The 84,586-nt window shown below is 69.2% G+C and carries 81 protein-coding genes; 43 read left to right on the top strand and 38 right to left on the bottom strand.

From position 1 onward, the window contains the following. The 9 genes from E3T33_RS13405 to E3T33_RS13365 form a co-directional block, all read right to left on the bottom strand. The coding region (locus E3T33_RS13405; RefSeq protein WP_198417271.1) for an aldehyde dehydrogenase family protein at nucleotides 1-831 on the bottom strand (831 nt) is incomplete at its 3' end. 100 nt (nucleotides 832-931) lie between these two features. Then, nucleotides 932-2,230, bottom strand: coding sequence for an aspartate aminotransferase family protein (locus E3T33_RS13400; protein ID WP_092324103.1), 1,299 nt, complete (start codon nucleotides 2,228-2,230; stop codon nucleotides 932-934). Between the two features lie 152 nt (nucleotides 2,231-2,382). Next, a complete protein-coding gene (locus E3T33_RS13395; protein ID WP_092323983.1) occupies nucleotides 2,383-3,537 on the bottom strand; it encodes an ABC transporter substrate-binding protein in 1,155 nt (384 codons plus the stop codon). Nucleotides 3,538-3,608: 71 nt separating this feature from the next. Beyond that, a complete protein-coding gene (locus E3T33_RS13390) occupies nucleotides 3,609-4,388 on the bottom strand; it encodes an ABC transporter permease subunit (RefSeq protein WP_092323984.1) in 780 nt (259 codons plus the stop codon). Continuing rightward, nucleotides 4,385-5,218 carry an ABC transporter ATP-binding protein gene (locus E3T33_RS13385; RefSeq protein WP_092323986.1) on the bottom strand — a complete coding sequence of 278 codons (834 nt, stop codon included), beginning with the start codon at nucleotides 5,216-5,218 and terminating at the stop codon, nucleotides 4,385-4,387. The genes E3T33_RS13390 and E3T33_RS13385 overlap by 4 nt, the downstream gene beginning before the upstream one ends. After that, nucleotides 5,215-6,162, bottom strand: a complete 948-nt coding sequence (locus E3T33_RS13380; RefSeq protein WP_092323987.1) for an ABC transporter permease subunit — start codon at nucleotides 6,160-6,162, stop codon at nucleotides 5,215-5,217. The genes E3T33_RS13385 and E3T33_RS13380 overlap by 4 nt, the downstream gene beginning before the upstream one ends. Then, nucleotides 6,159-7,175 carry a TIGR03842 family LLM class F420-dependent oxidoreductase gene (locus E3T33_RS13375; protein WP_134575499.1) on the bottom strand — a complete coding sequence of 339 codons (1,017 nt, stop codon included), beginning with the start codon at nucleotides 7,173-7,175 and terminating at the stop codon, nucleotides 6,159-6,161. The genes E3T33_RS13380 and E3T33_RS13375 overlap by 4 nt, the downstream gene beginning before the upstream one ends. Before the next feature lie 11 nt (nucleotides 7,176-7,186). Next, nucleotides 7,187-8,608, bottom strand: a complete 1,422-nt coding sequence (gene hydA, locus E3T33_RS13370; RefSeq protein WP_092323990.1) for a dihydropyrimidinase — start codon at nucleotides 8,606-8,608, stop codon at nucleotides 7,187-7,189. A gap of 28 nt (nucleotides 8,609-8,636) precedes the next feature. Further along, nucleotides 8,637-9,485: a nitrilase-related carbon-nitrogen hydrolase gene (locus E3T33_RS13365; protein WP_092323992.1), complete on the bottom strand. Its 849-nt coding sequence runs from the start codon at nucleotides 9,483-9,485 to the stop codon at nucleotides 8,637-8,639. 162 nt (nucleotides 9,486-9,647) lie between these two features. Between E3T33_RS13365 and E3T33_RS13360 the strand changes: the two genes are divergently transcribed. The 5 genes from E3T33_RS13360 to cofD all read left to right on the top strand — a co-directional run bounded on the left by E3T33_RS13360 (nucleotide 9,648) and on the right by cofD (nucleotide 15,109). Beyond that, nucleotides 9,648-11,027, top strand: a complete 1,380-nt coding sequence (locus E3T33_RS13360) for an aminotransferase class I/II-fold pyridoxal phosphate-dependent enzyme (RefSeq protein ID WP_092323993.1) — start codon at nucleotides 9,648-9,650, stop codon at nucleotides 11,025-11,027. 251 nt (nucleotides 11,028-11,278) lie between these two features. Beyond that, a complete protein-coding gene (locus tag E3T33_RS13355) occupies nucleotides 11,279-12,268 on the top strand; it encodes a putative F420-0 ABC transporter substrate-binding protein (protein ID WP_092323995.1) in 990 nt (329 codons plus the stop codon). Between the two features lie 8 nt (nucleotides 12,269-12,276). Beyond that, nucleotides 12,277-13,335 (top strand): putative F420-0 ABC transporter permease subunit, encoded by a 1,059-nt coding sequence (locus E3T33_RS13350; protein ID WP_092323996.1) that lies wholly within the window; start codon nucleotides 12,277-12,279, stop codon nucleotides 13,333-13,335. After that, nucleotides 13,326-14,117 carry an ABC transporter ATP-binding protein gene (locus tag E3T33_RS13345; protein ID WP_092323998.1) on the top strand — a complete coding sequence of 264 codons (792 nt, stop codon included), beginning with the start codon at nucleotides 13,326-13,328 and terminating at the stop codon, nucleotides 14,115-14,117. Before E3T33_RS13350 ends, E3T33_RS13345 begins: the two co-directional genes overlap by 10 nt. Continuing rightward, nucleotides 14,114-15,109, top strand: a complete 996-nt coding sequence (gene cofD, locus E3T33_RS13340) for a 2-phospho-L-lactate transferase (protein ID WP_134575497.1) — start codon at nucleotides 14,114-14,116, stop codon at nucleotides 15,107-15,109. The genes E3T33_RS13345 and cofD overlap by 4 nt, the downstream gene beginning before the upstream one ends. Before the next feature lie 111 nt (nucleotides 15,110-15,220). Here the strand turns inward: cofD and cofC are convergent, their stop codons facing one another. The 3 genes from cofC to E3T33_RS13325 are packed head-to-tail and all read right to left on the bottom strand — an operon-like array spanning nucleotide 15,221 to nucleotide 17,795. After that, the gene (gene cofC / locus E3T33_RS13335) at nucleotides 15,221-15,919 is read right to left on the bottom strand and encodes a 2-phospho-L-lactate guanylyltransferase (RefSeq protein ID WP_241982948.1); all 699 of its coding nucleotides are present in this window, start codon (nucleotides 15,917-15,919) and stop codon (nucleotides 15,221-15,223) included. Continuing rightward, nucleotides 15,916-16,791 (bottom strand): coenzyme F420-0:L-glutamate ligase, encoded by an 876-nt coding sequence (cofE, locus tag E3T33_RS13330; RefSeq protein WP_092324003.1) that lies wholly within the window; start codon nucleotides 16,789-16,791, stop codon nucleotides 15,916-15,918. The genes cofC and cofE overlap by 4 nt, the downstream gene beginning before the upstream one ends. A 2-nt stretch (nucleotides 16,792-16,793) precedes the next feature. Beyond that, entirely contained in the window at nucleotides 16,794-17,795 is a 1,002-nt protein-coding gene (locus E3T33_RS13325; protein WP_092324005.1) for a TIGR03557 family F420-dependent LLM class oxidoreductase, read from the bottom strand. Nucleotides 17,796-17,826: 31 nt separating this feature from the next. Between E3T33_RS13325 and E3T33_RS13320 the strand changes: the two genes are divergently transcribed. Then, nucleotides 17,827-18,666 carry an exodeoxyribonuclease III gene (locus tag E3T33_RS13320; protein WP_092324006.1) on the top strand — a complete coding sequence of 280 codons (840 nt, stop codon included), beginning with the start codon at nucleotides 17,827-17,829 and terminating at the stop codon, nucleotides 18,664-18,666. A gap of 130 nt (nucleotides 18,667-18,796) precedes the next feature. Here the strand turns inward: E3T33_RS13320 and E3T33_RS13315 are convergent, their stop codons facing one another. Next, nucleotides 18,797-19,717 (bottom strand): AEC family transporter, encoded by a 921-nt coding sequence (locus E3T33_RS13315; RefSeq protein WP_092324008.1) that lies wholly within the window; start codon nucleotides 19,715-19,717, stop codon nucleotides 18,797-18,799. A 104-nt stretch (nucleotides 19,718-19,821) separates the two neighbouring features. Between E3T33_RS13315 and E3T33_RS13310 the strand changes: the two genes are divergently transcribed. The 4 genes from E3T33_RS13310 to E3T33_RS13295 are packed head-to-tail and all read left to right on the top strand — an operon-like array spanning nucleotide 19,822 to nucleotide 23,150. Continuing rightward, the gene (locus E3T33_RS13310; RefSeq protein ID WP_092324010.1) at nucleotides 19,822-20,637 is read left to right on the top strand and encodes an alpha/beta hydrolase; all 816 of its coding nucleotides are present in this window, start codon (nucleotides 19,822-19,824) and stop codon (nucleotides 20,635-20,637) included. A 55-nt stretch (nucleotides 20,638-20,692) separates the two neighbouring features. Then, nucleotides 20,693-20,998 (top strand): antibiotic biosynthesis monooxygenase, encoded by a 306-nt coding sequence (locus E3T33_RS13305; protein WP_092324011.1) that lies wholly within the window; start codon nucleotides 20,693-20,695, stop codon nucleotides 20,996-20,998. A gap of 58 nt (nucleotides 20,999-21,056) precedes the next feature. Next, a complete protein-coding gene (locus E3T33_RS13300; protein ID WP_166784496.1) occupies nucleotides 21,057-22,271 on the top strand; it encodes a low temperature requirement protein A in 1,215 nt (404 codons plus the stop codon). A 60-nt stretch (nucleotides 22,272-22,331) separates the two neighbouring features. After that, nucleotides 22,332-23,150 carry a DUF87 domain-containing protein gene (locus E3T33_RS13295; protein ID WP_241982947.1) on the top strand — a complete coding sequence of 273 codons (819 nt, stop codon included), beginning with the start codon at nucleotides 22,332-22,334 and terminating at the stop codon, nucleotides 23,148-23,150. A gap of 82 nt (nucleotides 23,151-23,232) precedes the next feature. On the opposite strand, the gene E3T33_RS13290 is transcribed toward E3T33_RS13295, so the two are convergent. Then, nucleotides 23,233-23,868 (bottom strand): hypothetical protein, encoded by a 636-nt coding sequence (locus tag E3T33_RS13290; RefSeq protein WP_092324014.1) that lies wholly within the window; start codon nucleotides 23,866-23,868, stop codon nucleotides 23,233-23,235. Between the two features lie 167 nt (nucleotides 23,869-24,035). Between E3T33_RS13290 and E3T33_RS13285 the strand changes: the two genes are divergently transcribed. Both E3T33_RS13285 and E3T33_RS13280 read left to right on the top strand, forming a co-directional pair. Then, on the top strand, nucleotides 24,036-24,413 hold the full coding sequence (locus tag E3T33_RS13285; protein ID WP_092324016.1) for a VOC family protein: 378 nt from the start codon (nucleotides 24,036-24,038) through the stop codon (nucleotides 24,411-24,413). A 44-nt stretch (nucleotides 24,414-24,457) separates the two neighbouring features. After that, entirely contained in the window at nucleotides 24,458-25,060 is a 603-nt protein-coding gene (locus E3T33_RS13280; RefSeq protein ID WP_092324017.1) for a GNAT family protein, read from the top strand. 28 nt (nucleotides 25,061-25,088) lie between these two features. Here E3T33_RS13280 and E3T33_RS13275 read toward each other — a convergent pair whose 3' ends face one another. Further along, complete coding sequence (locus E3T33_RS13275) at nucleotides 25,089-25,925, bottom strand: SDR family oxidoreductase (RefSeq protein ID WP_092324018.1); 837 nt, start codon at nucleotides 25,923-25,925, stop codon at nucleotides 25,089-25,091. Nucleotides 25,926-26,002: 77 nt separating this feature from the next. Between E3T33_RS13275 and ppk2 the strand changes: the two genes are divergently transcribed. The 3 genes from ppk2 to E3T33_RS13260 are packed head-to-tail and all read left to right on the top strand — an operon-like array spanning nucleotide 26,003 to nucleotide 28,979. After that, a complete protein-coding gene (ppk2, locus tag E3T33_RS13270) occupies nucleotides 26,003-26,827 on the top strand; it encodes a polyphosphate kinase 2 (protein WP_198417270.1) in 825 nt (274 codons plus the stop codon). A gap of 41 nt (nucleotides 26,828-26,868) precedes the next feature. After that, on the top strand, nucleotides 26,869-27,858 hold the full coding sequence (locus E3T33_RS13265) for an LLM class F420-dependent oxidoreductase (RefSeq protein ID WP_092324021.1): 990 nt from the start codon (nucleotides 26,869-26,871) through the stop codon (nucleotides 27,856-27,858). Next, nucleotides 27,855-28,979: a class I SAM-dependent methyltransferase gene (locus E3T33_RS13260; protein WP_092324023.1), complete on the top strand. Its 1,125-nt coding sequence runs from the start codon at nucleotides 27,855-27,857 to the stop codon at nucleotides 28,977-28,979. The genes E3T33_RS13265 and E3T33_RS13260 overlap by 4 nt, the downstream gene beginning before the upstream one ends. Here the strand turns inward: E3T33_RS13260 and E3T33_RS13255 are convergent. Further along, entirely contained in the window at nucleotides 28,941-29,327 is a 387-nt protein-coding gene (locus E3T33_RS13255; RefSeq protein ID WP_092324024.1) for a DUF1622 domain-containing protein, read from the bottom strand. The genes E3T33_RS13260 and E3T33_RS13255 overlap by 39 nt on opposite strands. 109 nt (nucleotides 29,328-29,436) lie before the next feature. Here E3T33_RS13255 and E3T33_RS13250 point away from each other — a divergent pair, with 109 nt between their 5' ends. Further along, complete coding sequence (locus E3T33_RS13250) at nucleotides 29,437-29,832, top strand: DUF3592 domain-containing protein (protein ID WP_134475631.1); 396 nt, start codon at nucleotides 29,437-29,439, stop codon at nucleotides 29,830-29,832. A gap of 71 nt (nucleotides 29,833-29,903) precedes the next feature. Here the strand turns inward: E3T33_RS13250 and E3T33_RS13245 are convergent, their stop codons facing one another. Further along, complete coding sequence (locus tag E3T33_RS13245; RefSeq protein ID WP_092324027.1) at nucleotides 29,904-30,686, bottom strand: DNA alkylation repair protein; 783 nt, start codon at nucleotides 30,684-30,686, stop codon at nucleotides 29,904-29,906. Nucleotides 30,687-30,824: 138 nt separating this feature from the next. Between E3T33_RS13245 and E3T33_RS13240 the strand changes: the two genes are divergently transcribed. The 5 genes from E3T33_RS13240 (at nucleotide 30,825) to E3T33_RS13220 (ending at nucleotide 36,481) form a co-directional block, all read left to right on the top strand. Further along, the gene (locus E3T33_RS13240) at nucleotides 30,825-32,201 is read left to right on the top strand and encodes a DUF6421 family protein (RefSeq protein WP_092324029.1); all 1,377 of its coding nucleotides are present in this window, start codon (nucleotides 30,825-30,827) and stop codon (nucleotides 32,199-32,201) included. Next, nucleotides 32,194-32,886 (top strand): SDR family NAD(P)-dependent oxidoreductase, encoded by a 693-nt coding sequence (locus E3T33_RS13235; RefSeq protein WP_241982946.1) that lies wholly within the window; start codon nucleotides 32,194-32,196, stop codon nucleotides 32,884-32,886. Before E3T33_RS13240 ends, E3T33_RS13235 begins: the two co-directional genes overlap by 8 nt. A gap of 114 nt (nucleotides 32,887-33,000) precedes the next feature. Further along, a complete protein-coding gene (locus E3T33_RS13230; protein WP_241977173.1) occupies nucleotides 33,001-34,071 on the top strand; it encodes a low specificity L-threonine aldolase in 1,071 nt (356 codons plus the stop codon). Further along, nucleotides 34,068-35,759: a long-chain-fatty-acid--CoA ligase gene (locus E3T33_RS13225; protein WP_092324033.1), complete on the top strand. Its 1,692-nt coding sequence runs from the start codon at nucleotides 34,068-34,070 to the stop codon at nucleotides 35,757-35,759. The genes E3T33_RS13230 and E3T33_RS13225 overlap by 4 nt, the downstream gene beginning before the upstream one ends. A gap of 128 nt (nucleotides 35,760-35,887) precedes the next feature. Then, entirely contained in the window at nucleotides 35,888-36,481 is a 594-nt protein-coding gene (locus E3T33_RS13220) for a nitroreductase family protein (protein ID WP_092324034.1), read from the top strand. A gap of 98 nt (nucleotides 36,482-36,579) precedes the next feature. Here E3T33_RS13220 and E3T33_RS13215 read toward each other — a convergent pair whose 3' ends face one another. Beyond that, on the bottom strand, nucleotides 36,580-36,987 hold the full coding sequence (locus E3T33_RS13215) for a hypothetical protein (protein WP_092324036.1): 408 nt from the start codon (nucleotides 36,985-36,987) through the stop codon (nucleotides 36,580-36,582). Between the two features lie 124 nt (nucleotides 36,988-37,111). Further along, nucleotides 37,112-37,897 carry an IclR family transcriptional regulator gene (locus E3T33_RS13210; protein WP_092324037.1) on the bottom strand — a complete coding sequence of 262 codons (786 nt, stop codon included), beginning with the start codon at nucleotides 37,895-37,897 and terminating at the stop codon, nucleotides 37,112-37,114. Nucleotides 37,898-38,068: 171 nt separating this feature from the next. Between E3T33_RS13210 and aceB the strand changes: the two genes are divergently transcribed. From aceB to allB, 4 genes are read left to right on the top strand one after another with little or no spacing between them, the layout of a single operon-like run. Next, nucleotides 38,069-39,667 (top strand): malate synthase A, encoded by a 1,599-nt coding sequence (aceB, locus tag E3T33_RS13205; protein ID WP_092324106.1) that lies wholly within the window; start codon nucleotides 38,069-38,071, stop codon nucleotides 39,665-39,667. A gap of 3 nt (nucleotides 39,668-39,670) precedes the next feature. Further along, nucleotides 39,671-40,993 (top strand): aldolase, encoded by a 1,323-nt coding sequence (locus tag E3T33_RS13200; RefSeq protein WP_134575493.1) that lies wholly within the window; start codon nucleotides 39,671-39,673, stop codon nucleotides 40,991-40,993. Continuing rightward, nucleotides 40,990-41,802 carry a bifunctional allantoicase/(S)-ureidoglycine aminohydrolase gene (locus tag E3T33_RS13195; protein WP_134475638.1) on the top strand — a complete coding sequence of 271 codons (813 nt, stop codon included), beginning with the start codon at nucleotides 40,990-40,992 and terminating at the stop codon, nucleotides 41,800-41,802. Before E3T33_RS13200 ends, E3T33_RS13195 begins: the two co-directional genes overlap by 4 nt. Before the next feature lie 2 nt (nucleotides 41,803-41,804). Continuing rightward, a complete protein-coding gene (gene allB, locus E3T33_RS13190) occupies nucleotides 41,805-43,181 on the top strand; it encodes an allantoinase AllB (protein WP_134575491.1) in 1,377 nt (458 codons plus the stop codon). Here allB and xdhC read toward each other — a convergent pair. The 9 genes from xdhC to E3T33_RS13145 all read right to left on the bottom strand — a co-directional run bounded on the left by xdhC (nucleotide 43,161) and on the right by E3T33_RS13145 (nucleotide 53,639). Then, nucleotides 43,161-43,985 carry a xanthine dehydrogenase accessory protein XdhC gene (gene xdhC, locus E3T33_RS13185; RefSeq protein ID WP_092324045.1) on the bottom strand — a complete coding sequence of 275 codons (825 nt, stop codon included), beginning with the start codon at nucleotides 43,983-43,985 and terminating at the stop codon, nucleotides 43,161-43,163. The two genes, allB and xdhC, sit on opposite strands and share 21 nt — an antisense overlap. Before the next feature lies 1 nt (nucleotide 43,986). Continuing rightward, the gene (gene xdhB, locus E3T33_RS13180; RefSeq protein WP_092324046.1) at nucleotides 43,987-46,386 is read right to left on the bottom strand and encodes a xanthine dehydrogenase molybdopterin binding subunit; all 2,400 of its coding nucleotides are present in this window, start codon (nucleotides 46,384-46,386) and stop codon (nucleotides 43,987-43,989) included. Further along, nucleotides 46,383-47,867 (bottom strand): FAD binding domain-containing protein, encoded by a 1,485-nt coding sequence (locus tag E3T33_RS13175; RefSeq protein WP_092324048.1) that lies wholly within the window; start codon nucleotides 47,865-47,867, stop codon nucleotides 46,383-46,385. Before E3T33_RS13175 ends, xdhB begins: the two co-directional genes overlap by 4 nt. A 79-nt stretch (nucleotides 47,868-47,946) precedes the next feature. Next, entirely contained in the window at nucleotides 47,947-48,432 is a 486-nt protein-coding gene (locus E3T33_RS13170) for a nucleoside deaminase (RefSeq protein ID WP_092324049.1), read from the bottom strand. Nucleotides 48,433-48,474: 42 nt separating this feature from the next. Beyond that, nucleotides 48,475-49,389, bottom strand: a complete 915-nt coding sequence (gene pucL, locus E3T33_RS13165; RefSeq protein ID WP_092324051.1) for a factor-independent urate hydroxylase — start codon at nucleotides 49,387-49,389, stop codon at nucleotides 48,475-48,477. A gap of 2 nt (nucleotides 49,390-49,391) precedes the next feature. Further along, on the bottom strand, nucleotides 49,392-49,730 hold the full coding sequence (gene uraH / locus E3T33_RS13160; RefSeq protein WP_092324053.1) for a hydroxyisourate hydrolase: 339 nt from the start codon (nucleotides 49,728-49,730) through the stop codon (nucleotides 49,392-49,394). Then, entirely contained in the window at nucleotides 49,727-50,224 is a 498-nt protein-coding gene (gene uraD / locus E3T33_RS13155; protein ID WP_092324055.1) for a 2-oxo-4-hydroxy-4-carboxy-5-ureidoimidazoline decarboxylase, read from the bottom strand. Before uraD ends, uraH begins: the two co-directional genes overlap by 4 nt. 131 nt (nucleotides 50,225-50,355) lie before the next feature. Then, entirely contained in the window at nucleotides 50,356-51,402 is a 1,047-nt protein-coding gene (locus tag E3T33_RS13150; protein ID WP_092324056.1) for a zinc-dependent alcohol dehydrogenase family protein, read from the bottom strand. 44 nt (nucleotides 51,403-51,446) lie between these two features. Then, nucleotides 51,447-53,639: an AAA family ATPase gene (locus E3T33_RS13145; RefSeq protein WP_092324058.1), complete on the bottom strand. Its 2,193-nt coding sequence runs from the start codon at nucleotides 53,637-53,639 to the stop codon at nucleotides 51,447-51,449. Nucleotides 53,640-53,780: 141 nt separating this feature from the next. On the opposite strand from E3T33_RS13145, the gene E3T33_RS13140 reads away from it, so the two are divergent. Further along, nucleotides 53,781-57,143 carry a DEAD/DEAH box helicase gene (locus E3T33_RS13140; protein WP_134575489.1) on the top strand — a complete coding sequence of 1,121 codons (3,363 nt, stop codon included), beginning with the start codon at nucleotides 53,781-53,783 and terminating at the stop codon, nucleotides 57,141-57,143. Nucleotides 57,144-57,226: 83 nt separating this feature from the next. Further along, on the top strand, nucleotides 57,227-57,919 hold the full coding sequence (locus E3T33_RS13135) for a histidine phosphatase family protein (RefSeq protein WP_134575487.1): 693 nt from the start codon (nucleotides 57,227-57,229) through the stop codon (nucleotides 57,917-57,919). Nucleotides 57,920-57,949: 30 nt separating this feature from the next. Here the strand turns inward: E3T33_RS13135 and E3T33_RS13130 are convergent, their stop codons facing one another. The 5 genes from E3T33_RS13130 to dnaK form a co-directional block, all read right to left on the bottom strand. After that, nucleotides 57,950-59,086, bottom strand: a complete 1,137-nt coding sequence (locus E3T33_RS13130; RefSeq protein ID WP_092324063.1) for a class I SAM-dependent methyltransferase — start codon at nucleotides 59,084-59,086, stop codon at nucleotides 57,950-57,952. Nucleotides 59,087-59,215: 129 nt separating this feature from the next. After that, entirely contained in the window at nucleotides 59,216-59,632 is a 417-nt protein-coding gene (locus tag E3T33_RS13125; RefSeq protein WP_092324064.1) for a MerR family transcriptional regulator, read from the bottom strand. A gap of 2 nt (nucleotides 59,633-59,634) precedes the next feature. Then, a complete protein-coding gene (locus E3T33_RS13120; protein ID WP_092324066.1) occupies nucleotides 59,635-60,633 on the bottom strand; it encodes a DnaJ C-terminal domain-containing protein in 999 nt (332 codons plus the stop codon). Continuing rightward, nucleotides 60,626-61,240, bottom strand: a complete 615-nt coding sequence (locus E3T33_RS13115) for a nucleotide exchange factor GrpE (protein ID WP_134575485.1) — start codon at nucleotides 61,238-61,240, stop codon at nucleotides 60,626-60,628. Before E3T33_RS13115 ends, E3T33_RS13120 begins: the two co-directional genes overlap by 8 nt. Then, complete coding sequence (gene dnaK, locus E3T33_RS13110) at nucleotides 61,240-63,105, bottom strand: molecular chaperone DnaK (RefSeq protein ID WP_092324069.1); 1,866 nt, start codon at nucleotides 63,103-63,105, stop codon at nucleotides 61,240-61,242. The genes E3T33_RS13115 and dnaK overlap by 1 nt, the downstream gene beginning before the upstream one ends. Nucleotides 63,106-63,346: 241 nt before the next feature. On the opposite strand from dnaK, the gene E3T33_RS13105 reads away from it, so the two are divergent. The 3 genes from E3T33_RS13105 (at nucleotide 63,347) to E3T33_RS13095 (ending at nucleotide 66,069) form a co-directional block, all read left to right on the top strand. Continuing rightward, nucleotides 63,347-63,877: a hypothetical protein gene (locus E3T33_RS13105; protein WP_134575483.1), complete on the top strand. Its 531-nt coding sequence runs from the start codon at nucleotides 63,347-63,349 to the stop codon at nucleotides 63,875-63,877. Between the two features lie 143 nt (nucleotides 63,878-64,020). Continuing rightward, the gene (locus E3T33_RS13100; protein ID WP_092324072.1) at nucleotides 64,021-65,340 is read left to right on the top strand and encodes an MFS transporter; all 1,320 of its coding nucleotides are present in this window, start codon (nucleotides 64,021-64,023) and stop codon (nucleotides 65,338-65,340) included. A 48-nt stretch (nucleotides 65,341-65,388) separates the two neighbouring features. Beyond that, the gene (locus E3T33_RS13095) at nucleotides 65,389-66,069 is read left to right on the top strand and encodes a FadR/GntR family transcriptional regulator (RefSeq protein ID WP_092324074.1); all 681 of its coding nucleotides are present in this window, start codon (nucleotides 65,389-65,391) and stop codon (nucleotides 66,067-66,069) included. A gap of 10 nt (nucleotides 66,070-66,079) precedes the next feature. Here the strand turns inward: E3T33_RS13095 and E3T33_RS13090 are convergent, their stop codons facing one another. Beyond that, complete coding sequence (locus E3T33_RS13090) at nucleotides 66,080-66,742, bottom strand: transaldolase family protein (RefSeq protein ID WP_166784495.1); 663 nt, start codon at nucleotides 66,740-66,742, stop codon at nucleotides 66,080-66,082. 166 nt (nucleotides 66,743-66,908) lie between these two features. Between E3T33_RS13090 and E3T33_RS13085 the strand changes: the two genes are divergently transcribed. The 12 genes from E3T33_RS13085 (at nucleotide 66,909) to E3T33_RS13030 (ending at nucleotide 79,030) form a co-directional block, all read left to right on the top strand. Beyond that, nucleotides 66,909-67,868 carry a ribokinase gene (locus tag E3T33_RS13085; protein WP_092324077.1) on the top strand — a complete coding sequence of 320 codons (960 nt, stop codon included), beginning with the start codon at nucleotides 66,909-66,911 and terminating at the stop codon, nucleotides 67,866-67,868. Beyond that, nucleotides 67,868-68,272: a D-ribose pyranase gene (gene rbsD / locus E3T33_RS13080; RefSeq protein ID WP_092324078.1), complete on the top strand. Its 405-nt coding sequence runs from the start codon at nucleotides 67,868-67,870 to the stop codon at nucleotides 68,270-68,272. The genes E3T33_RS13085 and rbsD overlap by 1 nt, the downstream gene beginning before the upstream one ends. A 38-nt stretch (nucleotides 68,273-68,310) precedes the next feature. Further along, entirely contained in the window at nucleotides 68,311-69,162 is an 852-nt protein-coding gene (locus tag E3T33_RS13075; RefSeq protein ID WP_092324082.1) for a GntR family transcriptional regulator, read from the top strand. Between the two features lie 84 nt (nucleotides 69,163-69,246). Beyond that, nucleotides 69,247-69,825 (top strand): glucose-6-phosphate isomerase family protein, encoded by a 579-nt coding sequence (locus E3T33_RS13070; RefSeq protein ID WP_092324084.1) that lies wholly within the window; start codon nucleotides 69,247-69,249, stop codon nucleotides 69,823-69,825. 5 nt (nucleotides 69,826-69,830) lie between these two features. Further along, complete coding sequence (gene xylB / locus E3T33_RS13065; RefSeq protein WP_092324085.1) at nucleotides 69,831-71,330, top strand: xylulokinase; 1,500 nt, start codon at nucleotides 69,831-69,833, stop codon at nucleotides 71,328-71,330. Continuing rightward, nucleotides 71,330-72,286 (top strand): NAD(P)-dependent oxidoreductase, encoded by a 957-nt coding sequence (locus tag E3T33_RS13060; RefSeq protein WP_092324086.1) that lies wholly within the window; start codon nucleotides 71,330-71,332, stop codon nucleotides 72,284-72,286. The genes xylB and E3T33_RS13060 overlap by 1 nt, the downstream gene beginning before the upstream one ends. A 6-nt stretch (nucleotides 72,287-72,292) precedes the next feature. Further along, a complete protein-coding gene (locus E3T33_RS13055) occupies nucleotides 72,293-72,919 on the top strand; it encodes a bifunctional 4-hydroxy-2-oxoglutarate aldolase/2-dehydro-3-deoxy-phosphogluconate aldolase (RefSeq protein ID WP_092324088.1) in 627 nt (208 codons plus the stop codon). Next, a complete protein-coding gene (locus E3T33_RS13050; RefSeq protein WP_092324089.1) occupies nucleotides 72,916-73,830 on the top strand; it encodes a shikimate dehydrogenase in 915 nt (304 codons plus the stop codon). Before E3T33_RS13055 ends, E3T33_RS13050 begins: the two co-directional genes overlap by 4 nt. Next, nucleotides 73,827-74,780, top strand: a complete 954-nt coding sequence (locus tag E3T33_RS13045) for an aryldialkylphosphatase (RefSeq protein ID WP_092324091.1) — start codon at nucleotides 73,827-73,829, stop codon at nucleotides 74,778-74,780. Before E3T33_RS13050 ends, E3T33_RS13045 begins: the two co-directional genes overlap by 4 nt. A 53-nt stretch (nucleotides 74,781-74,833) precedes the next feature. Beyond that, nucleotides 74,834-75,817 (top strand): LacI family DNA-binding transcriptional regulator, encoded by a 984-nt coding sequence (locus E3T33_RS13040; protein WP_134475666.1) that lies wholly within the window; start codon nucleotides 74,834-74,836, stop codon nucleotides 75,815-75,817. A 31-nt stretch (nucleotides 75,818-75,848) separates the two neighbouring features. Further along, nucleotides 75,849-77,363 (top strand): FGGY-family carbohydrate kinase, encoded by a 1,515-nt coding sequence (locus E3T33_RS13035; RefSeq protein ID WP_092324094.1) that lies wholly within the window; start codon nucleotides 75,849-75,851, stop codon nucleotides 77,361-77,363. A gap of 26 nt (nucleotides 77,364-77,389) precedes the next feature. Further along, nucleotides 77,390-79,030, top strand: coding sequence for a fucose isomerase (locus E3T33_RS13030; RefSeq protein WP_092324095.1), 1,641 nt, complete (start codon nucleotides 77,390-77,392; stop codon nucleotides 79,028-79,030). An 85-nt stretch (nucleotides 79,031-79,115) separates the two neighbouring features. Here the strand turns inward: E3T33_RS13030 and E3T33_RS13025 are convergent, their stop codons facing one another. From E3T33_RS13025 to E3T33_RS13015, 3 genes are all read right to left on the bottom strand, one after another. Next, complete coding sequence (locus E3T33_RS13025; RefSeq protein ID WP_092324097.1) at nucleotides 79,116-80,105, bottom strand: ABC transporter substrate-binding protein; 990 nt, start codon at nucleotides 80,103-80,105, stop codon at nucleotides 79,116-79,118. Nucleotides 80,106-80,326: 221 nt separating this feature from the next. Further along, nucleotides 80,327-81,343, bottom strand: coding sequence for an ABC transporter permease (locus E3T33_RS13020; RefSeq protein WP_092324098.1), 1,017 nt, complete (start codon nucleotides 81,341-81,343; stop codon nucleotides 80,327-80,329). 5 nt (nucleotides 81,344-81,348) lie between these two features. After that, the gene (locus tag E3T33_RS13015) at nucleotides 81,349-82,860 is read right to left on the bottom strand and encodes a sugar ABC transporter ATP-binding protein (RefSeq protein ID WP_092324100.1); all 1,512 of its coding nucleotides are present in this window, start codon (nucleotides 82,858-82,860) and stop codon (nucleotides 81,349-81,351) included. A gap of 261 nt (nucleotides 82,861-83,121) precedes the next feature. On the opposite strand from E3T33_RS13015, the gene E3T33_RS13010 reads away from it, so the two are divergent. Beyond that, a complete protein-coding gene (locus E3T33_RS13010; RefSeq protein ID WP_241982945.1) occupies nucleotides 83,122-83,943 on the top strand; it encodes a sugar phosphate isomerase/epimerase in 822 nt (273 codons plus the stop codon). 30 nt (nucleotides 83,944-83,973) lie between these two features. Here the strand turns inward: E3T33_RS13010 and E3T33_RS13005 are convergent. Beyond that, a partial coding sequence (locus E3T33_RS13005) for an NAD-dependent epimerase/dehydratase family protein (protein ID WP_134575481.1) occupies nucleotides 83,974-84,586 on the bottom strand: 613 nt, incomplete at its 5' end.

Genomic DNA, 84,586 nt, shown 5'->3' with positions numbered 1-84,586 from the left:
GGCGTTGACCGCCGCGTCCGCGGCGAGGTCCAGGTCCGCGTCCGGCAGCACCAGCATGTGGTTCTTCGCCCCGCCGAGGGCCTGCACCCGCTTGCCGTGGAGCGCCGCGGTCTCGTAGATGTACTTCGCGATCGGGGTCGACCCGACGAACGAAATCGCCTGCACGGCGGGGTTCACCAGCAGAGCGTCGACGGCCTCCTTGTCGCCGTGCACGACGTTCAAAACACCGTCGGGCAGGCCCGCCTCGGTGAACAGGGCGGCCATCCAGTTCGACGCCGACGGGTCCTTCTCGCTGGGCTTGAGCACGACCGTGTTCCCGGCCGCGATCGCGATCGGGAAGTACCACAGCGGCACCATCGCCGGGAAATTGAACGGGCTGATGATGCCCACCACACCGAGGGCCTGCTTGAGCGTGTACACGTCAACACCCGTCGACACGTTCTCCGAGTAGTCGCCCTTCATCAGGTGCGGCATCCCGAGCGCGAACTCGACAACCTCCAGGCCCCTCGTGATCTCGCCGAGCGCATCCGCGCTCACCTTGCCGTGCTCGGCGGTGAGGATGTCGGCCAGCTCGCCCTTCCGGGCGTTGAGCAGCTCACGGAAATTGAACATGATGCTCTGGCGCTTGGCCTGCGAGGTGTCACGCCAGGCCGGGAAAGCGGCCAGGGCCGACGCAATCGCGACGTCGACGTCGGCCGTGCTGGCCAGGCTCACGTTTTTGGCGACCTGGCCCGTGGCCGGGTTGAACACCGGCGCGGTGCGGGTCGAGGTGCCGGCGGCGGCGGCCCCGTCGATCCAGTGGCTGATTGTGGGAATAGCGTTCATTGTCATCTGTCGATTCTGTCGGTGTTGTGGTTTGCGGGTGTCGCGGTGATCGAGCCGCGGTGATCGAGCTTGTCGAGATCAGGGTCTCGACAAGCTCGACCACCGATCAGTTGAGCAGGTCGAGGCCGAGCACCTCGTCGTAGACGGCCAGGGCCTCGGCGACCTCGTCATCGGTCACCACGCAAGGCGGCACGACGTGGATGCGGTTGTCCGCGAGGAACGGCAGCAGGCCCCGGCCGAGCAGCTCCGCCTTGATCCGCCCCATCACCGCGCCGTTGAGCGGCTCCCGGGTCTCCCGGTCGGCGACGAGTTCGAGCGCCCAGAACACACCCTCACCGCGCACCTCGCCGATGACCGGGTGCTTCGCCTGCAACTCGGCAAGCCCCGGCGCCAGCACATCGCGGCCGATCCGGGCCGCGTTCTCCACGATGCCCTCGTCCTCCATCGCGTCGAGCGCGGCCACGATGGACGCCATCGCCAGCGGGTGACCGCTGTAGGTCAACCCGCCCGGGAAGACGTTGGTGTCCCAGTCACGGGCGATGGAATCAGGGATGATCACACCGCCGGTGGGCACGTAACCGGAGTTGACGCCCTTGGCGAAGGTGATCAGGTCGGGCACGACGTCGTAGCCGTCGAACGCGAACCAGCGCCCGGTGCGCCCGAAGCCGCACATGACCTCGTCCAGGATGAGCATGATGCCGTAGCGGTCGCAGAGTTCGCGCACCCCGGCGAGGTAGCCGGGCGGCGGCGGCATCACGCCGGCCGTGCCGGGGATCGTCTCCAGGAGCACGGCGGCGATCGAGCTGGGACCTTCGCTCTGGATGACCCGCTCGAGGTGGCGCAGCGCCCGCTCCGACTCCTGCTCGGGTGTGGCAGCCCAGAACTCGCTGCGGTAGAGATACGGGCCGAAAAAGTGCACGTGGCTCCGCGCGAATTCGTTCGGGATGCGGCGCCAGTCTCCGGTGGCCACGATCGCCGCGCCGGTGTTGCCGTGGTACGAGCGGTAGGTCGAGAGCACCTTGTCGCGACCGGTGTGCAGCCGGGCCATCCGCATGGCGTTCTCGTTGGCATCCGCGCCGCCGTTGGTGAAGAAGACCTTGCTGAAGCCCTCGGGGGCGCGGTCGACGATGCGCCGGGCAGCCTCGCCACGGGCGAGGTTCGCGGTCGACGGGGCGATCGTCGTGAGGGTGCTCGCCTGTTCGATGATTGCCCTGACGACGGCCGGATGCTGGTGGCCGATGTTGACGTTGACCAGCTGGCTCGAGAAATCCAGGTAGCTGCGCCCGTCGTGGTCCCAGACGCGGCTGCCGAGCCCCCCGGCGATGACGAGCGGCTTGAGTGCGGCCTGCGCCGACCAGGAGTGGAAGACGAAAGCGCGGTCGAGTTCGCTCGTGCGCTCATTCATTCCGGGTCCGGTGGCGCCGGGTCCGGTGGTGCGGTCAACGGTGTCAGTCACGGGTATCGCTTTCCTTCTGTGAATCCTGGTCGGGGGTGCGGGGGTTGGCGGTGCGGGGGTGGCCGGGTGGCCCGAAGTGGGCCACCCGGCGGGGGACGGTGTTAGGCGCCGCCCTCCTTCAGGGTGACGGTGAGGGGCTTGAAGCCCTCGCCCTTGACGTCGACTCCATCTTTCTCCAGTTCGTCGAGCGCCTGCTGAACGTACGTGTTCGACCAGGCGGTCTTGGGCGGGTCGGAGGTGATGATGGTCGCGCCGGTCTCATTCTTGGTGTTCATCGCGATGTCGACGGTGTTCTGCCAGGCGCCTTCATCGATGATGCCGATGCCGTTGGTGGACGGCCAGATCAGCTTGTTGACCTCGTTGGTCATCCAGAGCTGGTGGCTCTGGCCGAGCTGGGATCCCGCGGCCGTCACGATTCCCGCGGCGTCCTCGGCGTTCTCAGCGGCGAAGATCCAGCCCCGGATCGAGGCCTTGATGAACTTCACCGTGGTCTCGGCGTAGTCCTTGTCGGACTCGAGCAGGTCGGCGTTGGCCCAGATGGCATCCTGCAGCATGGCGGTGCCTTCCTCGTTCCAGTCGATGACGTTGAGGTCTTCGGGCTGGTAGAGCTCGCCGGTCTTCGGGTTCTTCGTCTCGAGCACCTGCGCGTACTCGTTGTAGGTCATCGCCTGCGCGGCGTCGATGTCGCCGGAGAGGAAGCCGTTCATGTCGAACGCCTGCTGGATGAGCTTGATGTCGCCCACCTCGACGCCGGCCTTCTGCATGCCGGCGAAGAGCTCCCACTCGTTGCCGTAGCCCCAGCTGCCCACGTTCTTGCCCTTGAGGTCGGCGGCCGACTCGATGCCGGCGTCCTTGAAGGAGATCTGGGTGGTGGCGGAGCGCTCGAAGATCTGCGCGACGTTGGTGATGTTGGCACCCTGCTCGATCGAGCCGAGCACCTTGGGCACCCAGGAGATGGCGAAGTCGGCGTCGCCGGAGGCGAGCACGTCCTGCGGAACGATGTCCGCCGCGCCCTCGGTGATGGTGACGTCGAGGCCCTCGTCCTCGTAGAAGCCCTGGTCGACCGCGGCGTAGTAGCCGGCGAACTGGGCCTGGGCGACCCACTGGAGCTGGAGGGTGACCGGCGTGAGCTCGCCTGCGCCATCCGTCGCCCCATCGGTGCCGCCGTCGCCACCGGTGGTGCATCCGGTGAGGACAAGGGCGCTGGCTGCGGCCATGGCGCCGAACGTGCCGAGCCATCGTGTGCTGTGTTTCATGATTTCCTCCGGTTTCGCTGTGACTACTCAGGGTGGGGATGGGAACGACCGGCCGCCTGGCGGCCGGACACCTAGCCGGTGCTGCGGCGGCTGACCAGCTTCTCGAGGGCGAGCGCGGCGGAATAGAACAGGAGACCGAGCAGGATCGACCCGAGCACGTAGGCCCAGGCCAGCCCGTAATTGCTGCTCGAGGCCGAGGAGGTGATCGACTTGCCGAGGCCGCCGACCGGGCCGCCGAAGTACTCGGCGATCAGGGCGGAGATCACCGCGAGCGAGGACGCGATCCGCAGGCCCGTGAAGACGTAGGGCGTGGCCGTCGGCAGGGTGACGGTCTTCGTCGCCTGCCAACTGGATGCCGCGTACGAGCGCATCAGGTCGCGGTGCACCGGTCGCACCTGGCGGAGCCCCTTGAGGGTGTTGAAGTACACCGGCACGAACACCGCGAGCCCGGCGACGATCTGGCGGGCCGTTTCGGCGCCGGCGCCGAACATCGTGTACAGCACGGGGGCGAGCGCCACGATCGGCACCACGGAGATCGATGCCACGATCGGGGCGCCCATCTCGTCGGACACGGGAACGAGCGCCGCGATGATCGCGGCCAGGATGCCGAGCACCGCGCCGACCAGCAGGCCGATCAGGGCGTTGCGGCCGGTGACGACCATGCCGTTGATGACGTTCTGCAGGTTGGCGGCGAACTCCTCGCCGATCAGGAAGGGCCCGGGCAGGATGAACGCCTTGATCTCGAACGCCACGACCGCCCACTGCCAAAGCAGGAGGGCGGCGACGCCGAACACGACCGGCGGCAGCGCCGTGCGCACGAATCCGGCCCCGCCCGGCTGCCCCTGGTTCATCGTGTCTCGACCCCGCGCGCGCCGGTGGGCGCCTCGCCGTGCAGCAGCTCGCGCACCTGGCTCACGGCGTGGAAGAACGCCTCGTCCTCGCGCAGGTTCTCGCCGCGCTCGGCCGTGTCGCCGAGGCCGACGCCGAGCACGTCGCGGATGCGTCCGGGCCGCGGCGACATGACCACGACCCGGTCGGAGAGGAACACGGCCTCCGGGATGGAGTGCGTGACGAAGACGACGGCTGCACTGGTTTCGCCGCAGATCCGCACGAGCTCGTTCTGCATCCGCTCGCGGGTCATCTCGTCGAGCGCGCCGAAGGGTTCATCCATCAGCAGCAGGCTGGGGCTTTCGGCCAGCGCGCGGGCGATCGCCACTCGCTGCTGCATGCCGCCGGAGAGCTGGTCCGGGTAGTTGTCGGCGAAGTCGGACAGCCCGACGAGTTCGATCAGTTCGGCCGCCCGCGCCCGCCGGGCCGCCTTGCCGGCCCCGTGCAGTTCGAGCGGGAGCTCGATGTTGCCGGCCACCGTGCGCCAGGGCAGCAGGCCGGCCTGCTGGAAGGCGATGCCGTAGTCCTGGTCGATCCGCGCCTGCCTGGCCGGCTTGCCGAAGACCCGGATGCTGCCGGCCGTCGGGGTGTCGAGGTCGGCGATCAGCCGCAGGAGCGTGCTCTTGCCGCAGCCGCTCGGGCCGATCAGCGAGACGAATTCGCCGGGCGCGACGGTGAGGCTCACGTCGTCGAGGGCGGTGACGGATGCGCCCTTCCGGCCGGTGAAGACACGGCTGACGCCGCCCACGTCGACGGCGGGGGCGCGGCCGCCCGGGGAGGACTCCATGATCATGCTGCGACCTCTCCCCTGCGGAAACGACGAAGGAACAGGCCGATGAGGCCCACGAAACCGGCGGCCAGGAGGCCGACGGCGATGGATCCGAAGATGGGCGCCCACGGTTTGCCCGGGTCGCCGCCGGCCGCACCGGCGTACTCGACGATCAGGCGCCCGATTCCGCCGCGCAGCCCGATCGACACCTCGGCGACCACGGTGCCGATGACGGCACTGGCCGCGGCCAGCCGCAGGGCGGGCAGCAGGTAGCCGACGCTCGCCGGCAGCCGGAGCCGCCAGAGCGTCTTCCACCAGCCCGCGGCGTAGCAGTGCATGAGGTCGACGTGGTTGGCGTCCGGGGAGGCGAGGCCGCGGAGCGCGCCGACCGACACCGGGAAGAACGCGAGGTAGGACGCGATCAGGGCGACCGACATCCAGCTTTCCCAGCTGAAGTCGCCGATCTCGATCTGCGACCCCCAGCGCCGGACCAGCGGGGCGAGGGCGATCAGCGGCACGGTCTGGCTGAGCACGATCCAGGGCAGGACCGCCGATTCGGCGAGCCGGAAGCGTTGCATGAGCAGCGCGAGCAGCAGGCCGACGGTGACCCCGACGAGCCAGCCGACCGCCGCGATCCCGAGCGTGAACATCGATCCCTGCAGCACGACGAGCCAGAGCGGCAGGGCTGCGGCCGCGCCGGTGACCGGTTCGAGAACCCGCTCGGCCATCACCCAGAGGTGCGGCATGGCGAGGTCGCTGGTGCGCGGCAGCAGGGTCGTGCCGCCCACGACGACCCCGTCCGCCGGGCCGAGCAGTTTGTAGAGCTCCCACAGGGCGGCGAGCACGACGAGGCCGAGCGCCCCGGTGACGATGCGCCGCAGCTGCACCTGCCCGCGGCGCGCCTGGCCGCGCGGGGCCCGGGTCTTCCCCGCTGCGGCAGGCTGGGCCGGCGGTGCCGTTCGGGTCATGCCTTGGCCACGATGTGGTCGGCCATGGCCGTGATCACGGTCTCCCCGTAGACGCGCATCGTTTCTTCTTTGTTGTCGTGCTGGAGGTAGCCGGCGAACTGGTCAACGCCGATCTCCCGGAGCGCCTCGAGCTTCTCGATGTGGTCCCTGGCCGTGCCGAGCAGGCAGAACCGGTCCACGATCTCGTCCGGCACGAAGTCGGCGTGCACGTTGCCGGGGCGTCCGTGCAGGTTGTAGTCGTAGTCCTGGCGGCCGGCGATGTAGTCCGTCAGTGCCTTCGGGACGTGCGAGTCGGTGCCGTACTTCGCGACGATGTCGGCGACGTGATTGCCGACCATCCCGCCGAACCAGCGGCACTGGTTGCGCATGTGGTCCCAGTCCTCGCCGATGTACATCGGCGCCGCGACGCAGAATTTGATCGACAGCGGGTCCCGGCCGACGTTCGCCGCGGCATCCCGGACGGTCTTGATCATCCAGGCGGCCACGTCGAGGTCGGCCATCTGCAGGATGAAGCCGTCGCCCACCTCGCCGGCGAGCTTGAGGGCCAGCGGGCCGTAGGCCGCCACCCACACGTCGAGGCTCGAGCCGCGGCTCCACGGGAACTGCAGGGTGGCGCCGTTGTATTCGACCGAGCGCGAGTTCGCCAGCTCGCGGATGACGTGGATCGACTCGCGGAGCGTCTTCAGCGTGGTGGGTTCGCCGTTGATCACCCGCACGGCCGAGTCGCCGCGGCCGATGCCGCAGATGGTGCGGTTGCCGTACATCTCGTTGAGCGTCGCGTAGGTCGACGCGGTCACCGTCCAGTCCCGCGTGCCTGGATTGGTGACCATGGGCCCGACGATGATCTTGTCGGTCTCGGCGAGGATCCGGCTGTAGATCACGTAGGGCTCCTGCCAGAGCAGGTGCGAGTCGAACGTCCAGACGTGGCTGAAGCCATGCGCCTCGGCGAGCTTGGCCAGCTGCACCGTCCGGGCGGACGGCGGGTTGGTCTGCAGAACTGCTCCGAAATCCATCTGTTTCCCGCCTAGATCAGGTACTGGCTCAGGCCGCGCTTGACGAACTGGCCGTCACCCTTGGCGCCGAGGTATTCGTTGTGGTCGATGACGACCTTGCCGCGGGAGAGCACGGTGTCGACGTGGCCGTCGATTTCGTAGCCCTCCCAGGCGGAGTGGTCCATGTTCATGTGGTGGGTCTTTTCGTAGCCGATCGACGTGTGGCCGTTGGGGTCGTAGATGACGATGTCGCCGTCGGCGCCGGGCTGGATGACGCCCTTCTTGCCGTAGAGGCCGAACATCCGCGCCGGGGTCGTCGAGGTGATCTCCACCCAGCGCTCCAGGGTGATGCGCCCGTTGACGACCCCCTGGTAGAGCAGGTCCATCCGGTGCTCGACCGAGCCGATGCCGTTGGGGATCTTGGAGAAGTTGCCGAGGCCGAGGTCCTTCTGGCCCTTCATGCAGAACGGGCAGTGGTCGGTGGAGACCATCTGGATGTCGTTGGTGCGCAGGCTCTGCCACATGTGGTCCTGGTGCCCCTCGGCCCGGGACCGCAGCGGCGTGGAACACACCCACTTCGCCCCCTCGAAGCCCGGCGCCCCGAGGTTCTCTTCGAGCGAGAGGTAGAGGTACTGCGGGCAGGTCTCCCCGAACACGTTCTGGCCGTTGTCGCGGGCCGCGGCGAGCTGCTCGACGGCCTGCCTGGCGCTCACGTGCACGACGTAAAGGGGAGCGCCGGTGAGGTTCGCGATCATGATCGCGCGGTGCGTGGCCTCCTCTTCCATCTGCCAGGCCCGGGCTACGCCGTGGTAGTACGGGTCGGTCTTGCCCTGGGCGAGCAGCTGCTCCACGAGCACGTCGATCGCCGGCCCGTTCTCGGCGTGCATCATGGTGATCAGGCCGGTGTCGGCGGACTTCTGCATGGCGCGCAGGATCTGCGCGTCATCGGAGTAGAAGACGCCGGGGTAGGCCATGAAGAGCTTGAAGCTCGACACGCCCTCGGCGAGCAGGCCGTCCATGGCCTGCAGGGAGTCGGCGTTGACGTCGCCGATGATCTGGTGGAACGCATAGTCGATCGCGCAGTTCCCGGCCGCCTTCTGGTGCCAGGTGGCCAGGCCGTCGAAGACCCGCTGGCCGTAGGTCTGCACCGCGAAGTCGATGATCGTGGTCGTCCCGCCCCACGCCGCCGCCCGGGTGCCGGTTTCGAACGTGTCGGACGCCGCCGTGCCGCCGAAGGGCAGTTCCATGTGCGTGTGCGCGTCGATGCCGCCGGGGATGACATACTTCCCGGTCGCGTCGATCACCCGGTCGACGCTCGCGGGAAGGTCGGTCCCGAGCAGGCGGGATCCGGGCTCCAGCACGGCGACGATGGTCTCGCCGTCGATCAGCACATCTGCCTTCGACCGGCCGGTCGCCGTCACGACGGTGCCGCCGGTGATGAGGGTTGTCGTCATCTCTTGCTCCTCTTGGTGGAACCCGCGGTCAGGGTGCGGTGATCGGTCCGTAGGAGTCCGGGCGGCGGTCGCGGTAGAACTGCCACGAGTTGCGCACCTCGCGGATCAGCCCGAGGTCGAGGTCGCGGATGACGATCTCCTCCGTGTCGGTGGAGGCCACCTCGCCGACGTAGTTTCCGCGCGGGTCGACGAAGTAGGAGCTGCCGTAGAAGGTCACGGCGTCGTCGCCGAACTCCTTCGTTTCGGTGCCGATGCGGTTGTTCGCGCCGACGTAGTACTGGTTCGCGGCGGCCGCTGCCGGCTGCTCGAGCTCCCAGAGCCGGTTGGACAGGCCCGGCTTGGTGGCGGAGGGGTTGAAGACGATTTCGGCGCCGTTCAGGCCCAGCGCGCGCCAGCCCTCGGGGAAGTGGCGGTCGTAACAGATGTACACGCCGATCCTGCCGACCATCGTGTCGAAGACGGGGTAGTCGCCGTTGCCGGGGCGGAAGTAGAACTTCTCCCAGAACTGCGGGAGGTTCGGGATGTGGTGCTTGCGGTACTTGCCGAGGTACGTGCCGTCGGCGTCGATCACGGCGGCCGTGTTGTAGAGCACGCCGGGCTGCTCCTCCTCGTAGACCGGGAGGACGATGACCATCTTGTGCTCGGCAGCGAGCTTCTGGAACCGTTCGACCAGCGGGCCGGGCACCGGGTGCGCGTAGCCGTAGTACTTCGAGTCCTGCACGATGCCGAAGTACGGACCGTGGAACAGCTCCTGGAAACAGATCACCTGCACGCCCTGTTTGGCCGCGGTTCGCACGAATTCCTCGTGCCTGACGATCATCGATTCCTCGTCACCCGTCCAGGTGGTCTGGGTGATTGCTGCCCGAACAACGGTCATGGTGCCTCCAGAATTTCGCGGTGAGCCTGTCCAGATCGAAACTTTTTCGGACTGCGTTGTCCGTATTTGTTATTATTCGATGTAAACATTTCAGTTGTGTTTCCGAGTGTGTCGCACGCGTTAATCATCCTGTCGTCGAAACCAGGCAGGGGCAAGAGAAGAATGCAAATCTTTATCGACGAGATCGAGCGGCGCACGCCGGCCGGGATCGCGGCGGCGATCGGCCGGATGATCCGCACCGGGCAGCTCGCGCCGGGCGACCGCCTGCCCACGGTGCGCCAGTTCGCCAGCGAACTCGGGGTGAGCCCGGCCACGATCAGCCACGCCTGGCAGGCGCTGTCCGGGATCGGCCTGATCGCCTCGCGGGGACGGAGCGGCACCTTCGTGCTCGAGCAGGCGCCGCAGTGGCTGCCGGCCCGGAGCCAGTCGATGGCCGGCCACCAGCAGGCCACCCGGGTCGACCTGTCCCGCGGCACCCCCGACCCGCTCCTGCTGCCGGCCCTGGGCCCGGCGCTCTCGCGGGTCTCCCAGCGCGCCGTGACGCCGAGTTACCAGGACTTCCCGGTCATCCCGGAGCTGCTCGCCGTTCTGATCGAGTCCTGGCCGTTCCCGGCCGAGTCGATCACCGTCGTCGACGGCGCCCTCGACGCGATCTCGCGCAGCCTCGACCAGGTCACCCGGTTCGGCGACCGCGTGATCGTGGAGGATCCCGGTTTCCCGCCGTTCTTCGACCTGCTCGACCAGCTCGGCGTCGAACGGATCCCGGTCCCCGTCGACGAGCACGGGATCGAACCCGCCGCCTTCGCGGCCGCGCTCGAGCTTTCCCCGGCCGCCGTCATCCTGCAGCCCCGCGCGCAGAACCCCACCGGAGCGTCGATGACGGCCGAGCGCGCGGAGGAACTGGCGGGCCTGCTCGCGGGAAGCGAGGCCGCCGCCCACACGATCGTGATCGAGGACGACCACTCGGGCGAGATCAGCATCGCACCGGATGTCAGCCTCGGCCGGTGGCTGCCCGGGCGCGTGCTGCACGTGCGCAGCTACTCGAAGTCCCACGGCCCCGACCTGCGCATCGCCGCGCTCGGCGGGCCGGCCCGACTCGTCGACCGGATCGTCGCCCGCCGCATGCTGGGGCCGGGCTGGACCAGCCGGATGCTGCAAACGATCCTGTTCGAACTCCTCACCAACGGGGAGAGCATCGCCCAGGTCAGCGAGGCCAGACGCATCTACTTCGCCCGGCAGAAGGCACTCGCCGACGCCCTGAACGAGTTCGGCCTCGGCGTGCACCAGGCCGACGGGATCAACACCTGGCTGGCGGTGCCGGACGAACGGGACGCGATCGTGCAGCTCGCGGCCGCGGGCATCCGGGTCGCCGGCGGCTCGTCGTTCCTCGCCTCGGACTCCGCCTCGGACCGCCCGGGGTCGTTCATCCGGGTGACGGCGGCGGCCATCGAGGGCGACGTCGCCCCCATCGCCAGGGCGATCGCGATCGCGGCCCGGCCGCCGGGACCGGGTGCCCACTCCCTCGAAACGAGATGGACCTAGCACCCAACGCGGGGCCAACTTGTGCCCATTCGGACAATTGTCGCCGGCGCATCGGCGACAGTCGTCCGATGCGGCAGCACGTGTTCGGTGCGCGCGTTAAGCTCGAAGCAGACCGCCGGTTGGCTCTGACCGGTCGAGCTGCCTTGGATTTGGGCCGCAGGTCGCCGAGCACCCTCGGATTCCCCTGCCATTCCTGTCCCATCCCGCGCTCGCGCAAGCGCCGGGCCGGACCCCCTCCCGTGAGGCTCCCCATGAACCGCAAAACCCTGCACCTCGGCGCGCTGGCCATCGCCGCCTCGACCCTGCTGCTGGCCGGCTGCGCCGGGCAACCGGCCGGCACCGCCCCGAGCGCGAGCGCGACGGCCGACTTCCCGGTCAGCATCGACAATTGCGGCACCACGGTGACCGTGCAGAAGGCGCCGGAGCGCATCGTCACGATCAAGTCGTCGACCACCGAGCTCCTGCTCGCCCTCGGCCTCGGCGACAACATCGTCGGCTCGGCCTTCCTCGACGGCCCGCTGCCGCCCGCCCTGGCGCCCGCCGGCAAGGCGCTCAACGTCATCAGCGACTTCCTGCCCGGCCAGGAGGCCGTTCTGGGACTCACCCCCGACTTCATCTACGGCGGCTGGGAGTCGAACTTCTCGGCCGACGGCGTCGGCGAGCGCGACCGACTGGCCGACCTCGGCATCGGCAGCTACGTCTCCCCGGCCGCGTGCAAGGCCGCTGAGCACATGCCCGACCCGCTCACCTTCGAGAGCGTCTTCGACGAGATCACCGAGGCCGGCGCCCTGTTCGGCGCCGCGGATGCCGCCGCCGCGCTGGTCTCCGATCAGAAGGCCGAGCTGGCCGCGCTCGAGCCCGCTTCCGGCACCACGACGGCGCTCTGGTACTCGAGCGGAACGGACACCCCGTACGTCGGCGCCGGAATCGGCTCTCCCGCCATGATCATGGACGCGGCCGGGCTGGCGAACATCTTCGGCGACGTGCACGACACCTGGACCTCGGTCGGCTGGGAATCCGTCGTCGAGGCCAACCCGGACGTGATCGTGCTCGTGGACGCCACCTGGAACACGGCGGCGTCCAAGATCGCCACCCTCGAGTCGAGCCCGGCCACCCAGGGCCTCGACGCGGTGAAGAACAAGCGCTACGTCATCCTTCCGTTCGCGGCCACGGAGGCCGGCATCCGCAATGTGGAGGCCGCCGCGTCGGCGATCGACCAGCTCGCCGCCTTCGACAAGTAGGCCAGCAGATGGCGACCGAGCTGAAGGCGACAAGCACGAGGAGCGGCCGGAGACCACGCGGCCGCTACCTCGGCTGGCTGACCCTGTCGCTCGTCGCCCTCGTGCTCGTCAGCGCATCCGCCGTCGCGGTCGGGCCGGCCGATGTCAGCCTGCCCGACGTGATCGGCAGCATCGCCGGGCACCTCGGCCTGCCCGGCGTCGCCGTGCCGCCGCTCACCGACTCGATCGTCTGGCAGCTGCGCCTGCCGCGGGTGCTGACGGCCGCGGCCGTCGGCGCCGGGCTGGCCCTCAGCGGCGCGGTGATGCAGAGCGTCACCCGGAACCCGCTGGCCGACCCCTATCTGCTCGGCCTCTCCTCCGGCGCGTCGTTCGGCGCGGTCTGCGTGGTCATCCTCGGCGTCTCCTTCGCGCTCCCCGCCGCGGCCTTCCTCGGCGCCCTGGTCGCGCTCGTCGCCACCCTCAGCATCGCCAGGGTCGGCGGCACGATCACCCCCGGCCGCGCGGTGCTGTCCGGCCTGGCGATCGCGCAACTCGCCGCGGCCGCCACCTCCTTCGTGATCTTCTGGTCGGCCAAGGGCGACTCCTACCGCGAAATCCTGAACTGGCTGCTCGGCTCCCTCGCCGGCAGCGACTGGACAAGCGTCGCCATCTCGGCGTCCGCCCTCGTCGTGGTGGGAACCGGCATCGTGCTCGCGGCCACCCGCCTGGACGCGTTCGCGTTCGGCGACACGTCAGCGGCATCCCTCGGCATCGACGTCAACCGAACCCGCTGGGCCCTGCTCGGCGCCGTCGCCCTGCTCACCGGCTCGATGGTGGCCGTCAGCGGCGCGATCGGGTTCGTCGGCCTGATCCTGCCGCACCTCGTGCGCGGCCTGAGCGGGCCGGGACACCGGCGCCTCCTGCCGCTCGTCGCGGTGCTCGGCGCCCTGTTCCTCGTCGTCGCCGACACTCTCGCCCGCATCGTGTTCGACCCGCGCGAGCTGCCGGTGGGCATCATCACGGCGTTCATCGGCGTGCCGGTGTTCATCCTGCTGATCAAGCGCAAGCGGAGCGCCGCATGGGCGTGATCCTGGCGGACGTGTCGTTCGCGATCGACGGCGTGAGCATCCTCGAGGACGTGTCGGCGGTCATCCCGGCGGGCACCGTGACCGGGCTGCTCGGCCCGAACGGGGCCGGCAAATCGACCCTGCTGCGCCTGATCGCGGGCCTGCAGACACCGGATGCCGGCACGGTCCGGCTGGGCGGCACCGTCGTCGCGTCCCTGCCGCGGCGCGAGGCCGCCCGGCGGATCGCCCTGCTCGAGCAGAGCGCGGCGCCGAGCGTGGACCTGTCGGTGCTGGAAGTGGTGCTGCTCGGCCGCATCCCGCACCGCAGCCGGGTGCTCGGCAGCTTCGGCGGTGACGAGGACCGAAGGGTCGCCGAGCACTCCCTGGCGATGGTCGGGGCCGAGGGGCTCACCGATCGGCAGTGGCACACGCTCAGCGGCGGACAGCAGCAGCGCGTGCAGATCGCGCGGGCGCTGGCGCAAAGCCCGAGCCTGCTGCTGCTCGACGAGCCGACCAACCACCTCGACGTGAGCGCCCAGCTCTCGCTGCTCGGCCAGGTGCGCCGCCTCGGGCTCACCTCGGTCATGGCGCTGCACGACCTCAACCTCGCCGCGGCCTACTGCGACCAGATCCTGCTGCTGCACCACGGAAGGCTGGTGGCCTCCGGGACGCCCGAGGAGGTGCTGCGGCCGAGTGTCATCGCGGATGTCTACGGCGTGGACTGCGACATCATCGCGCACCCCCGCGGCGGGCATCCGGTCATCGTCTTCTCTCCGTCCGATGCGCCGGAGGCTGGAGCATGATCGGCAACATCACGGTCCTGGCCGGGGGCATCGGCGGCGCCCGGTTCACCCGCGGGCTGCTGCACCACCTCTCGGCGGCCCGGCCGGAGGCATCCGTCACCGTCGTGGTGAACACCGGCGACGACATGTGGCTGGACGGCCTGCGCATCTGCCCCGACCTCGACACCGTGATGTACACGCTCGGCGGCGGAATCAACGAGGAGCAGGGCTGGGGCCGGCCGGAGGAATCCCGCCGCACCTCGGCCGAGATCGCGGCGTACGGGCGCGGCTGGTCCTGGTTCACGCTCGGCGACCTCGACCTGGCCACCCACATCGTGCGCACCGACCTGCTCCGGAACGGTTCCACGCTAAGCGAGGCGACCGAGGTGCTCTGCCGGCGTTGGCAGCCCGGCGCCCGGCTGCTGCCGATGAGCGACGACCCGGTCGAGACATATGCCCGACTGGCTATGGATGCCGACGAGCACCGGGCGGGCGATCTGATCCACTTCGAGGAGTGGTGGGTGCGCTATCGGGCGGCAGTGCCGGTGACCGAGTTCGTGCCGGTCGGCCTGGCCGCGGCCGGGCCGGCGCCGGGCGTTGTTGACGCCATCGAGGGCGCAGACCTGGTCATCCTGCCGCCGTCGAACCCGGTCGTGTCGATCGGCACGATCGTCGCCGTTCCGGGGATCGCCGAGGCCCTCCGCGGCACCTCCGCGCGGGTCGTCGGGGTGTCGCCGATCATCGCGGGCGCCGCGGTGCGCGGCATGGCCGACGCCTGCCTGAGCACGATCGGCGTCGAAACCTCGGCTGCGGCGGTGGGCCTGCACTACGGCTCCCGGAAGAGCGGCGGCTTGCTCGATGCCTGGCTCGTCGACGAGACGGATGCCGCGGCCGTGCCCGTGCTCGAGGCCGCCGGCATCCGCTCTGCTGCAGTGCCGCTCTGGATGCGCGACGTGCCCTCCTCGGCCGCGATCGCCGCCGAGGCGCTCGCGATCGCCGCCGCAACGGGCTGAGCGCGCAAGAACTGAACTGAACTGAACTGAACTGAACTGCGGACAAAGTACCTTCCTCGCGCCAACGAAGGTACTTTGTCCGCAACTCAACCATGCAGGCGGCGCGGGGAGTCAGGGTCCGATCTGGCGAGGGGCCTCGGCGGCCACGCCCGGGGCAACCGAGGTGCCGGCCACGAGCGCGCTCGTGTGCACGCCGACCCCGCGCTGCAGCGCCTCGGCGAGGTTGTCGACCGTGTCGACGTCCCGGCGGATCGACGCGGTCGGCGGCAGGCCGAGCGGCACATGGCCGGCCGCCTCGTGCGCGGCACGGGAGCCGAGGCCGAAACGCGGGCTGAACGGCACCCCGGCGAGCGCGAGCAGCGCCGTGGTCCCGGTTCCCTCCTCGTCGGCCACCATCGAGAGCGGATGCGCGGCGGCGAGGCCGAGCGCTGCTTCGACGTCGGCCACGGTGAGCGCGGGAAGGTCGCCCGTCACCACGGCGATCCCGCGGCCGGGGAAGGCCGCTCGGGCGGCATCCGTGCCCTGCCGGATGGCCGCGTTGAGCGGGCCACGCTGGTCGCCCTGGTCGCCCTGGTCGGTCGGGTCAAGCCGCACTTCGGGCACGATCACGGCGCCGAGCTCGGCCAGGCGAGCCGCAATCGCTTCCTCGGCGGTCACCACGAAGACCTGGCCGATCAGTGGCGTGTCCAGGAGTGCCGCCACGGTGTCGAGGGCGAAGGCATCCGCCAGCCCACCGCGGTCGGGCAGATCGCCGAGGCGACTCTTGGCCTCCGGCGTGCCCTTGACCGGAACCACGGCCACCCAGCTCACGCGGGGTCGCTTCCGCACGCACAGGCAGCAGCGCCAGCGGCGCCGGCAGCAGCAGCAGCAGCAGCAGCAGCCTGCCCGGCCGCGAAACCCTCCGCATACGCCTCCGCCGACCCGAGGCGGAACATGTCCTGGTCGCTCGGGCGCAGCAGCCGACTCGCTCCGCGCGCATCCGCCGCGTCGAGTTCGCCGACCAGCCTGCCGAGCCCGCGCACCACGGCCACCGGATTGCCGCTCGTCTTGCCCTTGACCAGGTCGGCCGCCCCGGCGATCTCGTCGGCGACGGCGGCGATCGTGGCGTCGAGGCGCTTGCCGGAGGAATCCTCCGTGCCGCGGAGGTCGTCGAGCACGGCCAGCCCGGCCGCGCCGATCGCGATGTCGGTCTGGCCCTCGCGCCAGGGTCGCCCGACCGTGTCGGTGATCAGCACACCGAGCCACAGCCCGGTGCGCTCCCGCAGCGCCGCGCAGAGCGCCCGCGCCGATGCATCCGGGTCGATCGGAAGCAGCAGCACGGTGCCGTCGGGGGTGTTGCTCGCGTCGACTCCGGCCGCAGCCAGCACGAGTCCCTGCCGGTTCTCGACGATGCGGGTCACCCCTCCCGGATGCTCCCGGGTGGCCACCACGCGCACGGTCTCGTCGGTGATCGCCTGCTCGCGGTCGGCGGCGGCCACCTGCCGGCCCTCGGCCTTGGAGACGATCTTGCTGGTCACGGCCAGGATGTCGCCGCCCCGCAGTAAAGCCCCGGCCGCGCCGAGAATGATCGCCGCGAGGTCGTCGCCGGCCTCGATCTCGCCGATGCCTTCCGGGGCGAACACGGTGAGCGCGCCGGAAGGCACGCCCTCGGGCCCGGCTGCGGGCGCAGCCCTCTCGTTCATCGTTACCGGACGAGCTTCGGCAGCACGTCGCGGCCGAAGACGTCGATCCACTGGCGCTGGTTGCGGCCCACATTGTGCAGGTAGATCCGGTCGAAGCCGAGGTCGACGAACTTCTGGATGTAGGCGCGGTGGTCGTCCGGGTCGGCCGAGATGATCATCCGTCCCTCGAAGTCCTCGGGGCGCACGAGCTTGGCGATCTGCTCGAATTCGAACGGCGAACGGATGTCGCCCTTGGGGAACTTCATCCCGCCGTTCGGCCACTCCACCATGGCGTTGCGCATGGCTTCCTCGTCGGTTTCGGCCCAGCTCATGTGCAGCTGGAGCACCTTGGGCATCGCCGACGGGTCCTTGCCGGCATCCTTCGCGCCCTCGTCGAATTTGCCGAACAGCATCGAGATCTTCTCGAGCGGGGCGCCCACCGTGATCAGGCCGTCGGCGTGGCGGCCGGCGCGTTTGGCCGTGACCGGGCCCGCGGTGGCGATGAGGATCTCGGGGGCTACCTCGGGCATCGTCCAGAGCCGGGTCGACTCGAGCTTGTAGAACTGCCCGGAGTGCTTGACGTCCTTGCCGGCGATCGAGGCCGTGAACAGCTTCGAGATGATCTCGATGGCCTCGAACATGCGGTTGATCCGCTCCGGGGCTTCCGGCCAGTACTGGCCGACGATGTGCTCGTTGAGCGCCTCGCCCGAGCCGAGGCCCAGCCAGTGCCGGCCGGGGTACATCGAGGCGAGGGTGGCGGAGGCCTGGGCGACCATGGCCGGATGCCAGCGGAACGTCGGCGCGGTGACCCCGGGCCCGAGGTCGCCCTTCGTGCGCTCGCCGATTGCCGCGAGCACGCTCCAGACAAACGACGACTCGCCCTGGGCCGGCACCCACGGCTGGAAGTGGTCCGCCGCCATCACACCGCTGAAGCCGTGCTCCTCGGCGTGGGCCGACAGGGCGACAGCCTCCGCGGGGGCGAACTGCTCGAGCATTGCCGCGTAGCCGATCTGCAAATCCGTCATGCAGTCATCCTGCCAGTCATAGGCTGGAACAATGCGCATCGCCACCTGGAACGTCAACTCCATCCGTGCCCGTTCGGCGCGCGTCGTCGACTGGATGGTGCGCGAGGACATCGACGTGCTCGCTATGCAGGAGATCAAGTGCAAGCCCGAGCAATTCCCGGCCCAGGCCTTCGAAGGCGCCGGCTACGAGCTCGCCATCCACGGGCTGAGCCAGTGGAACGGTGTCGCCTTCGCCAGCCGCGAACCGATGACGGATGTCGCCACCAGCTTCCCCGGGATGCCCGGCTTCCTGAAGGGCGAGGAGGGGCCCGGCCTGCCGCTGGAGGCGCGCGCGCTGGGGGTCACGGTCAACGACCTGCGCCTGTGGAGCCTCTACGTGCCGAACGGGCGCACCCTGGACGACCCGCACTACGTCTACAAGCTCGACTGGCTGGCCCGCCTCAAGGAGCACGCGAGCGCCGAGCTCGCCGCCAACCCGCAGCTGGCCCTCGCGCTGATGGGCGACTGGAACGTGGCGCCGCTGGACTCCGACCAGAACGTCCCCGGGCTCGTCCCCGGGTTGTCCACCCACATCTCCGCGCCGGAGCGCGCCGTCTTCCACGCCTTCGAGGCCGCCGGTTTCACCGACGTGGTGCGGCCGCTCGTCCCGGAGGGGGCGTTCACCTACTGGGACTACAAACAGCTCGCTTTTCCGCGCAACGAGGGCATGCGCATCGACTTCATCCTCGGCTCGCCGGCATTCGCCGACCTGGTCACCGGGGCGAGCATCCACCGCAACGAGCGCAAGGGCGACGCCCCGAGCGACCACGTGCCGGTCGCCGTCGAGCTCGCCCTCGAGGACGAGGACGACGACCGCCCGATGATCTTCTAAGACCCCCCCCCCCCCCCCCCCCCCCCCCCCCCCGCCAACCCTCGCGAAACCGCACTTGTGCGCGTTATGAGGCCCGTTTAGCCTGCACAACTGCAGTCTCGCGAGAGGGAAGGGGAAGGAAGGGGCGGGGTCAGGCGAGGAGGGCCGCGATCAGCAGCAGCGACGGGAGCGATGCGATCGTCGTGACGAGCACCGTGTCCCTCGCGATCACGGTTCCGCGGTTGTACCTCGCCGAGAAGTTGTAGATGTTCTGGGCCGTCGGCAGCGCTGACACCGTCACCACCGCGAACAGCTCCGTTCCGGTCAGGCCGAACGCGAACCGCCCGAGCAAGTACGCGATGACGGGCATCACGCCAACCTTGATCACGGAGGCGACCGCTACCTGCTTGCGCCCGGTTCCCGCCTTCAGCAGGCGCTGGCCGTGCAGCGACATCCCGAAGGCCAGCAGCACCATCGGGATCGCCGCGCCGCCGAGGATCTCCAGCGGCGCCAGGATCGGCTCAGGGACCGTGATCCCGAGGGTGGCGATCAGCACCGCGGCTGCGGAGGCGATGATCATCGGGTTGCGCACCGGCTGGGTCAGGATGGACCGCAGCGACACCCGGCCGCGGGTGGACATGTCGAGGATGGTCAGGGTGAGCGGCGCAAGCACGAGCAGCTGGAGCAGCAGCACCGGGGCGACGTACTGGGCGCTGCCGAGGACATAGATGGCCACCGGCAGGCCGATGTTGTTGGCATTGACGTAGGTCGCCGCGGTCGCCCCGAGCGTGGTCTCGGCCACCGGCGTGCGGAAGAAGACCAGGGACACCGTCACGAACAGCGCCGCGCCCAGCAGGACGCTGCACAGCACGGTCATCAGGAACGGGGAGACGAAGACCCGCACGTCCGCATGCACGAGGACCGTGAACAACAGGGCGGGGGTCGCCACGAAAAACGTGAGCCGATTCAGCACATACCCGGCCCCCGGACCGGCAATCCCGATCCGACCAACCACATAGCCGACCAGGATCACGAACCCGATGATCGCGAACCCGATCAGCACACCACCCATTACCGGGAGTCTACGCGGCGCGCGGCGCGCGGGCGGTCCGGCCGCACTGACCTTCTCGGGGCGTTTCCTTGCGGCGGGCGCAGCCCCGCCCTTACCCTCAGACCATGCCCCACATCGACGTACCAGGCGCATCGCTCTACTACGAAACCGCCGGACACGTGTCCGCGCCCGCCCTGTTCCTGCTCCACGCGGGGATCGCGAACCTGCGGATGTGGGACCCGCAGGTCGAGGCACTGGCCGCGGACCACTTCGTCATCCGATTCGATTCCCGCGGTTTCGGCCAGACCACCTCGGAGGATGTCCAGTTCTCCAACCGCGACGACGCCCGGGCCGTGCTCGACCACCTCGGCATTGCCGCGGCGACCCTCGTCGGATGCTCGCGCGGCGGCTCGATCGCGATCGACGTCGCCGCGGAGACCCCGGAGCGCGTGAGGGGCCTGGTCACGATCGGCTCCGGCCCGAGCGGGTTCCCCGAAGTGGAGCTCACCGACGTCGAGGACGCGGCGTTCGACCTGGTCGACGCGGCGTTCGAGGCGAAGGACTGGCACCGTCTGGCTCGGCTCGAGGTTGCCCTGTGGGCGATCGGGCCCCTGCGCCGGGAGGAGGACCTCGACCCTGAGTTCGTCTCCCTCGCATACGAACTCAACCGCGTCAATGTCGTCCACGCGGAGGAATGCCCCGTCCCCGTCCCCCTCGATCCGCCCGCCTTCGATCGCCTGGTCGACATCGAGGTTCCGGCGCTCGTCACGGTCGGCGCATTCGACATCACCCCGGTGCTCGCGCAGTACGAGTACCTGCTCTCCGCCCTCCCGAACGCGCGCGGGGTCACCTTCCGCGACGCCGCGCACCTGCCCAGCGTTGAGCTGCCGGCGGAATTCGAGCAGGTCCTCCTCGATTGGCTGACCGAAAAGGGCCTGTGACCCCTGGCCTGCCTGCTCGCCGGCGAGCGGCGCCCCGGTCGCTAGTCTGGGGCCCGTGATCGAGCTGCATCTGCGCGGACGGGTCGCGGCCGGCCGCCGCGCGGACCTCGTCCGGCTCCTGGCCGAAGCGATCCCGTTCTACGAACGGCCCGGCGGCATCCGCGTGCGTGTGCTGTGGGACCTGGCCAACCCGGACCGGTTCGTCGAGATCATTGAGTACGCGGACCAGGACTCCCATGACCGGGACCAGCTCCGCGTGGAGCCGGACCCTGAGATGATCGCGTACCTGCACCGCTGGCGCGAACTCCTGGCCGGCCCCCCGCAGGTCTCGATGCCGCGAAACCGCAGTTGTGCGCCTTAAACGGGCCGCATAACGCGCACGACTGCGGATTCGCGGGGAGGACGGGCAGAATGGGGGCGTGACCCCAACGACGAAGACCGCGCCCTTCGGGTTCCGCCGCAATCTGCTCCGGCCCGACGACTCCGAGCGCACCGACCGCGTCACCTATATCGAGCTGTTCTTCGACCTGATCTTCATCCTCGCGCTCACCCAGCTCTCCCGGTATCTCTACGAGAACCAGTCCTGGACCGGCGCGCTCGAGTCCGCCATGCTGGTGCTCGCCCTCTGGTGGGTCTGGGTGTTCACGACCTGGGTCACCAACTGGCTCGACCCGGCGCGGCTGCCGGTGCGCGGCGTGATCATCGCCCTCTCGCTCGTCGGCCTCGTGATGAGCACCTCCATCTTCGAGTCGTTCGGCGACCGGGGCATCGTCTTCGCGATCGCCTACGTGAGCCTGCAGCTCGGGCGCACGGTGTTCATGGTGCTCGCGCTCGCCCGGCACGACCGCGCCCTGCACCAGACCTTCCTGCGCATGCTCGCCTGGCTGTCGGTAGCCGCGGTCTTCTGGATTGTCGGCGCCCTGCTGCCGCTCGAGTTCCGTCTCCCGTTCTGGATCGCCGCCCTCGCGATCGAATACCTCTCCGCGAGCCTCGGCTTCCGGGTGCCCGGAGCGGGAAAGGCCGCCGTCGACGACTGGGACCTGTCCGGCCCCCACATCGCCGAGCGCAGCGCCCTCTTCGTGATCATCGCGCTCGGTGAGTCGTTCCTGGTCACGGGGTTCGCCTTCGTCGCCCAGGAGTCCTCACTGCCGGGCGTGCTCGGGATGCTTCTCGCTTTCGTCACCGCGGTGGCGATGTGGTGGCTCTACTTCGACCACGGCGAGAGCGCCGGGAGCAAGGCCATTGCGCGCGCCTCCGCCCCGGGCCGGATCGCGCGTCTCGCGTACACCTACGTGCACGCGATCATCATTGCCGGGATCGTGCTGACCTCGGTCGCCGACAAGGAAATGCTCGAGCATCCGGATGAGGCCATGAGCTGGTCCACGGCCGTCACCGTCGTCGGCGGGCCGGTGCTCTACCTCGTCGGGCTCGTGCTCTTCCGCCGGATCGTCGCCAGGGAGCTGCTCGTCTCGCACCTGACCGGCGTGGCGGCGCTGCTCGTCGTGTTCGCGCTCGCGTTCCAGGTGTCGCCGCTGCTGCTCGGGGCGATGACCACGGCCGTGCTCGTCATCGTCGCCGCTTGGGAGACGATCCTCCGGGTGCGGACAGGCACGGACGAGCCCGAGGCCGGCTGACCCGACTTCGGCCGGGCGGGCCGCCCTTCCGCTTGCCGCGGGGCGGCACTGGCATGCAGCATGGCCACGTCATCCGAAGACGAAGCGAACCACAGTGGGGTGTCGGCCGAGGGCCGCTCCTTCCGTTTCAAGTTCTCGCCCGACGAGGCGTTTCCGCCCGGCAGCTTCGTGACCTTCCGCCAGGCGCCTGATCGAAGCGCCCTCGGCCAGGTGGAGTCCAACTCGGAGCGTCCCGCCGGCCGGGCGGCAGCCTCTGGCCGGATTCTCGGCGTCATCGACGAGGGCGGCCGGCTGGATCCGCTCGCCTCGTCGCCCTTCCGGTCCGCCGAGGTCGCCGCGGCAGGGGAGGAAACGATCGAGCTCCTCCACCGCGCGACGGGTGCGACCCTGGAGGTGGGCTCCCTCACCACAAACCCCGACGTGCCCGCGCGACTGCTGCCGCATCGCTTCAACCGGCACACGTTCTGCTGCGGGCAGAGCGGATCGGGGAAGACCTACGCGCTCGGAGTCGTGCTCGAGCAGCTCCTGGCCCACACCGAACTGCCGTTGGTCATCTTCGATCCCAACGGGGACTTCGTTCGGCTGCCCAATCTGCGCGCCGATGCGCCGGGCGAGGCCGCCGAGCGGCGCAAGTTCGGGCTGTGGCTGCTGCTGTCCACGCAACGCCCGTCCAAGGTCCACCCGAGCATCATTTCGCAGTGCGACAACTCCGTCCTGATGAAGATGAGCTCACCCCTGGATCTGACGGAGCTGGGGGCCGTCTTCGGCTTCGCGCCGGCGCGCTGCTGTCCCGGTCCCCCCGCTTCCGCCAGGGTGAGGCCTTGTTCGCCGGCGGGTTCGTGCCGGCTCCGTGCGTTATGCAGGTCAGAAACCGGCTGACGCACGAGGGCGGCACGGACGTCGGCGTCCCGCTGCGCACGTGATGAACCGCCCACACGACACGCGGATGGCCCGGCCGAGGTTAGAACCCGAAGTCGCCGCCACCGCCGAAGTCGCCAAAGCCGCCGCCACCTCCGAAGTCGCCGCCGCCCGAATCGCCGCCGCCCGAACCGCCCGCAGAGGCATCCGCCCCGGACGCGTCGGCGCTTCCGGCATCACCGCCGGCGTCGGATCCGGACCCTGCGTCAGCTCCGGCATCCGTCGGCATGAACGCGCTCACAATCGCCGACCCGATGACGTACCCGGCAATGGTTCCGAGCATGGAACTGCCCACCATGCCGCCGAAGCTCATCCCGCCCTGGCCCTGGTTGCCGAACGTGCGGGCGAGCGTGCCCGGCTGCTGCAGCTCCGCTCGCGTCGCGGCCTGGGCGAGGGTCGCCGGCTCCGCGTTCGCGGGGCGCTCGCTCGGGTTGACGTTCTCACTGAACTGCCGGAAGAGCAGGTCGCGCTGCTCCGGCGTGAGCTTCGCGAACGCCTCCGTGTGCACCTCCTCGATCGTCTCGGGCGGGGCCGTGCGGAGAAGGTACTGGTAACGCTCGACGGCCATTTCGTCGTCGGTGCGCTGGGGCGCGGCCGCGCTGCGCGGGGCCCTGGGCGGTGCATGCTGCCGTTCCGGCTGCGGCTCTTCGCGGCCCAGGAGGCGATCGAGGAATCCCATGGTGTGCTCCCTTGCTTCGGTGTGCTGCTCCCACGATTCCAGCCCCGGCTGGATGTGCGCTGAACCCGCGCCCAGAGCGAGACGACGGTGACGGATGCAATGGTTCGAACTACTATCTGCTGCGTGGCGTGGGCTGTCCACGCCGATCAAGAGGGTAGGTGGTCGCGATGAGCGGACGAGTGGTGCACTTCGAAATTCCCGCGGATGACATGGACAGGGCTGCGGAGTTCTACCGCGCGGCATTCGGCTGGGACATCCGCCCGATGCCGGAGATGGACTACGTGATGCTGCTGCCGACACCGATATCCGAAGAGGGAGTGCTGGCGGAGGCCGGGTCCATCAACGGCGGAATGTTCAAGCGAGACGCGAAGCTGGCAAATCCGATCGTGACCATCGATGTCGCCGACATCGATGCGGCCCTCGAGAAGGTCTCAAGCCTGGGCGGATCGACAGCCCTGCCCAAGCAGGTCGTCGGCGAGATGGGCTTCGCGGCTTACTTCACCGACAGCGAGGGCAACCTGATGGGGCTCTGGCAGAACGCCTGAGCGCCCTGCCCGGCCGAGGTCTCCTCGCGGTCTACCTTTGAGCCATGGACTTCACGGCGCTGCCCACACTCACCGGGCAACGGGTCACCCTGGAACCGCTCTCGGCCGATCACGTCGAGGAGCTCAAGGTCGCGGTCGCGGAGGGCGAACTGTGGCGGGCCTGGTACACGGGCATCCCCTCGCCGGACGGGATGGCTGCCGAGGTGGCACGGCGACTGGCGCTCTTCGCGGCCGGGCAGATGCTGCCCTGGGCGATCCGGGACAACGCGCGCGGGACCGTCGTGGGGATGACCACGTTCATGAACATCACCCCGCAGCACCGTCACCTCGAAATCGGCTCCACCTGGCTGGCGCCCAGCGCCCAGCGCACCGGCATCAACACCGAAGCGAAGCTGCTGCTGCTCAGGCACGCCTTCGAGGCGCTCGACTGCATCGCGGTCGAGTTCCGGACCCACTTCCACAACCGGCAGTCCCGCGCCGCGATCATTGCCCTCGGCGCCAAGCAGGACGGGGTGCTGCGCAATCACCAGCTCGGGCGGGACGGGACCCTGCGCGACACCGTCGTCTTCTCGATCATCCAGGGCGAGTGGCCGACGGTGCGGCTCGGGCTCACCGAGCGGCTCACCCGGCACGCATCCGCCCGCTGACTCGGGCGACGCGCGAGAGTGGCCGGTTCTAGCCGCGCCCGACCCACTTGTCCATCGAGCCGTACACGCCGAAGACCCGGCCGGCGACGGAATCCCAGACGGGCAGGGGAAGCACGCCCTTGAGCACCTGGGAGAGTCCGACCGTCCACGGCATCATCAGTGAGGCCTTCCCGGCGAGCATCGAGCGCCACACCCGCTCCACGACATACTCCGGGGTCATCAGGGGCGTGAGGAGGGGACCGCGGGCGCCCTCGAACATCCCGGTCGAGATGTAGCTCGGCGACACCGTGGTGACCTTGACGTTGCCGAAGTCCTGCTGCACCAGCTCGAGGCGAAGCGAGTCGCTCCAGCCGATCAGCGCCGCCTTCGAGGCCGCGTAGACGCTCATCCTCGGGTTCGAGAGCATGCCCGCGGCCGAGGCGATATTCACGATCCGCGCCTCCCGGTAGGAGTTCGCCATCATCGCCGGCAGGAACTCGCGGGTGATGTACATCGGCGCGAGCGCGTTGATCTGCATGGTCTGGCGTGTGTCGTCGCCGTTGTCGTGCTCCCAGAAGTAGGAACCGCGCACGATCCCGGCGTTGTTGATCACGATGTCCGGGTCGCCCACCTCGGTGCGCACGCGCTGGGCGGTCTGCGCGATCGCGCCCAGGTCGGCGATGTCGACGACGTAGCTGGCGATCTGGGTGCCCTCCGCGGCGCGCCCGGACAGGACGGACGCCGTCGCGGTCAGGGCCCCCGCGTCCCGGTCCCAGAGAATCACGGACTTCGCACCCTCGGCGACGGCGCGCTCGGCGTACAGGCGGCCCATGCCCATGGCGGCTCCGGTGATCAGGACGTGGGCTCCGGAAACGGTTCGACTCATGGGTCCATCATCGCAAGAGATCCGCCCCCGCCCCGACGGGGCATGCCATGATTGCGGCGAGGACGAGGAGGCCGACCATGTCAGCCAAGAAGCCGAGGCTCCGCAAAGCGGTCTACTCCGGCGAGCTGCGCCGCCTCCAGACCGAGCTCGTTGCCATGCAGGAGTGGGTACGCGCCTCGGGCGCTCGCATTGTCGTGATCTTCGAGGGCCGGGACGCCGCCGGCAAGGGCTCCGCGATCAAGCGCGTCACCCAGTACCTCAACCCGCGCATCGCCCGGATCATGGCCCTCCCGATGCCCACCGACCGCGAGCGCGGCCAGTGGTATTTCCAGCGCTACATCGAGCACCTGCCCGCGGCGGGCGAGATCGTGCTGATGGACCGCTCCTGGTACAACCGCGCCGGCGTCGAACGGGTGATGGGGTACTGCACGGCCGACGAATACCGCCGCTTCCTGCACCAGGCACCGCTGTTCGAGCGGATGCTCGTGGAAGACGGCATCCTGCTGGTCAAGTACTGGTTCTCGGTGTCCGACCGGGAGCAGGAGGCCCGGTTCCGCTCCCGGCTGAACGACCCGATGCGCCGGTGGAAGCTCTCCGAGACCGACCTGCTCTCGATCACGAAATGGGTTGACTACTCCAAGGCCAAGGATGAGATGTTCGTGCACACCGACATTCCCGAGGCACCGTGGTGGGTGGTGGAAAGCGAAGACAAACTCGCCGCGCGCCTGAACATGATCAGCCACCTGTTGTCGATCGTGCCCTACGAGCACCTCCAGCCGCCGGACGTCACCATTCCGCCGCGCCCGGCGGCCTCCGACTACGAGCGGCCCCCGCGCGAGCAGACCCGGCCGGTGCCCGACTACGCCGCCACGCTGACGCCGCCGAAGAAGAACGGGAAGTAGCGCGCGTCCGGGCCCCGCCGCCCGCGGCATAGGCTCGGTGCATGCGATTCGGACTCTTTGTACCCCAGGGCTGGCGTCACGACCTCGTCGGGATCGACCCCGCGGGGCAGTGGGCGGCGATGAGCGGCCTGGCCGCGCACGCCGACGCGGGCGCCTGGGAATCCATCTGGGTGTACGACCACTTCCACACCGTGCCGGTGCCGAGCGAGGAGGCCACCCACGAGGCGTGGACGCTCATGTCGGCGTTCGCGGCGACCACGACGCGCGTGCGCCTGGGGCAGATGTGCACCTGCATCAGCTACCGCAACCCCGCGTACCTGGCCAAGGTCGCCTCCACGATCGACATCATCTCCGGCGGCCGGGTCGAGATGGGGATCGGCGCCGGTTGGTACGAGCACGAGTGGCGCGCCTACGGCTACGGCTTCCCGCGCGCCGGCGAACGCCTCGCCCGCCTCGACGAGGGCGTGCAGATCATGCGCCAGGCCTGGACGACCGGCACGGCCACCCTCGACGGCGAGCACTACCAGGTGGACGGCGCCATTGTGCGGCCGCTGCCGCTGCAGGAGGGCGGCATCCCGATCTGGATCGCCGGCGGCGGCGAGAAGGTCACCCTGCGCATCGCCGCGCAGTACGCGAATTACACCAACTTCGACGGTTCTCCGGAGGGCTTCGAGCGCAAGAGCCGGCTGCTCGAGCAGCACTGCGCGACGGCCGGCACCGACTTCGGCTCGATCACCCGCTCGTCGAACTACAACACGGTCGTCGGACGGGACGAGGCCGAGGTGGCCGAGCGCCTCGACGCGATCCAGGCCCGGGTCACGCCGTACCTGGGCGCCGACGGGGCGGAGAACTTCATGGCCGAGTACCGCGGCGGCAAGGCTCTCTGCGTCGGCACGCCGGAGCAGATCGTGGAGCGCCTGGCCGGGATGAAGGCACGCGGCCTCGGCTACTCGATCCACTACTTCCCCGAGGCCGCCTACGACCGGTCCGGGATCGAGCTGTTCGAACGCGAAGTCATGCCCGCCCTGTGACCGAGATCCGCTGGGAGGAAGCCGGGGAGCAGCGCTCGGCGCTGTGGCGCTCCGAGAGCGGCTGGGAGCCGCCCCGGCGAGTGGTCATCGCCGACGACACGCTGACCGCGGATGTGGCCTACCGCCTGGCGAAATCGGGCACCGGGATGTTGTGGCGAGGGGATTTCCTGGGCGCCCGCCAGCTGCTGCAGGCACTCGGCCGGCGGGTTGACCGCGGGCGGCGCCCGGCCGACAAGGACCTCACCGCCGCCTTCCGGCGCTCACGGAGCGAGGCGCTCACCCGCGCGCAGGTGCTGGGCCTGGTGCTCGTGCCGCTCGAGGCGGACTACACGGTTCCGCTGCGCCGGGCGCCCGACGTGCGCCTGGCCTGCACCGAGACCTACGGGCCGGCCGACGGGCCGTCGGTGACCTCGCTGCGCGAGCTGATCGGTGTGATCGGGGCGCATGAGTGGCGCACGAAGGGCGTGCCGATACCGGCGCTCGGCGCCCGAATCCACCCACACTACGGCGTGTTCTCGCCCATTCGTGGGGAGTACCTCGAGCTGGTGCAGTCCGCTCCGCTTCCCGCCGGCAGCCTGGCCTTCGACATCGGCGTCGGCACCGGCGTGCTTGCGGCCATCCTGGCCCGGCGCGGTGTCGCGCGCGTCGTCGGGACCGACCAGGACCCCCGGGCGCTGGCCTGCGCGCGCGCGAACATCCAGCGCCTGGGTCTGGGCGACCGGGTCGACATCGTCCCGGCCGACCTGTTCCCGCCGGGACGCGCCCCGCTGGTCGTCTGCAACCCGCCCTGGATCCCGGCCGCGGCGGTCACGTCGACCGACTTCGCCGTCTACGACCCCGACAGCCGGATGCTGCGCGGCTTCCTGGCCGGCCTCGCCGACCACCTCGAGCCGGGCGGGGAGGGCTGGCTGATCATCTCCGACATCGCCGAGCTGCTCGGGCTTCGCTCCCGCGCGGAGCTCCTCGGCCTCATCGACGATGCCGGCCTCGAGGTCGTGGAGAGACTCGACACCCGGCCCACGCATCCCCGCGCCGCCGACGCCAGCGACCCGCTGCACGCCGCCCGCTCGAACGAAGTCACCTCACTCTGGCGGCTGCGCGCCAGGCGCGGCGCGGCCTGAGGCCAGGCGCCAGCGCGCCCACGGCCAGACCCCGTCCATTTCGACCTCGAGCGAGAAGCTCAGGAGGATTCGGATCAGCACGATCGCGGCGAGCACCAGCACGCTCTCCACCGTTGTTGTGACGAGGATGGTGCGGATGATGTCCGCCACGATCAGCACTTCCAGGCCGAGCAGGATGGCCCGGCCGAGGTTCCTGCGCAGGCTCTGGTACGCGCGGGCCCTGGTGTCGGCCCGCAGGGCACGCGGCACGGCGACGAGGAAGGCAGCCGCCCCGCCGAACACCATGATGGCGGCGCCGACCGCCTCGACGACCTGCACCAGTGCCGTAATAACCTGCTCGAAGGTCATGGGTCCGCTCTCGCCGTTTCCTGGGACGACGATATCACCGCGCCTCCGGCCAGTATTATCGGCCCATGGACTCCGCGATCGGCGGGCGCCGCAGCAGAGGAGGCCGGGCATGGACGCACATGACATCGCGGGCCTCCTCAGCGAGATCCTGACGCTGGTCGGGCTGCTCGGCGGCGGCGGGCTCTACCTCGCCGGGCTGGCCGTTCGCGACCTGCGCGGGCGCTGGGTGCGCACGGAAGGCGTCATCGCCGGCGCCGGGCCCGGCCCGGTCATCCGGTGGTTCGACCGCACCGGCGAGGTGCACGAGTCGCCGGCGACGACGCAGGAGACCGCCATACTCGAGCCGGGCGATGACGTGCCGGTCTGGTTCCGCGCCCGTTCGCCCTGGCGCTGCCGCACGCACGCTCCGGACCACGACGGCAAGGCCCTGCGCCTGACCGGCCTCGTGCTGCTGGGCGTGGGGATCGCGGCGGCCGTCCTTGGCTTCGTGCTGCTCTTCGTCTAGGCCGCCGGCTCACCCCGTGAGGGGTCGCAAATCGAGCTTCGTTGGCCGATTCAAGGTCGATTTGCGACCCCTCACGCGGGCCGGCGGGGGTACGCCCGGTAGCGGGCGCGAACCTCCGGCTCGAGGTGTTCGGTGGCGTAGCTGAGCGCGGTGCGCGGCATCCGGCCGGCATGCTCGTCGAGGAAGGCCAGCAGAAGGGGGCGGTCGAGCTTGCCGACCTCGCGCAACATCCAGCCGACGGCCTTGTGGATCAGGCTTTCCTGGTCGCCGAGCAGCCGCTCCGCGAGCTCGAGCGTCGTGGTGGCGTCGCCGTGCGCGATGAAGGCGCTACTGGCGAGCATGGCGACCCGCCGCTCCCAGAGGCTGTCGCCGGCGGCGAGGTCGAACAAGACGTCGCGCGGCCGGTCGACGAGGTACTCGCCGAGCAGTGTCGGCGCGGACGCATCCACGAGGTCCCAGTTGTTGACGAGGCCGCGCCGCACGGCAGCCAGGTAGAACTCGGCGAGCCTCGTGCGTGCGACCTCGTCGCGCGTTCGGGCGCGGCTCGCGCGCCGGAACCGGCCGACCAGGATCAGCAGGGCCGCGAGCCGGTGCTCGTGCACCTCGCTGGTGAGGAGCGTCTCGACCTCCCGCAGCCCCAGCCCGGCGAACCGCTTCACGACCAGCCGGATGTCGGGCAGCCGCAGGCCGGCGAAGACGTCGCCCTCGCCGTACTGGCCCGGCCCCGTCTGGAAGAAGCGGGCGACCTGGGCGGCGCGGTCGGGGTCGGCGAGCGCGGCGAGCGCGGCGCGCACCGCGGCGGCCGTTGCCGGATCCGTGCTCGCATCGCTGCCGTCGTCCGTAGAATCCGTCATTCCCGCACTCTAACCCGGCGATTTCTTGCAAGAAGTCGTAAGAAACGCCGCTCGCGGCCGGATATTCTGAGGATACGGCGCACCCAACGCGCCGCCCACTGCCGCGACCGCGGCGAACTCAGAGGACGGGAGGTTCCCATGTCGAATTATGTTGCAGAAGCACTGGTCGGTGAGCCCGAGGTTCTCGAGGACGTCGCGACCCACCCGGCCTGGCTGCGCCTCAAGGCCGCCGCGACCGCCCTGCAGGGCGTCCAGGCGCAGAACGGTTCGATCCCCGAGCCGTCGGCGCACCCGGATGCCGCGGCCCGCGTCGCCGTGATCACCACCGCCATCCGGGAACTCGCCCCGCTGTTCCCGCACGACGCCGCCTATCTCGACGCCGCGGTGGCCGACTTCGACCGCTGGGCGAGCGAAGGCTTCGGCGAGCCCGACTTCTACGACGCGCTGATGGCCTTCCAGCCGCAGCAGCACCGGGTCGACGGACTCCGCCACCTCGTGGTCTTCCCGATGTACACGCAGAACGGCAGCTCGAACCGCCTGGTCGAGGCCGTTCTGATCGCGGTCATCTGGCCGGCGTTCATTGCGGAGCTGGAGCAGGAATACACCAACGGTTTGTTCGTGCCGATCCGCTTCCTCGACTTCACTCCCGGCTACGACACCAACTCCGCGGTGCTGTTCCCCGAGACGGTCGCCATGCGCGAGATCCCGACGTTCACCTGGGGGGCGATCTTCGCCGACCGCGAGGCCGCCAGGTACCGCCGGGTCGTGCGCGCGGCATCCGAGATCACCCGTCTCGAACTGCCCGACGACGCGGCCGCGCTGCTCGACGACCAGCAGCTGGCCGAGGAGACCTTCGTCATGTGGGACCTCATCCACGACCGCACGCACATGCGCGGCGACCTGCCGTTCGACCCCTTCATGATCAAGCAGCGGATGCCGTTCTTCCTGTATTCGCTGGAGGAACTGCGCTGCGACCTGACCGCCTTCCGCGAGTCGGTCAGGATCGAACGTGACGAAAACGCCAGCCCGGAGGCGCGCAGGCACGCCAAACTGGTTCAGTACGCCGTGATCTTCGACCGGATCTTCCGGTTCTCGATCACCGGCAGCCGAACCCGCAACTACGACGGCCTCGGCGGTCAGCTGTTGTTCGCGTGGATGCACCAGCACCACGTGCTGCACTGGACCGACACCCGGCTCGCCTTCGACTGGGACGCCGTCCCGGACGTGGTGATCGCGCTCGGCGCGCAGATCGACGACCTGTACTGGGCGTCGATCGACCGCCCGAAGAAGGCGCACTGGCTGGCGGCGTACGACATGATCAGCGCCACGTTGACCCCGAACCCGGCTTCGACCTGGGCTCGCGGGCTGCCGCTCGAGGTGCTCGCCGGTCCGCCGAAGGGCTACACCGACCTGGTGCTGGACGACGAGTTCCCGCTGTCCATGTTCTTCGAGGCGCTGGACAAGAAGATGAAGTCCGTCATCGAGTCGACCGTTGGGATCACCGCGCGTGGCTGATGTCCCCACCGGGGCGACGGCGCCTGCCGTCGCTGGTCGCACCGTGCTCATTGCCGGCGCGACCAGCGCGGCCGGGGTCGCCGTCTGCGCGGCGCTGTCGGCGGCGGGGGCCACGGTGATTGCCGTCGGCTCGAACGTGGACCACCTGCAGGCGCTGAAAAGCCAGGTTCCGGATGCCGCCACCTTCGTCTACGACCTCGCCAACTTCGCCGAGGTGCGCGCCCTGGCCCACACCGTGCACGAGGCGCACGGCCGCATCGACGGCCTCATCCACCTCGTGGGCGGCTGGCGCGGCGGGGGCGGGCTGGCCGGCCAGACCGACGAGGACTGGGATTTCCTGCACGGCCGCGTTCTCACCACCCTGCGCAACACGACCCGCGCCTTCAACGACGACCTGCTTGCCTCCCCGGCGGGCCGCCTGGCGATCGTGTCCTCGGTCTCGGTCGACAAGCCGACACCGGGCGGCGCGAACTACGCGACGGCCAAGGCCGCGGCCGAAACCTGGACCCGCGCGGTCGGGCAGGGCTTCGCGAAGACGGCCCCGGATGCCGCGGCGGTCATCTTCGCCGTGCGCGCCCTCGAGGGCCTCGAGGCCGAGCTCGCCGCGTCGGTGGTCGGCCTGTGGGACGCGCCGGCGGCATCCGTCAACAACACCCGGATCCCGCTCCACACGCGCCCAGATTGACGGTTGCGCTCGAGTTTGCCGGGCGCACCGGTCAATCTCGACCGCAACCGCCAAGGTCGGCGGGACGCGGCGTGACCACTTCGCGGGCTCAGCAGAATGGGCCAAGATGGAGGGGTGACCCAAATCCATGACCTGAACTCCCGCGGCTTCGCCTCAGACAACTATTCGGGCGTGCACCCCGAGATCCTCGAAGCCATCGTGGCCGCCAACGGCGCCCACCAGATCGCCTACGGCGAGGATGTCTACACGGCACGGCTGCAGGAGGTCTTCGCCGAGCACTTCGGCGAGGGCGTCGAGGCGTTCCCCGTGTTCAACGGCACGGGCGCGAACGTGATCGGGCTGCAGTCGATGCTGCCTCGCTGGGGCGCCGTCATCTGCACGGCCACCGCGCACATCCACTCGGATGAGGGCGGAGCGCCCGAGAAGGTCGCCGGCATCAAACTGCTCCCGATCCAGACCCCCGACGGCAAGCTCACCCCCGAGCTCATCGCCCAGGAAGCCTGGGGCTGGGGTGACGAGCACCGCGCCCAGCCGCTGGTGGTCTCGATCACGCAGTCCACCGAGCTCGGCACGGTCTACACGGTCGACGAGGTGCGCGCGATCGCCGACTACGCGCACGCGAACGGCATGAAGCTGCATATGGACGGCGCCAGGATCTCCAACGCCGCCGCCTCGCTCGGCGTGCCGTTCCGCGCCTTCACCCGCGATGCCGGCGTCGACGTGCTCAGCTTCGGCGGCACGAAGAACGGCCTGATGTACGGCGAATGCGTGGTCGTGCTGAACCCGGACGCCTCCGAGGGCCTGATCTACCTGCGCAAGCTGAACATGCAGCTGTCCTCGAAGATGCGCTTCATCTCGGCCCAGTTCATCGCCCTGCTCGGCGGCGACCTCTGGCTGCGCAACGCCGGCCACGCCAACGCCATGGCCGCCCGGATGCGACTGGCGCTCGAACACGGGATCGCGACGGGTTCGATCACCGGCGTCAGGTTCAGCCAGCTCAGCCAGGCCAACTCCATCTTCGCGGTGATCCCGCCCGGCATCGGCGACCGGCTGCGCGAGTCCTTCCGCTTCTATGACTGGGATGCGGCGACCGGCGAGGTGCGCTGGATGTGCGGCTTCGACACGCACGAAGAAGACATCGACGCCTTCGTCGCCGCGCTGGAGCGGGAACTCGCGGTCCGATGAGCGTCTTCGCCGCCAGGCCGTGGCTCGGCGCCTACGCGCCCGGCGTGCCGACCGCGGTCGAGTCATCGACGCAGACCCTCGTCGACATGATCGACGGCTCGGTCGCCCGGTTCGGCGACCGAGTCGCCCTCGACTTCTTCGGCGCGACCACGAGCTACCGGCGCCTCGGCGACCAGGTAGCCCGGGTGGCGAACGGGCTGCGTCGCCTGGGCGTGAAACCGGGCGACCGGGTGGCGCTCGTGCTTCCGAACTGTCCGCAGCACGTGGTCGCGTTCTACGCGGTCCTGCGCCTGGGCGCGATCGTCGTCGAACACAACCCGCTCTACACCGAGCGGGAGCTCCGTCACCAGTTCGAGGACCACGGCGCACAGGTCGCGATCGTCTGGGACAAGGTCTACGCCACCGTGCGCGACTTCCCGAAGGACATGGGGGTGTCGAAGGTCATCGCCGTCGACCTCACCCAGGCCATGACGCTGGGCAAGCGGCTGCTCCTGGCCCTGCCGATCCCGAAGGCGCGCGCCTCTCGTTCGGCCCTGACCATCGGTCGCCTCCCGTCGGACGCCCTCGACTGGGACTCCCTCGTCGGCTCCCGACGGCTGCGCCCCTCGCATCAGCGGCCCGGCGTCGGCGACATCGCCGCGCTCCAGTACACCAGCGGCACGACAGGCGCCCCGAAGGGCGCCATCCTCACCCACTTCAACCTCCGCACCAACGCCCTCCAGGGCGAGGCGTGGGTGCAGGGGCTCCGCCCGGGCGAGGAGGTCGTCTACGCGGTCCTGCCGATGTTCCACGCCTACGGGCTGACGCTCTGCCTGACCTTCGCCATGGGCACGGGCTCCCGGCTCGTGCTGTTCCCGAAGTTCGACGAGGGCCTGGTGCTGGATGCCGCCCGGCGCACCCCGCCGACGTTCATGCCCGCCGTTCCCCCCATCTACGACCGGCTGGTCACGGCTGCCGCGAAGCGCAAGATGAGCCTGCGCGGCATCCGTTTCTCCATCTCCGGGGCGATGAGCCTGCCGGTGGCGACCGTGCAACGGTGGGAGGACGCCACCGGCGGCTGGCTGGTGGAGGGCTACGGGATGACCGAGACCTCACCGGTCGCGCTCGGAAACCCGATCGGGCCGAGCCGGCGCCCCGGCACGGTGGGCGTGCCGTTCCCGAGCACCGAGATCCGCGTTGTTGACCCGGACGACCCCACCGTGGATCGCGGATTCGACGAGGAGGGCGAACTGCTCATCCGCGGGCCGCAGGTGTTCTCCGGATACTGGAACCGGCCGGAGGAGACCGCCGAAGCGCTTCTTCCGGGCGGCTGGCTGCGCACGGGTGACATCGTCAGCGTCACCCCCGACGGCTTCGTCACGGTCGTCGACAGGATCAAGGAACTCATCATCACCGGCGGGTTCAATGTGGCCCCCTCGGAGGTCGAAGCGGCCCTCCTCTCCCATCCCGCCGTGCAGGATGCCGCCGTCGTCGGGCTGCCGAGCAAGGCAGGCGGCGAGGACGTCGTGGCCGCGGTCGTGCTCAAGGCGGGCGCGAGCCTCGACGTGGACGCCCTGCGGGACCACTGCCGCACCCGCCTGTCCGCGTACAAGGTTCCGAGGAACGTCGTCCAGGTCGGGGACCTGCCGCGTTCCCTGATCGGCAAGGTGCTGCGCCGCCAGGTGCGCGAGAGTCTTTCCGAGAAGTAGGTCGCCCGCGAGGGCGCCTCCCTTTCGTGGCTATATGCGGGTGCATGGAATATGGCGACGACGATCGCGTTTAGACAGGTGGGTCAGTGTTGCCCCGCCCCCGTGTTCCAGCCGAAGGACAGCACCCCATGACCCTGATCACCGATTCCATCAGCCGCGCCGCCGACACGACCTCGCCCATCCTCCCGGTTCTCGCCGAGCGCTGGAGCCCGCGCGGCTACGATTCCGCCGCCGTCATCGACGAGACCACCCTGACCACGGTGCTCGAGGCCGCCCGCTGGGCGCCGTCGGCCAGCAACATCCAGCCCTCGCGCTACATCGTCGCCCGCCGCGGCTCGGCGAGCTTCGGCACCATCCACGCCGCCCTGATGGGCTTCAACCGGGCCTGGGCGGATGCCGCCTCCGTCTTGATCGTGAACGTCGCCGAGCTGGACATCGACGACACCCGCCAAAACCCGTGGGCCCGGTACGACCTCGGCCAGGCCGTCGCCCACCTGACGATCCAGGCGCAGCACGAGGGCCTGCACACCCACCAGATGGGCGGCTATGACGCCGCCGCGCTCGCGCTGGCCTTCGGGCTGGCCGACAACCAGGCGATCGTGTCGATCACGGCCATCGGCGTGCTCGCCGATGTCGGCACCCTCTCGAAGGAGCTGCTCGAGCGCGAATCCGCGCCGCGCACGCGCAAGCCCCTCGCCGACCTGCTCCTCGTCAACGACTGACCGGGCCGTTCCACGTTCAGTTGCGGACAACGGACCTTCACTTCGCTGGGGAAGGTACTTTCTCCGCAACTGAATGCCGGGGAGCGTGTCGAGTTTCGCTAGGCGGCCAGGCGCGCCTGGGAACGGCGGGCCAGGCGCACGGCGCCATCCGGCACCTTCGTGTCGCGGTTCAGCCGGGCCCCGTGGCCGATGCGGGCGTCAGCCCCGATCCGAGAGTGGCTGCCGATGCGCACGTCGTTGCCGATGACGGCCCCACGGCCCACGTGCACGTCGTCGCCGATGAAGGCCAGGCTGCCGATCCGCGCACCCTGGTCGATCCAGCTTCCCTGGCCGATCCATCCTCCGCGGGCGACGCGAGCCTCGGCCTCCACATACGTCGTGGACGCGATGAACGTGCTGTCCTCGACGTTCGCCCCCGGCGCCACCAGCCCGCCGCCGTTGGCGTGCCTACGGTACTTCGTGACCGTGCCGGCGGCGTCTTCTACTTCTTCGATCTTCCGTGTCATTGCCTCTCCCCGGACGCGTCATGCGCGTCGTGCGTTCGGACGCGTGGTGCGCGTCGCTGGCTTTAACACGCGGGCGGCACGGTTGATTCCCCGGCCGGCCCGACCTCAACCGGCCGGTCTGCCCTCAACCGGCCGATTTGTGCGAGACGCCGTGGGCTTCCGGGCGGACGTCGTCGCCAATCACCCGCGCGGCGGCGAGCAGCAGGGGAATGGCCCGGGCAGCGAACGCGTCGCCGACGCGGGACACCGGGCCGGAGACCGAGATGGCCGTGGGCGTCGGGGCGCCGGGGACCGCAACGGCAAAGCATCGCACGCCGATTTCCTGCTCGTTGTCATCAATGGCGTAGCCCCGCTCACGGGTTCGGGCCAGGTCGGCCAGCAGCTCGTCAACGGTGCCGATGCTCATCTCCGTGGGCGTCGGCATGCCCGCCCGGGCGACGATGCCCCGCACCCGGTCGTCGTCAAGCTGGGCCAGGATCGCCTTGCCGACCCCCGAGTCGTGGGTGTGCACCCGACGCCCCACCTCGGTGAACATCCGCATCGAGTGCGCCGAGGGGACCTGGGCGATGTACACGACCATGTCCCCGTCGAGCATCGCCATGTTGGACGTTTCGCCCAGCTCGGAGACCAGGGAGGCCAGTTGCGGCCGGGCCAGGGCGCCGAGCTGCTTGCTCGCCCCGTCGCCCAGCCGAATCAGGCGCGGACCCAGCGCATAGCGCCGATTGGGCAGCTGCCGGGCGTATCCGAGCGCCACCAGGGTGCGCAGGAGGCGGTGAATAGTGGGGAGCGGCAGATCGGTCGACCCGGCCAGTTCAGACAGGGTCACCTCGCGCCCGGCATCCGTGATGAGCTCCAGGAGTTCGAAGACACGCTCCACAGACTGAACGCCGCCGATAGTCTTTACCGCCATTCCCTGGCCTCCCGTGAGTGTCTGACAGAAATTTACCGCATGGCGAAATTTTTGTCTCAAATCCTAAGATACCTCAGGATTGTGGGGGCCGGCGGGGAGACCTGGGAACGGTTGTGTTTCCGCAGGATAGACAATAATATCCGTAATATGAAAGAACCTGGCGGAACGATGATGTCGCTGACACTCACTGACGCGCGGCCGGTCGCCCGCGCCGAGGAAATTCTCACCCCGGAGGCGCTGGCCTTCATCGAAGACCTGAACCGCCGCTTCGCTCCCCGACGGAGTGAACTTCTCGGCGAACGGAAGGCCAGGCGCGACACCGTGGCCGCCACGGGCAGGCTGGACTTCCTGCCGGAGACCGCCTCGGTGCGCGCCGGCGATTGGCAGGTCGCCGCGGCTCCCGCGGCCCTGCGCGACCGCCGGGTCGAAATCACCGGCCCGGCCTCGCCGGCCAAAATGGCCATCAACGCGCTCAACTCAGGGGCCCGTGTGTGGCTGGCGGACCTCGAGGATGCCAGCTGCCCGACCTGGCCCAACGTGGTCGACGGCATCCTGAACCTGCGCGACGCAGCCGCCGGAACCCTCGCCTACACCTCGCCGGAAGGCAAGGAATACCTGCTGCGCACCGACGCCTCTCCCGCCGTGGTCATCACCCGGCCGCGCGGGTGGCACATGGTCGAACGCCACGTGCTGATCGACGGCGAGCCCGCGGTGGCAGCGCTCGTGGACTTCGGCCTGCACTTCTTCCACACAGCGAAACTGCTGCTGGCGGCTGGCCGTGGACCGTACTACTACCTGCCCAAGATGGAGAGCCATCTCGAGGCCAGGCTCTGGAACGACATCTTCGTTTTCGCCCAGGACTACCTGGGCGTGCCGCAGGGCAGCATCCGTGCCACGGTACTGATCGAGACCATCCCGGCGGCCTTCGAAATGGACGAGATCCTCTTCGAGCTTCGCGACCACGCCTCGGGCCTCAATGCCGGACGCTGGGACTACCTGTTCAGCATCGTGAAATACTTCCGCGATGCGGGCCCGGCGTTCATCCTGCCGGACCGATCCTCGATCTCCATGACGGCGCCATTCATGCGCGCGTACACCGAGCTGCTGGTCAAGACCTGTCACCGGCGCGGCGCCTTCGCCATGGGCGGCATGGCTGCGGTCATCCCGAACCGGCACGAACCCGCGGTCACGGAGGAGGCCTTCCGCAAGGTCAGGGCGGACAAGGTTCGCGAGGCGCTCGACGGCTTCGACGGCTCCTGGGTGGCTCACCCCGACCTCGTGCCCGTCTGCCAGGAGGTGTTCGACGACGTTCTCGGCGAGCGCCCCAACCAGCTCGACAAGGCGCGCCCCGAGGTTACCGTGACGGCGGATCAGCTGCTCGACATTGCCTCCGCGGCCGGCCAGGTGACCGAGGCCGGGCTGAGGCTGAACCTTTACGTGGCCGTGGCGTACACCGCCGCCTGGATCTCCGGAAACGGGGCCGTCGCCATCCACAACCTGATGGAGGATGCCGCGACGGCAGAGATCTCCCGGTCCCAGGTCTGGCAACAGATCCGCAACGGTGTCACGCTCAGTGACACGGGGCGCACGGTGACCCGCGAACTCGTCGCCCGGATTCTCGGCGAGGAGACGGAGAGACTTCGCTCGGAAGTGGGCGAGGAGGCCTTCAACGCGTTCTACCGGCCGGCCGGCGAGCTGATTGGGGAGATCTGCCTCTCTCCGGAGTACACGGATTTCCTCACCACGCCCGCCTACGAGCTGATCGACTGACCCGTGGGCGCAGCCACCTCCCTCTCCGCCGCTGATCTGCGGCAGATTGACACCCAGCTGGCCGCCACCGACACCCTGCTGGACACGAACTACCCCGGTGACGACGGCAGCCGCCAGCCGGTGCACACCGTCTACGTCCCGGCGGACCTGTTCACGCCGGGCCTGGCCGCCGAGTGGGGAGAGCGAGCCCTGCACGCTGCGGCCGCCCACGGCGGCCTGTCCCGGCTGGGGTCGCTTCTGGGATTCGACGATGACCTCGCCGAAGCGATCTCGACTCGCGTCGAGACGAAGCTTTCGAGCGAACCGATCGAGGACCTGCGGCTGGACTTCGAGGATGGCTACGGAAACCGCGGCGACGAGGCGGAAGACGAGGACGCGGCGAACGCAGCGCGGCTGGTGGCCCGGTCGGTGGCCGAGGGCACCGCTCCGCCCTTCATCGGGATCCGCTTCAAGGGCCTGGAGACGTCCACGCGTGCCCGAGGGCTGCGCACCCTGGACCTGTTCATCTCGGGCCTGGTCACGGCGGGCGAGCTCCCCGACGGCCTGGTGCTGACGCTGCCCAAGGTCACGACGGTGGACCAGGTGCAGGCGATGGGCTACGCCGTTGGCCGGCTGGAGGACGTGCACTCGCTGCCCGCCGGCCGGTTGCGCTTCGAGGTGCAGGTTGAGACACCGCAGCTGATCCTCGGCCCGGACGGAACCTCGCCGGTGGCCCGACTGGCGCACGCTGTGCCCGGGCGGATCAGCGGGCTGCACTACGGAACCTACGACTACAGCGCCTCGCTGCAGATCTCGGCCGAATACCAGTCGATGGAGCATCCGGTCGCGGACTTCGCCAAGGAGGTCATGCAGCTGGCGGTTGCCGGCACCGGCATCCGGCTCTCGGATGGTTCCACCAACGTCATTCCGGTGGGCGACGGCGTCGATGACGCCTGGCGCTTGCACGGCCGGCTGGTTCGACGGTCGCTGGAGCGTGGCTACTACCAGGGCTGGGACCTGCACGCGGCGCAGCTGCCGAGCCGATTCGCCGCCACCTTCGGCTTCTACCGGCAGGGACTGCCCGCCGCTGCGCTCCGGCTGCGCGCGTATGCGGACCTGACCGCCCGGGACAGGGCCGCCCCGGTCGGGGCCGGAAGCGGCATCCTGGACGAGCCGGCGACGGCACGCTCCCTGGCGGGGTTCGTGCTTCGCGGTGTGCAGTGCGGCGCGGTCGGCGCCGAGGAGGCCCTGGCCGTGACCGGCCTGGGCCTGGCCAGGCTCACCCTGCTTGCCCATCCGCGATTGGATGCCGGTAGCCTTGCCGGAACTCCGGGAGCAGACGCATGAGCAACTATTATTCCCCAGAGGGCGGCCTGCCCGCCCAGACCGCGCTCCTCACCGACCGCGCGGTGGTCAAGGCGGCGTACACGGTGATCCCGAGGGGCGTGCTGCGGGACATCGTCACCAGCAACCTCCCCGGCTGGGAGAACACCCGGGCGTGGATCCTGGCCAGGCCGATCGCCGGCTTCGCCACCACCTTCGCCCAGTACATCGTCGAGGTGGCGCCCGGCGGCTGCAGCGCGAAGCCGGAGCCAGAGGCCGGCGTCGAATCCGTTCTCTTCCTCACCAGGGGCACGCTCACGCTGACGCTCGACGGCACCGAACACACGCTGGAACCGGGCGCCTATGTCTACACGGCGGCCGGGGCGCGGTGGTCGGTGAGAAACGACGGCGACGAACCCGCGACCTTCCAGTGGGTGCGCAAGGCCTACGAGCCGCTCGAGGGCTACACGGCCACGTCATTCGTCACCAGCGATGCCGCCGTGACGCCCTCGGCCATGCCGGACACGGACAACCGGTGGTCGACCACCCGCTTCGTCGACCCGAACGACCTGGCCCACGACATGCACGTCAATATCGTCACGTTCGAGCCCGGCGCCGTCATCCCGTTCGCCGAAACCCATGTGATGGAGCACGGCATCTTCGTGCTCGAGGGCAAGGCCGTCTACCGGCTCAATGACGACTGGGTCGAGGTGGAGGCAGGCGACTTCATGTGGCTGCGCGCGTTCTGCCCCCAGGCCTGCTACGCCGGCGGCCCCGGGCAGTTCCGCTACCTCCTGTACAAAGACGTCAACCGGCAGATCCGCCTGACCTGACGATGAGCGCCAGGCCTGAAGACACCGCGCCGACGGGCCCCGCGGCCCGCGGGTTCGACCTGGTCATCCGCGCCTCAAGGATCCTGACCCCCGCCGGCATCGTGTCCGCCGAGGTCGGCATCCGCGCCGGAGTGATCACCCGGATCGAGCCGCTGGGCAGCGGTTTGGACGGGGTCAGCACGATTGAGCTGACGGCCGACGAAACCCTGATCCCCGGACTGGTCGACACCCACGTGCACGTCAATGAGCCCGGACGCACGGAGTGGGAAGGCTTCGCGTCGGCCACCCGGGCCGCCGCGGCCGGCGGTGTCACCACGATCATCGACATGCCGCTGAACAGCATCCCGCCGACGACGACCGCCCGGGCGCTGGAACTCAAGCGCAGCGTGGCGCAGGGCCAGTGCTTCGTCGACGTCGGTTTCTGGGGCGGCGCCGTCCCCGGCAACACGGCGGAGCTGCGCGGGCTGCACGACGCCGGCGTGTTCGGCTTCAAGTGCTTCCTGCTGCCGTCGGGGGTGGACGAGTTCCCCCCTCTCGAGCCGGCCGAGATGGAGGCGGACATGGCCCTGACCAGCGGATTGAACTCCGTGCTGATCGTTCACGCCGAGGATGCCCGCACGATCGACCGGGCGCCGGCCGCCGCGGGCGACCACTACGACACCTTCCTCGCCTCCCGACCGCGGGCGGCCGAGAACCTCGCCATCGCCGACGTCATCGAACGCGCGCGCCGGACCGGTGCGCGCGCGCACATCCTGCACCTGAGCTCCTCGGACGCGCTGCCGATGATCGCCGGCGCCAGGCGCGACGGGGTGAAGCTGACGGTGGAGACCTGCCCGCACTACCTGACCCTGACGGCCGAGGAAATCCCCGACGGCGCGACGGCGTTCAAGTGCTGCCCGCCGATCCGCGAAGCCTCCAATCGCGACCTGCTCTGGCAGGGCCTGACGGAGGGCGTCATCGATTGCATCGTGTCCGACCACTCCCCGAGCACGCTTGACCTGAAAGACCCGGCGAACGGTGACTTCGCGGTCGCCTGGGGCGGGGTGTCCTCCCTGCAGCTGGGCCTCTCCCTGGTCTGGACAGAGGCCCGGACCAGAGGGATCAGCCTCGAACGGGTGCTCGGCTGGATGTCCACCACCCCGGCGAACCTCGCCCGGCTCACCCGGAAGGGACGGCTCTCCGTCGGATCCGACGCGGACATGGCCATCTTCGGCGCCGAGGACACATTCGTCGTCGACGCCCGGAAGCTCAACCACAAGAATCCGATCACTCCCTACGACGGCCGGACGCTGACCGGCGTCGTGCGCAGGACGTTCCTCCGCGGCCGGGAAGTCGACGGCCGGACGCCGACCGGCAGGCTACTGCGCCGCGGGACCTGAGCCGGCCGGCACGGTTTCGAAGCGCTGGAGCAGCTCGGCCGCCACGCTGACGGCGATGGCCGCGGGATCCTTCGAGGTGATCCCCGGCAGGCCGATCGGAGTGTGGATGCGGGCCAGATCTTCCGGCGTGTGGCCCTCGTCGGCCAGGCGCTGCTGGAAACGCCGCCATTTGGCGCTCGAACCGATCAGGCCGATGGACGCCAGCTCGGGGAACCGGAGCGCGACGTCGCAGAGCGCCACATCCTCCGCATGGTCGTGGGTCATGATCAGGACATGCGTGCCGGCCGGAAGCAGCTCGAAAACCACCTCCGGAACCGGTGCGTGATGCACGCGAAGGCGGGCAGTACTCCCGCCCAGGACGGCGAGTCGATCCTCGGCGAGCTGGTCGGCGCGGGAGTCGACCAGGTGCAGGTCCAGCTCATGGCGGCTGAGAATCCGAGCCAGCTCGAGGCCCACATGCCCCAGACCGAAGATGACGACGGCGGGCACAACCCTGATCGGTTCCACCAGCAGCACCACCTCTCCCCCACAACACTGCACGCCGTGCACGGCCGGGGCCTTGTCGCTCAGCTGGACGGTCATCAACTCCGGCTCGGCGGCATCCGCGGCAATCAGGGTCCTGGCCCGCTCGATCGCGGTTTCCTCGAGGTTGCCGCCGCCGATTGTCCCCCAGGCCTCGTGCGCGGAGACGACCATCTTCGCGCCGCCGTTCCTCGGTGCGTGCCCGCGCACCGCCGCGACCGTGACGATGACCCCGGCCAGCCGGTTCGCACGCAGATGTTCCACCGCGTCGATCCACGCCATGTCAGGTGTCCGTCAGGGCGGGAGCGCGTTCGGCGCCGCTCGTGCCCTGCGTCGGCGCCTCAGCCTCGACGGCCGCGCGCGCCGCCGTCAGGGCCCAGAACACGGCCTCGGGTGTCGCCGGGGAAGCCAGCTCCACGCTGTGCCCGGCCGGCCCGAAGCCGGCAACGGCCTGGCGCAGCGCCTCGCGGACGCTGAGGGCGAGCATCACCGGCGGCTCGCCCACGGCCTTGGAGCCATAGATCGCACCGTCTTCGGTGGCCCGCTCGAACAGCGTGACGTTGAATTCGTCCGGCATCTCCGACAGGCTCGGCAGCTTGTAGGTGCTGGCCGACTGGGTGAGCAGGCGTCCTCGACCCGGGCCGTCGCCGGCATCCCAGCGCAGATCCTCCAGGGTGAGCCAGCCGGCGCCCTGCACGAAGCCACCCTCCACCTGGCCGATGTCGATGATCGGGGACAGGGAGTCGCCCACGTCGTGCACGATGTCGACCCGGCGCACCCGGTACGCCCCCGTGAACCCGTCCACCTCGACCTCGGTCGCGGCGGCTCCGTAGGCGAAGTACTTGAACGGCTCCCCCTGCATCGCCTTCTGGTCCCAGTAGAGCCCCTCCGTTCGGTAGAAGCCGGCCGCCCACAGCTGCACGCGCTGCAGGTACGCCTCCCCCGCCACCTCGGCGAAGCCGATGTCCTGGCCGGCGCCCAGACCCAGGGCGCTCACCCTGCCGCGGGTAAACCGCACGTCCTGGGAGTGCGCGCCGAGCATCCGGCCCGCGACGTCAGCCATCCGCGCAAGAATCTGATCGCAGGCGTTCTTGATGGCGCCACCGTTGAGGTCGGAGCTGGAACTGGCCGCCGTCGCCGAGGTGTTGGGTACCTTGTCCGTGCGAGTGGGCGCCAGCCGCACCGCCGACAGGGGAACGCCGAGGGCGGTTGACGCAACCTGCAGCATCTTCGTGTGCAGGCCCTGGCCCATCTCGGTGCCACCGTGATTGATGAGCACGGATCCGTCCTTGTAGACGTGCACCAGGGCGCCGGCCTGGTTGAACGCGGTGAAGTTGAAGGAGATCCCGAACTTGACCGGCGTCAGCGCCAGCGCGCGTTTCAGGTGCGGACTGGCCGCGTTGAATGCCCGGGCCTCCTCCGTCCTCCGCGCGAGGGCGCTGCTGTGGACCAGCTGGGTCCAGATCGCGCCCAGCCGTTCGGCGTGGCGCACCGGCTGTCCGTACGGCGTCAACTGGCCCGGGGCGTAGAAGTTCTTCCGTCGAAGCTCGGCCGGGTCGATGCCGAGCAGCGGGGCGCACCGACCGAGGATGTCTTCGATCATGAACATGCCCTGCGGTCCGCCAAAGCCCCGGAACGCCGTCTGCGAGGTCTTGTTCGTCTTCACGATCCGGCCGCGGGCTTCGATCGCGGGGATCCAGTAGGCATTGTCGATGTGGCAGAGCGCACGGCTCAAGACGGGTTCGGACAGGTCGAGGCTCCAGCCGCCGTCTGCGGTCAGCGTGGCTTTCAGCCCCAGCAGCAGCCCGTCCTCGGAGAAGCCGACCCGCCAGGAGGCGTGGAACGGGTGTCGCTTGCCCGTCAGGGTCAGGTCCTGGGTTCGGGTGAGCCGCAGCCGCACCGGCCGGCCGGTCAGCAGGGCGCCGAGCGCGGCCACCGCGGCGAATCCGTGCGGCTGCATCTCCTTGCCGCCGAACGCTCCGCCCATCCGCAGGCACTGCACCGTCACCGCGTTGCTGCTGAGCCCGAGCACGTGGGCCACGATTGCCTGCGTCTCGGAGGGGTGCTGGGTGCTGCACTGCACGAACACCCGTCCGTCGTCTTCGACCTGCGCCAGCGCGGCCTGGGTCTCGAGGTAGAAGTGTTCCTGCCCTCCGACCTCACTCTCGCCCTCGAACACCCGGGCGGCCCCGGCCAGTGCCGCGTCGGCGTCTCCGCGTCGCACGGTGCGGGTCTCGCCCTGGAACGACTCGGCCGTGATGGCCTCCGACAGGGTCACCACCGAGGTCAGCACCTCATACTCGACCTGCACGGCGTCGGCGCCGAGCCGGGCGGCCTCAGTGGATTCGGCCAGGACCCAGCACAGCGCCTGACCGTAGAACATGACTTCCGTGGGGAACAACGGCTCGTCGTGCTTGATCCCGGAATCGTTGATGCCGGGCACGTCGTCGGCGGTGAGCACCCGGACGACGCCGGGAACGCCGAGGGCGCCGTCGGTGCGCAACACGCTCACGCGGGCATGGGCATGGGTGGACTGAACCGGCCAGGCGGTCAGCACCCCGGCCGTGCGGGATGCCAGGTCGTCGGTGAAGATCGCCCGCCCGGTCGCGTGCAGGATCGCGCTTTCGTGCGGCACGGGCAGGCCGACCGCCGGGTCGACCGGGCGATCCGAGAGGGCACTCATGACAGGGCCTCCCCGGTGGCTTCGGTGTAGAACTTGAGCATCGCCTGGACGAGCATGGCCTTGCGGTAGGCGGCGCTTGCCCGGTGGTCGTCCAGGGGGGTCCCCTCGTCGCCGAGCGCGGCCGCGGCCCTGCGCACGGCCGGGGCCGCCCACGGTTGGCCTTCCAGGGCCTGCTCGGTTGCCCGCGCGCGCAGCGGGGTTGCCGCCACGCCGCCCAGGCCGATGCGGGCCCGTGTCACCAGGCCGTCGTCGACGTCGATGGCGAAGGCCACGGCCACGCTCGAGATGTCGTCGAACCGGCGCTTCGCTATTTTGTGGAACGCGGTGGTCCCCGCCAGCGGCAGCGGTATCCGGATCGCCCGGAGAATCTCGTCCGGGCGGCGCACGGACCTGCGATAGCCGGTGAAGTAGTCGCTGAGCTCGACCTCGCGCTCGCCCACCGTCGAGGCCAGGACGACCACCGCGTCCAGGGCCAGGAGGGCCGGCGGGCTGTCGCCGATGGGAGAGCCGGTGCCCAGGTTGCCGCCGAAGGTCGCACGATTGCGGATGAGCCGGGACGCGAACTGGGGGATCATGTCGCCAAGCAGAGGCACCCGGCCGGCCAGGGCGCTCTCTACCTCAGACAGCGGCACGGCCGCGCCGATCTGGATGAACCGGTCCCCGAATTCCAGGGTGCGAAGCTCCCCGATCGCATCGATGGCGAGCACGAGCGGGCTGCGGCGGCCGCGCAGATTGACTTCCACGCCCCAGTCCGTCGACCCGGCGATCAGCACCGCGGTCGGATTCTCGGCCAGCAGGCCGACCGCCTCGGCCAGCGTCCGCGGGCGCACGAATTTCCCGTCGGGAGCCTCCAGCACCGTTGCCGCCGGCCGCGGGGGCGGGAGGTCCCGCCGGGCGGCGAGCTCGTCGCCGGCCTGCGGGGCGCCGAGGGCGTAGGCGGCGTCGCGGATCGGGCGGTACCCGGTGCACCGGCAGAGATTGCCGGCCAGCGCATGAAGATCGAACCCGTTCGGGCCGCGTTCTCCGCACGGGGCATCGTCGCTGAGGTCGCCTCCCGGCTGCCGGTCCCGCCGGTAGAATTCGGCCGCCATGCTGCAGGCGAAACCCGGAGTGCAGTATCCGCACTGGGAGCCGCCTGCTGCGGCGAGTCCGGCCTGGACCGGGTGAAGCGCTGCCGGCGTGCCCAGTCCCTCTGCTGTCACCAGCTCCTGGCCGTCGAGCGCCCAGGCCGGGATCAGGCACGCGTTGACCGCCGCCCAGGCGGTGCCGCCCGAACCGTCGGCCTGGCCGACGAGCACTGCGCACGCGCCGCACTCACCCTCGGCGCAGCCTTCCTTGCTGCCGGACAGGCCGTTCTCCCGCAGCCACTCGAGGGCCGTCGCGTGTGCACGCACACCGGCCAACGGGCGTCGTTGCCCGTTCACAGTCACGCTGGATTCATAGGTCACACTGGATTCATAGTTCACGCTTGGATCATCCATGGTCCCCGCTCCTTTTCGTACCTTCCCCCAGGATGACAATGTAAGCCATCGTGACGACGGGCACACTGACATCCCGGACCTAATATGCGATCCGGTCGGGGGTGCTCAGCCAGACGTTGAAGGGTTCCGTGGCGTCATCGCCGAGGCCGATCCGATTGATCGGCATGATGCTGTCCTCGCCGCCGGGGTTCTCGAAGTAGTCGTAGAAGACCGCGTCATCGAACCCCGCTCCGGCCGCATCGTCACGGTCGGCCGCGAAGAACACCGTGCCGATGCGCGCCCACAGGGCCGAGGAGAGACACATCGGGCACGGTTCGCAGCTCGCGTACAACGTCGCCCCGGTGAGGTCGAACGTGCCGAGACCCTGGCAGGCCGCCCTGATTGCGGTCACCTCGGCATGGGCCGTGGGGTCCAGGTTCGCGGTGACCCGGTTCACTCCCTCGAACACGCGGCCGTCCGGCGCGACGACGAGGGCCCCGAAAGGCCCGCCGCTGCTCCGGACGTTGTCGGTGGCGAGTTGCACGGCCTGCCTCAGCAGCAGTGCCTCCTGGTGCGATGCATCCATGGGACTGGGCTCCTTAATTCTTTCGAACCGTGAATTCCGGGACTAACAGAAGCCGGCCATGCCCTCCCAGGCGGCTGCGGCATCGGTTGCGTCATCGCGCTGCACGACGGCCTCGATCAGGCCGTACGGGCGGTCGGCGGCGAAGAAGACCTCGCCGGGGTTGTCGAGGTCGAACGGCGAGAGGTCGACCAGGTAATGGTGGCGGTTGGGCATCGAGAACTTGATCTCGTCGATCTCGGGGTGAGCCTCGAGAACGGCCTTGCCCATCTGGAACAGGGTCTGCTGCAGGGCGTGGGAATGCTTGTCGGCGAAGGCCCTGAGCAGCACGCGTCGCACGTCCGCGTAGACCGCGTCGTAATCGAGCCCTGCGGTGTTGTAGCGCCAGCGGGCGGTGACCGAGGTGGCGAGGATGCGATCGGTGGCGTCCTGCAGGGTCGTGTACACGTCGCGGGGGAAGCCGGTGAACTGCGACCCGGTGGATTTGAGCACCGAGAGGTCCTTCAGGCCGGCGATGACCGTGGGTGCGCCGCCTCCGTCGATCGTGACGGTGGCGGTGCGGATTTCGGTGCCGCCACGGACGAAGGCGTGGTCATGGGTGCTTTCGCCGTCTTCGTTGCCCATGTCGATGTGGGCCCAGGAGTACTTTTCGGCCGCCCAGCGGCCGCCGGTGACCCACTCGAAGTCGTCAACGAAATGCCGGGCGAGGCGAAGGAGGAGATCCTCGGGGGCGCCGACGCCGTCCCTGGCGAAGGCGAAGGCCGTGTTCTTCTGGGTGTCCGTGGCAATGACGTGCGCGTTGTCGCCCTCGACGTGGGCCGCCTCGAAGTCACCGCGCAGCTGGGAGGTGATGCTCAGGTCTTCGATCTCGTGGCGCGCCGTGTCCCTGGTCACCTTGACGAGGCGCACCTCGGCCTTCCCATACTGGTTGGCGCCGAGAACGATGCTGCCGTGTGCCATGGTCAGCTTCCCCTGTAGGTCGAGTATGCGAATGGGCTGAGCAGCAGAGGTACGTGGTAGTGCTGCGCGGGGTCGGTGACCTCGAAATCGATCGACACCACGGGGTAGAACGTGTCTCGGCTGGTTCCGGCGAAGTATTCGCCGGTGGCGAAGCGCAGCCGGTAGGTTCCGCGCTCGAGCAGCTCCGGACCGAGGTCACTCACGCGGCCATCGGCGTCGGTTCGGCCGGCAGCGATCTCGGTGCCGTCCACGTCCAGCAGGGAGACGGCGACGCCTCCGGCCGGACGACCGGTGGCGGCATCCAGAATATGAGTACTGACATGACTACGGAGCTGGCTCACGACGTCAGGATTCCTTCCAGACGGAGCACGGCGATCTCGCGCAGCTGATCCGCGACGACGGGGATCTCCTCCTCGGGTGAGTGCGTCAGCCGGCTCCGCAGCGCAGCAAGGATCTCCTCCGGCGTGCGCCGCGCAGCCCGGATCAGAAAAACTCGCCCGAATCGTTCCTCATAGGCGCGGTTGCCCGCGGCAAGCGCCTCCGCGACGGCGGTGTCCCCTGGATCGATTCCGGCCTGTTCCGAACGGGAGAGCGAGGCTTCGGCGTGCGCGCCGCGCGCCCGCTCCCCGATCCGGGCGTGGCGGGCGAGCGCTCCGTCGATTTCGGCGATCGTCCAGGGTGCTGCGATGTGCCGCGCCACCGTGAGGAGCTCCTCCACGTCGGAGTACGGGCGGGCGTCGACGACGCCATCGACCCACCGGGCGATCTGCACGCACGGGCGCACGGCATCCCGAGCCTGCTCGCGGTCGAGGAGGTTGAACTGTTCAAGCGTCATTGCTTGTTCCCCCTGGCGTAACTTCCACAATGAGAAAGCGCTATGTCATTGCAAGTGAAGTGGCTGGGGGTGGGTCTGTCAAGCATCGACCCGGCCAGGTGCCGCACGAGCGGCACCTGGCTTTCGGGCCGCTAGGGGCGGAGCAGAACCTTGATCGCGCGGCGTTCGTCCATGGCGGCGTAGGCCTCCGCGACATCCGCCAGCGGCAGCTCGAGGTCGAAGACGCGGCCGGGGTTGATCGCGCCGGAGAGCACCTCGGGCAGCAGTTCCTCGACGTAGCCGCGCACGGACGCGACGCCGCCGTTGAGGCCGACGTTCCGGCTGAACAGCGGGCGCACGGCGATGGGGCCGCCGGTGGGCACGCCCACGTAGCCGACCATGCCGCCGGGCCGGGCCGACTCGATCGCCTGGTCCATCGACTCCTTGGTTCCGACGCACTCGAGCACGCAGTCGGCGCCGATTCCGTCGAAGAGCTCGCGGATGCGGGCGACGCCCGCCTCGCCGCGTTCCTCAACGATGTCGGTGGCGCCGAACTCGCGGGCGACGGCCTGCCGATCCGCGTGGCGCGACATGGCCACGATCCGGGACGCACCGAGGCGCTTGGCCGCGATGATGGCGCAGAGGCCGACCGCGCCGTCGCCGACGACGACGACCGTGCTGCCGGTGGTCACGCCGGCGGAAACAGCCGCGTGGTGGCCGGTGCCCATGACGTCGGCGAGGGTGAGCAGGCCGGGAACCTGGGCGTCGTCCGGCATCGACGGGGTCGCCACGAGCGAGCCGTCGGCGTGGGGCACGCGCACCTTTTCGCCCTGGGCGCCGTCGGCGAAGCCGCCGAGCTGGTCGTCGGAGCCCCACCAGCCGCCGTTGAGGCAGGAGGTGCTGACGCCGTTCTGACAGTTGACGCAGGTGTTGTCGCAGTCGTAGAAGGGTGCGATGACGAAGTCGCCTACCTTGACGGTGCGGACGTCCGGGCCGATGGCCTCGACGACGCCCACGAACTCGTGGCCGATCCGGTGAGGTTCGTCCGTCGGCTGCACGCCGCGGTACGGCCACAGGTCGGAGCCGCAGACGCACGCGGCGACGACGCGCACGATGGCGTCACCCCCGGTGGAGAGGATCGGGTCGGCTACTTCTTCCAGGCGGACGTCTCTCTCGCCGTAAATCACTGTTGCACGCATCCCCCGAGCCTAACCCCCGCGGGCCCGAGGGATCGCTGGACGGTCTAGAGCTCGACGTCGTCGACGTCCTCTTCGCCGGAGGGCACGGGCGGGGCGGCGGCGGATGCGACGGTGAGCGAGTCCCCGTCCGGTGCGAGTTCGACCCGAACCGTGTCACCGTCGCGAACCTCGCCGGACAGCAGCGCCCGGGCCAGCCGGTCGTCGATTTCCTGCTGCATCAGCCTGCGCAGCGGACGCGCGCCGTAGATCGGGTCGTATCCGCGCTCGGCCAGCCAGGCCCGGGCATCCGGGGTCACGGCCAGTTCGAGCCTGCGCTCGGCGAGCCGCCGCTGCAGACGGTCGACGTTCAGCTCCACGATCCGGCCGAGATCCTCCATCGACAGCGACGAGAACACCACGATGTCGTCGAGGCGGTTCACGAACTCGGGCTTGAAGGACTTGCGCACCAGGTCCCGGACGGCGGTTTCCTTCTGCTCGGGCGAGAGCGTCTGGTCGACCATGAACTGCGAACCGAGGTTCGAGGTGAGCACCATGATCGTGTTGCGGAAGTCGACGGTGCGGCCCTGGCCGTCGGTGAGCCGGCCGTCGTCGAGCACCTGCAGCAGCACGTCGAACACCTCAGGGTGCGCCTTCTCTACCTCGTCGAAGAGGATCACAGAGTACGGCCGCCGGCGCACGGCCTCGGTGAGCTGCCCGCCCTGCTCGTACCCGATGTACCCGGGGGGCGCCCCGACCAGGCGCGATACGGAGAACTTCTCGCCGTACTCGCTCATGTCGATGCGCACCATCGCCTTCTCGTCGTCGAAGAGGAAGTCGGCGAGCGCCTTGGCCAGCTCCGTCTTGCCCACGCCGGTCGGGCCGAGGAACAGGAACGACCCGGTGGGCCGGTCTGGGTCGGAGATCCCGGCCCGGGTGCGGCGCACGGCGTCGGCAACCGCGCGCACGGCATCCTTCTGGCCGATCAGCCGGTGGGCGAGCTCGCCCTCGAGGTTCAGCAGCTTCTCGGTCTCGCCCTGCAGCAGGCGGCCCACCGGGATGCCGGTCCAGGCCGCGACCACGGCGGCGATGTCCTCTGCGGTGACGTGGTCGTTGACCATCCGCGGCCCCTCCGACTCGGTCTTCTCCGCGGCGGCCAGCTCCCGCTGCATCACCGGGATGTCGCCGTAGAGCAGGCGGGACGCCTTCTCCAGGTTGCCCTCCCGCTGTGCGCGGTCGGCCTCGCTGCGCGCGGAGTCGAGCCGTTCCTTGAGTTCGCCGACCCGGTTGAGCGAGGCCCGCTCCGTTTCCCAGCGCGCCTGCAGCTCGGAGAGCTTCTCCTGGCGCTCGGCGAGGTCTTCGCGCAGCTTCTGCAGCCGCAACCTGGACGCGTCGTCCTTCTCCTTCTTGAGGGCGAGCTCCTCGAGCCTGAGCCGATCGACGCCGCGCCGCAGCTCGTCGATCTCCACCGGGGCCGAGTCGATTTCCATCCGCAGCCGGCTCGCCGCCTCGTCGATCAGGTCGATGGCCTTGTCCGGCAGCTGCCGGGCCGTGATGTACCGGTTCGACAGGGATGCCGCCGCCACGAGCGCCGAGTCGGCGATCGACACCTTGTGGTGGGCCTCGTAGCGCTCCTTGAGCCCGCGGAGGATGGCCACGGTGTCTTCGACGCTCGGTTCGTCCACGAGCACCGGCTGGAAACGGCGCTCGAGCGCGGCATCCTTCTCGATGAACTCGCGGTATTCGTTCAGGGTGGTCGCGCCGATCAGGCGGAGTTCGCCGCGGGCGAGCATGGGCTTGAGCATGTTGGAGGCCGCCACGGAGCCCTCGCCGCCGCCGGCGCCCATCAGGGTGTGCAGCTCATCGACGAAGGTGATGATCTCCCCCTCCGCGTCGTTGATCTCCTTGAGCACGGACTTCAGCCGCTCCTCGAACTCACCGCGATACTTCGCGCCGGCGACGAGCGCGGCCAGGTCGAGGGAGACGAGCTGCTTGCCCTTGAGCGAATCGGCGACGTCGCCGGCGACGATGCGCTGGGCCAGCCCCTCGACGACGGCGGTCTTGCCCACGCCGGGTTCCCCGATGAGCACCGGGTTGTTCTTCGTGCGACGGGTGAGAACCTGGCTCACCCGGCGAATCTCGGCATCGCGGCCGATCACCGGGTCGAGCTTGCCCGTGCGGGCGATTTCGGTGAGGTTGACCCCGTAGAGCTCCAGGGCGCTCTTCGCTTCCTCCTGGGGCGGCTGCTGTCCGGCTTGCATCGCGAGGTCTCCTTCAAAGTTGAGTCTGATTGGCTCAAGTTTATCGAGATTGGGCGATTCCCGCTAGGGCGGACTCTCTCCGGGCCTCCCAGCCGCGCGTGAGAGACTGGACGTCGACTTACGTACGGATTTCCTCCCACTATGGCCCATACCCTCAGCTCGCACGAGATTGCCCTGCTCGTCGGCAGCCAGGCCTTCTCCCGCGGCGAGCGCTACGTGCGCAACGGACACGTGCAAAAACAAACCTGGTTCGGTTCCGGCACCCAGCTCTTCGGACAGGTGCGGGGCACTCGCCCCGAGCCCTATTCGGTGACCGTGTCGTTCACGGTGAACGCCGCCGGGCAGGCCAGCCGGGCCACGGGCGTGTGCACCTGCCCGGTCAAGCGCAACTGCAAGCATGTCGCCGCCCTGCTCCTGGCCAGCCGGGATTCCCCGGCGGACGGCCCCGATGGCCCGATTCGAGAACGCCGGATGCCAGCCTTCGAGCCCGGGGCCCGGCCTGCCGCGCCCAGGGCGCCCTCGCAGCAGGGCGTCTCGGTCGTCCGGACCCGCGCCAGGCTCGCCCTGCAATTCGAGCTGCTCGCCCCGATCAGCACCGGCTGGTACTCGGCCGGGCGCACGCGTCCGGCGCGGCGCCTGGGCATCCGCCCGATGGTGATGGGCAGCGGCGGCTCCTGGATCCGCGGCGGCCTGACCTGGGACAACCTGCTCTACTCCCTCGACTCGCTCGATGCCACCCACGTGTCGATCCTGACCTCCCTGCGCGCGCTGTATGCGGCGGGCCGGGGCTACCGCGCCCCGGCCGACAACTGGTTGCACCTCGACGACGCCGGGAACGAGGACCTCTGGGAGATCCTCGACACGGCCCAGGGCGCCCGGATGCCGCTGGTCTACGCCAACCCGGCGCAGGATCCGGTGGTGCTCTCGTCTGCTCCGGCCACCCTGGCGGTCGACATCAGTCGCGGCGAAGCCGGGCTCGCGCTCACGCCGACCGTCACGCTCGCCGGCCGGCGCCTCGATCGGCAGCACCTCGGTTTCCTCGGCGATCCGGCGCACGGGCTGTTCGCCTGGGACGGGCCCGGCGGCGAAGCGGCCCCGGGCGGCGATGTCCGGCTCACCCTCGCGCAGCTCTCCCACCCGGTCAGCGCCCAACTGCGCGCCCTCGCCGAGAGCGCGAACCGTCTGGTGCGTTCGAACGACGAGGATGCCTTCCTCGCCCAGGTCTACCCGTTCCTGCGGCGGCAGGGCGCGGTGACCAGCCGCGACGGGTCGTTCGACCTGCCCGACATCCCTCGCCCCGTGCTGGCGCTGGCGATCACGCACTCCGACGAGACCGCGGCCGGCCCGCGGATCGGCGTGCGCTGGGACTGGCGCTACCTGGCCCCGGGCGACTCGCCCGCGGCGGTGTCCGGTTCCCGGCGCCCCCTGTGGCCCTGGCCGGGCGACACGGCCTTCCGCGACGAGGGTCGTGAGGCGGATATCCTGAACGCGCTGGGCCCCGCGCTCGCCCGGTTCCCGACCATCGCGCCCCAGCACCGCGGCGCGCCCCGGCTGAACGCGTCGGCGGGCCTCGCCGGAGGCGCGATGATCGCGTTCCTGGACGCGGTGCCCGAGTTCACCCGGTCCGGCGACGTGGTCGTAGAGGTGATCGGCGACGCCCCCGACTACCGTGCCGCGGAGCAGCCGCCGGTGATCAGCCTGGCCACGACAGACCGGGCCGACAGCCGCGACTGGTTCGACCTGGCCGTGACGGTGAGCATCGACGGCGAGAGCATCCCCTTCGACGCGCTCTTCCTGGCCCTCGCCGCCGACCGGGACGTGATGATCCTGCGCAGCGGCACGTACTTCAGCCTCGACCGGCCCGAGTTGCACCAGCTCCGGCGCCTGATCGAGGAGGCGCGCGCGCTGCAGGAGCCGGGCTCGGCCGCGCTCGGAATCAGCCGGTTCCAGGTGGACCTCTGGGACGAGCTGCAGGCGCTCGGCGTGGTGGCCGCCCAGGCGGCCGCCTGGCGCGAGACGATGGCCGGCCTGGCCGCGACGGTGTCGACGGATGCGACGGCGCTGCCCGGATGCCCCCTGCCGAGCGGCATCCAGGCCACGCTGCGCGGCTACCAGCAGGCCGGCTACGACTGGCTGAGCTTCCTCTACGACCACCAGCTGGGCGGCATCCTCGCCGACGACATGGGGCTCGGCAAGACGCTGCAGGCGATCGCCCTGATCGCCCGGGCGCGCGAGCAGGGCGCCGGGCGGGACGAGCCGGGTGCCCGACCCCCGTTCCTGGTCGTCGCGCCGACCAGCGTGGTGCCGAACTGGTCCGTCGAGTGCGCCAGGTTCGCGCCGGGGCTCACCGTGGCGACGATCACCGAAACAACCCGCAAGCGGGGTACCGTCCTGGCGGACGTGATCGCCGGCGCGAATGTCGTGATCACCTCGTACACGCTCTTTCGGCTGGACTTCGAGGAGTACAACGCCCGGGAGTGGGCCGGCCTGCTGCTCGACGAGGCGCAGTTCGTCAAGAACCACCAGTCCCGCGCGCACCAGTGCGCCCGCCGCCTGTCGACGCCGTTCAAGCTGGCGATCACCGGCACGCCGCTCGAAAACAACCTGATGGAGTTTTGGTCGTTGCTCTCGATCACCGCGCCGGGTCTGTTCCCGAGCCCGAGCCGGTTCGCCGAGTACTACCGGAAACCGATCGAGAAGGAGTCCGACGGCGACCGGCTGGACCAGTTGCGCCGGCGCATCCGCCCGTTCATGCTGCGCCGCACGAAGGACGAGGTGGCCCGGGACCTGCCGGCCAAGCAGGAGCAGGTGCTCGAGCTCGAACTGCACCCGAAGCACCGCAAGGTCTACGAGACGCACCTGCAGCGGGAGCGGCAGAAGGTGCTCGGGCTGATCGGCGACCTGGGCGCGAACCGGTTCGAGATCTTCCGGTCGCTGACCATGCTGCGCCAGCTCAGCCTCGACGCCAGCCTCTACGACCCGGCCTACGAGGGAATCCCCTCGACCAAGCTCGACGCCCTGCTCGAACTGCTCGCCGACACCGTGGCCGAGGGGCACCGCACCCTCATCTTCAGCCAGTTCACCCAGTACCTCGGCAAGGCCAGGGACCGCCTGGACGCCGCCGGGATCTCGTACGCCTACCTCGACGGCAAGACGCGCAACCGGGCGCGGGTGATCGCAGACTTCAAGGAGGGCGACGCCTCGGTCTTCCTGATCAGCCTCAAGGCGGGCGGGTTCGGCCTCAACCTGACCGAGGCGGACTACGTCATCCTGCTCGACCCCTGGTGGAACCCGGCGACCGAGGCGCAGGCCGTCGACCGCGTGCACCGGATCGGCCAGAGCAAGAACGTCATGGTCTACCGGCTGGTCTCCAGGGACACGATCGAGGAGAAGGTGATGGCGCTTAAGGCCGCCAAGGCCCGGCTGTTCGACAGCGTGATGACGACCGGCTCCGCCCACGGCACCGCGCTCTCGGCCGCCGACATCCGCGAGCTCCTGGCCTGAGGGCGGGGCGCGCCGGTTCCGGCGGGCTTGCCGAGCCGCCACACGCGGAGCGTCCGCCTAGCCGCCCACGGCAGAATGGTCGGGTGAGCCCCACCACGACCTTCGCCCTGATCCGCCACGGCCAGACCGCCTGGAACGCCCAGCAGCGCATCCAGGGCGCGACCGACATCCCGCTCAACGACACCGGCCGAGGGCAGGCGACGGATGCCGTCACGGCCCTGTCCGGTTACGACTGGGACTTCCTCGCCTCCTCGCCGCTCTCCCGCGCCGCCGAGACGGCCGACCTCATCGCCGCGGGGCTCGAGCTCGACGTCACCCGGCGCATCCCGGGCCTCGTCGAGCGAGACTACGGCCCGGCCGAGGGACTCCGCGCGGGCGACGAACTCGAGGCGCTCCGGTTTCCGGGCGGCTTCCACGGCGCGGAGAGCGAGTCCGCCGTCGCCGAACGCGCAATCGACAGCCTGGAGCTGCTCGCCCGGGAACACCGCGGGGCGCGCATCATCATCGTCACCCACGGCACGCTCATCCGGCTCGCCCTCACGAGGGCGTTCGCCCGGGACGTGGGCACCATCGACAATGCCGCGCTCACCCGCGTGCGCCACCACGCCGACGCCTGGCACCTCGACCTCCTGAACGGAATCCCCCTCTCCTCCCCCCCCCCCCCCCCCCCCCCCCCCCCCCCCCCCCCCCCCCCCCCCCCCCCCCCCCCCCCCCCCCCCCCCCCCCCCCCCCCCCCCCGCGAAACCGCAGTTGTGCGCGTTAAAACGCCCGAATAACGCGCACAACTGCGGTTTCGCGGGGGTGAGTTAGCGGGTTGAGACGGTGACGGTGAATTTGGCGTTGCGAGCGACCTGGTGCGTCGGGCCGACGATGCGGGTGAGCGCGGGGCGGTAGCCGAGGTGGGTGTTCCAGACGGTCCACAGCTCCCCGCCGGGCCGGAGCACGCGCGCGGCATCCTCGAAGAGCTTCAGCGCGATCCCGGCGTGCACCGACGAGCCGATGTGGAAGGGCGGGTTCAGCACAATCAGCTCGGCCGAGGCATCCGGTCGGCTGCCGAGCGCGTCGTCCCGCACGACACGCACCCGGTCGGTCACGCCGTTGGCCTCCATGGTGGCCCGGGCGGATGCGACGGCCGCGGCCGACTGGTCGGTGGCGATCAGCCGCAGCCCGGGGCGGCGCCGGGCCAGGGCTGCCGCGAGCACGCCGGTGCCGCAGCCGAGGTCGATGGCCGACCCGGCATCCGGCTTCATCCGGTCGAGGAACTCCAGCAGGAATCGCGTGCCGATGTCGATCGTGGTGCCCGCGAAGGCCGCCCCGTGCGCGCAGACTGTGAGCGACAGCCCGGGGGCCAGGTCGTCGTGCCGCGCCACCCGCGGCCAGGCCGGCGCGTCGGTCACCGGCAACGGCGCCGAGGCGATCAGCACCCGGGACTTCTGCCGGGCCGGCGACACCTGCAGTTCGCCGAAATGGCGGCCCAGGACCTCGTTCATGGCGATGGTCATGTGCTTGATCCGTCCGCCCGCGAACACGCGCACGTGCGGCGACGCGAACCGGCGCACGGCGTCGGCCAGCTCGTCGAGCGCCGACAGGCTGCGCGGCAATTGCAGCAGCACAACCCGAGCCCCGGCCAGGAGTTCCTCGCCCAGCGGCAGCGAGCGGTAGGCCTCCGCCAACCCGGACTCGGCCGCGTTGCGGGCGAGCGCCTGCTCACCGGAGAGTCCGTCCTGGTGGGTCCGGATGCCCCGCGCGCCGTGCAGCGCCGCCGCACCGAGCGTGAGCGCCCCGTAATGGTCCTCGAGCACGACCACCTCTCCGGGCCCCGCAGCCGCCAGGTCCGCGGCCGCCTCATCGAGGATCAGCCGGTCGCTCGCGTCGACGGCGAAGAGGTTCTCGGCCTCGACATCCGGGTGGCGCCGGAGGCGGTCGAAGGAGAAGTCGGGCATCCCCTCAGGGTAGCCGGGCCAAGGTAGCCGGGACGCTGGGGCGCCCTCCCCGCGGTCGCCAGGTTTGACCTGCGGACAACGAACCTTCGCGAGCGAAGTAGAAGGTGCGTTGTCCGCAACTCAGCGCTGTCAGCGAGGTTCGAGCGGCCGCCAGATGACCACCTGGTTCGAGCGGCGGAGGCGCGTTCCGGCCCGCATCGAGGTGACCTCACCGGCCGAGCCGGCCGCGAAAACGCGGCGGCCCGGGCGGTTGAGCATCTCATCGGCCAGGGCCGATTCGAGTTCACGCAGCCGGGCCTCGAGTCCACGCACGTGGTCTTCGAGCTCGAGAATGCGCCGGATGCCTTCCAGGCTCACCCCCTGGGCGCCCAGCTGGGCGACCTCCCGCAGCCTGGCCACGTCCCGCACGGAGTAGCGGCGGGACTTCCCGGGCGTGCGCCCCGGGCTGACGAGCCCGAGGCGATCGTATTGGCGCAGGGTTTGCGGGTGCATGCCCGCAAGCTCCGCCGCCATCGAAATCACGAAGACCCGGGTGTTCTCGTCCATGGTCAGTCCTTCGCCCTCGCCAGGAGGTCCTCACGCGGGTTTTCCCTGGGCAGGGCCTCGGCGAACGCCTCGAGCTTCTCCTGGGCGTCATTCGACAGGTGCGACGGAACGGCCACCTGCACGACCGCGAGGAGGTCACCGACGCCCTTGGGCGTGGTCACCCCGCGTCCCTTGACCCGGAGCACCCGGCCGCTGGGCGTGCCAGGGGCGACGCGCAGCTTGACCGGGGGGCCGCCGAGCGTCGGCACCTCGATCGTGGCGCCGAGGGTCGCCTCGACGAACGTGATCGGCACGGTGACGCGCAGGTTGAGTCCTTCGCGCTCGAAGACCGGGTGCTTGCGCACCGTGATCGTGAGCATGATGTCGCCCGGCTCGCCACCGTCGGGGCTCGGCTGCCCCTTGCCGCGCAGTTTGATCTTCTGGCCGTCGGCCACGCCCGCGGGAATCTTGACCTTGATCGGCCGGCCATCCTGCGTCTGCAGCGTGATCTGGTCGCCGTGGACGGCGGTGATGAAGTCGATGGTGGCCGTGGCGACCACGTCATGGCCCCTGCTCGGCCCACCGTAGCCGCGGAAGCCGCCGCTGGAGGTGCCGAACTGGCCGCCGCCGCGTCCGAAGACGCCGCCGAGCACGTCGTCGAACCCGCCCTGCTGGAAGCTGTAGCCCTGCTGGCGCCCCCCGCCACCGCCACCGAACATGCCGCCGAAGACGTCCTCGAACCCGCCGGCCTGTCCGCCGCCGCCCGGGGCGGTGAAGCGTGCTCCACCGCCCATGGCGCGCACGGCGTCGTACTCCTTGCGCTGTTCAGCGTCGCCGATGACGGCATGCGCCTCGCTGAGTTCCTTGAACTTGGCCTCGGCCGCCGCATTGCCCGGATTCGCATCCGGATGGTACTTGCGGGCGAGCTTCCGGTAAGCCTTCTTCAGCTCGGCCGGCGAGACGTCCTTGGAGACGCCAAGGACCTTGTAGAAATCCTTATCGAACCAGTCCTGGCTAGCCATCGCTCGGTACCTGAACGACGACCTTCGCCACGCGCAACAGGCTCGAGCCGAGGTAGTACCCGGTTTCGACGACGTCGCCGACGGTTTCCGTCTGGACGTCCGGGCTGGGCTGCTGGAAGATCGCCTCGTGCATGGACGGATCGAACGGATCCCCGACCGTGCCGAACGGCTTCAGGCCCAGGCGCTCGACGCTCGCCCGGAGCTTGGCCGCGATCGTGGCGAACGCGGTGTCGCCCGCCAGATCTCCGTGCCTCTCGGCGCGACCGAGGTCGTCGAGCACGGGAATGAGAACCTTGACGACCTCGCCGGTGATGCGCTCGCGTTCCACCTCGCGGTTCGCCTCGGTGCGCTTGCGGTAGTTGGCGTACTCCGCGGTCACGCGCTTGAGGTCGGCGAGGTGCTCGCTCGACGGTTCGGCGATCTCGCGCTCCGCGGCATCCAGGATGTCCTGGACCGTGAGTTCGTCCTCTTCGATCCCGTCGGCCGGGGCCGCCGAGGCGGCACCCTCAGGCACCACCTCGGCCTCGATGATCTCCTCGACGGTCTCCTCGGTGGTCTCCTCGGCGGAGGCCGGCTCGTCCTCCGGACGCTTCTTGTCGTCTGCCATTACTTCTTCGCTTCGTCCTCGTCGTCGACAACCTCGGCGTCGACAACGTCTTCGTCGGAGTTCTCCGGGGCGGGCTGTTCGGCGCCGGACTCAGGAGCGGCCGAAGCATCCGCCTGGCTCTTCGCGTAGATGGCCTCGCCGATCTTGCCCTGGCTCTCGTTGAGCTTGTCGAACGCCGCCTTCACGGCGTCGTCGTCGTCGCCGACGAGCGCTGACTTGAGCGCGTCGACGTCGGCCTGCACCTCGGACTTGACGTCCTCGGGCAGCTTGTCATCGTTCTCCTTGATCAGCTTCTCGATCGAGTACGCGAGCTGCTCGGCGGTGTTGCGGGTCTCGGCGGCCTCGCGGCGGCGCTTGTCCTCCGCGGCGTGCTCCTCGCCCTCGCGCACCATGCGCTCGATGTCTTCCTTCGCCAGTGCGGTGCCGCCGGTGATGGTCATCGACTGCTCCTTGCCGGTGCCCTTGTCCTTGGCGGACACGTGCACGATCCCGTTGGCATCGAGGTCGAAGGTGACCTCGACCTGCGGGATGCCGCGCGGGGCCGGCGCGATGCCGGTCAGCTCGAAGGTGCCCAGGTTCTTGTTGTCGCGGGTGAACTCGCGCTCGCCCTGGAAGACCTGGATCGCCACGGACGGCTGGTTGTCGTCGGCCGTGGTGAACGTCTCGCTGCGCTTGGTCGGGATCGCCGTGTTGCGCTCGATCAGGCGCGTCATGATGCCGCCCTTGGTCTCGATGCCGAGGCTCAGCGGGGTGACGTCGATGAGCAGGACGTCCTTGCGCTCGCCCTTCAGCACGCCGGCCTGCAGGGCGGCGCCCACGGCGACGACCTCGTCCGGGTTGACACCCTTGTTCGGGTCCTTGCCGCCGGTCTCGGCCTTGACGAGCTCGTAGACGGCGGGCATGCGGGTCGATCCACCGACGAGCACGACGTGGGCGATGTCGCCCACCTTGACGCCGGCCTCGCGGATGACGTCCTGGAACGGCTTCTTCGTGCGGTCGAGCAGGTCCTCGGTCATCTTCTCGAACTGGGCGCGGGTGAGCGTCTCGTCGAGGTTGGCGGGGCCGTTCTCGGTGAGGGAGAGGTAGGGCAGCTGGATGCTCGTCGACATGCTGCTCGAGAGCTCCTTCTTGGCCTGCTCGGCGGCTTCCTTGAGGCGCTGCTTGGCAATCTTGTCCTTCGAGACGTCGACGCCGGTGGTCTCCTTGAACTTCTTGATCAGGTGGTCGACGATGCGCTGGTCCCAGTCGTCGCCGCCGAGGCGGTTGTCGCCGGCGGTCGAGCGCACCTGGATGGTCGAGAACTCGTCGTCCTTGCCCACCTCGAGGAGCGAGACGTCGAACGTTCCGCCACCGAGGTCGAAGACCAGGATGAGCTCGTCTTCCTTGCCCTTGTCGAGGCCGTAGGCCAGCGCCGCGGCGGTCGGCTCGTTGATGATGCGGAGCACGTTGAGCCCGGAGACCTCGCCGGCCTCCTTGGTGGCCTGGCGCTCGGCGTCGTTGAAGTAGGCGGGGACCGTGATGACGGCATCCGTCACGGTGTCGCCCAGGTACGCCTCGGCGTCGCGCTTGAGCTTGGCCAGGATGCGCGCGGAAACTTCCTGCGGCGTGTACTTCTTGTCGTCGACGGCGACGGTCCAGTCGGTGCCCATGTGGCGCTTGACCGAGGCGATGGTGCGGTCGACGTTGGTGACGGCCTGGCGCTTGGCGGTCTCACCGACCAGCACCTCACCGTCCTTCGTGAAGGCGACCACCGAGGGGGTCGTGCGGAATCCTTCGGCGTTTGCGATGACGGTGGGTTCTCCACCCTCGAGGACGGCCACCACAGAGTTGGTGGTTCCGAGGTCGATGCCTACTGCACGAGCCATGTGTGCGTTCTCCTTCAAAGTAAATGTTGCCCAACCCGATTGCACGAACTTGAGCGTTGCAGACTCAAGTGTGACGCGGAACGAAATGAGTGTCAAGCCGCGTGCCTGAAAGTTGAGTGTGAACGACTCAACTTCGTCGTGACGGGCGCACCCTGGCTCAATCGTTATCCTGATCGCGGGTCACGGCGCCCCCGTGACCGATAGTTTGTGGCCAACGGGCACCGTCAGCGGGGGGAACCACATGCACATTCGACACGGAAGCCTGATCGCCGGCGCGCTCGTCCTCTGCCTGACCGGCTGCGCGACAGCACAAACGGATGCCGGTGGCCCGGCGACCTCCATCCCACCGGCAACGCCAACGTCGAGCCCGGCGACGCCCGCGGCAAGCGCGACGTGCGACACCGTGCTGGCCGACGCCGAGTACGCCTCGCTGGCCACAGACGGAATGGATCTCGCGGCAGACACGTCCGCCCTCGGCTCAGCCATGCAGGCGATGATTGACGCCGGCGGCCTGGCCTGCGTCTGGGAAAAGTCGGAGGGCGACGTGCGGGTGTGGTTCGCGCAGGTCGACCTGGATGCGCCGGGCTGGGACGCGAAGCGCGCGGAACTGCTCGCCGCCGGATACACGGAAGGCGACGCCCCGTTCACCGGCACGCTGACCGCGCCGAAGGACTACGACCCCAACTACACGCCGGCCCTCTACCACCGCGACGGCGTGCTGTATTTCGTGAGTTATCCGGAGTTCCTTGGCTCGGTGCTGGCCCTGCAGTAATCAGCGGGTTGAGCGCTCACTCGGGCTCATACCCGGGCTTGAGTTGGATGGACGCCGGGTCCCGTGCGACGCCCGGGAGGTGTTCGCCGAACTCGTCGCCGAGCTTTATCACTGATCGGCGACCCAGCCACTAGCCTGATCGCATGACCGAGCCACTTGTCATCGCCGACAACGACGCCAACCCCGTGCCCGAGCGGGGACACGTGGTTGCCTGGGCCTTCTGGGACTGGGGATCCGCCGCCTTCAACGCGGTCGTCACCACCTTCGTGTTCACCGTCTACATCACCGGTTCGGCCTTCGGCGACAAGGACGTGATCTCGGCGCAGCTCGGCTGGGCGCTGGCGATCGCCGGGTTCCTGATTGCCGTGCTGGCCCCCGTCACCGGGCAGCGCTCCGATACGTCGGGCCGGCGCAAGTTCTGGCTCGGCGTGAACACGTTCATCGTCGTCGCCCTGACGGCGGCCATGTTCTTCGTCGAGGCATCGCCCGCCTTCCTGCTGCTCGGGCTGTTCCTCGTCGCGGCCGGAAACGTGTTCTTCGAGTTCGCCGGGGTCAATTACAACGCCATGCTCGCCCAGGTCTCGACCCCGCGCACGATCGGCAAGGTGAGCGGCTTCGGCTGGGGAATGGGCTACCTCGGCGGCATCGTGCTGCTGCTCATCGTCTACTTCGGCTTCATCAAGCCCGAGGTGGGCTTGTTCGGCGTGACCAGCGAGAACGGGCTGGCCGTGCGCGTCACGATGCTCATCTCCGCCGCCTGGTTCGGGCTTTTCGCCCTCCCGGTGCTGCTCCGGGTGCCCGAATACCGCACGCCGCCGGCCGCCCGGCGCGACCGGGTCGGGTTCTTCCGGTCCTACGCGGTGCTCGGCCACGACATTGCGCGGCTCTGGCGGACCAGCCGGCAGACCGTGTACTTCCTCATTGCCAGCGCCGTCTTCCGCGACGGACTGGCCGGGGTGTTCACCTTTGGAGGCGTACTCGCGGCATCCGTCTTCGGCTTCTCTCCCGGCGAGGTCATCATCTTCGCGATCGTCGCGAACGTCGTGGCCGGTATCGCGACCGTCATCTCCGGGTCGCTCGACGACCGACTCGGCTCGAAACCGATCATCGTGACGGCCCTCGTCGGCCTGATTGTCTGCGGCGGGCTCGTGTTCTTCCTGCACGACGGGGGGCAGATCGTGTTCTGGACGGCCGGCCTTGCTCTCACCCTCTTCGTCGGACCGGCGCAGTCGGCGAGCCGCACGTTCCTCGCCCGGCTCATCCCGGCGGGACGCGAGGGCGAGGTCTTCGGCCTCTACGCGACCACCGGGCGCGCCGCCAGCTTCCTCGCACCCACCGCGTTCGCACTCATGGTGACGATCTTCGGCGAGACGTACTGGGGCATCCTCGGCATCGTGCTCGTGCTTCTGCTCGGCCTGCTGCTCCTGCTGCCGGTCGTGGCGAAGCAGCAGAAGATCGCCTAGCCTCGCCGCGCGCCCGCGCCCGCCCGGCCCGAAAGGTAGGATCTTTGCATGGCCGTGACGGATGAAGCGATCTTCAAGATCAAGGAAATGATCCTTTCGGGCGAGATCGGACCGGGCGACCGGCTGCCCCCGGAGAAGGAGCTCAGCGAGCGGCTGGGCTTGTCCCGCAGCTCCATGCGCGAGGCCATCAAGGCGCTGGAGGTCATCCGGGTCCTCGATGTGCGCCGCGGCGACGGAACCTACGTCACCAGCCTCGAGCCGCGGCTGCTGCTCGAGGCTCTCTCGTTCGTGGTGGACCTCCACGCCGACAACTCGATCCTCGACCTCTTTGCGGTGCGCAGAATCCTCGAACCGGCCGCTGTCGCGCTGGCCGCGGTGCGGATGGATGCGGCAGCCATCGCCGAGCTGAGGGACCAGATCAGGTCGGTGAGCGACTCGACCAGCGTGGAGGGACTCGTCGAGCACGACCTCGAGTTCCACGGCGCGATCGTTGCCGCCGCGGGCAACTCCTACCTGGCGAGCCTGGTCGACTCGCTCTCCAGCAGCACCGTCAGGGCGCGCATTTGGCGCGGCCTCACCCAGGAGCATGCGGTCGCTCGCACGCTGGCCGAGCACGTGAGCATCGTCGACGCCCTCGAGCGAGGCGATGCCGACCTCGCCCAGGCGCTGACCATCGTGCACATTTCCGGTGTCGAGCAGTGGCTGCGCGACGCGGCCGTCGGTTCGTGAGTCGGTGGCCTTAGTCCTGCAACCCGCGCGCCACGGCAGCCTCGAAGTCCTCGGCTGAGCGGTCGCTGACCTCGCTGTAGAGCGCCGCGAGAATGACCGCCGGCGCGGCGGTGAAGAAGGGCACGCCAACTTCGGCCAGGGACACGATGTCGTCCGGTGTCCGCAGGCTCGCGGCGAGCACGTCCGTGCCACTGCCCTGGACCAGCGACTGCATGGCCGAGATCTCGGCAACGCCCTCTCGCCCGGCATCGTTCAACCTGCCGAGGTAAGGCGCGATGTACCTCACGCCGACCGTAGCGGCGGCCAGGGCCTGCGCCTGCGCATACACGGCGGTGACCAGGACCGTCGCGCCCGCCGAAACGAGGGCGGCCGCGGTGGTGAATCCGTCGCGCGTCGCCGGGACCTTGACCACGACGCGCGACCCGAGCGCGGCCAGGCGTTCCGCATTGCCGATCATCGTCTTCGCGCTGTCGCCCCAGGCCTGGAAGAAGATTTCGCGGGCGCCTTCGGCTTCCCATCGGGCATACAGTTCCGGAATGTCGCGGACCGACCGCCGGCCGCGTTCGAGAATCGTCGGGTTCGTGGTGACTCCATGCACCAGCCCGTCGGCCAGCAGGGCGCTGATCTCCTCGACGTTGGCGCTATCGGCATAGAAACGAAGTTCACGAGTCACTGGTGCTGGCTTTCTTCCCGGGGCGATCGGCAGGTCACACTATCGTCGATGCGATCCACCGACGAACCGACCCTAGTCCTACCTGTCGGCTAATGTAATTACAGGCAGAAGGGGCGTCGCAGGCGACGACCCCGTGACGGGCGTTCTTCGCCTGCGAAAGGCAAGAATGAGCCAGACAGAGTCGTCGGCGTCCTCCTCCGGTGGCGTGCTGATCGTCGGAAGCATCACGGCCGATCTCACCACGTTCTCCCAGCGGCTCCCGGCCCGGGGGGAAACCATCCTGGGCGATGAATTCACGCTCGTCCTCGGCGGCAAGGGCGCCAATCAAGCGGTGGCCGCCGGCCTCGCCGGCGGGACCGCTCACATGGTCGCCTGCGTCGGCACGGACCTCTTCAGCGGGCTCGTCACCGACGGCCTCCGCGCCGCGGGCGTCAACATCGACCACGTCAGGATGGTGGACGGCCCGACCGGGATCGCCCACATCCGGGTGGACGATTCCGGAGAAAACGACATCGTGATGGTGCCGCTGGCAAACACCTCGCTCAGCGAGGCCCAGATCGACAGGGCGTTCGCCGAACGCGGTGCGTCGTCGAAGGTCCTGCTCACCCAGCTCGAGATCCCCTGGGCGCTCACCCAGTACGCGATTCGCCGTGGCCACGACGCCGGGCTGACGGTCGTCCTCGACCCGGCCCCGGCCGCGAAACTCGATGAGGCCATCTGGCCGCTGGTGGACATCGTCACCCCCAACGAAACCGAGGCGAGCATCCTCACCGGGATTGTCGTGCATGACCGCGACTCCGCCGTTCGGGCCGGCCGCTGGTTCACCGACCGCGGAGCGCGCTACGCCCTGATCACGATGGCGGCGGCCGGCGCCGTCCTGGTGTCCGCCGGAGACGTCGTGGCGTTCGATTCCATCCCGGTGACCGCCGTTGACACGACAGCCGCCGGGGACGCCTTCGCGGGCTACCTCGGGGCGTCGCTGGCGCTCGGCCACGAACTCCCGGAGGCCATCAGCCGTGCCATCGCAGCGGGCGCGCTGGCCGTCACCAAGCGCGGAGCCTCGCCCAGCCTGCCCGGGCGGGCCGACGTCGACGCCCTGCTCGATGCACAGAAGGCGCTTGCCTGATGCGGAGCACGCACACCACAATCAACCCCCAGCTCTCCCGCGTGATCTCGGAAACCGGGCACACCGACCTCATCGTCGTGACGGATGCGGGGCTCCCGATCCCTCCTGGCTCCGAGCGCGTCGACCTGGCCTACCGCCCCGGCGCTCCCGCCTTCCTGGACGTGCTCGACACGGTCCTCGCCGAACTCGTCATCGAGGGCGCCACGGCGTCCGCGGAGATCGAACAGCGCAGCCCCCAGGTCCTGTCCGCGCTCCGCGAGCGACTCGACCCGCTCGGTATCGCGATCACGCTCGTCCCCCACCGGGAATTCAAGGAACTCACGCACGACGCTCGCGCCTTCGTGCGCTCCGGCGAGTACACGCCCTACGCCAACGTCATCCTGCACGCCGGCGTCGCATACTGATATCGCCCACCGAGGCAACGAAAGACCTGGAAGACACAATGGCCGCCCACTCACACACCCCCGCCCTCACCGGACAGTCCGGGGCCCGCGACATCGACCGCAAGGCGCCCGTACCGATGTACCACCAGCTCAAGCGCCGGATCATCGAGGACATCAACCGGCTCGGCATGCGACCGGGCGACCTGCTGCCCGGCGAGCACAAGCTCTGCGAGCGGTTCGGCGTCTCCCGCACGGTCGTTCGGCAGGCGTTGCTGCAGCTCGAGCACCAGGGGGTCATCGAACGGGTCAAGGGCAAGGGAACCTTCGTCGCTCACCAGAAGACCGCCGAAAGCCTCGTCCACACGCTCACGGGACTCTACGAAGAGGTCGCCGCGCGCGGCGGCCACGTGCACAGCGACGTTCGCCGGCAGGAGACCATTCCCGCCGAGGACGACGTCGCGGATGCGCTCGGCGTCGCCCCTGGGACCCCCGTCGTCGTCATCGAGCGACTCCGGTACGTCGACGACGAACCGTGGTCCTGGACCACGACCTACCTGCCGCACGAGGTTGGCTCGTTGGTGCTCCACGACGACCTGCGCGACCAGTCCCTCTATGCGTTGCTGGCCACGCACGGGATCCGCGCGGTGCGCGGCATGCGCTCGGCCGAGGCCACATCGGCCGACGCCGCGCAGGGGGCCCTCCTCGCCGTCGGCGCCGGGCAGGCACTGCTCGTGCTCAAGAGCGTCAGCTACGACGAGACGGACCGGCCGATGGAGTACTTCGTCGCCTACCATCGTGGCGATCGCAGCCGATTCGAGTTCCAGCTCCGGGCGTCATCGACGGAAGAGAGCACCGCATCCCTGCGCCACACGGGCCTGCAGGGGGCCGAGGCTCCCCCGCCCACGCTCTGACCTTCCTGTAATTACATGTCACCTGTAAGTACAGGTAGTCTGAGAGGGCAGCAAAGCAGCTGACTCTAAACCAAGGAGACCGCCGTGTCCCAGTACCACGCAGTGCCCGTGCCCCCGATGAGCATCCGTTTCGACCAGGCAGCGGGGACGCTCAGCCCGGAAGGGCCCACGCTCACCCGCCGCATGTCCGATCTCGAAGGCCTGTTCCGGGACCACGAGGCGTGGGAAAAGGCGGTCGCCGACGGCGACCCGGTGGTCTACTCCGTCATCTCCTCGCCGGTACCGGAAATCGACCGCGAGCTTCCGCAGTCGATCACGACAATCCAGCCGGGCACGACCGGCGGCGAGCTGTGGATGACGAAGGGCCACCAGCACCCCAATCACCAGGGCGAAATCTATCTCGGCATCTCCGGCCGCGGCGGCCTGCTCATGTTCGACGGCACCGAAACCCGCTGGGTCGAGATGACCCCCGGTACCATCGGCTACATGCCGCCGGGCTGGGCGCACCGCAGCGTCAACATCGGCGACGAGCCGTATTCCTTTCTCGCCGTCTACCCGGGCGGCGCCGGCCACGACTACGGGTGGGTGCTCGAGCACGGCATGGGCCTCCGGGCACTCAGCGGCGCCGACGGTGTTGAGCTCGTCGATTACGTCGAAGGCTGACCCTCGTGATCATCGCCCACGATCTCGGCACGACCGGAAACAAGGCGTCGCTTCACCACGACGACGGGCGCCTCGTGACGGCGGTCACCGTGGCCTACCCTGCGCGCTTCGCTGACGGCGGCGTCGCCGAGCAAAACCCGCAGCACTGGTGGAACGCCGTCGTCGAGGCCACGCGCTCCCTCGTCGCGCGTTCGGGCGTTGATCCGGCGGTCGTCACCGGCCTGACCGTGAGCGGCCAGATGATGGGCGCGGTCCTCCTCGACGCCGCCTTCCAGCCGGTGCGCCCGGCGATCATCTGGGCCGACACCCGAAGCGCGGCCCAGACGGCACAGCTCGAGGCCATCATCGGCCAGGACCGGGCCTACTCGCTGCTCGGCCACCGCCTCAATCCCACCTACTCGCTCGAAAAGATCATGTGGGTGCGCGACAACGAACCGGAGACCTTCGAGCGAGTCCGCCACTTCTGCGTCGCCAAGGACTTCGTCGTGCACCGGCTGACCGGGCGCCTCGCCACGGACCGGTCGGACGCCTCCGCCACCAACGCGTACGATCAGGGGCGCGGAATGTGGTCAGCGGAGATGCTGTCCGCCGCGGGCCTCGATGCATCGATCTTCCCCGAGGTGCTCGAATCGACGGCCATCGTCGGCCGGCTGACCACTGACGCGGCCAACGCCACCGGGCTGAGCCGGGACACCCGGGTCGTCATGGGCGGAGGCGATGGCCCCGTCGCCGCCGTCGGCGCCGGGATCGTGGTCCCGGAGGACGGCGCCTACGTCTCCCTGGGCACCTCGTCCTGGATTTCGTTCGCCAGCGACACGCCCGTCTACGACCCCCTGATGCGCACCATGACCTTCGACCACGTCGTGCCGGGCCGCTACGTTCCCACCGCGACGATGCAGGCCGGCGGCGCCGCGCTGCAATGGGTGTCGGAACTGCTGACCCCCGAGCCGTCCGGCGCCAGCCTGTCGGCCCTCGTGGCGGATGCGTCCACCGCGGACGCCTCCTCGAGCGGGCTCTACTTCCTGCCGTACCTCCTCGGCGAGCGCTCGCCCTATTGGAACCCCAATGCCACCGGGTCATTCATCGGCATCGGGCGTCATCACGGCCGTGCGGAGATGACCCGCGCGGTCCTGGAGGGCGTCGCCTTCAACCTCCTCACCTGCCTCCAGTCGTTCCGCGAATCGGGTGCCACGCTCGACCGGATCGACGCGATCGGCGGCGGCGCCGCGAGCGATGTCTGGCTGCAGATCATGGCGGATGTCTGGGGACTGCCGGTGCGTCGCCGCACCATCGTCGAGGAAGCCAACAGCCTGGGCGCCGCGGTGACCGCGGCGGTCGGCCTCGGGCTCGTCGACGGGTTCGGCGCCGCCCGCGACCTCTCCGAGGTCACGGCGGAATTCACCCCGGACTCGGGGCGCCACTCCGACTACCTCACTCGCCATGCCGTCTTCGTCGACGGCTACGAGAGCCTCGAACCCTGGTTCGCGAAGCGCGCGGGTCGCTGATGGGATCGATCCTCGCCACCAGCCGCTCGTTCTCGTCGGGATCCGTCGACCTGGTGGCGCGCCTCGCCGAGCGCGGCCACACCGTGGAGACGGGACCGTCCGACCACGCGCTGGATGCGCTGCGCCCGCTGCTTGCGACGGCCGTCGGCTGGATCGCCGGCACCGGTCCGGTCACCGCCGAACACCTCGACGCCGCGCCGCTGCTGCGCGTCGTCGCCCGCTACGGGGTCGGCTTCGAAGCGGTCGACCTGGAAGCCGCCCGCGACCGGGGCATCATCGTCACGAACACTCCCGGAGCGAACAGCGCGGCCGTTGCCGACCACGCGGTCGGCCTCATGCTCGCCGTGCTCCGCGGCACGACCGAAGGCGACCGCCGGGTGCGCGCCGGCGACTGGTCGGTGCTCCGCGGCCGCGAACTCGGCTCGTTGGCAGTCGGGATCGTCGGCTTCGGCCGGATCGGCCAGGGAGTCGCCCGGCGACTGTGCGGATTCGGCTCGCGGATCCTGGCCCACGATCCGTGGATGTCCGGCGAACAGATCGAGGCCGCCGGGGCATCCCCGTTCGACCTGGCCCGGATGGCTGCAGAATGCGACATCGTCACCCTGCACTCCCCCGGGGGCGCCACGATAGTCGATCGCGACTGGCTGGCCTCGGCCCGCCCCGGGCTGGTGGTCATCAACACCGCCCGGCCTGAACTGGTCGACGAAGACGCCCTCGCCGCCGCCCTGCGCTCCGGCCTGGTCTCCGGCTTCGGCGCCGACACTCTTGTCGGAGACACGAGCGGAGCTGCCTCCCCGCTCCTTGCCGCCGACCTTGCGGCGCGAGTGATCGTGACGCCGCACTTCGGCGCCCAGACCGTCGAAGCCGTTGACAACATGGGCTCGATGGCCGTGACCAACCTGCTCGCGGTGCTCGCCGGCGAGGCCCCGCCCCACCCCATTCTGACGAAAGCCTGAAACCCCATGACCCTCGCCCCCCTTATCAACGCCCGCGTGCTCGCCGTCGTACGCGCGCCCAGCGCCGAGTCGGCCCTGCTCGCCGCCGACGCACTGGTCGCCGGCGGAATCTTTGGGCTGGAGATCACCTACTCCACCCCCGACGCCCCCGCGGTCATCCGTGAGCTCGACGCTCGCTACGGCGAGCGCATTTACCTCGGCGCGGGCACGGTCACGACCCCGGAGGAAGCCTCTATGGCAGCGGCTGCCGGAGCCCGCTTCCTGGTCAGCCCGGGCACGCGCCCGGGACTCACCGCAGCGATGAAGGCCACCGGCCTCGTCGTCCTGACCGGCGCACTCACCCCGAGCGAGGTGATGGCCGCGATCGAATACGGCGCCGACGTCGTGAAGATCTTCCCGGCGTCGCTGGGCGGCCCTGCGTTCCTCAAGGCCCTGCGTGGGCCGTTCCCCGACGTGGCCCTCATGCCCACCGGCGGCGTCACTCCCGAGAACCTCGACGCCTGGTTCGCTGCCGGCGCGGTCGCGGTCGGAGCCGGCGGGGACCTCGTCTCCGGGGCCGACCTCGCCTCGGGGCGGTACGACGAGGTCGAGCGCAAGGCTCGCCTATTCGCGTCGGCCGGGGCCCGCGGATGAGCGGCTACATGGGATTCGTCGGCGTCAGCACGGCGCAGTCGTCGATCATGAACGTCTTCCCGATCTGGGCCGAGATCCTCGGCCTGCCCACCCGCACCCTGATCGGACACGACCTCCCCGTCGACGCGACGCCGCAGGAGTACCGGCGGCTCGTCGAAGCGATCAGGGATGACCCCGACCATCGCGGCGCCCTCGTCACGACCCATAAGATGGGGCTCTACGCCGCGGCGAGCGACCTGTTCGACTCGCTGGACGAGTTCAGCACGCTGTGCGGAGAGATCTCGAGCATCTCCAAGCACGACGGCCGTCTCATCGGCCATGCGAAGGACCCGATCACGGCGGGACTCGCCCTCGGAGAGTTCCTCCCCGCCGACCACTTCGGGCGCACGCGCGCCCACGCGGTCTGCCTGGGCGCGGGCGGCGCCGGCACCGCCCTCACCTGGAACCTCGCCGAGCGCGATGACGCGCCGGAACTCATCGTCGTCACCGACACCAGCCGGGAGCGACTCGACCACCTGCGCGGAGTCCACGAGCGACGCGGCACCCCGGGCGGACTCATCCGTTACGTGCTGGCGGCTAACCCCGCGGACACCCGTGACGTGTTCGCGGCCGCGCCGCAGGGCAGCCTCATCGTCAACGCCAGCGGCCTCGGCAAGGACCGGCCCGGTTCGCCCGTGCCCGACGGCACGCGGTTCCCGGAGCAGTCCTACGTGTGGGAGTTCAACTACCGGGGAACCCTCGAGTTCCTGGGCCAGGCACGAGCGCAGGAAACGGCATCCGACCTCGTCGTCGTGGACGGCTGGCGCTACTTCATCCACGGCTGGTCGCGGGTGATCGCTGAGGTGTTCGGGGTCCGGCTGACCGAGGAACTCGTCGCCCGGCTCTCCGAGGCAGCCCTGGCCTCCCGATGAACCAGGTGCGCACGGTTCTCGGCGACCTTGACCCGGCCCGGCTGGGCCGGGTCAACTATCACGAGCACCTGTTCCAGGTCAGTCCGCTCCTCCCGGGCGACGAGTTGGACGACGAGGGATCGTCCCGGCAGGAAGCGTGTCTGCTCGCCGCCAGCGGCTTCGACGCCATGGTGGATGCGACGCCAATCGGCCTGGGCCGCGACCCGGAGGCCGTCGCCCGAATCAGCCTCGCGTCCGGCCTCGGCGTCATCGCGACAACGGGGGCGCACCACGAGGGCCACTACCCGGCCAACCACTGGCTGCGCGACCTCCCTGCCGAGCCCCGTTCGCGTGCCTTCCTGGCCGACCTGACCCTGGGCATGCCCCGACGGGACGGAGACCAGGACCGTGGCCTGGCGGCCGGGCCCGATAGCGGCCCCGTTCGGGCCGGGCTGCTGAAGGCCGCAATCGGCTATTGGTCGATCACACCCTTCGAGCGGATCACCCTGGAAGCGGTCGCCCTGGCCCACGCTGCAACCGGCGCGCCGGTCATGGTGCACCTGGAGTTCTGCACCGCAGCCCACGAGGTGCTCGATCTGCTGGACGCCGCCGGTGTCCCGGCGCACCGCGTGCTGCTCGCGCACGCCGACCGAGACCCGAACCCCGCCCTGCACCTCGACCTCGCCGCCCGCGGTGCGTGGCTCGGCTACGACGGCATGGCCAGGCCGCGCACCCGCAGCGACGCGGAGCTCCTCGACCTCACCGAAGCCGTCGTGTCCGGCGGCGGCGCCGACCATATCCTGCTCGGCGGCGACGTGGCACGGCGAAGCCGCTACAGCGCCTACGGCGGCATGCCGGGGCTGGCCTACCTCGGCGAGCGCTACCTCCCCCAACTTCGCACCCGGATCGGTTCCGAGGTCGTGGAGGGGATGCTCACGAGGAACGCCCAACGCTTCCTCACCTGGAGCTAGCCGGCGGGATGTCCCGGCGTCGCCGGCAAGGCGATATCGGTAGGGTTGGCAGAATGTCAACGATCTACGACGTCGCGACGCTGGCCGGAGTGTCCCCCGCGACGGTTTCGCGCGTGTTGAACGGCATTGCGGTGTCACCCGAGAGAGCGCAGCGGGTGCGTGAAGCCGCTAAAGAGCTGTCGTTCACCCCGAATCGCACGGCGCGGAGCCTGCGGAAGCAGCACTCCGAGGTCATCGCCCTGGTCATCCCCGACATCGAGAATCCCTTCTTCACCTCGGTTGCCCGCGGCGTGGAAGACGTAGCCCAGGCCGCCGGTTTCTCGGTCGTGCTCTGCAACACCGACGATGATCCCGAAAAAGAGGCTCGGTACCTCCGGATCGCCGTTTCGGAGAACATGGCCGGCGTCATCCTCGCCACCGCCGGGGGGCAGGCGGACCTGGCCCCGCTTCTGGGTCGAGGGCGCCCGATCGTCGCCGTCGACCGGCGCCCGCATGGCCATGACATCGACAGCGTCCTACTGGACAGCGTGGCGGGCGGACGCGACGCGACGCTGGCCCTGTACGCCCAGGGTTTCGAGCGCATTGCCTGCATCACCGGGCCGAGCACGGTGGAAACCGCCGAGCGGCGGGCGCAGGGTTGGCACGAGGCCGTGCGCGAGAACGGCGGGGACCCGGGCGGTTACCTGCGTTACACCGATTTCCGGGTCGCCGGCGGACGCGCAGCCATGACCGATCTGCTGGCCATGGAGACGCCGCCCGATGCGGTGTTCGTTGCCAACAACCTGATGAGCGTCGGAGCCCTGCAGATTCTCGCCGAGCACGGCCTGACACCACCACGAATCGGCGTGGCCGTCTTCGGCGATCTGCCCTTCCTGGTGCAGCCTCCGATCGGAGTGACTGTCATCCCGCTGCCCGCGCGGCGCCTCGGCGAGAGGGCCGCTTCGCTTTTGCTCGAGCGCCTCGAGGGCGACGACCAACCGGCTCGAACCCTCGTCCTGTCCAACAATCCCGGCTCGGACGACCGCTCGGTCACTTGACCCTGAAATCGATTTCTGCAACGCTGGGGGCATGGGCACAAGTGCGGTCATCGGCGTGGATATCGGCACTTCCAGCAGCAAGGGCGTACTGGTAACCATGGACGGCCGGGTACTCCGCACCGCGACCCGTGCCCACGCTGCGTCCCGCCCCCAGCCGGGCTGGGTGGAGATGGATGCGTCACTCTGGTGGCGGGAATTCGTCGAGATCACCCGCGAGCTCCTCGAGGAACGAGGCGTCACGGTCCAAGCCGTCGGCGTGAGCGGTATGGGACCGTGCGTTTTGCTCACGGATGCCGATGGCGCACCGCTGCGGCCGGCCATCCTGTACGGCGTTGACACTCGCGCAATCGAGCAGATTGCGGCCCTCACGGCGACGCTGGGCGGAGACGACGCCGTCATGGCCCGCGCCGGCTCGGCACTGTCGACCCAGGCGGTCGGCCCGAAACTGGCCTGGCTGGCCGAGCACGAACCGGACACCTTCGCGCAGGCGAGGCGCCTGTTCATGCCCAGCTCCTGGCTCCTCTGGAACCTGACCGGGGAATATCGGCTCGACCATCACTCCGCTAGCCAGTGCACGCCGCTCTACGACGCCGGTTCTCAGGCCTGGTTCGAGCCCTGGGCCCGCCCCCTGGCCGGGCCGATCGGCCTGCCCGACTTGTGCTGGCCGGGCGACGTGGGCGGCCGCGTTTCGGTGGCGGCCTCGGCCGAAACCGGGCTACCCGTCGGCATCCCGGTCATTGCCGGCACGATCGACGCCTGGTCGGAGGCGGTCAGCGTCGGAGCCCAGCGTCCGGGCGACCTCATGTTGATGTACGGCACCACGATGTTTCTCATCAACACCGTGCCCGGCCCGCTCTCGGCCACCGGGCTGTGGGGAACGGTGGGCGCGTTCCCCGGAACGCACAACCTGGCAGCGGGAATGGCGACGTCCGGAGCCATCACCGGATGGCTCCGGGACTTGCTGGCCGCGGGGGACTTCACCGAGCTTCTCGCCCTCGCCGACGAATCCGGCGTCGGCGCGGGCGGCCTCCTCATGCTGCCGTACTTCGCCGGCGAACGCACGCCGATCCAGGATCCGCTCGCCCGCGGCCTGATCGCGGGGCTCACGCTCTCCCATACCGCGGGCGACCTCTACCGTGCCGCACTCGAGGCGACGGCATTCGGAGTGCGGCACAACATCGAAGCGATGACGGCCGCCGGCGGCACGATCGAGCGGATCGTGGCGGTCGGCGGCGGCGCCCGGGGTTCGCTCTGGACACAGATCGTCAGCGACGTGACCGGGCTTCCGCAGGTGATTCCCACGACCACCGTCGGCGCCAGCTTCGGGGCTGCCTTCCTCGCGGCGTCGACCGTTACCGACGCCGATATAGACATCGACGCGTGGAATCCGCCGGCCGACATCCGCCATCCCGAGCCGAAAAGGACCGCCGAGTACGACGAGTTGTATGCCCTGTACCTGGCGCTCTACCCGGCAACCCGCCGGATCTCGCACGCCCTCGCCATCCGGCAGGCGCGACTCGGCACCCCGCAACCAGCCCACCAGTAGATCGAATGAAAAGAAGGACGCATCGAATGACCAGCTACACCCTTCCCGTCCCCCTCAGCCAGGCACCGGCGCCCGAGCACACAATCGTCACGGTGGCCAGCGGCGACCTCCGGCACAGCGCGAACGAGAAGTGCTGGCCGACCCAGCAGCGCCTCGAGACCGATTTCGCTGCGGCCGTGGAGGCGCTGGGCTGGGGCGTGCAGCGCGGGCACGCCGTCGACCCCGTCAAGGGTCACGGCTTCATCGACGGCCAGCGCATGGGCATCGAAGTCTTCAAGACGATCCCGGCCGACGCGCCTCTGGTCGTCGTCGAGGCCGTGTGGCAGTACAGCCACCACGTCCTGGCCGGCCTGCGGTCCCACCGCGGCCCCATCCTCGTCGTCGCGAACTGGGCCGGCGACTATCCCGGCCTCGTCGGCCTGCTCAACCTCACCGGCAGCCTCACCAAGGCCGGTGTGGCATACTCGGCACTGTGGAGCAAGGACTTCACGGATGAGTGGGCCGTTGCCAAGCTGCGGTCCTGGCTCGAGACCGGCGCGATCGAGCACGACCAGAGCCACGTGCGCGACCTCCCCGCCCTCGACCCGGCGAGCCCCGAGGTCGAGCTGGGCGTCGCGCTCGCCCGGCAGCTCCAGCAGGAGAAGGCCATCATCGGCATCTTCGATGAGGGCTGCATGGGCATGTACAACGCCATCATCGACGACGAACTGCTCAACCCGCTCGGCATCTACAAGGAGCGCCTCTCGCAAAGCGCGCTCTACGCCGAAATGAACCGGGTCAGCGATTCAGAGGCCGACGAGATCAAGTCCTGGCTGGATGCCGCCGGCTTCACCTTCCATTTCGGCCAGGACGAGGCCACGGAACTCACCCCCGCCCAGGTGCGCAGCCAGTTCAAGATGTACATCGCGGCGCTCCGCATCTCGGACGACTACGGGCTCGATGCCGTGGGAATCCAGTACCAGCAGGGGCTGAAGGACCTCGTTCCGGCCAGCGACCTGGCCGAGGGCCTGCTGAACAATGTCGAGCGGCCCCCCGTGTTCTCTCGCGACGGCGGCCGTGAGCTCTATGCCGGGCTCGCGCTGCCGCACTTCAACGAGGTCGACGAGGGCGTGGCCGTGGACGCCCTGGTGACCAATCGCGTGTGGACGGCGATGGGGCTCGATCCGGCCAACACGCTGCACGACGTTCGCTGGGGCGAGGAATACGACGGGGAGTTCGTCTGGGTCTTTGAGATCTCGGGCTCGGTCCCCGCCTCGCACAACGGGGGTTACGACAAGAGCTACAGCATGCGCCAGCCGGCGATGTTCTTCCCCCTCGGCGGCGGAACACTGAGCGGGGTGTCGAAGCCGGGCGAGATCGTCTGGTCGCGGGTGTTCATCATGGACGGGGTGCTCCACGTCGACCTCGGCCGGGGGCACGTGGCCGATCTCCCGGCGGAGGAGACGCAGCGCCGTCTCGACGCGACCGACCCGCAGTGGCCCATCATGCACGCGGTACTCGACGGCGTCTCCCGCGACCAGCTGATGGCCAGGCACAAGGCCAACCACGCCCAGGTCGCTTACGCGCCCGATGCAGACCTGGCCGATCGCGCCGTGCTCGCCAAGGCCGCCCTGTTCCAGGAACTCGGCGTCATCGTGCACCTCTGCGGGGATGTTGCCATTCGTTAGTCCCCCACCTGACAAGCCAGAGCCCCTGCCCCGACTAGTCGGGGCAGGGGCTCTGGCTTGTGCGCTCCTCGCGGAGGACGCGGTGTTACTTGTAGAGGACGGCAGCGATCTCGGCGTCTTCCATGTTGGTCTTGTCGTACCAGAAGAAGCCGGTGTCGATGACCTTCTCCGGGGTCTTGCCCCTGATGGCGTCGTAGGCAGCCTGCACGGTCTGCTCGCCGATACCGATGGGGTTCTGCGTGATCGCTCCGGCCATCATGCCGTTCGTGATCGCGTCGATCTGCGCCTGGCCGGAGTCGAAGCCGATGACGGTCAGGTCGCCGGCCTTGAGGCCCAGCTCGCCGACAGCGCCGACGATGCCGATGGCGGATCCCTCGTTGGTGCCGTAGAGGCCCTTGAGCTTCGGGTGCGCCGCGATCATGGCCTTGGCGATGTCGGCCGACTTCAGGTGGTCGCCGTCGCCGTACTGGATGTCGACGATCTTGATGTCCGGGTGGTTCTTCTTGATCTCCTCGACGAAGCCGTCACGACGCTCGACACCGGTGGAGTTGATCTGGCTGTGGCCGACAATGCCGACCTCGCCCTTGTCGCCGATCAGTTCGGCCATGTGGGTGGCCGCCAGTGCGCCGGCGCCGAGGCTATCGGTCTTGGCGATGCTCAGCGGGTAGTCACTGTTGCAGCCCGCGTCGAACTGGATTACGGGGATCTCGGCGGCCTCGGCCGCCTCCATCAACGGGATGCAGGCTTCGGGGTCGAGAGCGGCGTAGCCGATGGCATCCGGCTTCTTGTCGATCGCGGCCTGGAACATCTGCAGCTGGTTGTCAACCTCGGTCTCGGAGGCGGGGCCTTCGAAGGTGACCTTGACGCCGAGCTCCTTCGCTTTGCTCTCCGCACCCGTCTTGACGGCCTGCCAGAACTGGTGCTGGAAGCCCTTGGACACGAGGGCGATGTACAGCTCGTCGCCGCCGCCGTTCGCGCTGTCGTCGGTGGACCCGGCGCTCGTCGAGCAGCCGGCCAGCATGAGCGCAACCGCGGCAGCGGCGGCGACGAACGCGACCTTTTTACCTGTTTTCATCGAGTAACTCCATTGTTTGATCGGCGGCCAGCAGCACAGCTGACACCGCCACGATATCGATTTCGAGCGGCCAAACACAGCGATAATACATGCAGATACAGGATCGTTACCTAACGCGTATTCTCGGGGATGTAACCGATTTCAGGATCGGTTGAGGAAGGGCTGCCCGGCCTCTCGGGAAACGCAGCTCTTCCTGGCTTGTTGGGCGACCGCGGCGCGGCCTAGGAGCCGGCCCTGCGCTGGCGGAGCGCGTCGGTGAAGACGGCGACCAGGATGACGGCGCCGACCACCACGTTCTGCCATTCGGTCTGGATCGACATGATGCGCAGGCCGTTGATGAGCACGCTCATGATCAGGGCGCCGATCAGGGTCCCCATGATCGACCCCCGGCCGCCCAGGAGGGAGGTTCCGCCGATGATCACCGCGGCGATCGCCTGCAGCTCGTACCCGGCGCCGAGTTGCGGCTGGGCCGAGTTGAGCCGGGAGGCGATGACGACGCCGGCGATTCCGGTGAAGAGGCCGGCCACTGTGTAGATCATGATCTTCCACTTGCGGGTGTCGACCCCGGAGAGCCGGGTCGCCTCTTCGTTGCTGCCGATGGCGAAGGTGTACCGACCCAGGATCGTCTTGCTCAGCACGAGGTAGGCCGCTCCCGCGAGCGCGAACAGGATGAGCACGGCGTTGGGCAGTCCGGGGACGAGCGTGCCGAGCGCGATGTCCCGGAAGCCCTCGACGCTGCTGAAGTAGATCGGGCGGACGCCGGAGATGACGAGCGCGAGGCCCTGGGCGATGAGCATCATTGCCAGGGTGGCAATGAACGGGGGGAGCCGAAGCACGGCGATGTTGAACCCGTTGATGAAGCCCATCAGCGCTCCGGTCGCGATGCCGCCGAGCACGCCCACGACCAGGGGCAGTTGCATGTTCACCAGGAAGATCCCGGTCATCACCGAGGCGAGCGTCATGCCCGTTCCGATGGACAGGTCGATACCGCCCGTGATGATCACGAAGGTCGTACCCAGGGCGAGGATCCCGATCACCGCTGTCGACAGCAGGATTCCGGAGATGTTGCTCCAGGTGAAGAAGGCGTCGTTGGCCAGGGAGAAGAAGGCCAGGAGGACGACCAGGGTGGCAAAGGCGAGGGATTGCTGGAGCTTGGCCCGGAGGAAGCTCTTGGTCGAACCCGCGGCGCGCCCATCGGGCTTCAGGGGGGACTTTTCCGTCACAGGAGATGCGTTCATTTGCTTCACTGCTCTTTCTCGTCGCCCATGCGGGTTGCGTAGTCCATGATTTTCGCCTGGCTGGCGTCTTCGTTATTGAGAACACCGGTGATGCGGCCGCCCGCCATCACGACGATGCGGTGGGAGAGTCGCAGAACCTCGGGAAGCTCGGAGGAGATCATGATGATTGATTTCCCCTGCGCCACGAGCTCGTTGAGCAGCCGGTAGATCTCTTCCTTGGCCCCGACGTCGATCCCTCGGGTCGGCTCGTCGAAGATGAGGATGTCGCAGTCGCGCGCCAGCCACTTGGCAATGACGACCTTCTGCTGGTTGCCGCCCGACAGGTTCTTCGTGGTTGCGTGGATCGATGGCGTCTTGATCCGCAGTGCCTTCACGTAGTCCCGGGACGTCTGCTTGCCCTTATCGGTGTTCACGAAGCCGAAACGGTTCGTGTAGTCCGCCAGGGAGGCCAGCAGGATGTTCGTGTTCACGTCCTGCTCGAGCAGGAGCCCGAACAACTTGCGGTCCTCGGAGAGGTAGCCGACGCCGTGCGCCACCGCCTCAGAGGGCTGCGAGATCTTCACCGGCTTGCCGTTGATCTGGATGACCGTGCCCTCGGACGGGTCGGCTCCGATGATCGCCCGGGCGACCTCGGTTCGTCCCGCGCCCATCAGCCCGGCGAAACCGAGGATCTCGCCCCGGCGGAGCTCGAAGTTGATGTCCTTGAGGAGGTGGCGGGTGTTCAGCCCCTCGACCTTGAGCACGACGTCGTCGTGTGCGTGCTGGCGCGCCTCTGGCCGAGCGCCCTCCTCGATGTGGCGGCCCACCATCATTTCGATGATGGTCGGGATGTCGATCTCGGCCTTGTCGAGCGTGCCGATGTAGGCACCGTCGCGCAGCACCGTGACCCGGTCGGAGAGCCGGCGCAGCTCGTCCATCCGGTGCGAGATGTAGATCACGCCGGTTCCGGTCTTCTTGAGGTCCTCGATCAGGGCGAAGAGGGTTTCCGTCTCGGCCTCGGTCAGGGCGGAGGTGGGCTCGTCCATGATGAGCACCTTCGCGTCGAACGACAAGGCCTTGGCGATTTCCACCATCTGCTGCTTGGCCACCGTGAGGTTCTCAATGAGTTCCCGCGGGTCGAGGTCGATCCCCAGGCGCGTCAGAAGCTCGGAGGCGAGAAGGTTCAGGGCACGTGCCCGGACGAACAGCCCGCTCCTCGGCTCGCGTCCGATATAGATGTTCTGCGCCACCGTGAGGTGCGGCATCAGGTTCATCTCCTGGTGGATGATGCTGATGCCCAGTTCCTGGGCAGCCTTGGGGCTGTCGATCTCGACCTCACGGCCTTCGAGAACGATGCTGCCGGAGTCCTTCGAGTAAATCCCGGACAGGATCTTCATCAGGCTGGACTTACCCGCCCCGTTCTCCCCGACGAGGGTGAGAACCTCGCCTCGGTTCAGTTCGAATTGAACGTCTTTAAGCGCCTGCACGCCGGGGAAGCTCTTGCTGATCCCGCTGACTTTCAAAAGCTGGGTTGTCACACACTCACCTACTTCGTCGGAGGATGGATTTGGAAAAACGCGTGAGCATGATCATGCCACGAAAAACGTCAAAGATCCGACCAATCTGCGAAATCATTTGACCGGCGGTACAAGTTGTATCCTAATGTATCTATGCGTTCCGAATGGTAACAATGTGAATCCGAGCGGCCTCGCACCAGCACTCCCGAATCCCCAACGAAAGCGAGACTTCCCATGCAGATTGGCGCCCACGCCCTTGTTTTTACAGGGTCTTTCGACGAAATGGGTCTGACCCACGCCATCCGCGAAACCAAGAAAGCGGGCTTCGATCTGATCGAAATCCCGCTCATGGACCCGGCCGGATTCGACCGCAAGCTGGCCGCGCGCCTGCTGCAGGACTATGACCTCGCGTCGACCGCGTCACTCGGCCTCAGCGAATCAACCGACCTAACGAGTCCCGATTCCGCCGTGGCAGCCGCCGGCGAGCGGATGCTCACCGACTGCCTCGAGATCGTGCACGCGATGGGCGGAACACACCTGTGCGGCGTGATCTACAGCGCGATGAAGAAATACATGGAGCCCGCGAGCGCCGCCGGACGGGCGTCCAGCGCGTCCGCCCTGAACCGGCTCGCCGGGCGAGCGGCAGACCTCGGCATCCACCTGTCCCTTGAGGTCGTCAACCGCTACGAGACAAACCTGCTTAACACCGGCCGCCAGGCGCTGGCCTTCCTCGACGAGGTCGACCACCCCAACGTCTCGGTGCACCTCGACACGTATCACATGAACATCGAGGAATCGGATCTGTTCTCCCCCGTGCTCGACGCCGCCGACCGGCTCGGCTACGTGCACATCGGCGAGAGCCACCGCGGGTACCTGGGTTCGGGCACCGTGGACTTCGACTCCTTCTTCCGCGCTCTGGCGCGAATCGACTACGACGGCCCCGTCGTCTTCGAATCGTTCTCCTCTGCCGTCGTCAACGAGGACCTGAGCCGGATGCTCGGGATCTGGCGCAACCTCTGGCAGGACTCCGGCGACCTGGCCGCCCACGCCAACACGTTCATTCGCGGGCGGCTGCACGGCGTCGAGTCCATCGCCCGGCACTAGCACGGGCAGCGTGGTGCTGACGGGCTGTGCTCAGCCGCGCGGAAGCGCCTTGCCGTCGGCGTCGAGGTAGTCGCGCCACGACCGCTTCGCGGTCCAGCCGAGCATGCGCTGCGCCTTCGCGCTGGAGATTCCCGAGGAGTCAGGCCGATCAGTTGGTCGAAGCTCGATCGTGTCGCCGTAGTACTTGTGCAGGATCTCGCCGAAGTCCCGTCCACCGACGTTGTCCGGTGAGGCAATGTAGAAAACCTCATGCCCGGGCAGGTCGGCTTCGGTGGCCAGCACAATCGCGTCTGCCAGATCATAGACGTCGATGTAGCTCCACAGATTCGGGCTGAGCACCGCGGCGTCGCGCACCTGCGGCCCAAGGTTCTGCTCGTAGTTGCCTTCGTTCTGAACCCAGCTCGGGCGCAGGGAGATGCAACGGATGTCCGACCGCTCGACCGCAGCGTTCATCAGCTGTTCGCCGAAGTGCTTGGACAGGGCGTAGGGATCCTGCGGGTGGACCGGGTGTTCCTCGTCGACCGGGGCGTAGTCGGGCAGGAAATCCCGCTCCGGGAAGAAGAAACCGGGGACCGTCTCGCTCGAGATGTTGACGAAGCGCTTCACCCCGAACCGGACGGCCGCTTCGAGAACGTTGAAAGTG

This window comes from Cryobacterium sp. TMT1-2-1, from assembly GCF_004403955.1.
In the GTDB taxonomy this organism is placed as follows: Bacteria; Actinomycetota; Actinomycetes; order Actinomycetales; family Microbacteriaceae; genus Cryobacterium; species Cryobacterium psychrotolerans.
Note: the sequence above shows the minus strand (reverse complement) of the source record. Positions and strands in the feature narration are given on the sequence as shown.

Bases quoted from the DNA above. Each gene is read 5' to 3' on its own strand.
- E3T33_RS13400 (WP_092324103.1), bottom strand. From the start codon at position 2,230: ATGAATGAGCGCACGAGCGAACTCGACCGCGCTTTCGTCTTCCACTCC.
- E3T33_RS13395 (WP_092323983.1), bottom strand. From the start codon at position 3,537: ATGAAACACAGCACACGATGGCTCGGCACGTTCGGCGCCATGGCCGCA.
- E3T33_RS13390 (WP_092323984.1), bottom strand. From the start codon at position 4,388: ATGAACCAGGGGCAGCCGGGCGGGGCCGGATTCGTGCGCACGGCGCTG.
- E3T33_RS13385 (WP_092323986.1), bottom strand. From the start codon at position 5,218: ATGATCATGGAGTCCTCCCCGGGCGGCCGCGCCCCCGCCGTCGACGTG.
- E3T33_RS13380 (WP_092323987.1), bottom strand. From the start codon at position 6,162: ATGACCCGAACGGCACCGCCGGCCCAGCCTGCCGCAGCGGGGAAGACC.
- E3T33_RS13375 (WP_134575499.1), bottom strand. From the start codon at position 7,175: ATGGATTTCGGAGCAGTTCTGCAGACCAACCCGCCGTCCGCCCGGACG.
- hydA (WP_092323990.1), bottom strand. From the start codon at position 8,608: ATGACGACAACCCTCATCACCGGCGGCACCGTCGTGACGGCGACCGGC.
- E3T33_RS13365 (WP_092323992.1), bottom strand. From the start codon at position 9,485: ATGACCGTTGTTCGGGCAGCAATCACCCAGACCACCTGGACGGGTGAC.
- E3T33_RS13360 (WP_092323993.1), top strand. From the start codon at position 9,648: ATGCAAATCTTTATCGACGAGATCGAGCGGCGCACGCCGGCCGGGATC.
- E3T33_RS13355 (WP_092323995.1), top strand. From the start codon at position 11,279: ATGAACCGCAAAACCCTGCACCTCGGCGCGCTGGCCATCGCCGCCTCG.
- E3T33_RS13350 (WP_092323996.1), top strand. From the start codon at position 12,277: ATGGCGACCGAGCTGAAGGCGACAAGCACGAGGAGCGGCCGGAGACCA.
- E3T33_RS13345 (WP_092323998.1), top strand. From the start codon at position 13,326: ATGGGCGTGATCCTGGCGGACGTGTCGTTCGCGATCGACGGCGTGAGC.
- cofD (WP_134575497.1), top strand. From the start codon at position 14,114: ATGATCGGCAACATCACGGTCCTGGCCGGGGGCATCGGCGGCGCCCGG.
- cofE (WP_092324003.1), bottom strand. From the start codon at position 16,791: ATGAACGAGAGGGCTGCGCCCGCAGCCGGGCCCGAGGGCGTGCCTTCC.
- E3T33_RS13325 (WP_092324005.1), bottom strand. From the start codon at position 17,795: ATGACGGATTTGCAGATCGGCTACGCGGCAATGCTCGAGCAGTTCGCC.
- E3T33_RS13320 (WP_092324006.1), top strand. From the start codon at position 17,827: ATGCGCATCGCCACCTGGAACGTCAACTCCATCCGTGCCCGTTCGGCG.
- E3T33_RS13315 (WP_092324008.1), bottom strand. From the start codon at position 19,717: ATGGGTGGTGTGCTGATCGGGTTCGCGATCATCGGGTTCGTGATCCTG.
- E3T33_RS13310 (WP_092324010.1), top strand. From the start codon at position 19,822: ATGCCCCACATCGACGTACCAGGCGCATCGCTCTACTACGAAACCGCC.
- E3T33_RS13295 (WP_241982947.1), top strand. From the start codon at position 22,332: ATGGCCACGTCATCCGAAGACGAAGCGAACCACAGTGGGGTGTCGGCC.
- E3T33_RS13290 (WP_092324014.1), bottom strand. From the start codon at position 23,868: ATGGGATTCCTCGATCGCCTCCTGGGCCGCGAAGAGCCGCAGCCGGAA.
- E3T33_RS13285 (WP_092324016.1), top strand. From the start codon at position 24,036: ATGAGCGGACGAGTGGTGCACTTCGAAATTCCCGCGGATGACATGGAC.
- E3T33_RS13280 (WP_092324017.1), top strand. From the start codon at position 24,458: ATGGACTTCACGGCGCTGCCCACACTCACCGGGCAACGGGTCACCCTG.
- E3T33_RS13275 (WP_092324018.1), bottom strand. From the start codon at position 25,925: ATGAGTCGAACCGTTTCCGGAGCCCACGTCCTGATCACCGGAGCCGCC.
- ppk2 (WP_198417270.1), top strand. From the start codon at position 26,003: ATGTCAGCCAAGAAGCCGAGGCTCCGCAAAGCGGTCTACTCCGGCGAG.
- E3T33_RS13265 (WP_092324021.1), top strand. From the start codon at position 26,869: ATGCGATTCGGACTCTTTGTACCCCAGGGCTGGCGTCACGACCTCGTC.
- E3T33_RS13255 (WP_092324024.1), bottom strand. From the start codon at position 29,327: ATGACCTTCGAGCAGGTTATTACGGCACTGGTGCAGGTCGTCGAGGCG.
- E3T33_RS13250 (WP_134475631.1), top strand. From the start codon at position 29,437: ATGGACGCACATGACATCGCGGGCCTCCTCAGCGAGATCCTGACGCTG.
- E3T33_RS13245 (WP_092324027.1), bottom strand. From the start codon at position 30,686: ATGACGGATTCTACGGACGACGGCAGCGATGCGAGCACGGATCCGGCA.
- E3T33_RS13240 (WP_092324029.1), top strand. From the start codon at position 30,825: ATGTCGAATTATGTTGCAGAAGCACTGGTCGGTGAGCCCGAGGTTCTC.
- E3T33_RS13225 (WP_092324033.1), top strand. From the start codon at position 34,068: ATGAGCGTCTTCGCCGCCAGGCCGTGGCTCGGCGCCTACGCGCCCGGC.
- E3T33_RS13220 (WP_092324034.1), top strand. From the start codon at position 35,888: ATGACCCTGATCACCGATTCCATCAGCCGCGCCGCCGACACGACCTCG.
- E3T33_RS13215 (WP_092324036.1), bottom strand. From the start codon at position 36,987: ATGACACGGAAGATCGAAGAAGTAGAAGACGCCGCCGGCACGGTCACG.
- E3T33_RS13210 (WP_092324037.1), bottom strand. From the start codon at position 37,897: ATGGCGGTAAAGACTATCGGCGGCGTTCAGTCTGTGGAGCGTGTCTTC.
- aceB (WP_092324106.1), top strand. From the start codon at position 38,069: ATGTCGCTGACACTCACTGACGCGCGGCCGGTCGCCCGCGCCGAGGAA.
- E3T33_RS13195 (WP_134475638.1), top strand. From the start codon at position 40,990: ATGAGCAACTATTATTCCCCAGAGGGCGGCCTGCCCGCCCAGACCGCG.
- allB (WP_134575491.1), top strand. From the start codon at position 41,805: ATGAGCGCCAGGCCTGAAGACACCGCGCCGACGGGCCCCGCGGCCCGC.
- xdhC (WP_092324045.1), bottom strand. From the start codon at position 43,985: ATGGCGTGGATCGACGCGGTGGAACATCTGCGTGCGAACCGGCTGGCC.
- xdhB (WP_092324046.1), bottom strand. From the start codon at position 46,386: ATGAGTGCCCTCTCGGATCGCCCGGTCGACCCGGCGGTCGGCCTGCCC.
- E3T33_RS13175 (WP_092324048.1), bottom strand. From the start codon at position 47,867: ATGGATGATCCAAGCGTGAACTATGAATCCAGTGTGACCTATGAATCC.
- E3T33_RS13170 (WP_092324049.1), bottom strand. From the start codon at position 48,432: ATGGATGCATCGCACCAGGAGGCACTGCTGCTGAGGCAGGCCGTGCAA.
- pucL (WP_092324051.1), bottom strand. From the start codon at position 49,389: ATGGCACACGGCAGCATCGTTCTCGGCGCCAACCAGTATGGGAAGGCC.
- uraD (WP_092324055.1), bottom strand. From the start codon at position 50,224: ATGACGCTTGAACAGTTCAACCTCCTCGACCGCGAGCAGGCTCGGGAT.
- E3T33_RS13150 (WP_092324056.1), bottom strand. From the start codon at position 51,402: ATGCGTGCAACAGTGATTTACGGCGAGAGAGACGTCCGCCTGGAAGAA.
- E3T33_RS13145 (WP_092324058.1), bottom strand. From the start codon at position 53,639: ATGCAAGCCGGACAGCAGCCGCCCCAGGAGGAAGCGAAGAGCGCCCTG.
- E3T33_RS13140 (WP_134575489.1), top strand. From the start codon at position 53,781: ATGGCCCATACCCTCAGCTCGCACGAGATTGCCCTGCTCGTCGGCAGC.
- E3T33_RS13130 (WP_092324063.1), bottom strand. From the start codon at position 59,086: ATGCCCGACTTCTCCTTCGACCGCCTCCGGCGCCACCCGGATGTCGAG.
- E3T33_RS13125 (WP_092324064.1), bottom strand. From the start codon at position 59,632: ATGGACGAGAACACCCGGGTCTTCGTGATTTCGATGGCGGCGGAGCTT.
- E3T33_RS13120 (WP_092324066.1), bottom strand. From the start codon at position 60,633: ATGGCTAGCCAGGACTGGTTCGATAAGGATTTCTACAAGGTCCTTGGC.
- E3T33_RS13115 (WP_134575485.1), bottom strand. From the start codon at position 61,240: ATGGCAGACGACAAGAAGCGTCCGGAGGACGAGCCGGCCTCCGCCGAG.
- dnaK (WP_092324069.1), bottom strand. From the start codon at position 63,105: ATGGCTCGTGCAGTAGGCATCGACCTCGGAACCACCAACTCTGTGGTG.
- E3T33_RS13105 (WP_134575483.1), top strand. From the start codon at position 63,347: ATGCACATTCGACACGGAAGCCTGATCGCCGGCGCGCTCGTCCTCTGC.
- E3T33_RS13100 (WP_092324072.1), top strand. From the start codon at position 64,021: ATGACCGAGCCACTTGTCATCGCCGACAACGACGCCAACCCCGTGCCC.
- E3T33_RS13095 (WP_092324074.1), top strand. From the start codon at position 65,389: ATGGCCGTGACGGATGAAGCGATCTTCAAGATCAAGGAAATGATCCTT.
- E3T33_RS13085 (WP_092324077.1), top strand. From the start codon at position 66,909: ATGAGCCAGACAGAGTCGTCGGCGTCCTCCTCCGGTGGCGTGCTGATC.
- rbsD (WP_092324078.1), top strand. From the start codon at position 67,868: ATGCGGAGCACGCACACCACAATCAACCCCCAGCTCTCCCGCGTGATC.
- E3T33_RS13075 (WP_092324082.1), top strand. From the start codon at position 68,311: ATGGCCGCCCACTCACACACCCCCGCCCTCACCGGACAGTCCGGGGCC.
- E3T33_RS13060 (WP_092324086.1), top strand. From the start codon at position 71,330: ATGGGATCGATCCTCGCCACCAGCCGCTCGTTCTCGTCGGGATCCGTC.
- E3T33_RS13055 (WP_092324088.1), top strand. From the start codon at position 72,293: ATGACCCTCGCCCCCCTTATCAACGCCCGCGTGCTCGCCGTCGTACGC.
- E3T33_RS13050 (WP_092324089.1), top strand. From the start codon at position 72,916: ATGAGCGGCTACATGGGATTCGTCGGCGTCAGCACGGCGCAGTCGTCG.
- E3T33_RS13045 (WP_092324091.1), top strand. From the start codon at position 73,827: ATGAACCAGGTGCGCACGGTTCTCGGCGACCTTGACCCGGCCCGGCTG.
- E3T33_RS13040 (WP_134475666.1), top strand. From the start codon at position 74,834: ATGTCAACGATCTACGACGTCGCGACGCTGGCCGGAGTGTCCCCCGCG.
- E3T33_RS13035 (WP_092324094.1), top strand. From the start codon at position 75,849: ATGGGCACAAGTGCGGTCATCGGCGTGGATATCGGCACTTCCAGCAGC.
- E3T33_RS13030 (WP_092324095.1), top strand. From the start codon at position 77,390: ATGACCAGCTACACCCTTCCCGTCCCCCTCAGCCAGGCACCGGCGCCC.
- E3T33_RS13025 (WP_092324097.1), bottom strand. From the start codon at position 80,105: ATGAAAACAGGTAAAAAGGTCGCGTTCGTCGCCGCCGCTGCCGCGGTT.
- E3T33_RS13020 (WP_092324098.1), bottom strand. From the start codon at position 81,343: ATGAACGCATCTCCTGTGACGGAAAAGTCCCCCCTGAAGCCCGATGGG.
- E3T33_RS13010 (WP_241982945.1), top strand. From the start codon at position 83,122: ATGGGTCTGACCCACGCCATCCGCGAAACCAAGAAAGCGGGCTTCGAT.